Source organism: Staphylococcus sp. aM (assembly GCF_052975125.1).
In genome coordinates, this window is record NZ_CP121447.1 from 692,058 (window position 1) to 807,400 (window position 115,343).

General features: G+C 33.4%; 123 protein-coding genes, 6 tRNA genes and 3 rRNA genes (1 of these 132 only partly in view). 115 read left to right on the plus strand and 17 right to left on the minus strand.

Features of this window, described 5'->3' with window-relative positions:
* A protein-coding gene (locus P7F85_RS03210) for a DNA topoisomerase III (RefSeq protein WP_002466483.1) crosses the window boundary here: on the plus strand, positions 1-397 show its 3' portion. It extends 1,742 nt beyond the left edge of the window; 397 of the gene's 2,139 nt are visible here — the last part of the coding sequence; the start codon falls outside the window, past its left edge; its stop codon occupies positions 395-397.
* 111 nt (positions 398-508) lie between these two features.
* Positions 509-1,843, plus strand: a complete 1,335-nt coding sequence (locus tag P7F85_RS03215; RefSeq protein WP_002466521.1) for an NCS2 family permease — start codon at positions 509-511, stop codon at positions 1,841-1,843.
* Positions 1,844-1,907: 64 nt separating this feature from the next.
* On the opposite strand, the gene P7F85_RS03220 is transcribed toward P7F85_RS03215, so the two are convergent.
* Positions 1,908-2,300 (minus strand): hypothetical protein, encoded by a 393-nt coding sequence (locus P7F85_RS03220; RefSeq protein WP_002466522.1) that lies wholly within the window; start codon positions 2,298-2,300, stop codon positions 1,908-1,910.
* A gap of 355 nt (positions 2,301-2,655) precedes the next feature.
* Here P7F85_RS03220 and rpsJ point away from each other — a divergent pair, with 355 nt between their 5' ends.
* The 37 genes from rpsJ to P7F85_RS03405 all read left to right on the plus strand — a co-directional run bounded on the left by rpsJ (position 2,656) and on the right by P7F85_RS03405 (position 23,095).
* Complete coding sequence (gene rpsJ / locus P7F85_RS03225) at positions 2,656-2,964, plus strand: 30S ribosomal protein S10 (protein WP_038399529.1); 309 nt, start codon at positions 2,656-2,658, stop codon at positions 2,962-2,964.
* A gap of 27 nt (positions 2,965-2,991) precedes the next feature.
* Complete coding sequence (gene rplC, locus P7F85_RS03230) at positions 2,992-3,663, plus strand: 50S ribosomal protein L3 (protein ID WP_002450526.1); 672 nt, start codon at positions 2,992-2,994, stop codon at positions 3,661-3,663.
* 28 nt (positions 3,664-3,691) lie between these two features.
* On the plus strand, positions 3,692-4,315 hold the full coding sequence (gene rplD, locus P7F85_RS03235) for a 50S ribosomal protein L4 (protein ID WP_002450525.1): 624 nt from the start codon (positions 3,692-3,694) through the stop codon (positions 4,313-4,315).
* Complete coding sequence (rplW, locus tag P7F85_RS03240) at positions 4,315-4,590, plus strand: 50S ribosomal protein L23 (RefSeq protein WP_002450524.1); 276 nt, start codon at positions 4,315-4,317, stop codon at positions 4,588-4,590. Before rplD ends, rplW begins: the two co-directional genes overlap by 1 nt.
* 31 nt (positions 4,591-4,621) lie before the next feature.
* A complete protein-coding gene (gene rplB, locus P7F85_RS03245; protein WP_002450523.1) occupies positions 4,622-5,455 on the plus strand; it encodes a 50S ribosomal protein L2 in 834 nt (277 codons plus the stop codon).
* Positions 5,456-5,522: 67 nt separating this feature from the next.
* Entirely contained in the window at positions 5,523-5,801 is a 279-nt protein-coding gene (rpsS, locus tag P7F85_RS03250) for a 30S ribosomal protein S19 (RefSeq protein WP_002450522.1), read from the plus strand.
* A 28-nt stretch (positions 5,802-5,829) separates the two neighbouring features.
* Positions 5,830-6,183, plus strand: a complete 354-nt coding sequence (gene rplV, locus P7F85_RS03255; protein WP_001829734.1) for a 50S ribosomal protein L22 — start codon at positions 5,830-5,832, stop codon at positions 6,181-6,183.
* A 23-nt stretch (positions 6,184-6,206) separates the two neighbouring features.
* Positions 6,207-6,863, plus strand: coding sequence for a 30S ribosomal protein S3 (gene rpsC / locus P7F85_RS03260; protein ID WP_002450521.1), 657 nt, complete (start codon positions 6,207-6,209; stop codon positions 6,861-6,863).
* A gap of 2 nt (positions 6,864-6,865) precedes the next feature.
* Positions 6,866-7,300: a 50S ribosomal protein L16 gene (gene rplP, locus P7F85_RS03265; RefSeq protein WP_002450520.1), complete on the plus strand. Its 435-nt coding sequence runs from the start codon at positions 6,866-6,868 to the stop codon at positions 7,298-7,300.
* The gene (gene rpmC, locus P7F85_RS03270; protein WP_046464419.1) at positions 7,290-7,499 is read left to right on the plus strand and encodes a 50S ribosomal protein L29; all 210 of its coding nucleotides are present in this window, start codon (positions 7,290-7,292) and stop codon (positions 7,497-7,499) included. The genes rplP and rpmC overlap by 11 nt, the downstream gene beginning before the upstream one ends.
* Positions 7,500-7,524: 25 nt before the next feature.
* Positions 7,525-7,788: a 30S ribosomal protein S17 gene (gene rpsQ / locus P7F85_RS03275; RefSeq protein WP_002432741.1), complete on the plus strand. Its 264-nt coding sequence runs from the start codon at positions 7,525-7,527 to the stop codon at positions 7,786-7,788.
* Positions 7,789-7,819: 31 nt separating this feature from the next.
* Positions 7,820-8,188, plus strand: coding sequence for a 50S ribosomal protein L14 (rplN, locus tag P7F85_RS03280; RefSeq protein ID WP_002466492.1), 369 nt, complete (start codon positions 7,820-7,822; stop codon positions 8,186-8,188).
* A gap of 35 nt (positions 8,189-8,223) precedes the next feature.
* On the plus strand, positions 8,224-8,541 hold the full coding sequence (gene rplX, locus P7F85_RS03285; protein WP_002466469.1) for a 50S ribosomal protein L24: 318 nt from the start codon (positions 8,224-8,226) through the stop codon (positions 8,539-8,541).
* A gap of 25 nt (positions 8,542-8,566) precedes the next feature.
* On the plus strand, positions 8,567-9,106 hold the full coding sequence (gene rplE, locus P7F85_RS03290; protein WP_002466470.1) for a 50S ribosomal protein L5: 540 nt from the start codon (positions 8,567-8,569) through the stop codon (positions 9,104-9,106).
* A 22-nt stretch (positions 9,107-9,128) separates the two neighbouring features.
* Complete coding sequence (locus tag P7F85_RS03295; RefSeq protein WP_001829713.1) at positions 9,129-9,314, plus strand: type Z 30S ribosomal protein S14; 186 nt, start codon at positions 9,129-9,131, stop codon at positions 9,312-9,314.
* Positions 9,315-9,345: 31 nt separating this feature from the next.
* Positions 9,346-9,744, plus strand: a complete 399-nt coding sequence (gene rpsH, locus P7F85_RS03300) for a 30S ribosomal protein S8 (protein WP_002450517.1) — start codon at positions 9,346-9,348, stop codon at positions 9,742-9,744.
* Positions 9,745-9,768: 24 nt separating this feature from the next.
* Entirely contained in the window at positions 9,769-10,305 is a 537-nt protein-coding gene (gene rplF, locus P7F85_RS03305) for a 50S ribosomal protein L6 (RefSeq protein WP_002450516.1), read from the plus strand.
* Between the two features lie 31 nt (positions 10,306-10,336).
* Positions 10,337-10,699, plus strand: coding sequence for a 50S ribosomal protein L18 (gene rplR / locus P7F85_RS03310; protein WP_002450515.1), 363 nt, complete (start codon positions 10,337-10,339; stop codon positions 10,697-10,699).
* Positions 10,700-10,719: 20 nt separating this feature from the next.
* Entirely contained in the window at positions 10,720-11,220 is a 501-nt protein-coding gene (rpsE, locus tag P7F85_RS03315; protein WP_002450514.1) for a 30S ribosomal protein S5, read from the plus strand.
* A 16-nt stretch (positions 11,221-11,236) separates the two neighbouring features.
* Positions 11,237-11,416 carry a 50S ribosomal protein L30 gene (gene rpmD / locus P7F85_RS03320; protein WP_001096576.1) on the plus strand — a complete coding sequence of 60 codons (180 nt, stop codon included), beginning with the start codon at positions 11,237-11,239 and terminating at the stop codon, positions 11,414-11,416.
* Between the two features lie 16 nt (positions 11,417-11,432).
* Positions 11,433-11,873: a 50S ribosomal protein L15 gene (gene rplO / locus P7F85_RS03325; RefSeq protein WP_002450513.1), complete on the plus strand. Its 441-nt coding sequence runs from the start codon at positions 11,433-11,435 to the stop codon at positions 11,871-11,873.
* Positions 11,873-13,168 carry a preprotein translocase subunit SecY gene (secY, locus tag P7F85_RS03330; RefSeq protein WP_447158564.1) on the plus strand — a complete coding sequence of 432 codons (1,296 nt, stop codon included), beginning with the start codon at positions 11,873-11,875 and terminating at the stop codon, positions 13,166-13,168. Before rplO ends, secY begins: the two co-directional genes overlap by 1 nt.
* A 17-nt stretch (positions 13,169-13,185) precedes the next feature.
* Positions 13,186-13,836 (plus strand): adenylate kinase, encoded by a 651-nt coding sequence (locus P7F85_RS03335; RefSeq protein WP_002450511.1) that lies wholly within the window; start codon positions 13,186-13,188, stop codon positions 13,834-13,836.
* A 195-nt stretch (positions 13,837-14,031) separates the two neighbouring features.
* A complete protein-coding gene (infA, locus tag P7F85_RS03340; RefSeq protein ID WP_001829792.1) occupies positions 14,032-14,250 on the plus strand; it encodes a translation initiation factor IF-1 in 219 nt (72 codons plus the stop codon).
* 31 nt (positions 14,251-14,281) lie between these two features.
* A complete protein-coding gene (gene rpmJ / locus P7F85_RS03345) occupies positions 14,282-14,395 on the plus strand; it encodes a 50S ribosomal protein L36 (RefSeq protein ID WP_000868342.1) in 114 nt (37 codons plus the stop codon).
* Positions 14,396-14,417: 22 nt separating this feature from the next.
* Positions 14,418-14,783 carry a 30S ribosomal protein S13 gene (gene rpsM, locus P7F85_RS03350; protein WP_002450510.1) on the plus strand — a complete coding sequence of 122 codons (366 nt, stop codon included), beginning with the start codon at positions 14,418-14,420 and terminating at the stop codon, positions 14,781-14,783.
* Between the two features lie 23 nt (positions 14,784-14,806).
* On the plus strand, positions 14,807-15,196 hold the full coding sequence (gene rpsK / locus P7F85_RS03355; protein WP_002450509.1) for a 30S ribosomal protein S11: 390 nt from the start codon (positions 14,807-14,809) through the stop codon (positions 15,194-15,196).
* 76 nt (positions 15,197-15,272) lie between these two features.
* The gene (locus tag P7F85_RS03360; protein WP_002450508.1) at positions 15,273-16,217 is read left to right on the plus strand and encodes a DNA-directed RNA polymerase subunit alpha; all 945 of its coding nucleotides are present in this window, start codon (positions 15,273-15,275) and stop codon (positions 16,215-16,217) included.
* Positions 16,218-16,233: 16 nt separating this feature from the next.
* Positions 16,234-16,602 (plus strand): 50S ribosomal protein L17, encoded by a 369-nt coding sequence (gene rplQ, locus P7F85_RS03365; RefSeq protein WP_002466473.1) that lies wholly within the window; start codon positions 16,234-16,236, stop codon positions 16,600-16,602.
* Between the two features lie 305 nt (positions 16,603-16,907).
* The gene (locus P7F85_RS03370) at positions 16,908-17,717 is read left to right on the plus strand and encodes an energy-coupling factor transporter ATPase (RefSeq protein WP_002466476.1); all 810 of its coding nucleotides are present in this window, start codon (positions 16,908-16,910) and stop codon (positions 17,715-17,717) included.
* Complete coding sequence (locus tag P7F85_RS03375) at positions 17,714-18,574, plus strand: energy-coupling factor transporter ATPase (RefSeq protein WP_002466498.1); 861 nt, start codon at positions 17,714-17,716, stop codon at positions 18,572-18,574. Before P7F85_RS03370 ends, P7F85_RS03375 begins: the two co-directional genes overlap by 4 nt.
* The gene (locus P7F85_RS03380) at positions 18,564-19,370 is read left to right on the plus strand and encodes an energy-coupling factor transporter transmembrane component T family protein (RefSeq protein WP_002466501.1); all 807 of its coding nucleotides are present in this window, start codon (positions 18,564-18,566) and stop codon (positions 19,368-19,370) included. The genes P7F85_RS03375 and P7F85_RS03380 overlap by 11 nt, the downstream gene beginning before the upstream one ends.
* 4 nt (positions 19,371-19,374) lie before the next feature.
* Positions 19,375-20,178: a tRNA pseudouridine(38-40) synthase TruA gene (truA, locus tag P7F85_RS03385; protein WP_002466509.1), complete on the plus strand. Its 804-nt coding sequence runs from the start codon at positions 19,375-19,377 to the stop codon at positions 20,176-20,178.
* A gap of 269 nt (positions 20,179-20,447) precedes the next feature.
* On the plus strand, positions 20,448-20,885 hold the full coding sequence (rplM, locus tag P7F85_RS03390) for a 50S ribosomal protein L13 (RefSeq protein ID WP_002450502.1): 438 nt from the start codon (positions 20,448-20,450) through the stop codon (positions 20,883-20,885).
* A gap of 19 nt (positions 20,886-20,904) precedes the next feature.
* Entirely contained in the window at positions 20,905-21,297 is a 393-nt protein-coding gene (gene rpsI, locus P7F85_RS03395) for a 30S ribosomal protein S9 (protein WP_002450501.1), read from the plus strand.
* Between the two features lie 185 nt (positions 21,298-21,482).
* Positions 21,483-22,397 (plus strand): DUF2268 domain-containing protein, encoded by a 915-nt coding sequence (locus P7F85_RS03400; protein WP_002466507.1) that lies wholly within the window; start codon positions 21,483-21,485, stop codon positions 22,395-22,397.
* The gene (locus tag P7F85_RS03405) at positions 22,376-23,095 is read left to right on the plus strand and encodes a MerR family transcriptional regulator (protein ID WP_046464418.1); all 720 of its coding nucleotides are present in this window, start codon (positions 22,376-22,378) and stop codon (positions 23,093-23,095) included. The genes P7F85_RS03400 and P7F85_RS03405 overlap by 22 nt, the downstream gene beginning before the upstream one ends.
* Before the next feature lie 49 nt (positions 23,096-23,144).
* Here P7F85_RS03405 and P7F85_RS03410 read toward each other — a convergent pair whose 3' ends face one another.
* Positions 23,145-23,873 carry an NAD-dependent protein deacylase gene (locus tag P7F85_RS03410; protein ID WP_002466505.1) on the minus strand — a complete coding sequence of 243 codons (729 nt, stop codon included), beginning with the start codon at positions 23,871-23,873 and terminating at the stop codon, positions 23,145-23,147.
* Positions 23,874-24,132: 259 nt separating this feature from the next.
* Here P7F85_RS03410 and P7F85_RS03415 point away from each other — a divergent pair, with 259 nt between their 5' ends.
* From P7F85_RS03415 to P7F85_RS03455, 9 genes are all read left to right on the plus strand, one after another.
* Positions 24,133-24,888 carry a DeoR/GlpR family DNA-binding transcription regulator gene (locus P7F85_RS03415; RefSeq protein WP_015364794.1) on the plus strand — a complete coding sequence of 252 codons (756 nt, stop codon included), beginning with the start codon at positions 24,133-24,135 and terminating at the stop codon, positions 24,886-24,888.
* A 277-nt stretch (positions 24,889-25,165) separates the two neighbouring features.
* Entirely contained in the window at positions 25,166-25,594 is a 429-nt protein-coding gene (lacA, locus tag P7F85_RS03420) for a galactose-6-phosphate isomerase subunit LacA (RefSeq protein WP_002466484.1), read from the plus strand.
* A 17-nt stretch (positions 25,595-25,611) separates the two neighbouring features.
* Positions 25,612-26,127 carry a galactose-6-phosphate isomerase subunit LacB gene (gene lacB, locus P7F85_RS03425; RefSeq protein ID WP_002466506.1) on the plus strand — a complete coding sequence of 172 codons (516 nt, stop codon included), beginning with the start codon at positions 25,612-25,614 and terminating at the stop codon, positions 26,125-26,127.
* A gap of 12 nt (positions 26,128-26,139) precedes the next feature.
* Positions 26,140-27,072 (plus strand): tagatose-6-phosphate kinase, encoded by a 933-nt coding sequence (lacC, locus tag P7F85_RS03430; RefSeq protein WP_002466488.1) that lies wholly within the window; start codon positions 26,140-26,142, stop codon positions 27,070-27,072.
* 3 nt (positions 27,073-27,075) lie between these two features.
* The gene (gene lacD, locus P7F85_RS03435; protein ID WP_002466502.1) at positions 27,076-28,047 is read left to right on the plus strand and encodes a tagatose-bisphosphate aldolase; all 972 of its coding nucleotides are present in this window, start codon (positions 27,076-27,078) and stop codon (positions 28,045-28,047) included.
* Between the two features lie 31 nt (positions 28,048-28,078).
* Positions 28,079-28,390 (plus strand): PTS lactose/cellobiose transporter subunit IIA, encoded by a 312-nt coding sequence (locus P7F85_RS03440; RefSeq protein WP_002450492.1) that lies wholly within the window; start codon positions 28,079-28,081, stop codon positions 28,388-28,390.
* A 5-nt stretch (positions 28,391-28,395) separates the two neighbouring features.
* A complete protein-coding gene (locus P7F85_RS03445) occupies positions 28,396-30,117 on the plus strand; it encodes a lactose-specific PTS transporter subunit EIIC (protein ID WP_002466517.1) in 1,722 nt (573 codons plus the stop codon).
* 18 nt (positions 30,118-30,135) lie between these two features.
* Positions 30,136-31,548 (plus strand): 6-phospho-beta-galactosidase, encoded by a 1,413-nt coding sequence (lacG, locus tag P7F85_RS03450; protein WP_002466520.1) that lies wholly within the window; start codon positions 30,136-30,138, stop codon positions 31,546-31,548.
* Positions 31,549-31,654: 106 nt separating this feature from the next.
* The gene (locus P7F85_RS03455; protein ID WP_002466493.1) at positions 31,655-32,515 is read left to right on the plus strand and encodes an alpha/beta hydrolase; all 861 of its coding nucleotides are present in this window, start codon (positions 31,655-31,657) and stop codon (positions 32,513-32,515) included.
* A gap of 106 nt (positions 32,516-32,621) precedes the next feature.
* Here the strand turns inward: P7F85_RS03455 and P7F85_RS03460 are convergent, their stop codons facing one another.
* A complete protein-coding gene (locus P7F85_RS03460; RefSeq protein WP_019236020.1) occupies positions 32,622-33,620 on the minus strand; it encodes an LLM class flavin-dependent oxidoreductase in 999 nt (332 codons plus the stop codon).
* 124 nt (positions 33,621-33,744) lie between these two features.
* On the opposite strand from P7F85_RS03460, the gene P7F85_RS03465 reads away from it, so the two are divergent.
* The 6 genes from P7F85_RS03465 (at position 33,745) to P7F85_RS03490 (ending at position 39,261) form a co-directional block, all read left to right on the plus strand.
* Positions 33,745-34,752 carry an NADP-dependent oxidoreductase gene (locus P7F85_RS03465; protein WP_031464030.1) on the plus strand — a complete coding sequence of 336 codons (1,008 nt, stop codon included), beginning with the start codon at positions 33,745-33,747 and terminating at the stop codon, positions 34,750-34,752.
* 64 nt (positions 34,753-34,816) lie between these two features.
* Positions 34,817-35,824: a zinc-binding alcohol dehydrogenase family protein gene (locus P7F85_RS03470; protein ID WP_031464029.1), complete on the plus strand. Its 1,008-nt coding sequence runs from the start codon at positions 34,817-34,819 to the stop codon at positions 35,822-35,824.
* A 299-nt stretch (positions 35,825-36,123) separates the two neighbouring features.
* Positions 36,124-37,686, plus strand: a complete 1,563-nt coding sequence (locus tag P7F85_RS03475; RefSeq protein ID WP_046464417.1) for a BCCT family transporter — start codon at positions 36,124-36,126, stop codon at positions 37,684-37,686.
* Between the two features lie 181 nt (positions 37,687-37,867).
* Complete coding sequence (gene amaP / locus P7F85_RS03480; RefSeq protein ID WP_002450483.1) at positions 37,868-38,404, plus strand: alkaline shock response membrane anchor protein AmaP; 537 nt, start codon at positions 37,868-37,870, stop codon at positions 38,402-38,404.
* Between the two features lie 12 nt (positions 38,405-38,416).
* Positions 38,417-38,656, plus strand: coding sequence for a DUF2273 domain-containing protein (locus P7F85_RS03485; RefSeq protein ID WP_002450482.1), 240 nt, complete (start codon positions 38,417-38,419; stop codon positions 38,654-38,656).
* 83 nt (positions 38,657-38,739) lie between these two features.
* The gene (locus P7F85_RS03490) at positions 38,740-39,261 is read left to right on the plus strand and encodes an Asp23/Gls24 family envelope stress response protein (protein WP_002466478.1); all 522 of its coding nucleotides are present in this window, start codon (positions 38,740-38,742) and stop codon (positions 39,259-39,261) included.
* A gap of 88 nt (positions 39,262-39,349) precedes the next feature.
* Here the strand turns inward: P7F85_RS03490 and P7F85_RS03495 are convergent, their stop codons facing one another.
* Positions 39,350-41,305 carry an IucA/IucC family protein gene (locus tag P7F85_RS03495; protein ID WP_002466472.1) on the minus strand — a complete coding sequence of 652 codons (1,956 nt, stop codon included), beginning with the start codon at positions 41,303-41,305 and terminating at the stop codon, positions 39,350-39,352.
* A gap of 102 nt (positions 41,306-41,407) precedes the next feature.
* Here P7F85_RS03495 and P7F85_RS03500 point away from each other — a divergent pair, with 102 nt between their 5' ends.
* The 7 genes from P7F85_RS03500 to P7F85_RS03530 all read left to right on the plus strand — a co-directional run bounded on the left by P7F85_RS03500 (position 41,408) and on the right by P7F85_RS03530 (position 50,324).
* Positions 41,408-42,583: an MFS transporter gene (locus P7F85_RS03500; protein WP_002466514.1), complete on the plus strand. Its 1,176-nt coding sequence runs from the start codon at positions 41,408-41,410 to the stop codon at positions 42,581-42,583.
* A complete protein-coding gene (locus P7F85_RS03505) occupies positions 42,580-44,337 on the plus strand; it encodes an IucA/IucC family protein (RefSeq protein WP_270251634.1) in 1,758 nt (585 codons plus the stop codon). The genes P7F85_RS03500 and P7F85_RS03505 overlap by 4 nt, the downstream gene beginning before the upstream one ends.
* Before the next feature lie 4 nt (positions 44,338-44,341).
* Positions 44,342-45,421 carry an alanine racemase gene (locus P7F85_RS03510; RefSeq protein WP_002466487.1) on the plus strand — a complete coding sequence of 360 codons (1,080 nt, stop codon included), beginning with the start codon at positions 44,342-44,344 and terminating at the stop codon, positions 45,419-45,421.
* Between the two features lie 238 nt (positions 45,422-45,659).
* Positions 45,660-46,667, plus strand: coding sequence for an ABC transporter substrate-binding protein (locus P7F85_RS03515; protein WP_002466489.1), 1,008 nt, complete (start codon positions 45,660-45,662; stop codon positions 46,665-46,667).
* Between the two features lie 11 nt (positions 46,668-46,678).
* Positions 46,679-47,710 (plus strand): FecCD family ABC transporter permease, encoded by a 1,032-nt coding sequence (locus tag P7F85_RS03520; protein ID WP_002466523.1) that lies wholly within the window; start codon positions 46,679-46,681, stop codon positions 47,708-47,710.
* A complete protein-coding gene (locus tag P7F85_RS03525) occupies positions 47,707-48,672 on the plus strand; it encodes a FecCD family ABC transporter permease (protein WP_019236015.1) in 966 nt (321 codons plus the stop codon). Before P7F85_RS03520 ends, P7F85_RS03525 begins: the two co-directional genes overlap by 4 nt.
* A 281-nt stretch (positions 48,673-48,953) precedes the next feature.
* Positions 48,954-50,324, plus strand: a complete 1,371-nt coding sequence (locus P7F85_RS03530) for a YjiH family protein (protein WP_002466497.1) — start codon at positions 48,954-48,956, stop codon at positions 50,322-50,324.
* Between the two features lie 81 nt (positions 50,325-50,405).
* Here P7F85_RS03530 and P7F85_RS03535 read toward each other — a convergent pair whose 3' ends face one another.
* Both P7F85_RS03535 and P7F85_RS03540 read right to left on the minus strand, forming a co-directional pair.
* Entirely contained in the window at positions 50,406-50,729 is a 324-nt protein-coding gene (locus P7F85_RS03535) for a heme oxygenase (protein ID WP_002466508.1), read from the minus strand.
* A gap of 160 nt (positions 50,730-50,889) precedes the next feature.
* Positions 50,890-51,150: a SunI/YnzG family protein gene (locus P7F85_RS03540; protein ID WP_002450471.1), complete on the minus strand. Its 261-nt coding sequence runs from the start codon at positions 51,148-51,150 to the stop codon at positions 50,890-50,892.
* A gap of 197 nt (positions 51,151-51,347) precedes the next feature.
* Between P7F85_RS03540 and P7F85_RS03545 the strand changes: the two genes are divergently transcribed.
* The 20 genes from P7F85_RS03545 to glmM all read left to right on the plus strand — a co-directional run bounded on the left by P7F85_RS03545 (position 51,348) and on the right by glmM (position 68,949).
* Positions 51,348-51,869 (plus strand): metal-dependent hydrolase, encoded by a 522-nt coding sequence (locus tag P7F85_RS03545; protein WP_002466485.1) that lies wholly within the window; start codon positions 51,348-51,350, stop codon positions 51,867-51,869.
* 66 nt (positions 51,870-51,935) lie between these two features.
* The gene (locus P7F85_RS03550) at positions 51,936-53,123 is read left to right on the plus strand and encodes a UTP--glucose-1-phosphate uridylyltransferase (RefSeq protein WP_015364806.1); all 1,188 of its coding nucleotides are present in this window, start codon (positions 51,936-51,938) and stop codon (positions 53,121-53,123) included.
* A gap of 18 nt (positions 53,124-53,141) precedes the next feature.
* Entirely contained in the window at positions 53,142-53,825 is a 684-nt protein-coding gene (gene trhA / locus P7F85_RS03555) for a PAQR family membrane homeostasis protein TrhA (protein WP_002466495.1), read from the plus strand.
* A 226-nt stretch (positions 53,826-54,051) separates the two neighbouring features.
* A complete protein-coding gene (gene sdrM, locus P7F85_RS03560) occupies positions 54,052-55,389 on the plus strand; it encodes a multidrug efflux MFS transporter SdrM (RefSeq protein ID WP_002466491.1) in 1,338 nt (445 codons plus the stop codon).
* A gap of 119 nt (positions 55,390-55,508) precedes the next feature.
* Positions 55,509-55,976, plus strand: coding sequence for a SepA family multidrug efflux transporter (locus P7F85_RS03565; RefSeq protein ID WP_002466494.1), 468 nt, complete (start codon positions 55,509-55,511; stop codon positions 55,974-55,976).
* 75 nt (positions 55,977-56,051) lie between these two features.
* On the plus strand, positions 56,052-57,494 hold the full coding sequence (locus P7F85_RS03570; protein WP_002466479.1) for an MDR family MFS transporter: 1,443 nt from the start codon (positions 56,052-56,054) through the stop codon (positions 57,492-57,494).
* 146 nt (positions 57,495-57,640) lie between these two features.
* Entirely contained in the window at positions 57,641-58,705 is a 1,065-nt protein-coding gene (locus tag P7F85_RS03575; protein ID WP_002466519.1) for an Mrp/NBP35 family ATP-binding protein, read from the plus strand.
* 441 nt (positions 58,706-59,146) lie between these two features.
* Positions 59,147-60,699, plus strand: a 16S ribosomal RNA gene (locus tag P7F85_RS03580).
* A gap of 379 nt (positions 60,700-61,078) precedes the next feature.
* Positions 61,079-64,000: ribosomal RNA gene (locus tag P7F85_RS03585) — 23S ribosomal RNA — on the plus strand.
* Positions 64,001-64,070: 70 nt separating this feature from the next.
* A 5S ribosomal RNA gene (rrf, locus tag P7F85_RS03590) occupies positions 64,071-64,185 on the plus strand.
* The 16S, 23S and 5S rRNA genes sit together here with 6 tRNA genes alongside, the layout of an rRNA operon.
* Positions 64,186-64,199: 14 nt before the next feature.
* Positions 64,200-64,274: transfer RNA gene (locus tag P7F85_RS03595), tRNA-Asn, on the plus strand.
* 1 nt (position 64,275) lies between these two features.
* Positions 64,276-64,347: transfer RNA gene (locus tag P7F85_RS03600), tRNA-Glu, on the plus strand.
* 6 nt (positions 64,348-64,353) lie between these two features.
* A tRNA-Val gene (locus P7F85_RS03605) sits at positions 64,354-64,429 on the plus strand.
* A gap of 22 nt (positions 64,430-64,451) precedes the next feature.
* Positions 64,452-64,535, plus strand: a tRNA-Tyr gene (locus tag P7F85_RS03610).
* Positions 64,536-64,541: 6 nt separating this feature from the next.
* Positions 64,542-64,616 (plus strand) — tRNA-Gln (locus tag P7F85_RS03615).
* Positions 64,617-64,619: 3 nt separating this feature from the next.
* Positions 64,620-64,692: transfer RNA gene (locus P7F85_RS03620), tRNA-Lys, on the plus strand.
* Between the two features lie 100 nt (positions 64,693-64,792).
* The gene (gene rocF, locus P7F85_RS03625; protein WP_002467220.1) at positions 64,793-65,698 is read left to right on the plus strand and encodes an arginase; all 906 of its coding nucleotides are present in this window, start codon (positions 64,793-64,795) and stop codon (positions 65,696-65,698) included.
* A gap of 127 nt (positions 65,699-65,825) precedes the next feature.
* Positions 65,826-66,632, plus strand: a complete 807-nt coding sequence (cdaA, locus tag P7F85_RS03630) for a diadenylate cyclase CdaA (RefSeq protein WP_002451707.1) — start codon at positions 65,826-65,828, stop codon at positions 66,630-66,632.
* A gap of 1 nt (position 66,633) precedes the next feature.
* Positions 66,634-67,566 carry a CdaR family protein gene (locus tag P7F85_RS03635; protein WP_002467215.1) on the plus strand — a complete coding sequence of 311 codons (933 nt, stop codon included), beginning with the start codon at positions 66,634-66,636 and terminating at the stop codon, positions 67,564-67,566.
* A gap of 27 nt (positions 67,567-67,593) precedes the next feature.
* A complete protein-coding gene (glmM, locus tag P7F85_RS03640) occupies positions 67,594-68,949 on the plus strand; it encodes a phosphoglucosamine mutase (RefSeq protein WP_002467229.1) in 1,356 nt (451 codons plus the stop codon).
* Positions 68,950-69,041: 92 nt separating this feature from the next.
* On the opposite strand, the gene P7F85_RS03645 is transcribed toward glmM, so the two are convergent.
* The 4 genes from P7F85_RS03645 to P7F85_RS03660 are packed head-to-tail and all read right to left on the minus strand — an operon-like array spanning position 69,042 to position 74,210.
* Entirely contained in the window at positions 69,042-70,154 is a 1,113-nt protein-coding gene (locus P7F85_RS03645) for a mannitol-1-phosphate 5-dehydrogenase (RefSeq protein WP_015364810.1), read from the minus strand.
* Positions 70,154-70,588: a PTS sugar transporter subunit IIA gene (locus tag P7F85_RS03650; protein ID WP_002467235.1), complete on the minus strand. Its 435-nt coding sequence runs from the start codon at positions 70,586-70,588 to the stop codon at positions 70,154-70,156. Before P7F85_RS03650 ends, P7F85_RS03645 begins: the two co-directional genes overlap by 1 nt.
* A gap of 14 nt (positions 70,589-70,602) precedes the next feature.
* Positions 70,603-72,630, minus strand: coding sequence for a BglG family transcription antiterminator (locus P7F85_RS03655; protein WP_002467213.1), 2,028 nt, complete (start codon positions 72,628-72,630; stop codon positions 70,603-70,605).
* A 32-nt stretch (positions 72,631-72,662) separates the two neighbouring features.
* Positions 72,663-74,210: a PTS mannitol transporter subunit IICB gene (locus tag P7F85_RS03660; protein WP_002467209.1), complete on the minus strand. Its 1,548-nt coding sequence runs from the start codon at positions 74,208-74,210 to the stop codon at positions 72,663-72,665.
* 687 nt (positions 74,211-74,897) lie between these two features.
* On the opposite strand from P7F85_RS03660, the gene glmS reads away from it, so the two are divergent.
* Together glmS and P7F85_RS03670 are read left to right on the plus strand one after the other, a co-directional pair.
* Complete coding sequence (gene glmS, locus P7F85_RS03665; RefSeq protein WP_002467205.1) at positions 74,898-76,703, plus strand: glutamine--fructose-6-phosphate transaminase (isomerizing); 1,806 nt, start codon at positions 74,898-74,900, stop codon at positions 76,701-76,703.
* Between the two features lie 148 nt (positions 76,704-76,851).
* The gene (locus P7F85_RS03670) at positions 76,852-77,709 is read left to right on the plus strand and encodes an HAD family hydrolase (protein WP_002467226.1); all 858 of its coding nucleotides are present in this window, start codon (positions 76,852-76,854) and stop codon (positions 77,707-77,709) included.
* An 85-nt stretch (positions 77,710-77,794) separates the two neighbouring features.
* Here the strand turns inward: P7F85_RS03670 and P7F85_RS03675 are convergent, their stop codons facing one another.
* Complete coding sequence (locus tag P7F85_RS03675) at positions 77,795-78,994, minus strand: hypothetical protein (RefSeq protein ID WP_002467216.1); 1,200 nt, start codon at positions 78,992-78,994, stop codon at positions 77,795-77,797.
* A 132-nt stretch (positions 78,995-79,126) separates the two neighbouring features.
* Here P7F85_RS03675 and P7F85_RS03680 point away from each other — a divergent pair, with 132 nt between their 5' ends.
* Positions 79,127-79,858 (plus strand): metallophosphoesterase family protein, encoded by a 732-nt coding sequence (locus tag P7F85_RS03680; RefSeq protein WP_002467221.1) that lies wholly within the window; start codon positions 79,127-79,129, stop codon positions 79,856-79,858.
* Positions 79,859-79,903: 45 nt separating this feature from the next.
* Here the strand turns inward: P7F85_RS03680 and czrB are convergent, their stop codons facing one another.
* Together czrB and P7F85_RS03690 are read right to left on the minus strand one after the other, a co-directional pair.
* Positions 79,904-80,851 carry a CDF family zinc efflux transporter CzrB gene (gene czrB / locus P7F85_RS03685; protein WP_002467237.1) on the minus strand — a complete coding sequence of 316 codons (948 nt, stop codon included), beginning with the start codon at positions 80,849-80,851 and terminating at the stop codon, positions 79,904-79,906.
* A gap of 1 nt (position 80,852) precedes the next feature.
* Positions 80,853-81,176, minus strand: coding sequence for an ArsR/SmtB family transcription factor (locus P7F85_RS03690; protein ID WP_002467218.1), 324 nt, complete (start codon positions 81,174-81,176; stop codon positions 80,853-80,855).
* Between the two features lie 141 nt (positions 81,177-81,317).
* Here P7F85_RS03690 and P7F85_RS03695 point away from each other — a divergent pair, with 141 nt between their 5' ends.
* From P7F85_RS03695 to P7F85_RS03720, 6 genes are all read left to right on the plus strand, one after another.
* On the plus strand, positions 81,318-81,971 hold the full coding sequence (locus P7F85_RS03695) for an NAD(P)-binding oxidoreductase (RefSeq protein ID WP_002467233.1): 654 nt from the start codon (positions 81,318-81,320) through the stop codon (positions 81,969-81,971).
* A 384-nt stretch (positions 81,972-82,355) separates the two neighbouring features.
* On the plus strand, positions 82,356-83,294 hold the full coding sequence (locus P7F85_RS03700) for a type I phosphomannose isomerase catalytic subunit (protein ID WP_002467207.1): 939 nt from the start codon (positions 82,356-82,358) through the stop codon (positions 83,292-83,294).
* A gap of 34 nt (positions 83,295-83,328) precedes the next feature.
* Complete coding sequence (locus P7F85_RS03705; protein ID WP_002467225.1) at positions 83,329-83,559, plus strand: hypothetical protein; 231 nt, start codon at positions 83,329-83,331, stop codon at positions 83,557-83,559.
* A 216-nt stretch (positions 83,560-83,775) separates the two neighbouring features.
* Entirely contained in the window at positions 83,776-85,152 is a 1,377-nt protein-coding gene (locus tag P7F85_RS03710; protein ID WP_031464141.1) for an EVE domain-containing protein, read from the plus strand.
* Positions 85,153-85,320: 168 nt separating this feature from the next.
* Positions 85,321-85,743, plus strand: coding sequence for a thiol-disulfide oxidoreductase DCC family protein (locus P7F85_RS03715; protein WP_002467208.1), 423 nt, complete (start codon positions 85,321-85,323; stop codon positions 85,741-85,743).
* A 203-nt stretch (positions 85,744-85,946) separates the two neighbouring features.
* Complete coding sequence (locus tag P7F85_RS03720) at positions 85,947-86,393, plus strand: Dps family protein (protein ID WP_002467230.1); 447 nt, start codon at positions 85,947-85,949, stop codon at positions 86,391-86,393.
* A gap of 160 nt (positions 86,394-86,553) precedes the next feature.
* Here P7F85_RS03720 and deoD read toward each other — a convergent pair whose 3' ends face one another.
* Positions 86,554-87,264: a purine-nucleoside phosphorylase gene (deoD, locus tag P7F85_RS03725; protein WP_002467212.1), complete on the minus strand. Its 711-nt coding sequence runs from the start codon at positions 87,262-87,264 to the stop codon at positions 86,554-86,556.
* 165 nt (positions 87,265-87,429) lie between these two features.
* Between deoD and deoC the strand changes: the two genes are divergently transcribed.
* The 4 genes from deoC to P7F85_RS03745 all read left to right on the plus strand — a co-directional run bounded on the left by deoC (position 87,430) and on the right by P7F85_RS03745 (position 91,006).
* Positions 87,430-88,092, plus strand: a complete 663-nt coding sequence (gene deoC / locus P7F85_RS03730; protein ID WP_002467224.1) for a deoxyribose-phosphate aldolase — start codon at positions 87,430-87,432, stop codon at positions 88,090-88,092.
* Between the two features lie 63 nt (positions 88,093-88,155).
* The gene (locus P7F85_RS03735; protein WP_031464143.1) at positions 88,156-89,457 is read left to right on the plus strand and encodes a pyrimidine-nucleoside phosphorylase; all 1,302 of its coding nucleotides are present in this window, start codon (positions 88,156-88,158) and stop codon (positions 89,455-89,457) included.
* Between the two features lie 11 nt (positions 89,458-89,468).
* Positions 89,469-90,659, plus strand: coding sequence for a phosphopentomutase (deoB, locus tag P7F85_RS03740; protein WP_002467206.1), 1,191 nt, complete (start codon positions 89,469-89,471; stop codon positions 90,657-90,659).
* Positions 90,656-91,006, plus strand: coding sequence for a DoxX family protein (locus P7F85_RS03745; protein WP_002467236.1), 351 nt, complete (start codon positions 90,656-90,658; stop codon positions 91,004-91,006). Before deoB ends, P7F85_RS03745 begins: the two co-directional genes overlap by 4 nt.
* A gap of 343 nt (positions 91,007-91,349) precedes the next feature.
* On the opposite strand, the gene P7F85_RS03750 is transcribed toward P7F85_RS03745, so the two are convergent.
* Positions 91,350-91,820: an S-ribosylhomocysteine lyase gene (locus tag P7F85_RS03750; protein ID WP_002467219.1), complete on the minus strand. Its 471-nt coding sequence runs from the start codon at positions 91,818-91,820 to the stop codon at positions 91,350-91,352.
* 246 nt (positions 91,821-92,066) lie between these two features.
* On the opposite strand from P7F85_RS03750, the gene P7F85_RS03755 reads away from it, so the two are divergent.
* The 3 genes from P7F85_RS03755 to P7F85_RS03765 all read left to right on the plus strand — a co-directional run bounded on the left by P7F85_RS03755 (position 92,067) and on the right by P7F85_RS03765 (position 95,289).
* Positions 92,067-93,254: a M20 family metallopeptidase gene (locus P7F85_RS03755; RefSeq protein ID WP_122135066.1), complete on the plus strand. Its 1,188-nt coding sequence runs from the start codon at positions 92,067-92,069 to the stop codon at positions 93,252-93,254.
* On the plus strand, positions 93,251-94,444 hold the full coding sequence (gene ldmS / locus P7F85_RS03760; protein ID WP_002467222.1) for an L-aspartate--L-methionine ligase LdmS: 1,194 nt from the start codon (positions 93,251-93,253) through the stop codon (positions 94,442-94,444). The genes P7F85_RS03755 and ldmS overlap by 4 nt, the downstream gene beginning before the upstream one ends.
* 179 nt (positions 94,445-94,623) lie before the next feature.
* Positions 94,624-95,289, plus strand: coding sequence for a DUF2750 domain-containing protein (locus P7F85_RS03765; RefSeq protein ID WP_002467223.1), 666 nt, complete (start codon positions 94,624-94,626; stop codon positions 95,287-95,289).
* Between the two features lie 56 nt (positions 95,290-95,345).
* On the opposite strand, the gene coaW is transcribed toward P7F85_RS03765, so the two are convergent.
* Positions 95,346-96,155, minus strand: a complete 810-nt coding sequence (coaW, locus tag P7F85_RS03770) for a type II pantothenate kinase (protein ID WP_002467210.1) — start codon at positions 96,153-96,155, stop codon at positions 95,346-95,348.
* A gap of 243 nt (positions 96,156-96,398) precedes the next feature.
* Between coaW and P7F85_RS03775 the strand changes: the two genes are divergently transcribed.
* From P7F85_RS03775 to P7F85_RS03785, 3 genes are all read left to right on the plus strand, one after another.
* Positions 96,399-97,259, plus strand: a complete 861-nt coding sequence (locus P7F85_RS03775) for a GNAT family N-acetyltransferase (RefSeq protein ID WP_002467231.1) — start codon at positions 96,399-96,401, stop codon at positions 97,257-97,259.
* Between the two features lie 113 nt (positions 97,260-97,372).
* Positions 97,373-97,903: a DNA-directed RNA polymerase subunit delta gene (gene rpoE, locus P7F85_RS03780; protein ID WP_002467228.1), complete on the plus strand. Its 531-nt coding sequence runs from the start codon at positions 97,373-97,375 to the stop codon at positions 97,901-97,903.
* A 330-nt stretch (positions 97,904-98,233) separates the two neighbouring features.
* A complete protein-coding gene (locus tag P7F85_RS03785; protein ID WP_015364819.1) occupies positions 98,234-99,841 on the plus strand; it encodes a CTP synthase in 1,608 nt (535 codons plus the stop codon).
* A 53-nt stretch (positions 99,842-99,894) separates the two neighbouring features.
* On the opposite strand, the gene P7F85_RS03790 is transcribed toward P7F85_RS03785, so the two are convergent.
* Entirely contained in the window at positions 99,895-100,416 is a 522-nt protein-coding gene (locus P7F85_RS03790; protein WP_002466744.1) for a DUF2529 domain-containing protein, read from the minus strand.
* Positions 100,417-100,634: 218 nt separating this feature from the next.
* On the opposite strand from P7F85_RS03790, the gene fdaB reads away from it, so the two are divergent.
* From fdaB to wecB, 15 genes are all read left to right on the plus strand, one after another.
* On the plus strand, positions 100,635-101,495 hold the full coding sequence (gene fdaB, locus P7F85_RS03795; protein ID WP_002466755.1) for a class IIb fructose-bisphosphate aldolase FdaB: 861 nt from the start codon (positions 100,635-100,637) through the stop codon (positions 101,493-101,495).
* A 313-nt stretch (positions 101,496-101,808) separates the two neighbouring features.
* Complete coding sequence (locus P7F85_RS03800; protein ID WP_002466771.1) at positions 101,809-103,068, plus strand: UDP-N-acetylglucosamine 1-carboxyvinyltransferase; 1,260 nt, start codon at positions 101,809-101,811, stop codon at positions 103,066-103,068.
* 87 nt (positions 103,069-103,155) lie between these two features.
* Positions 103,156-103,494: a winged helix-turn-helix transcriptional regulator gene (locus P7F85_RS03805; RefSeq protein WP_002466765.1), complete on the plus strand. Its 339-nt coding sequence runs from the start codon at positions 103,156-103,158 to the stop codon at positions 103,492-103,494.
* A 276-nt stretch (positions 103,495-103,770) separates the two neighbouring features.
* Positions 103,771-105,198 carry an aldehyde dehydrogenase family protein gene (locus P7F85_RS03810; RefSeq protein ID WP_002466777.1) on the plus strand — a complete coding sequence of 476 codons (1,428 nt, stop codon included), beginning with the start codon at positions 103,771-103,773 and terminating at the stop codon, positions 105,196-105,198.
* A 262-nt stretch (positions 105,199-105,460) separates the two neighbouring features.
* Positions 105,461-106,777 carry a transcription termination factor Rho gene (rho, locus tag P7F85_RS03815; protein ID WP_002466784.1) on the plus strand — a complete coding sequence of 439 codons (1,317 nt, stop codon included), beginning with the start codon at positions 105,461-105,463 and terminating at the stop codon, positions 106,775-106,777.
* Positions 106,778-106,888: 111 nt separating this feature from the next.
* Positions 106,889-107,146, plus strand: coding sequence for a type B 50S ribosomal protein L31 (locus P7F85_RS03820; protein WP_002451669.1), 258 nt, complete (start codon positions 106,889-106,891; stop codon positions 107,144-107,146).
* A gap of 255 nt (positions 107,147-107,401) precedes the next feature.
* On the plus strand, positions 107,402-108,001 hold the full coding sequence (locus tag P7F85_RS03825) for a thymidine kinase (protein ID WP_002466778.1): 600 nt from the start codon (positions 107,402-107,404) through the stop codon (positions 107,999-108,001).
* Entirely contained in the window at positions 108,001-109,077 is a 1,077-nt protein-coding gene (gene prfA / locus P7F85_RS03830) for a peptide chain release factor 1 (RefSeq protein ID WP_002466766.1), read from the plus strand. Before P7F85_RS03825 ends, prfA begins: the two co-directional genes overlap by 1 nt.
* Entirely contained in the window at positions 109,064-109,900 is an 837-nt protein-coding gene (prmC, locus tag P7F85_RS03835) for a peptide chain release factor N(5)-glutamine methyltransferase (protein WP_015364823.1), read from the plus strand. The genes prfA and prmC overlap by 14 nt, the downstream gene beginning before the upstream one ends.
* 166 nt (positions 109,901-110,066) lie before the next feature.
* Positions 110,067-111,110: an L-threonylcarbamoyladenylate synthase gene (locus tag P7F85_RS03840; protein ID WP_002466748.1), complete on the plus strand. Its 1,044-nt coding sequence runs from the start codon at positions 110,067-110,069 to the stop codon at positions 111,108-111,110.
* Positions 111,107-111,547, plus strand: a complete 441-nt coding sequence (locus P7F85_RS03845) for a low molecular weight protein arginine phosphatase (protein WP_002466767.1) — start codon at positions 111,107-111,109, stop codon at positions 111,545-111,547. Before P7F85_RS03840 ends, P7F85_RS03845 begins: the two co-directional genes overlap by 4 nt.
* Before the next feature lie 92 nt (positions 111,548-111,639).
* Positions 111,640-112,164 (plus strand): TIGR01440 family protein, encoded by a 525-nt coding sequence (locus P7F85_RS03850; protein ID WP_002466769.1) that lies wholly within the window; start codon positions 111,640-111,642, stop codon positions 112,162-112,164.
* A gap of 22 nt (positions 112,165-112,186) precedes the next feature.
* Positions 112,187-113,425 carry a serine hydroxymethyltransferase gene (gene glyA / locus P7F85_RS03855; RefSeq protein WP_002466747.1) on the plus strand — a complete coding sequence of 413 codons (1,239 nt, stop codon included), beginning with the start codon at positions 112,187-112,189 and terminating at the stop codon, positions 113,423-113,425.
* 38 nt (positions 113,426-113,463) lie between these two features.
* Positions 113,464-114,093 (plus strand): uracil phosphoribosyltransferase, encoded by a 630-nt coding sequence (upp, locus tag P7F85_RS03860; RefSeq protein WP_002451661.1) that lies wholly within the window; start codon positions 113,464-113,466, stop codon positions 114,091-114,093.
* Positions 114,094-114,133: 40 nt separating this feature from the next.
* A complete protein-coding gene (gene wecB / locus P7F85_RS03865) occupies positions 114,134-115,255 on the plus strand; it encodes a non-hydrolyzing UDP-N-acetylglucosamine 2-epimerase (protein ID WP_031464145.1) in 1,122 nt (373 codons plus the stop codon).
* The last annotated feature ends 88 nt before the right edge of the window (positions 115,256-115,343 follow it).

The following is a 115,343-nucleotide window of genomic DNA, read 5'->3' on the forward strand; positions in this document are numbered from 1 at the left end:
AAACATTATTAAGAATAGTGAACAGAAATACAAACACGATAATTTAACCACTACCGAATGTCCTACATGTGGTAAATTTATGATTAAAGTCAAAACCAAAAATGGTCAAATGTTAGTTTGCCAAGATCCAACATGTAAAACAAAGAAAAATATTCAAAGAAAAACAAACGCGCGTTGTCCAAACTGTAAAAAGAAAATGACTTTATTTGGTAGAGGAAAAGATGCAACATATAGATGTGTATGTGGTCATTCAGAAACCCAAGCGCAGATGGATAAACGTATGAAAGAAAAATCGAGTGGTAAAGTATCCAAAAAAGAAATGAAAAAATATATGAATCAACAAGAAGAACTTGATAATAATCCGTTTAAAGATGCTTTAAAAAATCTAAAATTATAAATAAATTCGAACAAAAACGTGCCGAAAATTATGAAAGTTCGTATTTAGTATTGTCTTTTTAGAAAATTGGTATTAAAATATTAAAGTATTTCAAAAAAAGGAGCATTAGCCGTGAAAAAATACTTCAAGTTCGATGAATATGGTACAAACTTTAAAAGAGAAATCTTGGGTGGTATCACTACTTTCTTATCAATGGCGTATATTTTAGCAGTAAATCCACAAGTTTTAAGTTTAGCAGGAGTTAAGGGTGTATCTGCAGATATGAAGATGGATCAAGGAGCCATTTTTGTAGCAACTGCCTTAGCAGCATTTGTAGGTTCATTATTTATGGGCCTTATTGCTAAGTATCCAATTGCGTTAGCACCAGGAATGGGATTAAATGCATTCTTCGCATTTACAGTTGTTTTAACAATGGGCATTCCTTGGAAAGTCGGTTTAACAGGCGTTTTATTCTCGGGTATCTTCTTCGCGATTTTGACCGTCACTGGTCTTCGAGAGATTATCATTAACGCGATTCCGTATCAAATGAAAATGGCCGTCTCAGCTGGGATAGGATTGTTTATCACCTTTGTCGGTTTACAAAGTTCAGGTATCATTGTTAAAAATGATTCAACATTAGTCACACTTGGTCATTTAACAAAAGCGCCAGTGTTATTAGCAATATTTGGTATTGTAATTACAGTAGTATTATATGCAAAAAAAGTACCAGGTTCTATATTTATTGGTATGATTATCACTGCCATAGTTGGTATGATTACAGGTCAAATTCATACACCTACTGGCGTTGTTGGTCAAATTCCTAGTATCAAACCAACATTTGGTGCTGCATTTGAAGCATTTAAAGATCCAGGACAATTATTTACGATACAATTCTTAATTGTCATTTTAACTTTCTTATTTATAGATTTCTTTGATACAGCAGGTACTTTAGTTGCAGTAGCAACTCAAGCCGGTATCATGAAAGATAATAAATTACCGAGAGCAGGTAGAGCTTTATTCTCAGACTCACTAGCAACAATTGTAGGTGCTATTTTCGGTACTACAACAACTACATCTTACATTGAATCAACTTCAGGTGTAGCAGTAGGTGCTAGAACAGGTTTTGCCAGTATTGTAACTGGATTCTGTTTCTTATTAGCATTATTCTTTAGTCCATTAATCGCTGTAGTTACAAGTGCGGTTACAACGCCAGCACTTGTCGTAGTAGGTGTGTTAATGGCAGCGAATTTTGCTGAAATCAATTGGAAACGATTCGAAGTTGCAGTTCCAGCATTTATTACAATTATCATGATGCCTTTATCATATTCAATAGCTACTGGTATTGCATGTGGATTTATATTCTATCCAATTACTATGTTAATTAGTAAAAGACATAAAGAAGTACATCCGATTATGTATGTATTAATGGTATTATTCATTTTATACTTCGTATTCGTACATGGCTAAATAAAAAGGACGTTCACACCAACATGAGTGTGAACGTCTTTTTTAGATTGAAGTAATAAGATATCTATTTAGATTTATGACCATCTTTATATTGTGTATAGATGACTCTTGCGTTTTTATTCGGAATGTACGTTGGCGCAGCTAGTACAATAAAGACAAAGAAAATCATCAATACAAACAATGCCCAATGAATAATCATACCTACAAAAGGAATAAATGCGACAAACGATCCAATGATCCCAAGTATCGGAATAATCACCATAGGTTTAATAGTATTTTGAGTATCTACTAATAATATTATAGTAAGAATTAGATATAAAAATGCATTAAATAATAATGGCTGCCATCCAAAGCTTACAATAACGCTGCCACCTAAAAATGGAATGCCGTAAAAGAATTCGCAAATGATTAAAAATAATCCAATAATTGCTAGGGTTAGTTTAATACCGTTTTTCATTTAATTCACCCCCGTTCTCTTCTATTATAATAAAAAGAAACTAAAGTTAGTATTAAAAAGTTTATAACAGACAAAATGAAAATAGAAATAAAGTAAAAAAATTCCCTAAAACGGTTGAATAAGCAATACATTTAAAGTACAATAACAAAGTATGTGTTAGACAAAACAGAAAAAAGTTAGTGAAAACCATTGATTTATCAGTGTTTTTCATGTAACATATCTAATGTTGGACTTTAAGAAACGCGATGAAGCGAAAGGTTACTGACACACCCGGCCGCTTTGCCATGGCGCTGTGTGAGATAGTTTTCGTGGAGAAGTCTATCACTTAAATGTAGACGAATAAGGAGGGAAAATTATGGCAAAACAAAAAATCAGAATCAGATTAAAAGCTTATGATCACCGCGTGATTGATCAATCAGCAGAGAAAATTGTTGAAACTGCTAAACGTTCTGGTGCAGATGTTTCTGGACCAATTCCGTTACCAACTGAAAAGTCAGTTTATACAATCATCCGTGCCGTGCATAAGTACAAAGATTCACGTGAACAATTCGAACAACTTACTCATAAACGTTTAATCGATATTGTTAACCCAACACCAAAAACAGTTGATGCTCTTATGGGCTTAAACTTACCATCTGGTGTAGACATCGAAATCAAATTATAATAGAAAAATTTAGGAGGTGGACTTTCGATGACCAAAGGAATCTTAGGAAGAAAAATCGGGATGACACAAGTGTTTGGAGAAAACGGTGAATTAATCCCAGTTACAGTAGTAGAAGCAGGACAAAACGTTGTATTACAAAAGAAAACTGAAGAAGTTGATGGTTACAACGCAATCCAAGTAGGATTTGAAGATAAAAAAGCATACAAAAAAGGTTCTAAAACTAATAAATATGCTAATAAACCAGCTGAAGGTCATGCTAAAAAAGCTGACACAGCACCTAAGCGCTTCATTCGTGAATTCAGAAACGTTAACGTTGATGAATACGAAGTAGGTCAAGAAGTCTCAGTTGATACATTCGAAACTGGTGACATCATTGATGTTACAGGCGTTTCAAAAGGTAAAGGTTTCCAAGGTGCTATTAAACGTCACGGACAAGCTCGTGGACCAATGGCACACGGTTCTCATTTCCACAGAGCACCAGGTTCTGTAGGTATGGCTTCAGATGCTTCAAGAGTATTTAAAGGTCAAAAAATGCCAGGCCGTATGGGTGGAAACACAGTTACTGTACAAAACCTAGAAGTAGTACAAGTTGACACTGAAAACAGTGTAATCTTAGTAAAAGGTAATGTACCTGGACCTAAAAAAGGTTTAGTAGAAATTTCAACTTCAATTAAATCAATTAAAAAAGGTAATAAATAATTAACAAGCGAAAGGAGGAAAATGCATAATGGCTAATTATGATGTTTTAAAAGTAGACGGATCAAAAAGTGGTTCAGTTGAATTAAGCGATGCAGTATTTGCAATCGAACCTAATAATAGCGTTCTATTTGAAGCTATTAATTTACAACGTGCTTCATTACGTCAAGGTACACATTCTGTTAAAAACCGTTCAGCAGTACGTGGCGGTGGACGTAAACCATGGAGACAAAAAGGAACAGGTCGTGCTCGTCAAGGTACAATCCGTGCACCACAATGGCGTGGCGGTGGCGTTGTATTCGGACCAACTCCAAGAAGTTATGGTTACAAAATGCCTAAGAAAATGCGTCGTTTAGCATTACGTTCTGCATTATCATTCAAAGTTAAAGAAAATGGATTCACAGTTGTAGATGCATTCGGTTTCGATGCACCAAAAACAAAAGAATTCAAAAATGTTTTAACTACATTAGAACAACCTAAAAAAGTCTTAGTAGTTGTTGAAAACGAAGATGTAAATGTTGAATTATCAGCACGTAACATCCCAGGTGTTCAAGTAACAACTGCTCAAGGTTTAAATGTATTAGATATCACAAGCGCTGACAGTGTTGTAATCACTGAAGCTGCTGCTAAAAAAGTTGAGGAGGTGCTCGGATAATGGAAGCTAGAGATATTCTTAAGCGCCCCGTAATCACTGAGAAATCTTCAGAAGCAATGGCAGAAGATAAATATACATTCGATGTTGATACTCGTGCTAACAAAACACAAGTTAAAATTGCTGTTGAAGAAATCTTCGACGTAAAAGTTGATAATGTAAACATCATCAACTACAAACCTAAGAAAAAGCGTATGGGCCGTTACCAAGGCTACACAAATAAAAGAAGAAAAGCGATTGTAAAACTTAAAGAAGGTTCAATCGACTTATTCAACTAAAAAAACATTACCAATAAGGAGGTAAACGACAATGGCTCTTAAAAAGTATAAGCCAATAACTAATGGTCGTCGTAATATGACTTCATTAGATTTCGCTGAAATTACGAAAACTACACCAGAAAAGTCATTATTACAACCGCTACCGAAAAGAGCGGGACGTAACAACCAAGGTAAATTGACTGTTCGCCATCATGGTGGAGGACATAAACGTCAATACCGTGTTATCGATTTCAAACGTAACAAAGACGGCATCAACGCTAAAGTTGATTCTATCCAATATGATCCAAACCGTTCAGCTAACATTGCATTATTAGTATATGCTGATGGTGAAAAACGTTATATTATCGCACCTAAAGGATTACAAGTAGGTCAAACAGTTGAAAGTGGTGCTGAAGCAGATATCAAAGTAGGTAATGCTTTACCATTACAAAATATTCCTGTTGGTACAGTAATCCACAATATCGAGTTAAAACCTGGTAAAGGTGGACAAATCGCTCGTTCAGCTGGTGCTAGCTCACAGGTATTAGGTAAAGAAGGTAAATATGTATTAATCAGATTACGCTCTGGTGAAGTTCGTATGATTCTTTCAACTTGCCGTGCTACTATTGGTCAAGTTGGTAATATCCAACACGAACTAGTAAATGTTGGTAAAGCTGGACGTTCAAGATGGAAAGGTATCCGCCCTACAGTTCGTGGTTCTGTAATGAACCCTAACGATCACCCACACGGTGGTGGTGAAGGTCGTGCACCAATCGGTAGACCATCTCCAATGTCACCTTGGGGTAAACCTACGCTTGGTAAGAAAACACGTCGTGGTAAAAAATCATCAGACAAACTTATCGTTCGTGGACGTAAGAAAAAATAATAAAATTAACTTATTTGGGTGTGCGGCGTAACAGCTGCACGCACAGAATAAGAAGGGAGGCGCCCAAATGGCTCGTAGTATTAAAAAAGGACCTTTCGTCGATGATCACTTAATGAAAAAAGTTGAAGCACAAGACGGAAGTGAAAAAAAACAAGTAATTAAAACATGGTCTCGTCGTTCTACAGTTTTCCCAAATTTCATTGGTCATACTTTCGCAGTATACGATGGACGTAAACATGTACCTGTATATGTTACAGAAGATATGGTAGGTCACAAATTAGGTGAATTCGCACCAACTCGTACATTTAAAGGTCATGCTGTTGACGATAAAAAAACAAGAAGATAATTTTTAATAAGTAGAGGAGGAAATCCTAATGGAAGCAAAAGCGGTTGCTAGAACAATAAGAATCGCACCTCGTAAAGTAAGATTAGTTCTTGACTTAATTAGAGGTAAAAATGCTGGAGAAGCTATTGCAATTTTAAAATTAACAAACAAAGCTTCATCTCCAGTTATCGAAAAAGTATTAATGTCCGCTTTAGCTAATGCTGAACATAACTACGACATGAACACAGATGAATTAGTAGTTAAAGAAGCTTACGCTAACGAAGGACCAACTTTAAAACGTTTCCGCCCACGTGCGCAAGGACGTGCAAGTGCGATCAACAAACGTACAAGCCACATTACAATCGTCGTAAGTGACGGTAAAGAAGAAGCTAAAGAAGCTTAATAACTTTCTAAGGAGGGAATACTGTGGGTCAAAAAATTAATCCAATCGGACTTCGTGTTGGAATTATCCGTGATTGGGAAGCAAAATGGTATGCTGAAAAAGATTTCGCTTCACTATTACACGAAGATTTAAAAATCCGTAAATTTATTGATAATGAATTAAAAGAAGCATCAGTTTCTCACGTAGATATCGAACGTGCTGCAAACCGTATTAATATCGCAATTCATACTGGTAAACCTGGTATGGTAATTGGTAAAGGCGGTTCTGAAATTGATAAACTTCGTAACAAATTAAACGCTTTAACTGATAAAAAAGTACACATCAACGTAATTGAAATTAAGAAAATTGATATCGATGCAAGATTAGTTGCTGAAAATATCGCACGTCAATTAGAAAACCGTGCTTCATTCCGTCGTGTACAAAAACAAGCTATTACAAGAGCTATGAAACTTGGTGCTAAAGGTATTAAAACTCAAGTATCAGGTCGTTTAGGCGGAGCTGATATTGCTCGTGCTGAACAATATTCTGAAGGAACTGTTCCACTTCATACATTACGTGCTGACATCGATTATGCACACGCTGAAGCAGATACTACTTATGGTAAATTAGGCGTTAAAGTATGGATCTATCGTGGAGAAGTTCTTCCTACTACTAAGAACACTAGTGAAGGAGGAAAATAATCATGTTACTACCAAAACGTGTTAAATATCGTCGTCAACATCGTCCTAAAACAACTGGTCGTTCAAAAGGCGGTAACTATGTAACATTTGGTGAGTATGGTTTACAAGCAACTACAACGTCTTGGATCACTTCTCGTCAAATCGAATCAGCTCGTATTGCAATGACTCGTTATATGAAACGTGGTGGGAAAGTTTGGATCAAAATCTTCCCTCATACACCATATACTAAAAAACCTTTAGAAGTACGTATGGGTGCCGGTAAAGGTGCGGTTGAAGGCTGGATCGCAGTCGTTAAACCTGGTAGAATTTTATTCGAAGTCGCTGGTGTACAAGAAGAAGTTGCACGCGAAGCACTACGTTTAGCAAGTCACAAACTTCCAGTAAAAACTAAGTTTGTAAAACGTGAAGAATTGGGTGGTGAAACAAATGAAAGCTGAGGAAATTAGAGACTTAACCACTTCAGAAATCGAAGAACAAATCAAATCTTCAAAAGAAGAGCTTTTTAACCTACGCTTTCAGTTAGCTACAGGTCAATTAGAAGAAACTGCACGTATTCGCACAGTAAGAAAAACGATTGCACGTCTAAAAACTGTTGCTCGTGAAAGAGAAATTGAACAAAGTAAGGCTAATCAATAATTAATTGAAAGAGGAGGTTACAAAAGTGAGCGAAAGAAATGATCGTAAAGTTTATGTAGGTAGAGTTGTTTCTGACAAAATGGACAAGACAATTACAGTACTTGTTGAAACTTACAAAACACACAAATTATACGGCAAACGAGTAAAATACTCAAAAAAATACAAAACTCATGATGAAAACAATTCAGCTAAATTAGGAGACATTGTTAAAATTCAAGAAACTCGTCCTTTATCAGCAACAAAACGTTTTCGTTTAGTAGAAATTGTTGAAGAGTCAGTAATTATTTAATTCAAGATTAGAGATAAGGGAGGTTTAACTAATGATCCAACAAGAGACACGTTTAAAAGTAGCAGACAACTCTGGTGCTCGTGAAGTTCTTACAATCAAAGTATTAGGTGGATCTGGTCGCAAAACAGCGAACATCGGCGATGTTATCGTATGTACTGTTAAAAATGCAACACCAGGTGGCGTTGTTAAAAAAGGCGATGTTGTCAAAGCTGTTGTAGTACGTACTAAATCAGGTGTACGCCGTAACGATGGTTCATATATCAAATTTGACGAAAATGCATGTGTTATCATTCGTGATGACAAAGGCCCACGTGGTACTCGTATCTTTGGTCCTGTTGCTCGTGAATTACGTGAAGGTAACTTCATGAAAATCGTATCATTAGCACCAGAAGTACTATAAAATCAATTAACCAAAATATATAAGGAGGTGCCCACATGCATATCAAAAAAGGTGACAACGTAAAAGTTATCGCAGGTAAAGACAAAGGTAAAGAAGGTAAAGTAGTAGCTACTGAACCTAAACGTGACCGTGTCGTTGTGGAAGGTGTTAACGTTATTAAAAAACACCAAAAACCAACTCAATTAAACCCTGAAGGTGGAATTTTAGAAACAGAGGCAGCTATCCATGTTTCTAACGTACAATTATTAGACCCTAAAACAAACGAACCAACACGTGTAGGTTACAAATTTGTTGATGGTAAAAAAGTTCGTATTGCAAAAAAATCTGGCGAAGAAATTAAATCTAATAATTAATTACTAGTTGAAAGGAGGATCCACTTTGAACCGTTTAAAAGAAAAATTCAATTCTGAAGTTACTGAGAACTTAGTAAAGAAATTTAACTATAGTTCAGTAATGGAAGTACCTAAAATTGACAAAATCGTAGTGAACATGGGTGTAGGTGACGCTGTTCAAAACTCTAAAGTGTTAGATAACGCTGTTGAAGAGTTAGAATTAATCACTGGTCAAAAACCATTAGTAACTAAAGCTAAAAAATCAGTTGCAACATTCCGTTTACGTGAAGGTATGCCAATCGGTGCGAAAGTTACACTTCGCGGAGAAAGAATGTATGAATTCTTAGACAAACTAATTTCAGTATCACTACCACGTGTACGTGACTTCCAAGGTGTTTCTAAAAAAGCATTCGATGGTCGCGGTAACTACACATTAGGTGTTAAAGAACAATTAATTTTCCCTGAAATCGATTATGATAAAGTAAGCAAAGTAAGAGGAATGGATATTGTTATCGTAACTACTGCTAACACTGACGAGGAAGCTCGTGAATTGTTATCAAACTTCGGTATGCCATTTCGTAAATAATCTCTAAAAGGAGGCTAATTAAGTGGCTAAAACTTCAATGGTTGCTAAGCAACAAAAAAAACAAAAATTCGCAGTTCGTGAATACACTCGTTGTGAACGCTGTGGTCGTCCACATTCTGTATATCGTAAATTTAAATTATGCCGTATTTGTTTCCGTGAATTAGCTTACAAAGGCCAAATTCCTGGCGTACGCAAAGCTAGCTGGTAATAAACAAGAGTCTGAAAGGAGGCAACAATCAATGACAATGACAGATCCAATCGCAGATATGCTAACTCGTGTAAGAAACGCAAACATGGTTCGTCACGATAAATTAGAATTACCTGCGTCTAATATCAAAAAAGAAATTGCTGAAATCTTAAAAAACGAAGGTTTCATTAAAAACGTTGAATACGTAGAAGACGATAAGCAAGGTGTTATTCGTTTATTCTTAAAATATGGTCAAAACAATGAACGTGTTATCACAGGATTAAAACGTATTTCAAAACCAGGTTTACGTGTTTATGCTAAAGCTAACGAAGTACCAAAAGTACTTAATGGTTTAGGTATTGCATTAGTATCAACTTCTGAAGGTGTTATCACTGATAAAGAAGCAAGAAAACGTAATGTTGGTGGAGAAATTATCGCATACGTTTGGTAATAAATAATAAGGAGGTGCCATAACATGAGTCGTGTTGGTAAGAAAATTATTGACATCCCTAGTGACGTAACAGTAACTTTTGACAAAAACAATGTAACTGTTAAAGGTCCAAAAGGTGAATTATCAAAAACATTAAACGAAAGAATGACATTCAAACAAGAAGAAAACACAATTGAAGTTGTAAGACCATCTGATTCTAAAGATGACAGAACAGATCATGGTACAACTCGTGCTTTATTAAATAATATGGTACAAGGTGTTTCTCAAGGTTTCGAAAAAACGCTTGAACTTGTTGGTGTAGGTTACCGTGCTCAAATGCAAGGTAATGATTTAGTACTTAACGTTGGTTACTCTCACCCAGTTGAAATTAAAGCCGAAGATGGAATTACTTTCGCTGTAGAGAAAAACACAACTGTTAAAGTTTCTGGTGTATCTAAAGAGCAAGTTGGGGCAATCGCTTCTAACATCCGTTCAGTAAGACCTCCAGAACCTTATAAAGGTAAAGGTATTCGTTACCAAGGTGAATACGTACGCCGTAAAGAAGGTAAAACTGGTAAATAATAGATAACACTCTACAGAAAGGAGTATTGAAATGATCAGTAAAATTGATAAAAATAAAGTGCGTTTGAAAAGACATTCACGTGTTCGTACTAAATTATCAGGTACAGCTGAAAAGCCACGTTTAAATGTATATCGTTCAAACAAACACATTTACGCACAAATCATTGATGATGTTAAAGGCGAAACATTAGCTCAAGCTTCATCTAAAGATAAAGATATTGCTAACGAATCAGCTACAAAAGTTGATTTATCAACAAAAGTTGGCGAAACAATTGCTAAAAAAGCAAGTGATAAAGGAATTAAAGAAATCGTATTCGATCGTGGAGGTTACTTATACCACGGACGCGTTAAAGCATTAGCAGAAGCTGCTAGAGAAAACGGTTTAGAATTTTAATTTAAAGGAGGGACAAATACATGGCTCGTAGAGAAGAAGAAACGAAAGAATTTGAAGAACGCGTTGTTACAATCAATCGTGTTGCTAAAGTTGTTAAAGGTGGACGTCGTTTCCGTTTCACTGCATTAGTAGTAGTGGGAGACAAAAATGGTCGTGTAGGTTTCGGTACTGGTAAAGCACAAGAGGTACCAGAAGCAATCAAAAAAGCTGTAGAAGCAGCTAAAAAAGATTTAGTTGTAGTTCCACGTGTTGAAGGTACTACACCTCACACAATCACTGGCCGTTATGGTTCAGGTAGTGTATTCATGAAACCTGCAGCTCCTGGTACTGGTGTTATCGCTGGTGGACCAGTTCGTGCGGTATTAGAATTAGCAGGTATCACTGATATCTTAAGTAAATCATTAGGTTCAAACACACCAATTAACATGGTTCGTGCAACTTTAAATGGTTTACAAAACCTTAAAAACGCTGAAGATGTTGCGAAATTACGCGGCAAAACAGTTGAAGAATTATATAATTAAGGAGGGAAAATAAGTTATGGCTAAATTACAAATTACCCTCACTCGTAGTGTTATTGGTCGTCCTGAAACACAACGTAAAACTGTTGAAGCTTTAGGTCTTAAAAAGACTAATAGTTCAGTAGTTGTTGAAGATAACCCTGCTATTCGTGGGCAAATCAACAAAGTTAAACATTTATTAACAGTAGAAGAAAAATAATTAAGGAGGTGCCGACATGAAATTACATGAGTTAAAACCAGCAGAAGGTTCACGTAAAGAACGAAACCGTGTAGGTCGTGGTGCAGCAACTGGTAATGGTAAAACAAGTGGCCGTGGACATAAAGGTCAAAAAGCACGTTCAGGTGGTAAAGTAAGACCTGGATTTGAAGGTGGACAATTACCATTATTCCGTCGTTTACCAAAACGTGGTTTCACTAACATAAATCGTAAAGAATATGCTATTGTTAACTTAGACCAACTTAATCAATTCGAAGATGGTACTGAAGTAACTCCAGCTTTATTAGTAGAATCTGGTGTTGTTAAGAACGAAAAATCTGGTATCAAAGTACTAGGTAACGGCTCACTAGATAAAAAATTAACAGTGAAAGCTCATAAGTTCTCAACTTCAGCAGCAGAAGCTATTGATGCTAAAGGTGGAGCACACGAGGTGATCTAATGTTTCAAACGCTTGTGAGCTTCTTTAAAACTAAAGAAGTTCGAAACAAGATTTTCTTCACTCTAGCAATGTTAGTGATCTTTAAGATTGGGACTTATATTCCAGCTCCTGGAGTAAATCCTAATGCTTTTGATCAAGCAGCAAAAGGTTCTCAAGGTGTCACTGATTTACTTAACACTTTCGGTGGTGGAGCCTTGAAGAACTTTTCAATATTTGCGATGGGAATCATGCCATACATTACCGCATCTATTGTAATGCAATTATTACAGATGGATATTGTTCCTAAGTTCTCTGAATGGGCTAAACAAGGTGATGTAGGTAGAAGAAAAATCAACAATGTAACACGTTATTTCGCTATTATTTTAGCATTCATTCAGTCAATAGGTATGTCGTTCCAATTCAATAACTTATATGGTGGCCGCTTAATTGTAAGTCATTCTGTATATAGTTATTTATTGATTGCACTAACTTTAACAGCAGGAACTGCATTCTTGATATGGCTTGGTGACCAAATCACTCAGTTTGGTGTTGGTAATGGTATTTCACTTATCATCTTTGCAGGTATTTTATCAACGTTACCATCAAGTATCATTCAAGCAGGCCAACAAGCATTTGTAGGTCAAGAAGATACGTCTTTAGCTTGGTTGAAAATAGTAGCACTCATTGTTGCATTAGTACTGTTAACAGTAGGTGCAATATTTGTACTTGAAGCGAAACGTAAAATTCCTATTCAATATGCAAAGAAACAAACAGCTCAACGATTAGGTTCACAAGCAACTTATCTACCTTTAAAAGTTAACTCAGCTGGTGTTATTCCTGTTATCTTTGCGATGGCATTTTTCTTATTACCAAGAACGTTGACGCTATTTTTCCCTAAAGCTGAATGGGCACAACAAATAGCTGATACAGCAAATCCATCAAGCAACATAGGAATGGTTATCTATATTGTATTAATCATTGCATTTGCATATTTTTATGCATTTGTTCAAGTTAATCCAGAAAAAATGGCTGACAACCTTAAGAAACAAGGTAGTTATGTCCCAGGAATTCGTCCTGGTGAACAAACAAAAAAATATATTACTAAAGTGCTTTATCGATTAACATTTGTTGGCTCTATTTTCTTAGCTGTCATTGCAATTTTACCGATATTAGCGACTAAGTTTATGGGCTTACCAAGATCAATTCAAATTGGTGGTACAAGCTTACTTATCGTTATCGGTGTTGCTATAGAGATTATGAAATCATTAGAAGCGCAAGTAAATCAAAAAGAGTATAAAGGCTTTGGTGGTAGATAATTTGTAGGAGGGCACTTATGAATATCATTTTAATGGGCTTACCTGGTGCAGGTAAAGGAACTCAAGCGAGTGAAATTGTTAAGAAATTCCCAATACCACACATATCTACTGGTGACATGTTCAGAAAAGCGATTAAAGATGAAACTGATTTAGGTAAAGAAGCTAAATCGTACATGGATCGTGGAGAATTAGTCCCTGATGAAGTTACTGTGGGTATCGTTAAAGAAAGAATTTCTGAAGACGATGCAAAAAAAGGATTTTTATTAGATGGATTCCCTAGAACAATCGATCAAGCAGAAGCTTTAAATTCAATTATGGCTGAACTTGATAGAAATATTGATGCTGTCATCAATATTGAAGTTCCAGAGGAAGAACTAATGAATCGTCTTACAGGTCGTCGTATCTGTGAGAATTGTGGTACAACTTATCATCTTGTATTTAATCCTCCAAAAGTTGAAGGTATCTGTGATCTTGATGGCGGTAAATTATATCAACGTGAAGATGATAATCCGGAAACTGTTTCAAATCGTTTGAAAGTCAATGTTAAACAATCAAAACCTATATTAGAATACTATGATAATAAAGGTGTATTAAAAAATATTGATGGTTCAAAAGATATTGAAGAGGTTACTACTGATGTCATTGATATCTTAGACCAATTACAATAGATCAACTTTTACGATCTATGTTGATGTGAATGTTTACTAACACTGTAATATACAATTTAATATGAGTGACAAATAACGATAATTAATTCCCGTAATTTTTGTTAAACTTATTAAAGCTAGTCACTAATAGATTCGTATCGTTGAAGTTGTCTATTGACGATAACCTTACTATTGCAAAAAGGGGGAAGTTAATCAATGGCTAAACAAGATGTTATTGAATTAGAAGGTACTGTATTAGATACTTTACCAAACGCAATGTTTAAAGTAGAATTAGAAAATGGTCATGAAATTTTAGCACATGTAAGTGGAAAAATTAGAATGAACTACATTCGAATTCTACCTGGCGACAAAGTAACTGTTGAGATGTCTCCGTATGATTTATCACGCGGTAGAATTACTTATCGTTATAAATAATCGTCACTCCATAATATAGGGAGGTATTAAAATGAAAGTAAGACCATCAGTAAAACCAATTTGCGAAAAATGTAAAGTCATTAAACGTAAAGGTAAAGTAATGGTAATTTGTGAAAATCCAAAACACAAACAAAGACAAGGTTAATAAAAGAGAGGTGTAAATGTATATGGCACGTATTGCAGGAGTGGATATTCCACGTGAAAAACGCGTTGTTATTTCTTTAACTTATGTATATGGTATCGGTACTTCTACTGCGAAAAAAATCGTTGAAGAAGCTAACGTATCAGCAGACACTCGCGTAAAAGATTTAACTGACGATGAATTAGGTCGCATCCGTGAAGTAGTTGATAGCTACAAAGTAGAAGGTGACTTACGTCGTGAGCAAAACTTAAACATTAAACGTTTAATGGAAATTTCATCATACCGTGGTATTCGTCACCGTCGTGGCTTACCAGTTCGCGGTCAAAAAACTAAAAACAACGCTCGTACGCGTAAAGGCCCAGTTAAAACTGTAGCGAACAAGAAAAAATAATCGGTAAAGGAGGCAAATAATAAATGGCACGTAAACAAGTATCTCGTAAACGTAAAGTGAAAAAGAATATTGAAAGTGGTGTTGCACACATCCGTTCAACATTCAATAATACAATTGTAACGATTACTGACGAATTCGGTAATGCATTATCTTGGTCATCAGCTGGTGCATTAGGATTCAAAGGATCTAAAAAATCAACACCATTCGCAGCGCAAATGGCGTCTGAAACAGCTTCTAAAACAGCTATGGAACATGGTTTAAAAACTGTAGAAGTAACAGTTAAAGGACCTGGACCAGGCCGTGAATCAGCTATCCGTGCATTACAATCAGCAGGACTTGAAGTAACAGCAATCAGAGACGTTACTCCAGTACCACATAATGGTTGTCGTCCACCAAAACGTCGTCGCGTCTAATTTATGGTTGTGTTGTTACAGGTCACTGAGCAAACAGTATAAATCAAGTCGACGTATTTAAGGAGGATATTTGTAAATGATAGAAATCGAAAAACCTAGAATTGAGACAATTGAAATTAGTGAAGATGCTAAATTCGGTAAGTTCGTTGTTGAACCACTTGAACGTGGCTACGGTACTACACTAGGAAACTCCTTACGTCGTATCCTACTATCTTCATTACCAGGATCAGCAGTTAAGTACATCGAAATTGAAGGCGTGTTACACGAATTCTCAGCAGTAGATAATGTTGTTGAAGATGTATCTACTATTATTATGAACATCAAAAAGCTAGCATTAAAAATCTATTCTGAAGAAGATAAAACTTTAGAAATCGATGTTAAGGATGAAGGTGAAGTTACTGCAAGTGATATTACTCACGACAGTGATGTAGAGATTTTAAATCCTGAACTTAAAATTGCTACTGTTTCTAAAGGTGGACATTTAAAAGTTCGTCTTGTTGCTAATAAGGGTAGAGGTTACGCATTAGCTGAAACAAATAATACTAGTGATTTACCAATTGGTGTAATTCCAGTAGATTCACTATATTCACCTGTAGAACGTGTTAACTATACAGTTGAAAACACACGTGTAGGTCAAAGTAGTGATTTTGATAAATTAACTTTAGATGTTTGGACTAATGGTTCAATCACTCCTCAAGAATCAGTATCATTAGCAGCAAAAATAATGACTGAACACTTGAATATCTTTGTAGGTCTAACTGATGAAGCACAAAATGCTGAAATCATGATCGAAAAAGAGGAAGATCAAAAAGAAAAAGTATTAGAAATGTCTATTGAAGAACTAGACTTATCTGTACGTTCTTATAACTGCTTGAAACGCGCAGGAATCAATTCTGTACAAGAGTTAGCTGATAAATCTGAAGCTGACATGATGAAAGTGCGTAATTTAGGTCGTAAATCTCTTGAAGAAGTAAAATATAAATTAGAAGATTTAGGATTAGGATTAAGAAAAGAAGATTGATAAAGGAGGTTAACTCATGGGTTACAGAAAATTAGGTCGTACTTCTGATCAACGTAAAGCTATGTTACGTAACTTAGCTACTTCACTTATCGTAAGTGAGCGTATTGAAACTACAGAAGCTCGTGCAAAAGAAGTTCGCAGTGTTGTTGAGAAATTAATCACTTTAGGTAAAAAAGGAGATTTAGCTTCTCGTCGTAATGCAGCTAAAACATTACAAAATGTTGAAATCTTAAACGAAGATGAAACTACTCAAACTGCTCTTCAAAAATTATTCGGTGAAATCGCTGAACGTTATACAGACCGCCAAGGTGGTTATACTCGTATTCTTAAAGAAGGCCCTCGACGTGGTGACGGTGCTGAATCAGTAATTATCGAATTAGTATAATTTAATTATAAATACACTAACTACTTATATATAAAGCAAATGAGTGCAACGATAATATCTGCCACATACAGACATTGTCTAGCTCAGAGTACCCCATCAAACTAAATATTAAATTAAAGCGTGAACTCAACAAAACTGATGGGGTGCGCGCTTTTTTATTTTAAGCTGAGATATTTATATCCTCAGCTTTTTTTAATACTTCATTGATAGAAATACAAAATGCTTTTAATCATAATGAACACGTATACATATGATATTAAATAATGTAAAATGTTAAAGGTAACTAAAAATAAGGGGGAATAAAAGTGAAGGAAGAACAAAATATTATAGAATTCAAAAATGTATCTTTTAAATACCAAAGTGATTCTGCCTTCACTTTAAATGACGTGTCATTTCATATTCCTCGAGGCCAATGGACGAGTATTGTTGGTCACAACGGTTCAGGTAAGTCTACTGTTACTAAACTAATGGTAGGCATTGAAGAATCAGATGAAGGACAAATTTTATTTAATCAACATAAAATTGATAAAGATAATATAGCCCAAATAAGAAAACAAATTGGTATTGTTTTTCAGAATCCAGACAACCAATTTGTGGGTGCAATTGTAAAGTATGATGTTGCCTTTGGTTTGGAAAATCATTCAGTACCTTATCACGAAATGCAGGAAAAAGTGACAAGAGCATTGAAACAAGTAGACATGTTAGATTTAGCAGAATACGAACCACATTCTTTATCGGGTGGTCAAAAACAAAGAGTAGCTATTGCTAGTGTTTTAGCATTAAATCCATCCGTCATTATCTTAGATGAAGCTACATCAATGTTAGATCCTGTAGCTAAAACATCATTATTACAATTAGTAAAAGAACTTCAAAAGGAACAACAAATTACAATTATTTCTATTACACATGATTTAGCAGAAACGATGAGTGCAGATAATATTATTGTTATGAATCATGGGAGAATTTATAAACAAGGTAAACCCAATGAAATCTATAATGATGTTGATCAATTAATGAAAATAGGTCTAGAATTACCTTTTGCTATGAAAATGAATCAACTATTGTTTGAAAGTTCATCATTTGTCACATATGAAGGGTTGGTTGATCAATTATGAGTCTAAATATGAATAATGTGAGCTATATTTATCAACCTAAAACACCATATGAGTTTAAAGCCATAAATAACATTTCACTTACTTTTGAACAAGGACATTATTACGCGATTGTCGGACAAACTGGTAGTGGTAAATCAACATTGATTCAACATATCAATGCACTTCTAAAGCCAACAAATGGGTCAATAGAATTTAATGAAAAGCGTATAGACAGAAAAACGAAAGATAAATTTTTAAGACCTATACGTAAACATGTAGGTATGGTTTTCCAATTTCCAGAATCACAACTTTTTGAAGATACTGTAGAAAAGGAAATTGAATTTGGACCGAAAAATTTCAATATGAATGTACAAAAAGTGAAAGACACAGCTTTTGATATGTTATTAGAACTTGGTTTTTCACGAAATGTCATGTCTTTATCACCGTTTCAAATGTCGGGTGGTCAAATGAGAAAATTAGCATTAGTTTCTATTTTAGCTATGGATCCTGATATAATCGTTGTCGATGAACCAACTGCAGGTCTAGACCCTAAAAGTAGACTTCAAGTTATGACTTTACTTAAAAAATTGCAAACTGAACAGCATAAGACAATTATACTAGTGACTCATGACATGAATGATGTTGCTAAATATGCTGAAGAAATCATCGTTATGCAAAAAGGTGAGGTAAAGGCTATTGAAAATCCTAGAACGCTTTTCAGTCGCCCTGAAACACTTAATCAATGGCATATCACTATGCCTGATGTTGTTTGTTTACAACATGACTTTGAAACGAAATATAATACAAAATTACCAACCACTGCTTTAACAGAAGAAGAGTTTGTAGAGTTGTACAAGGAGTGGCAAAATGAAAAATAAATTAATAATTGGACGCTACCTTCCTAGCAATTCATTTATTCATCATTTAGATCCAAGATCAAAACTGATATTTGTATTTATTTTTATTATTTTTATATTTTTATGCCATTCCTTTGGTACATATGCATGGTTGTTTATATTGATTTTATTAATTGTGAGAATGGCTAAAATTAATTTTATGTTTTTAATTAAAGGACTAACACCAATATTTGTCTTTTTAATATTTACATTTTTAATGCACTTATTCTTTACAAAAGGTGGTACAGTTCTTTTACATTGGCACTTTATCACTATTGAAAGTAATGGTATTTTAGAAGGCGTTTATATTTCCTTACGCTTAATTTTCATTGTTATGATAGCGACTGTAATGACACTTTCAACAAGTCCTATTGATTTGACAGATGCGTTTGAAAAATTATTAACACCATTAAAATGGTTGAAACTACCAGTACATCAATTAAGTATGATGATGTCTATCGCATTAAGATTCATACCAACGCTTATGGATGAACTTGATAAAATTATTTTAGCGCAAAAATCTAGAGGCTCTGAAATAAGTTCTGGAGGCGTTGTTACAAGAATTAAAGCATTCATTCCATTGATGATTCCATTGTTCATTTCTGCCTTTCAAAGAGCAGAGGAATTAGCGATTGCTATGGAAGTAAGGGGATATGATGCATACGCAGAAAGAACGAGCTACAGACTACTTCAGTGGCGTCTGAGAGATACATTGATATTGTTACTATTAATTCCTATATTAGGTGTATTATTGTTAATTAAATTTATGGGAGTGTAAATGATTGCGTATTTTAGTAGAAATAGAATATCAAGGTAACCAATTTTTAGGATTTCAAATTCAACAACAAGGTAGAACTGTGCAACAGCAATTTGAAAAAATACTAAAAAGAATGCACAAACGCCATATACGTATACACCCTTCTAGTCGTACTGATAGAGGTGTACATGCGTACCAACAATATTTTCATTTTGATACAGAATTACAAATTGAAAATAGTAAATGGCAATATGCAATGAATAGTGCATTACCAGATGATATATATGTGAAATCTGTTCAACACGTCGATGAAGATTTTCATTGCAGATATGATTGTGTAGGCAAACGGTATCGATATAAAGTTTATCAAGCTAAGCATCGGGATCCATTTCAAAGTGGGTTGAAAACCTATATAGCAGATTCATTAGACTTAAATCAGATGAATGAAGCTGCAAAACGATTTATAGGTACTCACGACTTTACTGGATTCTGTTCACAAAAAACAGAAGTAGAGAGTAAGGTGAGAACCTTATACCAAAGTGAAATCGTAAAAACAGATGAAGGCTTCGATTACATCGTTACTGGATCAGGCTTCTTATATAATATGGTTCGTGTACTAGTCGCCTTTTTAATAGAAGTAGGAAAAGGTAAAAGATCTCCAGAAGAAATCCCACAATTACTAGAGGAGAAAAATAGAAATAAAATACCTTTTACTGCGCCATCTGAAGGGCTATATTTAGAAAAAGTTTATTTATCAGATAAAGCATTAATTAAAGATTTTGGAGACGAAATTAAAATACATTATAAAAAATCATTACAAAATGATTGAATTGCATTGACAAAAGGCCTATGAAATTATAAGATTATTAACGGTATTGTTTTATATCCACCCCACGATAAGCCCCGGAATCTTATTGTGTTACAAGATATATAAGCAAAATAGAACAACAGTTAACAAAATAAATGAAATCTACGCTTTAAATCGTAACAATTTTTAAATCAAACCAAATAGAATATAGACATTACGGAAGTAACTATTGTTAATCAAGTTTGTCTAGAGTCTAAAACGAAGCATTTATTTTTAGGAGGACAATTATTATGCGTCAAACATTTATGGCAAATGAATCAAACATTGAGCGCAAATGGTATGTTATCGATGCTGAAGGCCAAACATTAGGTCGTTTATCATCAGAAGTAGCATCTATCTTACGCGGTAAAAATAAAGTAACTTATACACCACACGTTGATACAGGTGATTATGTAATCATTATCAACGCTTCAAAAATTCAATTCACTGGTAATAAAGAACAAGACAAAATGTATTACCGTCACTCAAATCACCCAGGTGGTTTAAAATCTATTTCTGCTGGTGAATTAAGAAGAACTAACCCAGAACGTTTACTTGAAACTTCAATTAAAGGTATGCTACCAAGTAGTCGTTTAGGCGAAAAACAAGGTAAAAAATTATTTGTATATGGTGGCGCTGAACATCCACACGCTGCACAACAACCAGAAAACTACGAGTTACGTGGTTAATTAGAAGGAGGAAATTACATTGGCACAAGTTGAATATAAAGGCACAGGCCGTCGTAAAAACTCAGTAGCACGTGTACGTTTAGTACCAGGTGAAGGTAACATCAAAGTTAACAACCGTGACGTACGTGACTACTTACCATTTGAATCATTAATCTTAGACTTAAACCAACCATTCGATGTTACTGAAACTAAAGGTAACTATGACGTTTTAGTTAACGTTCACGGTGGTGGATTCACAGGACAAGCACAAGCTATCCGTCACGGAATCGCTCGTGCATTATTAGAAGCAGATCCTGAATACAGAGGTTCTTTAAAACGCGCTGGATTATTAACACGTGACCCACGTATGAAAGAACGTAAAAAACCAGGTCTTAAAAAAGCTCGTCGTTCACCTCAATTCTCAAAACGTTAATATTGCCAAGCTTGTTGCGAACTTGTTCGCAAACAAATTGGTTTACCATTAATAGAGCGAAAAGCACTTCTCGAAAGTTCGAGAAGTGCTTTTTTGTGTTGTTTAAAGATAATATTAATTATAAATATTTCTTGAAAGTAACGTTACGTTATCCCTTATGTTAGTTGTAAGGAGGTAAAAATCATATGTACAATATAAAATTAATTAGATCTGATGAAGTATATAGACAACTTGTTAGTATGGAAAAAGATAAAAGAAACAAATATTTTAAAAAGAAAGTACTTAGAGAGTTTGAAATGAAGTTTCAAATACAGCAGATACCTTTTGATAAAGAGTGCAGTAATAATTTTGATATATTTTCATATTTAGGCCAATCGCATATTATTCCTAGTGAGATTAAATTAAATGACATAGACAAGATAAAAGAAATGGATAACCAATTTTGGAATGATTGTGAACATTCAATAAAGCGTGCAATACATCGATTTGAAATGTCTGATGTTCAACCTAAAATAAAAGAATATATATTTACAGCTTTATTAGGTGATGAAAATAAACCCACTATGTTCTTGAATCAAAATTATGTTGGTGATGGGGGCATACCAGGGTACATTATTCTATCATTAGTACCTAATAGTTATACATTAAGTAGAGTTAAAAGTGCAATTGCTCATGAAATTAATCATAATATTAGATATCAATATGTTGATTGGGATGGTGGTTCATTAGCAGAATTAATTGTAGCTGAAGGTTTAGCAGAAAATTTTGTAGAATCATTATATGGTACAGATTATATAGGTCCATGGGTAACATCAACAGACTGGAATAAGAACCAAAAATTAATCAAAAATCTTATAAAGAATAATTTGTCTATTAATAATATTTTTGAATCAACTCCTTATTTATACGGTGACGAAATTTCAAAATCATATGGAGGCGAACCAATGGGGATACCATACGCTGCTGGTTATACATGTGGGTATTACTTAATAAAATATTATTTAGAAAAAACAAAATGTAGTATTGAAAAAGCAACAATCAAATCAGCTGATGAAATTTTAAGTGAGGTGGAAGCGTTTTGGAATACCAATATAGTTTAAAAGAAATCATGAAAATAACAGGGGTAACCAAAAGAACACTACATTATTATGATGAAATTGCATTATTGAAAGTTAAAAAGAATGGAAGTAATCATAGAATATATTCTCAAAAAGATTTAGTGAAGTTACAAAAAATAATATTATTAAAAAGCATGGATATGAGTATTAAAGATATAAGTAAAGTTATCAATAAAAGTGATAGCGAATTGAAAATGGTATTAAAAAAGCAGAAAGAAATTTTAAATAGAAAAATAGAAAGTTTAGAAAATACAAAGAGTGCAGTTGAACAGTATATTAAAGATGTTCCAATTACAGAAATTAATGAATTGAATAATATAGCTTTTAAGGAATATCAGGAAGAAGCAAAAATAAAATATGGACATACAGATATTTATAAAGAATTCGTCATATCAAACGGTGAAAATCTATTTAAAGAAGAAAAAATGAAAGAGTTTGAAGAGATTTTCCAAAAATTTAATAAGCTATCTTTAAATAAAATAGATGTTGAGGATGCTTATGAAGTTGTGTATGAGTGGAAAGAGTTTATGAATCAAATTGGACTTATGGATAATCAATTGCTTTGTTTAATAGCAGATACATATCAAAGCGATGAAAGATTTAATAATTATTTTAAAAAATACGAAAATCCATATATAACTGAGTATATTTCTCAATCAATCAACTATCATTTATCATAATTGTCATAGTGAACAAGCACTTCTCGAAAGTTCGAGAAGTGCTTGTTTGTTATTTATTTAATTCTGAAACGACATTTATCATATCATCATTAATGACCAAAGAAGCATGAGCATCATAAGGTGTATAATCTTTATTGATAATAATTAAATTGTCACCTTTGAAATTGGATATGAGCCCTGCTGCAGGTTGTACGACTAAAGAAGAGCCTAGTACAACTAATGTGTCTGCATTTTCAATTTTCTGTAATGCACGCATTATAACATTTTGATCCAACATTTCTCCGTATAATACGATGTCAGGACGAATTGTAGCGCCACAAATATCACATTGCTTTAATTGTCTTTCAATAACATCCTTTTTAGAATATTGATGGTGACATTGATTACAATAAAAGGTGTTTAGTGACCCATGTAACTCATCTACATATTTACTACCTGCGTCCGAATGGAATCCATCGATATTTTGTGTGATGACACCTAAAGATTTTTCGTCATGTTCTAATTGTGCGATCCAATGATGAACTATATTTGGTGACTTATCTATATACATTAGTCTTTTATGACAAAAATTAATAAAACCTTTTGGATCATCTTGTAAATAATCACGACTTAGTAAGTATTCTGGAGAGTAACCTTCTTTAGATATTTCATCGAATAATCCGCCCATAGAGCGAAAGTCAGGTACACCACTTGCTACCGAAACGCCAGCACCTGTAAAAAATACAATGTTGCTAGAATGATTTAGTATATTTTTTAAAGATTCAATTTTATTATTCAAAAAGACACCTCATTTTTATAAAAATTTATCTATACTTTAACTTTATCTCAATCACAAAAACACTTTACAATGATATTATAATAATAAACCTATCGATATTGAAGACACCTGTAATTTAATAAAGTTCAATATAAGATGGAATTTACATAAAACTAGCATGGTAAACATTAGTAGAGTCACAGTGAGTAATATATGTTTAACTATCATTATATTACAATCAATGATACATTATAGAGCCTAATTAAGGAGGCAAAATAAGGTGAATAAGCACGACAGATTAGATGCGATTGCAAAATTAGTAAATAAAAAAGGAACTGTAAGAACCAATGAAATAGTAGACGGATTAAATGTTTCAGATATGACTGTAAGAAGAGATCTAGTAGAACTTGAAAATCAAGGCATTTTGACGAAAATACATGGTGGTGCACGTAGTAATTCTACTTTTCAATATAAAGAGATGTCACATAAAGAAAAGCACACACATCAGATGGAAGAAAAAAGATATATTGCTAAAAAAGCTATTTCATTAATAGAAGATGGAGATACTTTATTTTTAGGTCCTGGAACTACTGTAGAAATTTTAGCTGAAGAAATGAATCATCATTCTCTAACCATCATTACGAATTGCTTGCCTGTATACAAAATATTATTAGAGAAGCAAACAACTAATTTTCGTGTCTACTTATTAGGCGGAGAAATGCGACATTTGACCGAAGCATTTGTAGGTGAAATGACTAATACCATACTTGAAAAGCTACGTTTTAGTAAAATGTTCTTTAGTAGCAATGGTGTTAATAATGGTGCTGTCATGACATCTTCAATGGATGAAGCATATACGCAACAACTAGCCTTAGAACATTCGATTGAGAAGTATTTGTTAATCGACCATTCGAAAGTTGGAAAAGAAGACTTTACATCTTTTTGTCATTTAGATGATTTGACAGCAGTAGTGATGGACGTAACTGATTCTGAAAAGTTAGACCAAATTAAATCATATATTGAAGTTGTTGAATAATATTAAAATGAACCAAAACCTTGAATCAATCGATTCAAGGTTTTTTATTTTTGTTCATAAATTCAACATTTTCAAGTAGTTTTTCACACATTAATGTGTGATATTCACACAATTTAATTATAAATGTTTGAATAAACTATGAATTCAAACAAAATAGCAACATATTATGTTGAATTAATGTTTGATTACGTTTATAATTTAAACATGAAGATTTGAAAGCCTTTTCTCTAATTTTTGAAAGTCGCTTTTAATTAATAAATCAAAAAGGAGATTTTTTATGACAATCATTATTGGATCAGATGTTGATGGTAAACGTTTAAAAGATTTAATTAAAACATACCTAGTTGAAAAGAATTTCGATATTTTAGACGTAACAGAAGGTAAAGAATTAGATTTTGTTGATTCTACACTTGCCATAGCGAAAGAAGTACAAAAGAACGATGACAATTTAGGAATTGCTATCGATGCTTTTGGTGTAGGTAGCTTTATGACTGCTACAAAAATTAAAGGCATGATTGCTGCAGAAGTATCAGATGAAAGATCTGCTTATATGACAAGAGGTCATAATAATTCAAAAATGATCACTATGGGTTCAGAAATTGTTGGGGATACTTTAGCCAAAAATGTAGTTAAGGGATTCGTAAATGGTCATTATGATGGCGGACGTCATCAAATACGTGTAGATATGCTTAATAAAATGTGCTAATTAAAGGAGGATAAAAAATGAAGATAGCTTTAGGTTGCGATCATATAGTAACTGATACAAAAATGGAAGTTTCACAATTCTTAAAATCAAAAGGTCATGAAGTCATTGACGTTGGTACTTATGATTTTACACGAACACATTATCCAATCTTCGGTAAAAAAGTAGGAGAACAAGTCACTAGTGGGAATGCAGATTTAGGTATTTGTATTTGCGGAACAGGTGTAGGAATAAATAATGCAGTAAACAAAGTTCCAGGAGTAAGAGCAGCACTTGTACGTGATATGACATCAGCACTATACGCTAAAGAAGAACTCAATGCAAATGTTATTGGTTTCGGTGGGAAAATCATTGGTGAACTATTAATGTGCGATATTATTGAAGCATTTATCGATGCTAAATATAAACCAACTGAAAAAAGTGAAAAGTTAATTGCAAAAATTAAACATTTAGAAACGCATAATGCAGATCAAGCAGATCCTCATTTCTTCGATGAATTTTTAGAAAAATGGGACAAAGGCGAGTATCACGATTAAAGGACGACGCATATGATATTAACACTAACATTAAATCCATCTGTAGATATTTCATATGCAATTGAAGCGTTTCATCTAGATACAGTTAATCGAGTTTCAAATATCGATAAGACAGCAGGCGGTAAAGGTCTTAATGTGACACGTGTATTAAATCAATTAAGTGAACCTGTTACTGCTAGTGGTTTAATAGGTGGTCCATTAGGAGATTTTATTGAAAATCAATTAGATGATTCACAAATTAAACATTCGTTTTTCAAAATTAATGATGCAACGAGAAATTGTATTGCTGTACTACATCAAGGAAAGCAAACAGAGATTTTAGAACAAGGTCCAACAATAAGTGAAGAAGAAAGTTCTGATTTTTTAAATCACGTTGATACATTAATTAAAAAAATGGACGTCGTAGCGATATCAGGTAGCTTACCAAAGGGATTAAATCTGGATTATTATTCAAAGATTATTGAGAAATGTCATGAACATCAATTACCAGTCATACTTGATAGCTCTGGAGACACATTGATGACATCTATACACTCTCCATTTAAACCAACAGTTATTAAACCTAATATAGATGAACTATATCAACTTTTAAACCAACCAGTTGATGAGAGTATTGAAGGACTTAAGAAAGCACTAAATAACCCAATTTTCAATGATATCGAATGGGTTATTGTGTCATTAGGTGCCAAAGGTATGTTTGCTAAGCATCATAATCAATATTACAAAGTTAATATTCCATCTATAGAAGTATTAAATCCAGTTGGTTCGGGTGACTCTACAGTGGCTGGAATCGCTGCTGCATTGTTAAATCATGAGAGTGATGAACAACTACTTAAAAAGGCGAATACTTTAGGTATGCTAAATGCTCAAGAATCACGTACTGGATACGTCAATTTAAATAATTATGATGATTTGTATCATCAAATTGAATTATTAGAGGTGTAAATAATGGTAAAAACTCAAAATAAAACGGCAGCAATTTCACAATTAAGTAATGAGCAAGGTGTTATTTCAGCACTTGCATTTGACCAACGTGGTGCTTTAAAACGTATGATGGCTAAATATCAAACTGGTGAGCCAACAGTTGAACAAATTGAACAATTAAAAGTTTTAGTAGCAGAAGAATTAACTCAATACGCTTCATCTATCTTACTTGACCCAGAGTATGGTTTACCAGCAACAGAAGCAAGAAATAAAAATTGTGGTTTATTATTAGCTTACGAAAAAACTGGTTACGACGTAAATGCTAAAGGCCGTTTACCAGATTGTTTAGTTGAATGGTCAGCAAAACGCTTAAAAGAACAAGGTGCAGATGCAGTTAAATTCTTATTATATTATGACGTTGATGATGAAGAACAGATCAATATTCAAAAACAAGCTTATATTGAAAGAATCGGTTCAGAATGTGTAGCAGAAGACATTCCATTCTTCTTAGAAGTTTTATCATATGATGACAATATTGCAGATAATGGCAGTGTTGAATTTGCAAAAGTAAAACCTAGAAAAGTGAACGAAGCTATGAAATTATTCTCAGAACCTCGATTCAACGTTGATGTATTAAAAGTAGAAGTACCTGTAAATATGAAATATGTTGAAGGATTTGCAGACGGAGAGGTTGTTTATACAAAAGAAGAAGCGGCACAACATTTCAGAGATCAAGAGGCTGCAACAAATTTACCATACATTTATTTAAGTGCTGGTGTATCTGCAGAATTATTCCAAGAAACATTAAAATTTGCACATGAAGCAGGTGCTAAATTTAATGGTGTACTTTGTGGACGTGCTACTTGGGCAGGTGCTGTTCAAGTATATATTGAGCAAGGTGAAGCGGCAGCACGTGAGTGGTTAAGAACAACTGGATTTAAAAATATCGACGATCTTAACAAAGTACTTACAAAAACAGCAACATCTTGGAAATAAATGATATTGATTTGAGGGGAGTATAACGCTCATGAATAGAGAAGAAGTACAATTAATTGGATTTGAAATTGTGGCATTTGCAGGAGATGCACGATCTAAGTTTTTAGAAGCATTAACAGCTGCACAAAATAAAGATTTTGACAAAGCAGAAGCTTTAATTGAAGAAGGTAAAAGCCTTATAGCAGATGCACACAAAGCTCAAACTAGTCTTTTAGCTAAAGAAGCTCAAGGAGAAGATATCGCATATAGTGTGACAATGATGCACGGTCAAGACCATTTAATGACAACGATTTTATTAAAAGATGTCATGTCACATTTAATAGAATTATATAAAAGAGGGTGAAGACCTTGATGAAAAAGTTAATTGCTCAAATTGAGAAGGGTAAACCATTTTTTGAAAAATTATCAAGAAACATTTATTTAAGAGCTATCCGTGATGGATTTATTTCAGCAATGCCTGTCATCTTATTCTCAAGTTTATTTTTACTAATCGCTTTTGTACCTAACGTATTTGGTTTCAAATGGGATAAAGAGATGGAAGGCATCTTGATGAAACCATATAACTATACAATGGGACTTGTAGCATTACTCGTAGCTGGAACGACAGCTAAATCACTTACAGATTCATACAATCGTAAGCTTGAAAGTACTAACCAAATCAACTTTATTTCAACAATGCTTGCGTCAATCTGTGGTTTCTTATTCTTAGCAGCCGATCCTGCTAAAGAAGGCGGATTTTTAAATGCATTTTTAGGAACTAAAGGATTATTAACTGCCTTTATATCAGCATTTATCACAGTTATTGTTTATAACTTCTTTATTAAACGTGATATTACTATCAAAATGCCTAAAGAAGTACCACCGAATATTTCACAAGTATTCAAAGATATTTTTCCATTTTCAGCAGTTATTTTAATTTTATATGGTATTGATTTAACAATTAGAGCGACTATTAAAACGAATGTTGCAGAAGCGGTACTTAAAGTATTTGAACCGTTATTTACAGCAGCTAATGGTTGGATTGGAATAACAATCATCTTTGGTGCCTTTGCATTATTCTGGTTTGTAGGTATCCATGGTCCTTCCATCGTAGAACCTGCAATTGCTGCCATTACATATGCAAATATTGAAGCTAACTTTAAGTTAATTCAAGCTGGTGAACATGCAAATAATGTTATTACATCAGGTACACAAATGTTTATCGTAACAATGGGTGGTACTGGTGCCACATTAGTTGTTCCATTTATGTTTATGTGGGTAGCTAAATCTAAACGTAACAGAGCTATTGGTAGAGCATCTGTTGTACCAACATTCTTTGGTGTAAATGAGCCGATCTTGTTTGGTGCTCCATTAGTTTTAAACCCAGTATTCTTTATACCTTTTGTATTAACACCAATTGTAAACGTATGGATCTTTAAATTCTTCGTTGATGTTTTAGGAATGAATAGTTTCTCAGTTAACTTACCATGGACTACTCCAGCGCCTTTAGGTATCGTCATGGGTACACAATTTGCACTGTTATCATTTGTTCTTGCAGTAGTATTAATCGTTGTTGATATCATTATCTATTATCCATTCTTAAAAGTGTATGATAATGAAATTTTAGAAGAAGAAGCCGGCATTAAGGAAAGTAATAGTGAGTTACAAGATAAAGTAGCAGCTAATTTCGATACTAAAAAGGCAGACGCTATTTTAGCATCACATTCAAATAAAGGTACTGAAACTAAAGCAGACTTAACAAACAATATTAAAGAACAAACAAATGTATTAGTCCTATGTGCAGGTGGAGGAACAAGTGGATTATTAGCTAATGCTTTAAATAAAGCAGCTGAAGAATTTAATGTTCCTGTCAAAGCTGCAGCTGGTGGCTACGGTGCACATATGGATATTATGAAAGATTATCAGTTAATTATTTTAGCCCCTCAAGTGGCTTCCAACTATGAAGATATCAAACAAGACACTGACAAATTAGGTATCAAGTTAGTTAAAACTCAAGGTGTTGAGTATATTAATTTAACGCGTGATGGACAAGCAGCACTAGCATTTGTACAAAAACAATTTGAAGATTAGATAGGAGCGTTTTTCATAATGACTAAAAAATTACCTGAAGATTTTATTTTTGGTGGAGCGACTGCCGCATATCAAGCTGAAGGAGCAACTCAAACGGATGGTAAAGGGCGTGTCGCATGGGATACTTATCTAGAAGAAAATTACTGGTATACTGCAGAACCTGCAAGTGATTTTTATCATCGCTATCCAGTGGATTTAGAATTAAGTGAAAAATTTGGTGTGAATGGTATTCGTATATCTATCGCATGGTCTAGAATTTTCCCAAATGGTTATGGAGAAGTAAATCCAAAAGGTGTTGAATATTACCATAAACTATTTGCCGAATGCCATAAGCGTCATGTAGAACCATTTGTTACATTACATCATTTCGATACACCTGAAGTACTTCACAAAGATGGTGACTTTTTAAATCGTAAAACGATTGACTATTTTGTAGATTATGCAGAATTCTGCTTTAAAGAGTTCCCTGAAGTAAAATACTGGACAACATTTAATGAAATTGGTCCTATTGGAGATGGTCAATACTTAGTTGGGAAGTTCCCTCCAGGTATAACATATGACTTTGGAAAAGTATTTCAATCTCATCACAACATGATGGTGGCACATGCCAAAGCAGTGAAGCTATTTAAAGATGGAGGATATAACGGCGAAATTGGTGTTGTACATGCATTACCAACTAAATATCCTTTAGATCCTAACAATCCAGAAGATGTTAAAGCAGCAGAATTAGAAGATATCATTCATAATAAATTCATTTTAGATGCAACATATTTAGGTAAATATTCAAGAGAAACTATGGAAGGCGTTCAACATATACTTTCTGTGAACGGTGGCAAATTAGATATCACAGATGAAGATTACCGAATTTTAGATGCAGCTAAAGATTTAAATGACTTCCTAGGTATTAACTATTATATGAGTGATTGGATGAAAGCTTACGATGGAGAATGTCTAATTACACATAACTCAACTGGAGATAAAGGTGGATCAAAATACCAATTAAAAGGTGTCGGACAAAGAGAGTTTGATGTCGATGTACCAAGAACAGATTGGGATTGGATGATTTACCCACAAGGTTTATATGACCAAATTATGCGTGTTGTCAAAGACTATCCAAATTATCATAAAATCTATATCACTGAAAATGGTTTAGGTTATAAAGATGAATTTATAGAATCTGAAAAAACAGTTCATGATGATGCACGTATTGATTATATTAAACAACATTTAAATGTTATCTCAGATGCAATAGCTGATGGTGCTAATGTTAAAGGTTATTTCTTATGGTCATTAATGGATGTGTTCTCATGGTCAAATGGTTATGAAAAACGATATGGATTATTCTATGTAGATTTTGATACACAAGAACGTTATCCAAAGAAAAGTGCTTATTGGTACAAACAATTAGCTGAAACAAGAGAAATTAAATAGAGTATTTTTTACAAGGTGTATCATTGCGATGCACCTTGGTTTTTTATGTGCGAAATTTGAAAAAATACTATATACTGAATGAAATATATGAAAAAGAGGTAACTTTATGAAGTCAAAATGGCTACTAATGATTAGTGTTTTAATCATTGCATTGATTATAGTTGCATCAGTGATATTCGTTCGTCAACATCACGCAACAAAAGTAGATACAGAACATTTTAAACAATCACATATTGGTACAATATTCGTGCATGGTTATGGTGGTAGTGAAAACTCAGAAAAATATATGGTAAACCAAGCTGTCAAACAAGGTGTAACTAATAATGTCATCACAGCAAGGGTATCAAAGGATGGCAATGTCAATTTTAAGGGGAATCTTAAAGACAATGCTTCAAATCCTATAATCAAAGTAGAGATGGAAGATAATAAAAATGGTGACACTGAACAAAACGCTAAAAATATCAAAAATGTGTTAGCAAATCTTAAATCCAAATATAAGATTGATAAATATAATTTTGTAGGACACTCAATGGGGAATTTATCATTTGCATACTTTATGAAAATGTATGGTACAGATAAAGACTTACCTCAATTAAATAAAGAGGTTAATATTGCTGGGACATTCAATGGCGTTTTAAATTTAAACGAAAAGGTAAATGAAATTACGGTTGATCAAAATGGTAAGCCAAGTAAAATGACTGATAATTACAAAGCATTATTATCTCTTAAAGATAGTTATAAAAATAAAGATATTAAAGTATTAAATATATTTGGAGACTTAAAAGATGGAACACATTCTGATGGGCGTGTTTCAAATGCTTCATCTCAATCTTTAAAATATTTAATAGGAGATTCGGTGAGTAGTTATAAAGAATCTAAATATACTGGAAAGTCAGCACAACATAGCCAATTACATGAAAATAAACAAGTAGCCAATGAAATAATAGATTTTCTTTGGTCTAAATAAGAAAAAGGTACAATTTCCATACGTACAAATCGAACCTTTCTATTTATAGGTAGAAAGGTTCGATAATGTATTCAATTGGATATTGTACCTTTATTTTTATAATTTCTCATGTTTTACTATATTCCATTACTAGTTCTAATAATCTTTTACGATTGGCTTCTCCATATACATGCGGCAAGATCATTATTTCGTCAACATGATAATCCTTCTTCAGTTGCTTTAGCTGGGTAGCTACTTGATATGGTGAACCGCTAATCACACGGTTTGCGTTGGATGACTTCTTCTTAAGTTCTCTATCAGTCCATTGTCGATTTATAACTGTATCAATTGAAGGGTAAGATTTAGGCTGATTAGCATAAAAAATCCTAATTAACCACAAATGAAAGGCATTTAGTAATTGATTGGTTTTGTCTAGGTTTTCTCCGGTAACAACAAACGTTGCTAATATGACATATGGTTTGACTCGGTCTCCATAGTGCTGATATATAGTAGATTTATATGTTTTAATAGCCGCTTGAAGGTGATGTGATGCTTGACCCATCTGTGCTATGACAAAAGGCAAGCCTTTTCTACCTGCTAGTTTCGCACTTCGTTCACTCATTCCAAGGATAAACATTTCAGGATAACTATTGATTTGTGGCGTTGCAATTAAAGTTTGAAAGCGATGTGGTTGAGTAACATCTTCAGTAAAATATTTTTGTAAATCGTTTAATTGGGTTTCGAATTGTAGTGGTTGAGTTTTATTTTCGTTCAATGCTGCAAAAACATTTGGGTAGCTTTTAGAACGGCCTAAAGCTAAATCAACACGTTGAGGATGTCGTGCTTCCATAATTTTAAACTGTTCTGCTACTTTATACGGACTATAGTGTGGAATCATGATACCACCACTTCCAATACGTATATGTGTCGTTTGTTCTAACAGAGCCATCATAATCATCTCTGGCGCACTAGATGCTACTGATAAAACTTGGTGATGTTCTGCTACCCAATACCTTTCATATCCTAGCTTTTCTGCAAGTTGTGCTAATTCGATACTATGATTCAGTGCATCAGTAGCATTTCTATTTTCAAAAATAGGCACATAATCTAAAATACTTAGTTTCATGATTGAATACATCTCCAACTTTTTCTCATTTATTGATTCATATTATACAGTTCGAACAAAATGATTGCGACATCTTGAACTGAGGTATTATGGTAATAACTATAAATTGAAAAAGGATGATTCGATGAATAATGAACAAATTAATTTCAATAAATATCCTGATGGCATGCCACAGGATGATACATTTAAATACGAGGAAATAGACATTAAAAATCCAAAAAATGGTGAAATACAATTAAAAACTTTATATATTTCAGTTGATCCTTATATGAGAGGCAGAATGTCACAAGGAGACTCCTATGTTCAACCATTTGAAGTTGGCCAACCAATTGTAAGTCATATCGTTGCTCAAGTAACTGCTTCAGAAGCGGATGGGTTCCAAGAAGGCGATATTGTTACTGGTATGTTGCCTTGGAGAAAATATAATACAGTAACTAGTGACAAAGTTAATATAGTGCCGTCTACAGAAGTACCACTAGAATTATATTTAAGCGTACTAGGTATGCCAGGTCAAACAGCTTATCATGGTTTATTAGATATTGGACGCCCACAAGAAGGTGAAACGGTTGTGGTTTCAGCAGCATCAGGCGCAGTAGGTTCTGTGGTAGGTCAAATCGCTAAGATCAAAGGTTGTCGTGTGGTAGGCATCGCTGGTGGTCCTGATAAAGTAAATTATTTAACGGATACATTGGGTTTTGATGCTGGTATTGATTACAAAGATAAACAATTCGCTGAGAATTTAGCACAAGCATTACCAGATGGTGTGGATGTATATTATGAAAATGTTGGTGGAACTATTGCAGATGAAGTATTTAAACATCTTAATCGCTTTGCACGTGTGCCAGTGTGTGGTGCTATTTCTTCATATAATCACCCGGAAGATGACATTGGTCCAAGAATACAAGGCACATTAGTTAAAAAACAAGCCATGATGAGAGGTTTCTTAGTTGCCGAATTTGCAAATGATTTTAAAAATGCGAGCGAAACATTAGCACAATGGGTTCATGAAGATAAAATAAAAACGCAAACAACTGTGGCGAATGGGTTTGATAAAGTACCTGAAGCATTTAGAAATCTTTTTACAGGTGACAATTTCGGTAAGCAAGTGATTAAAGTAGCAGATCCTGAATAAAAAAGTAGATGTTAAATTACGAGGCAGACAGTTTTATTTAAAATCAATTTGAGGTGATTGCAGCATGAAAGCAATAGGGTTTGATCAACCATTTAACTTAGACGAAGGAAATCAATTTAAAACATATGACATAGACCTGCCGCAGCCAAATAGCACAGAAATTTTAGTAAAAGTAAAAAGTATTAGTGTAAATCCTGTAGATACTAAACAAAGACAATTGACAGTATCACATCCACCAAGAATTTTAGGATTTGATGCAGTTGGTACAGTTGAAGCAATTGGAAATAATGTGTCTATGTTTGAAGTAGGAGATAGAGTGTTTTATTCAGGTTCTCCTAGTCAACATGGTTCCAATGCTGAATATCAAGTAATTGATGAACAGTTAGTCGCACATGCACCTGAAAATATTACAAATGAACAAGCTGCAAGTTTACCGTTAACAGGTCTTACAGCATCAGAAACGTTGTTTGATTGTTTCAATATTTCAGATAACCCAAAGGATAATAAAGGTAAGACTATATTAATTATTAATGGTGCTGGTGGTGTAGGCAGTATTGCAACACAAATTGCAAGTCACTATGGTTTACAAGTGATTACGACTGCGTCCAGAGATGAAACAGAGAAATGGTGTTACGACATGGGGGCAGACATCGTTATCAATCATAAAAAAGATTTAAAACAACAATTAAATCAACAAAGTATTGAAGAAGTAGATTATATATTCTGTACATTTAATTCTGATATGTATTACGAAACGATGATTGATTTAATTAAACCAAGAGGACATATCGCGACAATTGTAGCATTTAATGAAAAACAAGATTTAAATCTACTTAAGTCTAAAAGTATTTCATTTTCTCATGAGTTTATGTTTGCAAGACCTGTTCATCAAACTAATGATATGATTAAGCATCATGATTACTTAAAAGATATTACAACGAAAATAGAGCAAGGTATCTACCAACCAACTACTACAAAAGTGATTGAAGGATTAACAGTAGACAATCTATACAAAGCACATCAAACATTAGAAAGTCATACAATGATAGGAAAGTTGGTAATTAACATTTAATTATTAGTGAGAAAATAACTTCGAAAAATAGTGTTTTAGAACAAGTAATCATTTATTTAATTAAGCAAATGATACTGGATAGTAAACACTATATTATCTGGAATCATTAATATACAAAATCAAAATATATTGTCAAAACCTGGGATATCACGTCTCAGGTTTTTTATTTTTTTTATAGATCAATCTTATTTCAATAAATTATTAAAATATTAATTGATATAAATTGAAAAATAATTAAACATGATTGGAAGTAAGTAGCTAGGGTATATGAAAGTTAGAAAAAGGGGAGTGTTATACATATGAAAAATAAATCTATTAGCATTGTATTTTGGGTTGCATTATCCATTTGTACTCTTTTTGTTATCTATGGTGCAATCTTGCCAAAACAATTAGAAACCGTTACTAAAAATATCACTTCATTTATAGCGGTTCATTTTTCATGGTATTACCTATTATTAGTATTACTTATATTAATTGTATGTGTTTATTTACTATTTTTTAGATATGCAACAATTACTTTAGGTAAAGAAGGTGAAGATCCAGAGTTTTCATTACCATCGTGGTTTGCGATGTTATTTAGTGCTGGTATGGGGATTGGTTTAGTATTTTGGACAACGGCTGAACCCATTAGTCATGCCTTTAAACTAACACCAATACATAAAGCAGGTACACAAACTGCAATTAATGATGCCATGCAATTTTCATTTTTCCATTGGGGTATTCATGCATGGGCTGTGTACGGTATTGTTGCACTTGTCTTTGCTTATTTTAGCTTTCATAAAGGCTATCCTGGTTTAGTGAGTGCAACATTAGTACCTATTTTTGGAGAAAAAGCAATGAAAGGACCGATTGGAGGCGCCATTGATGTATTAGCAGTGATAGCTACTGTGACAGGGGTAGCGGCGACATTAGGATTCGGTGCTTTACAAATTAATGAAGGACTTCATTTTCTATTCCATTTACCGAATAATTTTGGTACGCAAGTGATATTAATTGCGATTGCAACAGTGTTATTTACTTGGTCTGCCTGGTCAGGTATTGATAAAGGCATTAAAACACTAAGTAATATCAATATGGCATTAGCGTTTATTGTATTAGTTGGTTTATTTATTGTGGGTCCAACGCTTTATATTTTAAATACGTTTACGAATGGTTTAGGGAATTATATAGCTAATTTCTTTAGTATGAGTTTAAGAATTCCATCCAGCCAGCAAAAATTCCAATGGTTACAAAATTGGACAATCTTTTATTGGGCTTGGTGGGTATCCTGGGCGCCGTTTGTAGGCATCTTTATTGCACGTGTTTCAAGAGGACGTACCATTAAAGAATTTATTTTAGGTGTATTATTCGTTCCTGCATTAGTTTGTTTTATATTCTTTGCTGTTTTCGGTGCTTCTGCAATGTATTTACAAGACAATAAAATTGCTAACATCGCGAAAGAAGCAACTGAAACCGCTACATTTGCAACATTAGAACATTATCCACTTGGATTTATTTTAAGCATTTTAACGTTAATTGTGATAATGATTTTCTTTGTTACCTCTGCAGATTCAGCAACTTATGTATTAGGAATGCTCAGTTCACAGGGTGATATTAATCCATCTTCAATTGTAAAGGTCAGTTGGGGAATCATTATGGCTTTATTTGCTATCATTATGATTTATACAGGTGGAACACAAGCCATACAAAATTTACTGATTATCGCAGCATTACCGTTTTCAATTGTCATTATTTTAATGATATGGTCATTATTTAAATCACTGGGTGAAGAAAAACCTAGACCAAGTAACAAGATATTAGTGAAAGATAGAGATTCAGACGTTTTAGAATATAAAAGTTCGAAAGATAAAAAAAGTTTTTAGATTTTTTGAAAAAATGTTTCCGATTACAATTAAATGGGAATAAACCATATAAGTAGTACTTAATTAAATATAAAAACTGATAATTAAATTTTAAATTATTGGTTTTGATTTATTTATAATAGGGTACTCATTTTGTGTGATACTAAAAAATATAATACTAATTGAGGAGGTGTCATACGAGGTGAAAAGACTTAAAAACTTTATCCTTGGCCTACTTATCGTAGTCATCGTTGGTTTCCTATTGTTTATGTATATTAAAGATAGTCGTATTTCTCAATATCAAGATTACTTCTTACAATTCAATTGGTTCCAACCACTATTGATTGGTCTAGCAGGATTGCTAATATTAATTGGTTTAATATTAGTACTAAGCATATTTAAACCTACGTATAGAAAACCTGGATTGTACAAAGAATTTGACGACGGTCATGTCTATGTATCAAGAAAAGCTGTTGAGAAAACAGTTTATGATACGATTGCTAAATATGATCAAGTTAGACAACCTAACGTTGTTACAAAAATGTACAACAAGAAGAAAAAATCATTTATTGATATTAAGGCAGATTACTTTGTTCCAAACAATGTTCAAGCAACATCATTAACAGAAAGTATTCGTGCTGATATTAAACAAAATGTTGAGCACTTTACTGAAATGCCAGTAAGAAAATTAGAAGTAAACGTCAAAGATCAGAAAACTTCTGGTCCAAGAGTGTTGTAAGGGAGGGATATCATGGCTAATAATAATAACCAAAATGGACAAGACTCTACGCAACAGCTTATTAACATATTGAAAACTTTCAAATGGAGAATCATCGGATTTTTAGCATTTTTACTTATAGCTATATTATTCCTAACTTTAGGTTTCTGGAAAACAATTTTAATTATTGTTTTATGTTTAATAGGAATAGGAATTGGGTATATTAAAGACCGTACACAAGACTTTTTGAATTTTCTAAATAGATGGAGTTAATTTAACTTTAATTTCTAAGATGTTCATTTAAAGTTTTAAAAAGATTAAAGAATAATAATTTTATTTAAAAAGGAGAATGCAAAATGGCAGTAGATAACAATAAAGCAAAACAAGCGTATGATAACCAAACAGGTGTTAACGAAAAAGAAAGACAAGAACAACAAAAACAACAGCAACAACAAGAAAACCAACAACCTCAATTTGAAAACAAATTAACTTTCTCTGATGAAGTAGTTGAAAAAATTGCTGGTATCGCAGCTCGCGAAGTTAAAGGTATCTTAGATATGAAAGGCGGCTTCACTGATAGCTTTACTAACGCTTTCTCAAGTGGTAACAATGTAACAACAGGTGTTTCTGTTGAAGTTGGTGAAAAACAAGCTGCTATCGACTTAAAAGTTATTTTAGAATATGGTGAATCTGCACCAAAAATCTTCCGTAAAGTAACTGACTTAGTTAAAGAACAAGTGAAATATATCACTGGTTTAGAAGTTGTAGAAGTTAACATGCAAGTTGACGATGTTATGACTAAAAAAGAATGGCAACAAAAACATGAAAAAGATAACAACCAAAACAACAACAATAACGAAAGACAAGGTTTACAATAATCTGTCCATTTAGTTATTTAGTTTTATAATAAAGAATCCGTGAGATACTTAAATATGTATCTCACGGATTTTTTCATACGTTTTAGTATTAAGAATGTAAGGGATTATTTACTTTAATATATGTGTATTCGTGTGCTTCATCTTCTAAGCGCATGGTAGTTACGCATTTATAATCAATTGTTTTAGCAAACATTACATTTTGAATTTCAGAGATTCTTTCATTAGGAACATCGGTCATTGTATCTAATATTTGGTGAATGATGTTTGCTATATCGTTCCAAATTATATCTTCTAAATTCTTATGATCAGCTGATTGTACAATGGTTAAGATTAATTCGCCTAAATGATTTTGAACGGTTGAATAAAAAGCTTTATTGAAAACAGAAACTTTAGATTCTGTTAAAATGCGTGATTTCTCGTGAAATTGGTCTGTAGCATAACCCATATCATTTAATCTTGCTTGATCGATTCTTAATCCTTCAAAGTCTCTCACATATAAATGATTTAATGAACCATCTTCGTTAAAATGTACAATTGCGTTCTGCAAATGTGCTTCAAGTGCAATTCCGTACTTCGTTAATAACGGTACAACTAAGCCTAATAGGGCATGACTATAATCTTTCATCCACGTTAGAGCAGCTTCATCGTATGAAGTGAATTTATGGTGACTTTGGTATAACTTAATTAATGACACTATTGGTGGCTCAGGGTGATATGGATATTGAGCGACTAGACTAGATGGAATCATTGAAGTTAAACCATTTTGCTTGAGATGAGTGTTAATATTGGTTCTAAATAAAGTACCTAATTGTTCACTACGCTCAGTTTGTATTGGGTCTAGGTCGTTTTCATTATAAAAATGGATACCAGCAACTTCATCAATGACCGATGATGCATATGGTTTGAATGTCGTATCATTAACTAATATTTGATTTAAAATGTGGGTCACTAACGGGCCATTATGTGTGGTTTGCTCCGATAATGTTCTAATCTCTCCAGTAATATGCACATTAGTTGATAACTTAATATGAGGATCTTCATTTGGCGCTTTTGGCATCAATGTTCTAAAAGATAATCCAGCATAATACGGTAATGTACATTGAGTCTTAATGATCATATGTTGATCTAGTTCTTTACTATAATCTCGATCGAGCACTTCATCATACTGCCAAGGATGTACTATCATGACATGATAATCATATATATTGATATCATCATATTGTTTTATTTCATCCAAAAGTTGTTGATACATACTAGGGAAAAGTTGGTTGATCGTATCATTATAAGATTTATCTAATGATTGCACTTTACTAAATTGATGATGTATCAAAATAATTTTCAAATCAATGGGTTGAGCAAATTCAGGAGAATATTTAAATGTCTCACTTGAATCCATACCTTTTCTTAATTTTGCACCTGGATGTAGAGGGTGACCTTCGATAACAGCTTGTTCTGAACGTAAATAGCTATCATTATGATTTTTAATAATATCAAACAAAGGTTGTGACTCACCTTTCATGCTATAGGCTTGATAACTAATAGCAAATATCATATTTGCTGCGCTATTTGTTAAATCATCTTTAAATTGATCGCTAGCCTCGTTATCTAACTCCGGTGCTTCAATTAAAACCCATTCTAATATATCATTCGGATGTTCTACTCGATAAAAAGATGAATCATTTATAGATTGATAATAAAAAGGACCTTCAACATCTACACGATTAAATGCGTGTTGACCACTTATAGGTGCATATAACTTTTTATGTGATGCTTTAAATTCTATTTCTAAAACTTCAGGTCGATGGATGGACAAAGCTTCGATATCTTTACTTTTTAATATTCTACTATGATCTTTGCCGTGTACCAGATTTTCTCTATGTATTGATGTGACTAATCTTTGTGTCACTTTATCGCGACCAATATTTATATTTTCAATAAAGTATTGCGACCATTCTGGATGAGATTGACTTAAAAATTGATAAGCATTTTGCTCATCTTTGGTCAGTTTTAAATTATGTTCTTTTGTGTTTTTAATTAAATTCATAATTCACCTCTAAAAAAATATTTTACAAAAATTAATAAGATTTGTATAATCCATATTAATGATAATGATTATTATTATCAATTAAAAAGACAGGTGAAATTTATGGCTAAATTTTTCTTTTCCAGTTCATTTCTACTGTTTTTAGGGAATTGGATTGGGCAAATCGGGTTAAACTGGTTTGTACTTACTACATATCATAACGCAGTTTATTTAGGTTTAGTTAATTTTTGCCGGCTCGTACCCATTTTGTTACTAAGTGTATGGGCAGGTTCTATAGCTGATAAATATGATAAAGGAAATTTACTGCGTATTACAATCTCTTCATCATTTTTAGTTACAGCAATACTGTGTGTGATGACGTACTCATTTAATCAAATTCCTGTATATATTGTATTAATCTATGCGACATTACGAGGAATGCTAAGTGCTGTTGAAACACCAGTAAGACAAGCAGTCTTACCAGATTTATCTGATAAAATCACAACAACACAAGCAGTATCATTTCACTCATTTATTATTAATATATGTCGTTCTATTGGTCCAGCCATTGCAGGTGTTATTTTAGCAGTTTATCATGCACCAACGACATTTTTAGCTCAGGCTATTTGTTATCTCATAGCGGTAGCTTTATGTTTACCAATACATATTCAAGCAACTGATTTGGGGGAACACCAAAAAGAGATGTCATTAAAAGTAGTGTTGGATTATTTCAAACGCAATTTAGAAGGTAGTAAGATTTTCTTTACTTCACTTCTAATTATGGCAACCGGTTTTTCATATACAACAATATTACCGGTCTTAACTAATCATGTTTTTCCCGGACAATCTGAAATATTTGGTATTGCAATGACTTGTTGTGCTATTGGTGGCATTATCGCTACTGTGATATTACCTAAAATTCTAGATCATATCGATGCTGTTAAAATGTATTATCTTAGTTCATTACTTTTTGGTATCGCCTTATTAGGTATCATTGTTCATAATTTAGTAATGATGTTTATCTGTATTACTTTAATTGGATTATTTAGCCAATGGGCGAGAACAACAAATCGCGTTTATTTCCAAAATAGTGTTAAAGATTATGAAAGGGGTAAGGTATTAAGTATTGTAATGATGGACCGAGGCATGATACCGTTAGGAAGTTTAATTATGAGTTTCTTTGCTGACAAATTTGGCGTATTAAATACATTTTTAATTATGGGAATAAGTACAGTAGCCATTTCGATCATATTTTACTTAATGCAACGAGTTCATAAAATTGGAGGAATTTCACAATGACACGCAATGAGTGGTTACTTGCAGATAAAAATATTCAACATAGAATGTTAAATGCAATTGTAAAAGAACGAATATGTCCTGAGGACGCAAAAATAAATCAATCAACAGATAAAATAGAAATACAATATCATGGACGAGTTCTAACTGCCTATGTTTTAAGAAAAAGTATGTTAGAAAGATATGTATTTGATGGACCATTCACATATCAATGTGGTGATGAACGCATTCAAATTACAAGTTTAGAAAGTTTACTTAACATATTGAATGATGCTTTTGATATTGAAATATCTGAGCGTTTATATCATGAGCTTATCCATAGTAGGGATAGCTTTGTAGAATCATATAAACAATTTAATAATAGAACATCATTAATTCATCAAAGTATGACATTTTCAATGCTACCAGACACGATTAATTTTTTTACATGGTTGCAACATATCAAAGATAATGGTACTACAAACGATTTAAGTTACTCTGAAAGTTTAGTTTTAGAAGGTCATCCTACACATCCTTTAACTAAGACCAAGTTGCCATTAACATCAGAGGAAATACGTCGCTATGCACCAGAATTTGAAAAAATTATTCCATTACATATTATGTTAGTTTCATCTTCACATATAAGGACAACATCAATGGAAAATGATGAACAGTATATCGTTAATCAAGTTATTCCAGAACTTAAGGATAAATTACAATCATTTCTAAAACCGCTCGATTTAGAAATGAATAATTATCGGGCGATCTTTGTACATCCATGGCAATATGATCATGTGATTGGTGAACGTTTTAAAACATGGATTAGTGAGAAAATATTAATTCCAACACCGTTTACAGTCGAATCTAAAGCCACATTGTCTTTTAGAACAATGGAGTTATTGCATCATCCATTTCATATAAAATTACCTGTAAATGTACAAGCGACAAGTGCTGTACGAACAGTATCTACTGTGACAACGGTTGATGGTCCTAAATTAAGTTATGCACTGCAAGATATGTTGAATATTTATCCTGAATTAAAAGTGTCTGCTGAGCCATTTGGCGAGTATGTCGATGTGGACGCGGATTTAGCACGTCAATTAGCGTGTATTGTTAGAGAAAAGCCAGTGTTAGCTCAAGAAGGATCAACTATAGTTAGCGCAAGTCTAGTGAATCGCAATCCGGTTGATGATGACGTCATAGTTGATAGTTATATTAAATGGATAAATAACGAGCTCACTACAGAATCGATAGAACAATTTATTCGACAATATACAAGCACATTAGTAAGACCATTAATAGCGTATATTCAAGATTACGGTATTGCTTTAGAATCACATATGCAAAATACCATCGTAAATCTTGGTCCTAATTATCAAATGAACTTTTTAGTCCGAGATTTAGGTGGTTCCCGTATTGATTTACAAACATTAAAACATAAGCTACCAGATGTTAAAATTACGAATGAAAGTTTAATTGCAGATTCAATTGAAGCAGTAATAGGTAAGTTTCAACATGCCGTTGTCCAAAATCAATTGGCAGAGTTAATTCATCATTTTAATCAATATGACATGGTGAATGAAGAGAGATTATTTAAAATAGTACAACAAGAAATTGAAGCGGCGATTGATGCCAATAAAAATCATGCTCAAGCTTTACATCGTGTCTTATTTGGACCAACAATTTCAGTTAAAGCATTATTAAGTATGCGAATGGAAAATAAAGTGAAGAAATATTTAAATACAGAATTGGAAAATCCAATAAAAAAAGAGGTGTAAGTACATGGCAAATATAAAAATAAATTTATCCAAAATACAATACAATGCCAAAGTACTTCAAACCATTTTAGATGCTAAACACATACAATTTACACCTGTCATTAAATCTATCGCAGGGGACCTACAAATTGTTCAAAAATTAATTGAATTAGGTATCACACATTTTGCAGATTCTCGATTAGAGAATATAAGACAATTAACTAATTTTGATTGTTCATTCACGATATTACGATCAACACAATTATCACAGTTAGATAATATGATTAAAGATACACAAATCAGTATTCAAACCGAATTAAATACTATTATTGAGCTGAATCGTATAGCGCAACATTTAAATATAAAACATCAAGTGATATTAATGGTTGATTGGAAAGACGGTAGAGAGGGTGTTCTAACTTACGATGTTGTTAAATATATCGAAACCATATTGAATTTATCCCATATTCAACTTGTTGGTGTGTCATTTAATTTTATGTGTTTTAAATCAAGTTCACCAATCGAAGATGATGTCTTTATGATTAACAAATTTGTTAGTGCCATTGAGAGAGAAATAGGTTATCGCATGAAAATTGTATCGGGTGGAAACTCAAGTATGCTACCGCTAACGATGTATAATGACTTAGGCAAAATAAATGAATTACGAATTGGTGAAACATTATTTAGAGGCGTCGATACAACTACAGACAAGCCCGTTTCACATTTGTATCAAGATGCGATAGTATTGGAAGCAGAAATATTAGAAATTAAACCACGTATGAATAGTCATACGAAACAGTCATATTTGCAAGCGATAGTTGATATAGGATACATTGATACGGATACAACTCATATAAGCCCGATAGCCAATGATATCCAAATTATTGGTGCATCAAGTGATCATTTAATGATCGATTTAAATAATCAAGATCATTATCAAATTGGTAATAAAATACAATTTCAATTGAGTTATGAAGCATTATCTCGCTCGATGTATAATAAAAACCTAGAAAAAGTATATGTAACTGATACGAAAGTTGAAACGATGATTCATTCATTTAATGAGCCATTTTGTTCAACGTATCATATAAATTCAAATATCTAATCAACGGAGCACCGACATCAGTGATCTCAATTAATTTTGAGAGTAATGTAAGGTGCTCCTTTTTAATATCTTGGAAATTTAAAATTCAAATATATGATAAAACCATTCCGCATTATATATGATAAAAGTATTCGAAGGGTTCATATTAATTATAAAATTTATAAAAATCATATTGACAATGAGAATCGTTATCAATAAACTATATATGTAAGCATATACATAGTTAAGGAGTGGAAAAATGAAAGGTATCAAGTTTTTGAGCATACTCGGCTTAATGTTAGCTTTAGTATTAGTCACTGCATGCGGTAGCGTAAGTAATAATGGGTCAGACGACTCTAAAAATAAATCAGCGTCTAAAGATGGGGTTGAAATTAAACATGCTGAAGGAACAACTAAAGTTCCTAAACATCCTAAACGTGTGGTCGTTCTTGAATATTCATTTGTAGATGCATTAGCAGCGTTAGATGTTAAACCTGTAGGGGTTGCAGATGATAATAAAAAAGAACGTATTATTAAACCCTTAAGAGATAAAATCGGAAATTATACTTCAGTAGGTGCTCGTAAGCAACCCAATTTAGAAGAGATTAGTAAGTTAAAACCAGATTTAATTATTGCTGATAGCAACAGACATAAAGGTATTTATAAAGATTTAAACAAAATTGCACCAACGATCGAACTAAAAAGTTTCGATGGGAACTATGATGATAATATCGATGCATTCAAAACAATTTCTAAGGCATTAGGTAAAGAAGACGAAGGTAAAAAACGTTTAAAAGAACATGATAAGAAAATTGCTGAATACAAAAAAGACATCAAATTTGATAAAGATGAAAAAGTATTACCAGCTGTAGCGGCAAAATCAAGTTTCTTAGGACATCCTAGTGAATCATATGTTGGTCAATTCCTAACACAATTAGGATTTAAAGAAGCATTATCACCAGATGTTACAAAAGGTTTAAGTAAATACTTAAAAGGTCCTTATTTAGAAATGAATTCAGAAACATTGTCTGACGTTAATCCAGGTCGTATGTTTATTATGACTGATAAAGCGAGTCCAGATGAACCAACATTCAAGAAAATGCAAAAAGATCCAGTCTGGAAAAAACTTGACGCTGTTAAAAATGATCGTGTAGACGTTGTAGATCGTGATTTATGGGCTAGAGCTCGTGGATTAATTTCTTCTGAAGAAATGGCGAAAGAATTAGTTGAGATTTCTAAAAAGGATCACAATAAAGACGATAAGTAAGGTGGAAAACTATGACTATGAAGGAACAAAGTAGTCAATCCGCTATACTACAAGAAAAAAGAAAACGCACTACACTCACATATATTGTGAGTGTGTGCTTTCTTTTTATTTGTATTTATTTAAATTTAGCGATTGGTTCTTCTCATATTGAATTTAAAGATATCATTCATTATATAACAGGTCATACTGATACGAAACAGACATTCTTGATACATAATTCTAGAATGCCACGCATGTTAGCAGGTTTATTAATCGGTGGTGCATTGGCACTTGCAGGTTTATTAATGCAATCTATTACGAGGAACCCATTAGCCTCACCACAAATATTTGGTGTGAATGCTGGAGCTTCTTTCGTTATTGTATTAATAACGGTTCTGATACCTTCACTTGAAAGCTATTCCATGATTTTAGCAATGATTGGTGCATTCTTAGGTGGATTAACGGTCTATACACTTTCAGGTTCAACTAAGGCAATGACACCAGTTAAATTAGCATTGGCAGGTATGGCTATTCATCTATTCTTCAGTAGTATGACTCAAGGAGTAATATTGTTAAATGAAGATTCCAACTCATCAGTGATGTTTTGGTTAGTAGGTTCATTGTCAGGTGTTAAGTGGCCAGAAGTGATTGCTATTACACCATGGTTAGTTGTGGCTATGATAGTTACAATGCTTATGGGACGTCAATTAACAATAATGGAACTAGGCGACGATATTGCTAAAGGATTAGGTCAAAAAATTCAAGTTGTTCGAATGCTCTTAGGATTATTAGTCATTATTTTAGCGGGTTTATCAGTTTCAATCGCAGGTCCAATAGGATTTGTAGGCTTAATCGTACCTCATATTGTAAAACGTTATATCAAAAATAATTATATCTTAATGATTCCACTCACTATTATAATTGGTGCCGATTTATTATTATTTTCTGATGTTTTATCACGACTTGTCACACATCCTTTTGAATCTCCAGTTGGTATCGTGACTTCTTTCGTAGGTGCATTTTACTTCTTATTTATCACAGTTAAAGGGGTGAAACGCGTATGACAAGGAAGAAGCATATGATTAGATATAGTATTGTTACAATATTATTAGTTATTAGTGCCATTTTTAGCCTATGTATTGGCTCAGTAATCGTGAATCCTATCGAGGCGATTAAAGGCATCTTCACACATGATAATTTTATTTTAAATGAATATAGAATCCCTAGAACATTATTAGGACTGATTATCGGTAGCAGTTTAGCGATATCTGGGGCAATTATCCAAGGTGTTGTTCGAAATCCACTTGCCTCTCCAGATGTGATAGGTATCTCTAAAGGTGCCAGTTTAGCTGCTGTTATTATCATCATGCTATTTCCATCAGCACCATTAGCGATATTACCTATTGGTTCGTTTATTGGGGCGTTAATGATTAGTTTAATATTGTCTTTTTTAATTTCTAAATTTGATGTTAAAGGATCTAATTTAGCTTTAATTGGTTTAGCAATAGGGGCAATATGTACGGCGATTGTGCAGTTTTTATTAATTCGCAATCCAATGGATGCTAATAATGCGCTTGTTTGGTTAACTGGTAGTTTATACGGTCATAATATTTCAAACTTCTTATCTATATTACCTTGGTTCATTATCACTATTCCGATAATTTTAATGTTGAGCCATCAATTGGATATCCTAGGATTGGGAGATAACGTCGCTGTCGCATTAGGTGCTAAAGTTAAAAGATTAAAAATGGTGTTACTCATCTTATCAGTAATGTTAGCAGGCGCTTCAATTTCAGTTGTTGGTGGTATTAGTTTCTTAGGATTGATTTCACCACATATCGCAAGACAAATAGTTGGCCATAAAACAATGCATGTCGCAATAATGTCAGGTTTAATCGGAGCGATATTATTAACATTTGGTGATGGTTTAGCGAGAGGTATTCATCCGCCATTAGATATTCCAGTAGGTGTCATTATTGCTATTATCGGTGCACCTTACTTCTTATTCTTATTAAGAAAAATGTAATAATTAGTGATACGACTCATAGACATTGTATGCATCAAGATACATGATATTGTGTTTCTTGGTGCATTTTCCATGTCACAAAATATTTAAATGAGTAACTATATATTTATAAAATTATTTAACTTTTAGCCATTGCACTTTGAATGTAAATCGCGTATAGTATTAAATACTTAATTATTCATAAAAATGTATATATATGAAAGAGTGTTTTGAAACAAATATAAATGTAATTTGAGTATATATAATTGTATTTTTAAATAGAAAGAAATGGATGACGAAAGATGAATAGATATTCTAAGCAAGAAATCATTAAAGGTCGAATTAAATTTATAACGATGTCACTTATCGGCATTATTTTATTTTTAATTCCTATACCAGTAGAACAAGATGGTAAAAAGCAAACGACGCTACCTGTTGCATTTTTAGCTAATTGGCTGAAAGATATTGTTGGTGGAGCAATGCCTTTTATCATTGTGACGATTATAACTTTATCAGCTATTTTAACACTCATTTGTTCTACGATTTTAAAAGATAAATTGGATCCAAAAGGATTATTATATAATGCGTTTAATGTGAATGTAAGTTGGATAATATTAAAGGTTTTAGCAGTAATCTTTGCATGGATGACGTTACTTAAAGTTGGACCTAAAATGATATATTCAGAAGATACTGGTGGTCTTGTGTTTTCTAGTTTATTACCAACTTTAGTAGCAGTATTTTTATTTGCGGCTTTATTTTTACCATTACTTATGGAATACGGCCTGTTAGAGTTGTTAGGGCCTTTATTTAGACCTGTCATGCGACCGTTGTTTACATTACCTGGCCGTTCAACAGTTGATAATTTAGCATCTTTTATTGGAGATGGTACTGTTGGTGTATTAATAACTAGTCGTCAATATGAAGAAGGTTTTTATTCAAGAAGGGAAGCAACAGTGATTTCAACTACTTTTAGTGTGGTTTCTATTACCTTTGCTATTATTATTGCAGATACTGTTAAAATGCAAGATCAATTTTTCTTATTCTATTTAAGTGTTATTATTTCATGTTTAATTGCGGCGGTTATCATGCCAAGAATATGGCCCTTGAATAAGATACCAGATGAATATGCGAAAGAAGTATCGAGTGATGCAAGAACAGAGCAACTTCCTGAAGGTAAAACAGCAATTGGTCATGGATTTGATATGGCTACAGAAGTAGGGATTAAAGCACCAGGTGTGAAAGGCTTCTTTAAAGCCGGATTAAAAACAGTCGTAGATATGTGGTTTGTTATATTACCTGTAGTGATGAGCATTGGTACGATTGCTACTATAATTGCGAACTATACGCCAATCTTTGAATTAATTGGGAAACCATTCGTTCCATTTTTACAACTCTTACAAATACCTGAAGCTACACACGCATCTCAAACCATTTTAATTGGTTTTGCAGATATGTTTTTACCATCTATATTAATTGAAAGTGCACATAGTGATTTAACTCGATTTGTTATTGGTGCATTGAGTATTACACAATTAATATATTTATCAGAAGTAGGCGGCGTCATTTTAGGTTCAAAAATACCAGTTAATATCGGTAAACTATTTGTTATCTTCTTAATCAGAACAATTATTACATTACCTATTATTACTTTAATCGCACATCTATTTTTATAATATATAAGCCAAGATGCCTTATTTGTTGTATTAACAACTGCACATCTTGGCTTTTTTTCTATTCTAACTATATTGATATTGTTATGGATTTAAAACAGATAGTACATTTGCTTTTACGATTTGGTTTTTAATAACTGGAGATGGTTCGTCGCTTTTTGAATCTTTTGGTCGTTGATGCGCCTCTTTAAATGCATCGCTTTTTACCCAGTTATTGAAATCATCTTCAGTTTCCCACCATGTATTAACGTACATATCCTCAGTTTCATCATCTTCGTTATTGACTTGCCAAACTTCGATTTTATTAAATCCTTTTAGCGATTCAATTTTTCCACCTTGTGTGAATCTTGGTGCCATTTTTTCTGCGAAACCTTGTTTAACAGTAATGCGATTTGTAACAACAAACATTAAAATCACTCCTTATATATATTTAAATTATTCGTCAAATGTTATCTAATTAAATTATAGTCCTTCATTAGGACTATTAAAAATAAAAAGAGACAATGAGCATTGCGATTATTAGCAATATCATTGTCTCAAAGTTTATGAAAACTCTATTAAAATAAGATTATTTTGTTAATTCGTTGTATACTTTTTGATCATTTTGAGTATAAATAATGTATTCATGGTCATCTGTATCGATAATAACGCGATTTGTTTTACCGAATGTAGAACCGATTCTAGAAACTTCTCTACCTTCAACGTTAGGTACTGCGTGAATATCTTGGTCTTGAGAGATATTTTTAATTTCGTTTGTTGGAATTTTAATATCTGCTACTCTCCATTGAATTCTAACCTCATTATTATCTTTTTTTACTGTCATTGCCATGATCCAATACACATCCTTTAATTAATTTTGTAAGTATATCATAAATCATTTTGTAACCGTTTTCAAGATATAATGTGATACTTTTTAAAATTAAGTCATACTAATTAATAATGATTTAAAAAATAGAAGAGACCGAAAATACGTTCGTATAAATAAGGAGAATATGATAAAATATTGCTATTAAAGGAGAGGTAATTATGACTGGAAAGACACATGCATCTTGTGGTTTATTAGTAGGTGCTCTAACAACTCAATATTTTCATACAGATTTATTTTCATCAGTGACAGTTATTGTATTGTCGGTTATTTCTAGTTTATTACCTGATATTTGTCATACCCAAAGTAAAATAGGTAGGAAATTTAAAATACTTAGTTTTTTAATTCGACTGTTATTTGGTCATCGGACATTTACCCATTCATTGCTATTTATAGGAATCATTGGATTTTTACTTCATATCATAGAGGCACCTATATATTATGAAGTAGCAATTATCATAGGATTGATTTCACATGTTATACTAGATATGGTAACACCTAAAGGGGTTAAATTATTGTATCCATTGCCAATAACAATTAAAACACCGTTGAATTTTAAAACAGGTGGACTTGTAGATTTATCACTTGCAACTGCTTTAACAGTTGGAGCTATTTATGTGTTTTTTCAAAGTGAAGTAAATGATATCATACATCATTGGGGATACATATTTACGCAATATTAAAAACAAGATACATAAATTCGAATATACAATCGAGTGAAATTATAATTTACATAAGGAGACAAATTAATGTTAGAGAAAAATAAATTAGAGAAATTTAATCAACAACATTTATACGAATATGAAAAATTGATGAGTAGTAATGAAAAGCACGCGCTTGAAGATAAACTTGAATCATTAGATTTAGAAGAAATTCAAGAAATGTATAAAAACTTATATGTTAATAGACAAACCATTGATGATACATCAGATGTATCGGAAGTTAAATATACTGTAAAGTCTGAACTTGATGAACAAGTGAAAGATGAATATAGAAATCAAGGTATTGAAGCAATAAGAAATGGCCAGTTTGCAGTCGTATTAATGGCTGGTGGTCAAGGGACTAGATTAGGGTATTCAGGTCCAAAAGGATCATTTGAAATAGAAGGCGTAAGTTTGTTTGAATTACAAGCGCGTCAATTGATGGCATTGAAGAAAGAAACAGGACATACAATGGATTGGTATATCATGACTAGTGATACCAATCATGAAGCTACTTTAGCTTATTTTGAACAACATCAATATTTTAATTATGATATAGATAAAATACATTTCTTTAAACAAGATAATATCGTTGCATTAAGTGAAGAAGGCCAACTTGTATTAAATGAAGCGGGTCATATTATGGAGACACCAAACGGTAATGGCGGTATCTTTAAATCACTTAAAAAAGCTGGCTACCTTGATAAAATGAAACAAGATAATGTTAAATATATATTTTTAAATAATATTGATAATGTTTTAGTTAAAGTTTTAGATCCTATGTTTGCAGGATTTACAGTTTCCAACAATAAAGATATTACGTCTAAGACAATACAACCTAAGCAAGGTGAAAGTGTCGGTAGACTTGTAAATAAAGATAGCAAAGATACAGTTCTTGAGTATTCTGAACTAGATCCTAATGTTGCAAATCAATTTGATAATGCAAACATCGGTATTCATGCATTTAAATTAGGATTTATTATGAGTGCAGTTGATAGGGAATTACCATATCACTTAGCAATTAAAAATTTAAAACAACTAGATGAAGACTTTGGAGTAGTTGAACGACCAACACTTAAATTCGAGTTATTCTATTTTGATATCTTCCGTTATGGTACTAGTTTTATTACGTTACAAGTACCTAGAGAAGAAGAGTTTTCACCATTGAAAAATAAAGAAGGAAAAGACAGTGTAGAAACGGCAACAGCTGATTTGAAACGAATGGGAATGATTTAAACTAAGGTGGTCCAGAGTATGTCAAACACAGAACAACATATTGAATCAAATCATAGTTCTTTTAAAGATATCATGCCTTTGTCATTTGGTGAGGAAGTTGGAAATACTGTCACGCATGGCTTTGCATCATTTTGTACAATGGTTATATTACCATACGCTGCAGTGCATAGTTTTAATAAGCATGGGGCATTGTTATCGACAAGTATTTCAATATTTGTCATTAGTTTATTTTTGATGTTCATATCATCAACGGTCTATCATGCAATGGCGAATCATACAGTACAAAAATATGTATTGCGAATTATAGACCATAGTATGATATATGTTGCGATATCAGGTACATATACACCAATATTGTTAAATGTAGTTGGTGGTTGGTTAGGTTGGACTGTGTTTATTCTATTATGGGGGACAACTGTGTGGGGGATTTTATATAAGTCAATCGCCACTCATGTCAATCATAAGCTAAGTCTAATAGTATATTTAGTTATGGGTTGGGTAGGTGTTATATTTGCACCTATTATCATTTTAAGAACATCATGGTTATTTATACTATTTATTGTATTAGGTGGTTTATCATATACTATTGGTGCTTGGTTTTATGCACAAAAGAACCGACCATATTTTCATATGATATGGCATATATTTATTTTAATTGCTTCATTTTTCCATTTAATAGGCATATTATTTTTTATGTCTTAGATGAAAAACTAAAGGTAGCTAGAGATTTTACAATCATGTCTCTAGTTACCTTTTTTATAAATTAATTAGGAATCAATTAAATAAAGCGTTTATTTACAATTACAGTTGGAAAGATGAAATAAAATATAACAAAACGAAAAGTCATACTAATTAATGATTGTTTTATTAAATGAAAGTCTATAATATAGATTGAGTTGTAAGAAAAATTAAGTTGGAGGACAACTAAATGAGATTAAAATCGATGATAACGGTATTAGCATTAATTTTGATAATGTTTATGGCTGCGATTGAAGCATCAATTATTTCACTAGCAATGCCGACCATTCGTCAAGATTTAAATGCTGGAAGCTTTATTTCTTTAGTATTTACAGCATATTTTATTGCTTTAGTTATAGCAAACCCGATTGTTGGTGAACTAATGTCGCGATTTAAAATTATATATATCGCTATCACAGGGTTAGTTTTATTTGCAATAGGTAGTTTTATGTCAGGTACAAGTGAAACTTTTATGATGCTCATTATATCTAGAGTCATTCAAGGATTTGGTGCTGGTGTGATGATGTCGTTATCACAAATTGTTCCTAAACTTGCATTTGAAATCCCATTAAGATATAAAATCATGGGCATAGTAGGAAGTGTTTGGGGTGTATCAAGTATTATAGGTCCACTTTTAGGTGGAGGTATACTTGAAATAGCAACTTGGCATTGGCTTTTCTTCATTAATATTCCGATTGCCATTATTGCGATTATATTAGTCATTTTTACATTCCATTTTCCAGAGGAAGAAATCATATCTAAGACAAACTTTGATGTAAAAGGTTTAAGTTTATTTTATGTATTTATTGGTTTATTAATGTTTAGCTTGCTTAATCAAAATCAAGTTTTATTGAATGTTTTATCACTATTACTTGCATTATTGATAGGGTATATTTTATATAAAGTTGAAAAAACAACTGATCACCCATTTTTACCAGTGGTAGAATTTAATAAATCCATTGCCTTAGTATTTATTACAGATTTACTCATTGCCATTTGTTTAATGGGCTTCAATTTATATATTCCAGTATATCTACAAGAACAAATCGGTTTATCACCGCTTCAAAGTGGATTTGTTATTTTTCCATTATCTGTAGCATGGATAATCTTAAACTTTAACCTAGCTAAATTAGAAGCGAAGTTTTCAAGAAAAGCATTATATATTGGCGCATTTACCTTCCTAATCATTGGAAGTATCATTATTATTTTCGGTATAAAAACCCCTTTACTTATAGCATTTAGCTTTATTCTTGCTGGCTTGAGTTTTGGGTTTGTATATACAAAAGATAGTGTCATTGTGCAAGAGGAAACATCTCCACATCAAATGAAAAAAATGATGTCATTTTACGCATTGACTAAAAACTTAGGGTCTTCAATTGGATCAACGGTTATGGGTTATATGTATGCTATGAAAGCAGGTTGGTTCGGTAGCAATTTGCATAATGTACTAGGTTTAGCAATTATTATTGCAATTGTATTAGTTGCATTATGGAGTTTCATTTATAAGAACAAACCGGTGACTAACTAATCAAACTTAACAATTCGTTTGAACGCCTACATTTATTGTGGGCGTTTTTATAATTTTATAAGGTCATCGATTAATGGTAAAATACTTAATGTATTCAAAATAGGAGGAGGATAAGTGTAATGAAGTTTTTTAGAAATAAGATGTACAATTTAATATCTACACTTATTGTTCTTACTATTTTTATTATATCAGGAACGATTTTTTTGATGTTTTTAGGATTTGGATTATATGGCTTAAGTAGGATTTTAATATATTTTAAATTAGGATATTTTGGCTATAATAAAAGCTTTTACGACAATATTTTCTATTATGGTAGTTATATTGTTTTAGGATACTTCACTTTATTCGCAGTTGAACATCTTATGGATTACTTTAGAAAACGTTTGCCACAAAATCCATATTTCCAAGGAATTACTTATCATTTAATTGGTTATTCAGTTACTACAATATTGTTTTATTTTATAATACATGTCCATTACACATATATTGATATTAAGTTTTGGGTGATTATGGTAATTATTGGATTCTTATATATTTGTAAAGAAATTTTCTATCCAGATAGCACAAATTTAAATAACAAAAAGTAATGAGCACTAAATTTGAATCGTTTTTCTTAATTTGTTTGAATGAAGTACTATTACCAAATAAAGGAGATTATGTTCATGAGCAATATAGAAATTAGTAAAAGACGAAGGAATTTAATTGTTTCTGTAATGCTAATTAGTGCTTTTGTAGCTATTTTAAACCAAACATTATTGAATACAGCCTTACCTCATATTATGAGAGAGTTAAAAATAGATGAAAGTACATCTCAGTGGTTGATAACGGGATTTATGTTAGTTAATGGTGTTATGATTCCGTTAACTGCTTATTTAATGGACCGAGTTAAAACGAGACCATTATACTTATCTGCAATGGGTACCTTTTTAATTGGATCGATTGTAGCAGCCATAGCACCTAATTTTGGTGTGTTGATGACTGCGAGAGTTATTCAAGCTATGGGGGCAGGTGTACTAATGCCACTAATGCAATTTACATTGTTTACTCTGTTTTCTAGGGAAAGACGTGGGTTTGCAATGGGATTAGCAGGTTTAGTGATTCAATTTGCACCAGCGATTGGTCCTACATTCACAGGCTTAATTATTGACCATGTTAGTTGGAGGGTGCCATTCATCATCATTGTTGGTATCGCATTAATCGCACTCATCTTCGGTTTTATATTTATTTCAAGCTATAATGAAACTAAGCAAACTAAGCTTGACAAACGTTCTATATTATATTCTACAATTGGATTCGGTATGATGTTATATGCATTCAGTAGTGCGGGTAGTTTAGGCTTCGGTAATCCAATTATCATTGGTACATTAATCATAAGTCTGATAATTATATTAATATTTATTAGACGACAATTAACAATATCTAATCCATTACTTAATTTAAAAGTATTTAAGACGAGAACTTTTTGTTTTAGTACCATAACTTCAATGATAGTGATGATGTCCATGGTTGGACCTGCATTATTAATTCCATTGTATGTACAAAATGCTTTAGCACTATCTGCATTATTATCAGGTTTAGTTATTATGCCAGGTGCAATAATTAATGGATTAATGTCTGTGTTTACAGGTAGTTTTTATGATAAATACGGCCCAAGACCACTTATCATTTCTGGCTTTACTATCTTAACGATATGTACATTTTTATTATGTTTCTTAAAAGCAGACACATCTTATATGTATTTAATTATAATATATGCGATAAGAATGTTTGCAGTTTCTTTATTAATGATGCCTATTAATACAGCTGGTATTAACGCGTTAGAAAATAAGAACATTTCCCATGGCACAGCCATTATGAACTTCGGACGTGTCATGGCTGGATCTTTAGGAACAGCTTTAATGGTCACATTTATGAGTATGGGATCAAAATGGTTAGGATCTACAATAGCTACATCTGGAAGTAAAGAAATGATACAACGACAAACCGTTGCTGCAGGTGTAGATGTGTCATTTGCGTTAGTTACTTTATTTGTAGTTGTTGCATTTAGTTTCGCATTATTTATCAAAGAACCTAGAAATAAGAATAAAAATATTAGAGAAGTTTAAATACAATTAATTCTTAGAAGTTAGCTATTAATTTAAAGCTAACTTCTTTTTTTATTACATAAAAAGTCTTATACTAAAAAAGATAGACTAGGTAATAGCACACTTTAGTTATTTAGTTGAGATAATATAAATAAGGGGGATTTACTTTGTTAACGGTAAATCAAGTCAAAGAATTAGTTGGAGAAATAAAAGATCCAATTATTGATGTTCCTTTAAAAGAGACTGAAGGAATAGTGGATGTTTCTATTAAAGAAGAAATTGAACATGTGAGTGTAAAAATTGCTATGGCACAATTAGGTGGGCAACCTCAACTAGACCTACAAATGGCTGTAGTTAAAACGCTAAAAGAAAATGGTGCAAAAACAGTAGGTATCAGATTTGAAGAATTACCTGAAGGTACAGTTGAACAATATAGAGGTAAAGGCACTGAAAAGCCTAAAACAATAGAAGGATTATTATCAAAAAATAATCCTGTTGAATTTATTGCAATCGCATCAGGTAAAGGTGGCGTGGGTAAATCAACTGTTGCAGTTAATCTAGCAGTTGCTTTAGCTAGAGAAGGAAAAAAAGTAGGGCTAGTAGATGCTGATATTTATGGATTTAGTGTACCAGATATGATGGGCATTGATGAAAAACCTGGTATCGAAGGAAAAGAAGTTATCCCGGTTGAAAGATATGGTGTTAAAGTAATTTCTATGGCATTTTTTGTTGAAGAAAATGCACCAGTCATTTGGAGAGGACCAATGTTAGGTAAAATGCTAACTAACTTTTTCACTGAAGTAAAATGGGGTGATCTAGATTACTTATTATTAGACTTACCTCCAGGTACAGGTGATGTTGCGCTAGATGTTCATTCAATGCTACCTTCTAGTAAAGAAATTATTGTCACTACACCTCATCCAACCGCAGCATTCGTCGCTGCAAGAGCAGGGGCTATGGCAAAACATACAGAACATTCAATTTTAGGTGTTATTGAAAACATGAGTTATTTCGAAAGTAAAGAGACTGGCAATAAAGAGTATGTATTTGGTAAAGGTGGCGGAACGAAATTAGCAGATGAGTTAGAAACTCAATTATTCGGCGAATTGCCATTAGAACAACCAACATGGAACCCTACAGACTTTTCTCCGTCCATCTATCAACCTGAAGATAGATTAGGTAAAATCTATCAGACAATTGCTCAAAAAGTAATCGCAACTACACAAAAGTAACAAAAAGTGATTTGGCGTATAAAATTAACTTTAATTTTATACGCTTTTTCTATTGCATTTTAGAAAAATCCTGTTAGAATAATTTCTTGTGAGTTATTCAACTCGAAAATATCAATTTAAAAAAAGTTTGATTTCATTGTTGACTTCAAAAGATAAAATTGATATTATATAAAAGTCGTCAAAAACGACAAGTTAAGTTTAATAAAACTTTGTTAAGAAAGTGTAAAACTTACTATTGCAAAGCGAAAATAAATCTATTAAACTTATTAAAGTAATCTTAATTAAATATTGACTTCGAGTTAAAGAAGTTATATAATGATGAAGATTGTATCAAATGAACATTGAAAACTGAATGACAATATGTCAACGTTAATTCCAATAATGTAACGAAAGTTACAACAATTAATTTAGTTTTATGAGCTAATCAAACATCATAATTTTTTTATGGAGAGTTTGATCCTGGCTCAGGATGAACGCTGGCGGCGTGCCTAATACATGCAAGTCGAGCGAACAGATAAGGAGCTTGCTCCTTTGACGTTAGCGGCGGACGGGTGAGTAACACGTGGATAACCTACCTATAAGACTGGGATAACTTCGGGAAACCGGAGCTAATACCGGATAACATATTGAACCGCATGGTTCAATAGTGAAAGGCGGCTTTGCTGTCACTTATAGATGGATCCGCGCCGTATTAGCTAGTTGGTAAGGTAACGGCTTACCAAGGCAACGATACGTAGCCGACCTGAGAGGGTGATCGGCCACACTGGAACTGAGACACGGTCCAGACTCCTACGGGAGGCAGCAGTAGGGAATCTTCCGCAATGGGCGAAAGCCTGACGGAGCAACGCCGCGTGAGTGATGAAGGTCTTCGGATCGTAAAACTCTGTTATCAGGGAAGAACAAATGTGTAAGTAACTGTGCACATCTTGACGGTACCTGATCAGAAAGCCACGGCTAACTACGTGCCAGCAGCCGCGGTAATACGTAGGTGGCAAGCGTTATCCGGAATTATTGGGCGTAAAGCGCGCGTAGGCGGTTTTTTAAGTCTGATGTGAAAGCCCACGGCTCAACCGTGGAGGGTCATTGGAAACTGGAAAACTTGAGTGCAGAAGAGGAAAGTGGAATTCCATGTGTAGCGGTGAAATGCGCAGAGATATGGAGGAACACCAGTGGCGAAGGCGACTTTCTGGTCTGTAACTGACGCTGATGTGCGAAAGCGTGGGGATCAAACAGGATTAGATACCCTGGTAGTCCACGCCGTAAACGATGAGTGCTAAGTGTTAGGGGGTTTCCGCCCCTTAGTGCTGCAGCTAACGCATTAAGCACTCCGCCTGGGGAGTACGACCGCAAGGTTGAAACTCAAAGGAATTGACGGGGACCCGCACAAGCGGTGGAGCATGTGGTTTAATTCGAAGCAACGCGAAGAACCTTACCAAATCTTGACATCCTTTGACCGCTCTAGAGATAGAGTCTTCCCCTTCGGGGGACAAAGTGACAGGTGGTGCATGGTTGTCGTCAGCTCGTGTCGTGAGATGTTGGGTTAAGTCCCGCAACGAGCGCAACCCTTAAGCTTAGTTGCCATCATTAAGTTGGGCACTCTAAGTTGACTGCCGGTGACAAACCGGAGGAAGGTGGGGATGACGTCAAATCATCATGCCCCTTATGATTTGGGCTACACACGTGCTACAATGGACAATACAAAGGGCAGCTAAACCGCGAGGTCAAGCAAATCCCATAAAGTTGTTCTCAGTTCGGATTGTAGTCTGCAACTCGACTACATGAAGCTGGAATCGCTAGTAATCGTAGATCAGCATGCTACGGTGAATACGTTCCCGGGTCTTGTACACACCGCCCGTCACACCACGAGAGTTTGTAACACCCGAAGCCGGTGGAGTAACCATTTATGGAGCTAGCCGTCGAAGGTGGGACAAATGATTGGGGTGAAGTCGTAACAAGGTAGCCGTATCGGAAGGTGCGGCTGGATCACCTCCTTTCTAAGGATATATTCGGAACATCTTCGTAGAAGATGAAGGAATAACATTGACATATTGTATTCAGTTTTGAATGTTTATATAACATTCACATATCTTCTTTTTCAAAGAAAGCGATTCGCAGACAATGCGTTGAGTTACTTTAAAGCGGAGTTTACTAGAATAAATAAGTATTTAAAGTAATGATAACAAAACAGTATGCAAACGCTTGACTGGAAATAGAACTTGTACATTGAAAACTAGATAAGTAAGTAAAATAGATTTTACCAAGCAAAACCGAGTGAATTAGAGTTTTAAAGCTTGAATTCATAAGAAATAATCGCTAGTGTTCGAAAGAACACTCACAAGATTAATAACGCGTTTCCTGTAGGATGGAAACATAGATTAAGTTATTAAGGGCGCACGGTGGATGCCTTGGCACTAGAAGCCGATGAAGGACGTTACTAACGACGATATGCTTTGGGGAGCTGTAAGTAAGCGTTGATCCAGAGATTTCCGAATGGGGAAACCCAGCATGAGTTATGTCATGTTATCGATATGTGAATACATAGCATATCAGAAGGCAGACCCGGAGAACTGAAACATCTTAGTACCCGGAGGAAGAGAAAGAAAAATCGATTCCCTGAGTAGCGGCGAGCGAAACGGGAAGAGCCCAAACCAACAAGCTTGCTTGTTGGGGTTGTAGGACACTCTATACGGAGTTACAAAAGTATATATTAGACGAATCATCTGGAAAGTTGAATCAAAGAAGGTAATAATCCTGTAGTCGAAAATATATACTCTCTTGAGTGGATCCTGAGTACGACGGAGCACGTGAAATTCCGTCGGAATCTGGGAGGACCATCTCCTAAGGCTAAATACTCTCTAGTGACCGATAGTGAACCAGTACCGTGAGGGAAAGGTGAAAAGTACCCCGGAAGGGGAGTGAAAGAGAACTTGAAACCGTGTGCTTACAAGTAGTCAGAGCCCGTTAATGGGTGATGGCGTGCCTTTTGTAGAATGAACCGGCGAGTTACGATTTGATGCAAGGTTAAGCAGCTAATGTGGAGCCGTAGCGAAAGCGAGTCTGAATAGGGCGTTTAGTATTTGGTCGTAGACCCGAAACCAGGTGATCTACCCTTGGTCAGGTTGAAGTTCAGGTAACACTGAATGGAGGACCGAACCGACTTACGTTGAAAAGTGAGCGGATGAACTGAGGGTAGCGGAGAAATTCCAATCGAACTTGGAGATAGCTGGTTCTCTCCGAAATAGCTTTAGGGCTAGCCTCAAGTGATGATTATTGGAGGTAGAGCACTGTTTGGACGAGGGGCCCTTCTCGGGTTACCGAATTCAGACAAACTCCGAATGCCAATTAATTTAACTTGGGAGTCAGAACATGGGTGATAAGGTCCGTGTTCGAAAGGGAAACAGCCCAGACCACCAGCTAAGGTCCCAAAATATATGTTAAGTGGAAAAGGATGTGGCGTTGCCCAGACAACTAGGATGTTGGCTTAGAAGCAGCCATCATTTAAAGAGTGCGTAATAGCTCACTAGTCGAGTGACACTGCGCCGAAAATGTACCGGGGCTAAACATATTACCGAAGCTGTGGATTGTCCGTAGGACAATGGTAGGAGAGCGTTCTAAGGGCGTCGAAGCATGATCGCAAGGACATGTGGAGCGCTTAGAAGTGAGAATGCCGGTGTGAGTAGCGAAAGACGGGTGAGAATCCCGTCCACCGATTGACTAAGGTTTCCAGAGGAAGGCTCGTCCGCTCTGGGTTAGTCGGGTCCTAAGCTGAGGCCGACAGGCGTAGGCGATGGATAACAGGTTGATATTCCTGTACCACCTAGTATCGTTTTAATCGATGGGGGGACGCAGTAGGATAGGCGAAGCGTGCTATTGGATTGCACGTCCAAGCAGTAAGACTGAGTGTTAGGCAAATCCGGCACTCATAAGGTCAAGCTGTGATGGGGAGAGGAAATTGTTTCCTCGAGTCGTTGATTTCACACTGCCAAGAAAAGCCTCTAGATAGATAACAGGTGCCCGTACCGCAAACCGACACAGGTAGTCAAGATGAGAATTCTAAGGTGAGCGAGCGAACTCTCGTTAAGGAACTCGGCAAAATGACCCCGTAACTTCGGGAGAAGGGGTGCTCTTTAGGGTTAACGCCCAGAAGAGCCGCAGTGAATAGGCCCAAGCGACTGTTTATCAAAAACACAGGTCTCTGCTAAACCGTAAGGTGATGTATAGGGGCTGACGCCTGCCCGGTGCTGGAAGGTTAAGAGGAGTAGTTAGCTTCTGCGAAGCTACGAATCGAAGCCCCAGTAAACGGCGGCCGTAACTATAACGGTCCTAAGGTAGCGAAATTCCTTGTCGGGTAAGTTCCGACCCGCACGAAAGGCGTAACGATTTGGGCACTGTCTCAACGAGAGACTCGGTGAAATCATAGTACCTGTGAAGATGCAGGTTACCCGCGACAGGACGGAAAGACCCCGTGGAGCTTTACTGTAGCCTGATATTGAAATTCGGCACAGCTTGTACAGGATAGGTAGGAGCCTTTGAAACGTGAGCGCTAGCTTACGTGGAGGCATTGGTGGGATACTACCCTAGCTGTGTTGGCTTTCTAACCCGCACCACTTATCGTGGTGGGAGACAGTGTCAGGTGGGCAGTTTGACTGGGGCGGTCGCCTCCTAAAAGGTAACGGAGGCGCTCAAAGGTTCCCTCAGAATGGTTGGAAATCATTCATAGAGTGTAAAGGCATAAGGGAGCTTGACTGCGAGACTTACAAGTCGAGCAGGGTCGAAAGACGGACTTAGTGATCCGGTGGTTCCGCATGGAAGGGCCATCGCTCAACGGATAAAAGCTACCCCGGGGATAACAGGCTTATCTCCCCCAAGAGTTCACATCGACGGGGAGGTTTGGCACCTCGATGTCGGCTCATCGCATCCTGGGGCTGTAGTCGGTCCCAAGGGTTGGGCTGTTCGCCCATTAAAGCGGTACGCGAGCTGGGTTCAGAACGTCGTGAGACAGTTCGGTCCCTATCCGTCGTGGGCGTAGGAAATTTGAGAGGAGCTGTCCTTAGTACGAGAGGACCGGGATGGACATACCTCTGGTGTACCAGTTGTCGTGCCAACGGCATAGCTGGGTAGCTATGTATGGACGGGATAAGTGCTGAAAGCATCTAAGCATGAAGCCCCCCTCAAGATGAGATTTCCCAACTTCGGTTATAAGATCCCTCAAAGATGATGAGGTTAATAGGTTCGAGGTGGAAGCGTGGTGACACGTGGAGCTGACGAATACTAATCGATCGAAGACTTAATCAAAATTTATGTTTTGCGAAGCAAAATCATTTTACTTACTATCTAGTTTTGAATGTATAATACATTCCATTTGTCTGGTGACAATGGCAAGGAGGTCACACCTGTTCCCATGCCGAACACAGAAGTTAAGCTCCTTAGCGCCGATGGTAGTCGGACTAACGTTCCGCTAGAGTAGGACGTTGCCAGGCAAATATATAATTATTCCACAGTAGCTCAGTGGTAGAGCTATCGGCTGTTAACCGATCGGTCGTAGGTTCGAGTCCTACCTGTGGAGCCATGGCTCCTTGGTCAAGCGGTTAAGACACCGCCCTTTCACGGCGGTAACACGGGTTCGAGTCCCGTAGGAGTCATTTAATGGAGAATTAGCTCAGCTGGGAGAGCATCTGCCTTACAAGCAGAGGGTCGGCGGTTCGAACCCGTCATTCTCCACCATTGATTTTTAATTAAATATGCTGGAGGGGTAGCGAAGTGGCTAAACGCGGCGGACTGTAAATCCGCTCCTTCGGGTTCGGCAGTTCGAATCTGCCCCCCTCCACCATCTTAATGGGCTATAGCCAAGCGGTAAGGCAACGGACTTTGACTCCGTCACGCGCTGGTTCGAATCCAGCTAGCCCAGCCATAAGAGCCATTAGCTCAGTTGGTAGAGCATCTGACTTTTAATCAGAGGGTCAGAGGTTCGAATCCTCTATGGCTCACTCTTAACATCTTTCTTCGGAAAGGTGTTTTTTTTTATTGTTTTATGTAAACGGATACATTATTCTATAAATAACACGAAAAAAAGAGGTGGATATATAAATGAAAAACATAGATATTATAGGGGTGCCTTCAACATTTGGTCAAAGAAAATTAGGGGTGAATTTAGGTCCAGATGCTATAAGATATGCAGGATTACAAGATAGACTAGAAAATATAGGTATTAACGTTCATGATAAAGGCAATATAGACGTTCCTGCTATAGATTTGAAAAAGTTTAATTCTGAGCAACAAGGCTTGAGAAATTATGATGAAATTATTAATGTTTCAAAGACGCTTAGCCAAAAAGTAGACCAAACGATAATAAATGATAGATTTCCATTAGTTTTAGGCGGAGATCATTCTATAGCAGTGGGTTCAATATCTGGTATTTGTAAACACTATGAAAATCTAGGTGTGATTTGGTATGATGCTCATGGTGATTTGAACATACCTGAAGAGTCACCTTCAGGTAATATTCATGGTATGCCATTAAGAATATTATTAGGTGAAGGTCCAAGTGATCTTGTTAATTTAAATGACATTCAACCAAAACTTAAACCTGAAAATATTGTTTTAATTGGTATGAGAGATTTAGATAAAGGTGAACGTGAGTATATCAAAGCACAAAATATTAAAACTTATACTATGGCCGATATAGATAAACTTGGTATAGAAACAGTTAGTAATGATACATTAAGTTATTTGAAATCAAGACATGTTGATGGATTACATTTATCCTTAGATGTAGATGCTTTAGATCCAACTGAAACACCAGGAACAGGTACAAGAGTATTAGGTGGATTGAGCTATAGGGAAAGCCATTTTGCTTTAGAATTACTTCATGAAAGTAATATGATAACATCTATGGATTTAGTTGAAGTTAATCCATTAATTGATTTACATAATAGTACAGCTGAACAAGCAGTTTCATTACTTGGAACATTCTTCGGAGAAACATTATTATAAAATATTTATTGCAACTTGCATGTATTTTGACATGCAAGTTTTTTTCATTTTTCTCTCCGTTCATATGACACTTGTTCTAATGATTGATATAATGGATGATATGGAAAATGTTATCGGAGGAGATGTTATGGATTTTTCCAATTTTTTTCAAAATTTTAGTACTTTGAAAGTCATAACTAGTGTCCTCGATTTATTGATTGTATGGTATGTCCTTTACTTACTTATTACAGTTTTTAAAGGAACTAAAGCAATACAATTATTAAAAGGTATTGTTGTTATAGTAATCGGTCAACAAATCAGTAAAATGCTAAATTTGACTGCGACTTCTAAATTGTTCGATATCGTAATTCAGTGGGGTGTACTTGCTTTAATAGTTATTTTCCAACCTGAGATTCGAAGAGCGTTAGAACAATTAGGTAGAGGAAGTTTCTTGAAACGTTATACAAATGCCTATACTAAAGATGAAGAGAAGTTAATCCAATCTGTATCTAAAGCGGTTCAGTATATGGCTAAACGTCGTATAGGTGCATTAATAGTGTTTGAGAAAGAAACAGGTTTACAAGATTATATTGAAACTGGGATTCCTATGGATTCTAAAATTTCTCAAGAGTTATTAACAAATGTATTTATACCTAATACACCTTTACATGACGGAGCTATGATTATTCAAGGGACTAAAATAGCAGCAGCCGCTAGTTATTTACCTTTATCAGATAGTGTTAAAATTTCTAAAAGTCTAGGTACTAGACATAGAGCAGCAGTAGGTATTTCTGAAGTATCAGATGCCTTTACAGTCATTGTTTCTGAAGAGACAGGTGATGTTTCAGTTACATTTGATGGTAAATTGAGAAGAGATATTTCAAATGAAGTGTTTGAAGAATTATTAGCTGAGCATTGGTTTGGCACACACTTTCAAAAGAAAGGTGTGAATTAATATGTTAGAAAGCAAGTGGGGATTAAGATTTGTTGCATTAATTTTAGCGATATTCTTCTTCTTATCTGTGAATAATGTTTTTGGTAACATATTTAATTCAGATGATATTTCACAGAAATCAACGAAGACAATCCAAGATGTTCCAGTGGAAGTGGTTTATAATCATAAAGATTTACATGCAACACATGTTCCAGATACAGTAGATGTAAATATATCAGGGCCACAATCTAAATTATTAAAAATTGAAAGTCCAGATGACTTAAAAGTAGTTGTTGATTTGTCTGGAGAAAAGGCTGGTAAATATCATGAAAAATTCCAAGTTAAAGGAATAAGTAATGGTATTAATTACAATATAAAACCTAAAGCAGCCAATATTACATTAGAAAAGAAAACTACAAAGACGATGCATGTACAACCGGATGTAAGTCAAAGTGATATTTCAAATGAATATAAAATAGATAAACAACAAATTTCACCAGAAACAGTTAAAGTAACAGGTGGAGATGAGCAATTGAATCAAATTGCTTACTTAAAAGCAACATATAAAAATGCTAGTAAGATTAGCAAAGATACAAAAGATGTTGCAGAAGTTAACGCTTACGATAAAGATTTAAATAAATTAAACGTCTCAATTAATCCAGGACAAGTAGATTTGAAAGTATCTGTTAAGCCTTTTAGTAAAAAGGTAAAAGTGAATACTAAGACTACTGGAAATTTAGATGATAATAAAAAAGTTGATAGTATAAAATTAGATGATGATGAAGTAGAGATTTATGGTAGTAGAGAAGACTTACAGGGTATAGATAGTATTACAGCTGAAGTTGATTTAGATCATATTTCAGAATCAACTGAAAAGACAGTGAAATTTGATTTGCCTAAAAATGTAAGTAAGGTTAAACCTGAAGAAACAAAGGCTTATATTACGGTTAAATAATTGAAAGAAATAAAAGGAGAGTAAATCATGGGAAAATATTTTGGTACAGACGGTGTCAGAGGTGTCGCAAACGAAGAGTTAACGCCAGAACTAGCATTTAAATTAGGTAGATATGGTGGTTACGTATTAGCGCATAATAAAGGTGAAAAAAATCCTAGAGTACTTGTAGGAAGAGATACAAGAGTCTCCGGGGAAATGTTAGAAGCTGCATTAATTGCAGGGTTAATTTCTATTGGTGCAGAAGTTATGCGCTTAGGTATTATTTCTACCCCAGGTGTTGCATATTTAACAAGAGAAATGGATGCAGGATTAGGTGTGATGATTTCAGCATCACATAACCCAGTTGCTGATAACGGTATTAAATTCTTTGGTTCAGATGGATTTAAACTATCTGACGATCAAGAAGAAGAAATAGAAGCATTATTAGATCAAGATGATCCAAGTCTTCCAAGACCCGTTGGTACTGATATCGTTCATTACTCAGATTATTTTGAAGGTGCACAAAAATATTTAAGTTATTTAAAATCAACAGTAGACGTGAATTTAGAAGGTATGAAAATAGTATTAGATGGTGCAAATGGTTCTACATCATCTTTAGCACCATTCCTATTCGGTGATTTAGAAGCGGATACTGAAACAGTAGGTTGTAGTCCTGATGGCTATAATATAAATGAAAAATGCGGTTCTACACATCCTCAAGCACTTGCAGAAAAAGTTCTTGAAACTGGCGCAGATTTCGGATTAGCATTTGATGGTGATGGCGATAGAATCATTGCAGTAGATGAAAAAGGACAAATTGTTGATGGTGACCAAATTATGTTTATCATTGGACAAGAAATGCATAAAAACCAAGAGTTAAATAATAATATGATTGTTTCAACAGTAATGAGTAATTTAGGTTTTTATAAAGCATTAGAGAATGAGGGCATCCAATCTAATAAAACAAAAGTCGGTGACCGTTACGTGGTTGAAGAAATGAGACGTGGCAATTATAATCTTGGTGGTGAACAATCAGGTCACATTGTTTTAATGGATTATAATACTACGGGTGATGGATTATTAACAGGTGTACAACTAGCAGCTATTGTTAAAATGTCAGGTAAATCATTAAGTGAATTAGCATCACAAATGAAGACTTATCCTCAATCTTTAATCAATGTGAGAGTGACTGATAAATATCGTGTTGAAGAAAATATTGATGTTAAAGAAGTAATGACTAAAGTTGAAGTTGAAATGAATGGTGAAGGTAGAATTTTAGTTCGTCCTTCAGGTACAGAACCATTAGTACGTGTGATGGTAGAAGCATCAACTGACGAAGATGCACAAAGATTTGCACAACAAATTGCAGATGTAGTCGAAGACAAAATGGGTTTAGATAAATAAATGATAAAAACAAATGTCACATTTAAAAGTGGCATTTGTTTTTATATTACAAAAAGAACCAGAAACTTTAGTTTCTGGTTCTTTATAATACCTTATTTTGCAACTAGTTCATTATATTCTTTTTCAATCTCTTCTGCTAATGGTCCTTCAACTTTAGCATATGTTTGTAAGAAGGCTTTAACACCATGTTCTTGAATATAATTATTTTTCTCTACTGTTTCTTGATCTGCTTTGTCATCATATTTTAGAAGTAGGGCAGCTGCTTTAACTAAGCCATCTCTTTCTAAATTATGTTCATATAAATAATTTAATGGTTTAATAATACGATCTTTAGGTCCAATTTTACGTAGTGTTCCACGACCTACACGAGTAACTTCATCAGAAAGATGAGGATTATTGAAACGTTCGATAATTTTTTCTACGTATTGTGATTGTTCAGTTTTAGTGAAATAAAATTCGCGTGTAATATATTCGCTTGTTTCAGCTAATACACGTCTTAAACCTGCTTCAATCGTACTATCTTGAACGGCATCTAATACTGTTGCTTTATTATCATTGTAACCAGCATATGCTAAAAATGCATGGCCAGTATTTACTGTTAATAATTTTCTTTCAATATAAGGTGTTAAATCATCAACGTATTTAATATGATCTAATTCCTGTCCATACCAAGCATCTTTTTCTACTACCCACTCGAAGAAAGGTTCTACCATAACATCTAAAATATTTTCATTTTTTTGTAATGGAACGATTCTATCAACTGCAGAGTTTGCAAAGTGAATATGATCACCAAGAGGACCAGTTATATCTAAAATAGCTTTTTTAAGTGTGTCTGTTGCCATAATTGCATTCTCACAAGCAACGATATTAACGTGATTCTCTTTTTCTTTTAAGTATGGTGCGAATGATTTAGCAATAATTGGTAAAATATTAACACCAACAGCAGTTGTAATTAAATCAGCTTCTAAAATGGCTTGTTTTAATTCATCAGACGGTTTGGCTGAGTTAATAGCATCAACGTTGTTAACACGAGTCGTTGTTTTAGACTCATCTGCTAAAATAACATCGTATTCATGCTCTTTTTGTAAAGCATTAATAATTTCCTCATTTACATCTGCAAATGTAACTTTAATATTATTATCTGCTAAGATATAACCAATAAATCCACGACCGATATTACCGGCACCAAAATGTACTGCTTTCATTATGCATCAGCCTCCTCAAAGACTTGTTTGATTTCGTCAGCAGATTTAGCATTGATAATACGTTCTACATTTTCTTCTTCACTGAAAGTAATTGCGATTTTAGATAATAGGTCTAAATGTTCTCCGTCTTTACCAGCGATACCAACAACGACTTTAACTTCTTCGCCGTTCCAATCTACACCTTCAGGAATTTGTAATAAGGTTAAACCTGATTGGATAACGTTACCTTTAGCTTCTTCAGTACCATGTGGAATAGCTAAGCCATTACCCATAAATGTAGATACAACATCTTCACGATCTTTCATTGCTTGGATGTAGTTTTCTGTAACAGCACCACTATCTACTAATGCTTGTCCTGCTTTTTCGATTGCTTCGTTTTGACTACCTACTGATACATTGATAAAAATATTTTCGTTACTGAATAATTCACTCATTGATTAATACACTCCTAAATTAATTGTTGTTTTATTTGTTTTAAAAATTGCTTTTCCAGTATTGTTTTAAATTCCTGTGGATTTTGCATAAAATCATCTAAGTTTTCCAAATGATCACTAAGAGTTTCTGATATTGTACTAACTAACTTTGTCATGATTGCATTTTCTGGAATAAACATACTTAACATATATTTAATTGAATGATTGTCATTTTGAACATTACTCAACGCTATTGGTTCTTCCAAGATAGTGATGAGAATACAAGGTTGCTTAAACATATCATTTTTCATATGTGGAATCGCAATAGGGTAAGGACGTAATATCCAACTTGGATTATCCTCTAACCGGTGTTGTAATTGTTCAGCGAATGACTGCCCATCTTCAATGATATCTTGACTGACCAAGTAATCAGCTAAATGTTGTTTCCAATTTTCAACTGATTTATATTCTATTTTCACTGAATCAACTAATTTTAAACCTGCACGCATGGTTTCTAAAATATCATCTTTAGATGTTGATAAAGTCTCTACTTCTTTATGTGTTACCAAATGATGTGTTTCTTTGGTATTTAAAAATGATGATACATAACCAATATCTGAATCAGGAAGTAGAGGATTCACTGTTAAAAATGGTCTGTCAATATCTAAATTAACTGTAGATATAATGCCATCATAACTAGATAAATCTAATACATTTAAGTCACTAACAGATGCTTGGGTAATACGTTCAATTTCACTAAACACTTGTTCGAGACGTGTTGCTAATAAACGACTTGTTCCAATACCGCTACTACAGACAACTAGAATGTTTAAAAATTGATGTCCTTGATTTTTGATAGATCCTCCAAAATGAAGCACGATAAAGGCGACTTCACTTTCTGGGAATATCAAATCTGGCCAAACGACACGTAACGCCTTACTCACATTATCAAATAGTCTTGGATATTTGTACTTAATCATATCGGTTAACGGATTATAAGTTTCAATATTTGATTCTAAGCGATTGATAGCTGGATTAATATGCAATGATAAACCATTAATTAATGTATCTTTATCATCAAAGTATTGACCTGAAATCTCTTCTACTGTCTGTACAAAAGATTTAATTTTTTGTTCGCTTTTCTTATCTTCAAATAAAGTGTCTTTAGTATCTTTACGTTTTGAACCGCGCAAATGAATGGTAATAAATGTGATTTCAGCTTGATTAAATTGAACATCATAGAGATGCTCTAGATGTTTTGCGATTTCACTAGCAATTTCATGTTCGAATGTATCCTTTACAGATTGATAAATATCATCATTAAGTGATACATATTCATTGTTTTGCATTCTTGTAATACTTAAAACGATATGAACAGTTAATGTTAAATAGCTAGATTCTGTCAATGAATAGGGAAGCTGTCCTAAATAATCCATTAAAATTCTCTCAACTTTAAATATTCGATCTAAATCCACAAGTGATTGCTGAGATTGATGTAATGATTGGTAAACAAAGTGGTTTTCTATAACTGAATACACACTTGTACTATTTAAGTTATTTACCATTAATTGACTTAAGAATTCTCTTTTTTTAGATTCAGTGCCGTTTAAAATAACACCTTCGCCACGTTTACGTGTCAATGATAATTGATATAATGCCAAATCTTGTTCTAAGTCGTCTAACAGTTTTGTTAATGACTGAATGGATACGCCAATTTCTTGTGCAAGGCTATATTGTTTAACAGCATGCTTAGATTGTATAAGTGCATATAGAATAATAACTTTTTGCTCTTCAACGGATAAATCGAGCGTTTGCTGTTGAGTCATTTCAAGTTTTAATGCTTGAATATCTTGATTAAGTCCTTTTAAACGTATACCCTTTTTGTTTACACGTTCTAATTCTATAGAAAAAGTATCAATATAAGATTCCACATGCTTTAATTCTCTATGAATAGTACGAGAGGACACTGCCAGTTGTTGAGCAATGTCATAAATAGTGACATATTGACCGTGATACTTGATTAATAGTTCTATAATCTCTTTTTCACGTGTACTCAATAGCATGGCGGTATCCTCCATTTAATATTTATTTAAAATTATTGTTCTTCTTTTTTAAGGTTATTTAATAACTCTTCATATCTAGGTGAATTTAAGAAATTATCAACTGAAATATGAATTGCATTTGGTACTTGTTTGATGGCACGATCAGTTAATGTTTTTTGAGTGATAACTAATTGAGCATCGTTAGGTAATTGGTTAATAGCTGTATTTGTTACATTCACATCAGAAATACCAGCTTTTTTAAATTTATTACGTAACATACTAGCACCCATTGCACTAGAACCCATACCCGCATCACAAGCAAAGATAACATGGTTCACATTACTGTAATCATGCGCATCTACATCTTCAGTATTATAGTTATCTAATAATTGATCTGCGTCGTCTTCGCTATTATTAGATTCTTCTGTTGATGTAGCACCTGCAGTAGCACCAGTTGTACTAGCTTGTTGATTATTTTCTTTACTGCTTAATTTTGAAGATACACTTGATTTTTTACCTTTAGTAGCTTCCATTTGAGCAGTAGCTGCTTCTAAATCTTGTTTTGGTTCTTTTGTAAACTTAAGAATAATTGCTGAAACTGCGAATGATACTAATGTTGCTAATACAACACCTAATAACATGTGAAGGAATTCTCCTCTAGGTGCGTTAATACAATATACTATGAATGATCCTGGAGATGCAGGACTTTTGAATCCGAATCCAGTTGCTTGGTATGTTGCAACGCCTGTCATTCCACCTAAAATAACTGAGATGAATAACATAGGTCTCATTAATACATATGGGAAGTAAATTTCATGAATACCACCTAAGAAGTGGATGATTCCTGCACCATAAGATGTTGCTTTTGCAGTACCTTTACCAAAAATCATGTATGCAAGTAACACACCGAAACCTGGTCCAGGGTTTGATTCGATTGCGTATAAAATAGATTGACCTGCTGTAGCAGCTTGGTCTGCACCAAGTGGTGTAAATACACCATGGTTAATAGCGTTATTTAAGAATACGATTTTAGCTGGCTCAACAATAATACTTACGATTGGTAATAAGTGAGCGTGTACTAAAGCTTCAACTGCAACAGATAAAATGTGCATGATGAATTTCATAATTGGAGCTAAAATTTCAAAACTTAGAATTGTCATGATGAAACCTAAGATACCTGCTGAGAAGTTATTGAATAACATCTCGAAACCTTGTGGTGTTCTTGGTTGAACGATTTCATCTGTTTTCTTCATTAACCAACCAACTAATGGTCCCATAATCATTGCGCCTAATAGCATTGGTGTATCTGGTAATGCAACGATAACCCCCATAGTTGAAGTTGCAGCAATAATACCACCACGTAATCCATGGATTAAACGACCACCACTAAATGCAATTAATAATGGAATTAAGAATTTAATCATTGGATCAGCTAATTGAGCTAAATCTTTATTTGGTAACCAACCATTGTCGATAAAAATTGCAGCGATAAATCCCCAAGCGATGAATGCACCAATATTTGGCATAATCATACTACTAAGGAACGAACCGAATGCTTGAACTTTACGGCCGAAACCTTTTTTCTCTTGTGTTTGTGCCATTTCTACACCTCTTTTAAATTAGTATTTTGACTATATATATTGTATATCTAAGAAGCTCATTACTACAATAAGAACAAAATTCGAATTTGTCATATAAATCGTGACAACAATAATTCTATTATATATAGGTAAAGAGAATGTAAATATACAGTTTGTTAACAATTAATTTCATATGCAATTTACGCTAGGAGTTTTTTACAAAAAGCTTGTGAAAATATTTGCAATTGAGTAATTTGTCATTGTACAATAGGTCTTAATGGGAAGGAGGATAGAAGATAAATATTACAAAGCGCCTGTGCAAGTTGTTGTTATAATGCAGTAATTAAGAATTTAATTCAAATGTTGAAATTCTTATAGCTTATAAGCACATCTTGTAGACGAGGAGGATAGTGATCGAAAAGATCGGCGGATGCTATCCCGGATGTGGCTCATTCGTTAGCTTATTAAGTAAAACAGTAGGGCAACCTATTGGACAAAGTTAATAAGATCGCCAATAAATATTATATAAAATGAAAGACGTTAGAATGTTAAGTGTGATAAAATATCACGCTTATTTTCAAGTGGGTTTAAATAAGTTTTTGTTCACTTGTAGTACCGAAATAATAATGATAGAAGATTACTAAACTAAATTATGGGTAATAAATCATTGTTACTAACGTTATTTCAATAATTGGAGGAAATATAAATATGTGCGGAATAGTAGGATATATTGGCTACGATAATGCCAAAGAATTATTATTAAAAGGATTAGAAAAATTAGAATATAGAGGCTATGATTCAGCAGGTGTTGCTGTTGCAAATGAAGCAGGTACTAAAGTATTTAAAGAAAAAGGACGTATCGCAGAATTACGAAAAGTAGCTGATAGTAGCGATATTGATGGTACAGTTGGAATCGGTCACACTCGTTGGGCAACTCACGGTGTTCCAAATTACGAAAATTCACATCCACATCAATCTACAACTGGTCGTTTTACACTAGTACATAATGGTGTAATTGAAAACTATGAAGAATTAAGAAGTGAATACTTAAGCGATGTTACGTTTGTTTCTGAGACAGATACAGAAGTTATTGTTCAATTAGTTGAATATTTCTCTAAACAAGGTTTCGAAACAGAAGACGCATTTACAAAAGTAGTATCATTATTACATGGTTCTTATGCGTTAGGTTTATTAGATGAAAAAGATAAAGATACAATGTTTGTTGCTAAAAACAAATCACCACTATTAATTGGTGTTGGCGATGGCTTTAATGTTATTGCTTCTGATGCTTTAGCAATGTTACAAGCAACAAATGAATATAAAGAAATTCACGACCATGAAATCGTTATTGTGAAACGTGACGAAGTAATTATTAAAGATGCTAATGGTCAAGTTCAAGAACGTGAAACATACACTGCTGAAATTGATGCTTCAGATGCAGAAAAAGGTGTGTATGATCACTACATGCTAAAAGAAATTCATGAACAACCAGCAGTAATGCGTCGTATTATTCAAGAATACCAAGATGATGAAGGTAACTTGAAAATTGATGAAGATATTATCAATGACGTATCACAAGCAGATCGTATCTATATTATTGCTGCAGGTACTAGCTATCATGCAGGATTAGTAGGTAAAGAATTCTTAGAAAAATGGTCTGGTGTGCCAACAGAAGTACATGTGGCATCTGAGTTTGTATACAACATGCCATTATTATCTGAAAAACCATTATTCATTTATATTTCACAATCTGGTGAAACTGCAGATAGCCGTGCAGTATTAGTTGAAACTAAGAAATTAGGTCATAAAGCATTAACAATTACGAATGTACCTGGTTCTACATTATCTCGTGAAGCAGACCATACTTTATTATTACATGCTGGTCCAGAAATTGCTGTAGCCTCTACAAAAGCTTATACAGCTCAAATTGCTGTATTATCTATCTTAGCTCAAATCGTTGCTAGAACGCATGGTCGTGAAGCGGATATCGATTTGTTGAGAGAATTAGCTAAAGTGACTACTGCAATCGAAACAATCGTAGATGATGCACCAGTAATGGAAAAAATTGCTACTGATTTCCTTGAAACTACTAGAAATGCATTCTTTATTGGTCGTACTATTGATTATAATGTCAGCCAAGAAGGTGCATTAAAACTTAAAGAAATTTCATATATCCAAGCTGAAGGATTTGCTGGTGGAGAATTAAAACACGGTACAATTGCCTTAATTGAAGATCGTACACCAGTAATAGCTTTAGCAACTCAAGATAATGTAAACTTATCAATCCGTGGTAATGTTAAAGAAGTTGCAGCACGTGGTGCTAGCACTTGTATTATTTCTATGGAAGGTTTAGATAAAGAAGATGATACTTACGTGATTCCTCACGTTCATGAATTATTAACACCATTAGTTTCTGTAGTGGCATTACAATTGATTTCTTATTATGCTGCGTTACACAGAGACCTTGATGTGGATAAACCACGTAATTTAGCTAAATCAGTAACAGTAGAATAATCTTTAGAAAATAATTTGAAATATTTATAAAAGTTCTTGATAGCCTCTTTTTAGTTAATATTAACTGAGAAGAGGTTATTTTTATTGCACTTTTATTCATTTAATGACAAAATTTTAAGTAATATATGATAATGTTATGGAGGAAAATATGGACAACATTAAAGCAATATTTTTAGATATGGATGGTACGATTTTACATGAAGATAACAAAGCATCAGAATATACGAGAGATGTCATTAATGCTTTAAGAGAAAATGGATATAAAGTATTTTTAGCAACTGGACGTTCATATTCTGAAATTCATCAACTTGTTCCTGAAGGTTTTTCAGTAGATGGTATTATTAGCTCAAATGGAACTACAGGGGAAGTTAATGATGAAAATATATTCAAGCATAGTATGTCTCTAGAATCAGTTAAACGTATAGTGTCATTGGCGCAACAACAAAATATTTACTATGAAGTATTTCCATTTGGTGAACAACGACTTGTATTAAAAGAAGATGAGCAATGGATGAGAAATATGATTAGCGGTGGAGATACACCACCTAATAATGTAGGTCAAAGTGAATGGGCTTCAAGACAAGATGCGCTCAAGGATAAAATTCAATGGGTAGAGAGTTTACCAGATAAAGACTATTCGAAAATATACTTATTTGACACAAACTTAGATAAAATCACTCATTTCAGAGATGAATTAAAGCAAAATAAAGTGACTCTAAATATTAGTGTTTCTAATTCATCACGTTATAATGCTGAAACAATGGCTTATAATACTGATAAAGGTACTGGTATTAAGGAAATGATTGAACATTTTAATATTAAACAAGAAGAGACTCTTGTTATGGGTGATAGTGATAACGATAGAGCTATGTTTGAATTTGGGAATTTTACAGTGGCAATGAAAAATGCACGAACTGAGATTAAAGCATTGACGAATGATGTGACAGAATTTACTAATGAAGAAGATGGTGCGGCTAAATATTTGAAAAAACATTTATTAGACTAAATTGGTATAGTAATTTGATAAATAAAATAAGACGGCGTTCAAAGGTTTAAAACCAATGAACGCCGTCTTTTATTATTATCAATTATTATTTATTATTAGGATTGTTTTTATCAATTGTATCTTTTGCTGTTTTTTCTAAATCATCTTTTTTTGATGTTGCTGTATTTGATAAATCTTCTTTATGTTGAGTAGCTTTATCGTTTAAGTCTTTATTAGAATCTTGAGCATTAGATTGTGTTGAATCTTTTAAATTACTTGTATGATCATTAACATTGTCTTTAGTTTTATCTTGTAATTGACTAGATTGTGTTGATTTTGATTTAGCATCTTTATTATTTATAGCTTTATCTTTTTTGTCTTTTTTACCTTTTTTAGAATCAGTAGTTACTTTTTCGCCTCGTAGTACGAAATATTGAACGATTCCCATTAATAAAGCATAGTAAATAAATAGTGTTACTAAAATAACAATAACTTGTAAAATAACTAATAATACTTGCGCAACTGTTTGTGACATACTACCAGTTGCCATTTGTACAAGAGTCACTAATACACGTGTGATGATAGTAATTAATAAATTAATTAATAAAATACCAATGAAGAATTTTAACCATGTTTTATGGCCATTTTTAATTGCTTTAAATCCTTCTTTGAAAAGTTTAATTGGTCCTTGTGTTGGGTTTTCTGTGTATGCTGCTGTGTAATTAATGATTAACACAAAGAAAAACCAATAAAAGATTGAAGTAATGAATCCAACAATTAAAGTTACACCAATTTGGAATGCTAGGTAAGCAGGCATTGGATTATCCATGCCACTAATAGGTCCTTGAATAGCATTTACTAATGGTGATATTACAAGGCCAAGCAATTTATTTACTAAAAATAAAATGACTCCCATTATGATAAATAATGCTACAGTGATTAATGCTAGTAATACACTTTTACCATAATGACCTTTTTTGAATGAGATAAATAAATCTGAGAATTTAACTTTTTCTTTTCTGATTGCTTTTGAAATAACATTAATCGCACCTGCAATTAATTGATAACCTAAAAAGATAAATAATAAAATTACGACTAATGCAAGTCCAATAATCGGTGTAAGTAATGGTCCGACTGGTTGACCGAATTGCATCATCATTTGCAATTGCATGATTTGTTGACCAATCATAGCCATTGCCACTCTACCGATTAAAAAAATGACGATAAAGCTTACTAATGTAAATAGTATTGCTTTAAGATTCTGAGGTTTAGCATTCTTAAATGCTAAGTTGTAATATTTAAACAAATTTTAAGCACTCCTTTTCGTTAATATAAATACAATATCAAAAATTTGGACTTTTTCAAATTAATATCTAACATAATAGGGTATTAAGTGTTAAAATGTTCTAATGAATTGAAAATGAAAGGAGATATCATCATGAAATTTGCAATTATTACTGACGTGCATGGTAACTTTGATGCATTAGAAACTGTATTGGATGATATTGATAATAGAGACGATATTGATAAAATTTATAATCTTGGTGACAACATTGGAATTGGTCACGAGACAAATAAAGTATTAGATCATATATTTGATCGTGACGATATGGAAATGATTGCAGGGAATCATGATGAAGCTATTATGTCTGTTGTTAATGGCACTCCTTATCCGGATGATTTAAAAGATAAGTTTTATGAACACCACCGATGGATTGCAGGCCATTTAGATGAAGACTATTATGAAGAACTCAATCAATTACCACGTTATATTGAAAAAACAATTTGTGGGAAAAAAGTATTATTTATCCATTATGAAATAGAGAATGATAAATTGTCTTCGTCAATTGATGAACAACCATTTAGTCCAATCGTTAAAGATGATGAAAATGAAATGACTCAATTATTTGCGGATAAAGATGCTGATTTAATCATATTTGGCCATAACCATCGTTTGCATATGTTTGATGACAAAAACAAAATGTATTTCAATCCAGGTGCTGTTGGATTAAATAATGGATCACATGCTGTATATGGTATAGTAACGGTTACTGACACAGACATTTCATTAGAAAGAGTTAAATTAGCATACGATAATGAAGAATTTTTAGAAGGATTTGAAGCGAAACAGGTACCTGCAAAAGAACTTATATTTGAAAAATTTATGTAATTAAAAGTTGCCCCATCATTAGATTGATGGAGCAACTTTTTTATATTAATGATGATGAACGCCAGTACAAAGTGTTGTTTCGTCATGATCATGATTTGCTGTTTCTAATTGAATTGTCATATGTTGAATATTTAAATGTAATAAATCATGTTCGATACGTTTAAGTAATTGCTCGCAGTCTTTGACAGTTAAAGTATCTGGCACAACGGCATGGCAACTTAATGCGTTCATATCATTAGATATCGTCCATACATGATAATCATGGACGCTTTGAATTTCAATGTTTTTCGTTAAAGTTTGAATAACGATATCTAAATCAACGTCGGTTGGTGTGCCTTCCATTAATATATTTAAAGATGATTTAGCAATACCATAAGCACTTTTTAAGATAATAACAGAAACTAAAATACTTGCTATCGGGTCAGCAATCGTCCAACCCAATGTCCAAATTAATATTGCAGCGACAATTGCACCAATAGATCCAAATAAGTCACCAAGTACATGTAAGAATGCACCGCGCATATTTAAATTGTGTGAAGTATCTCCACCTTTAAACATTAAAAGTGCAATGACAACATTGACAATTAAACCTAAGATACTGATGACAAACATTTCTTTTGATTGAACTTCTGGTGGCGTGAAAAAGCGTTTAATAGCTTCTATAACGATTAAAATACTAATGACAAATAGTGTAACACCATTAAAAAGTGCCGCTAAGACTTCAAATCGTTTATAACCATAGGTCTTAGATACTGTTGCATGTTTTTCAGCATAGATAAATGCAATGAGTGCTACTAATAGTGATAGGGCATCACTGAACATATGGAAGCCGTCAGAAAGTAAGGCCAGACTATTGGCTAAAAAACCGCCAATAATTTCTACTAACATAAATAGGGCTATAATAATAAATGAGATTAATAAGATTTTTTTGTTGTTTGTATGTACATGCCCGTGTGCGTGTGAATGTGCATGATCATGATGATGTGTTGACATATTATTTTTCACCTTCTATAGGGTGACTCGCATGATGAATTGCTTGTTTCAATAAAGTAGAAACATGTTGGTCATCTAAAGAATAAATCATACTTTGACCCTGACGTTTTGATTTTACCAGATTTACCGATTTTAAAAGTTTAAGTTGATGGGAGACATTAGATTGAGTTAACGACAATGAATGTGAAATGTGGCCAACACTTGCTTCACCTGACGCTAATAATTCCATGATTCTAATGCGGTTAATATCACTTAAAGCTTTGAAAATATCTGTCACTCGTTCTAAAGTTTGTTGATTAGACATGTCTATATTCTTTTCAGTCATACGAACACCTCTTAATATATGAATATGTATTCATATATTAATATAAACTAGTACGTATTTTTAGTCAACAGAGATTTAGCGTTTAAATAATGAGGAAAAAGGTAAGAATAATGATATAAGTTTTTAAGGAGGACGTTTAATATGAGTATTTTGATTATAGGCGCTAATGGTGGCGTGGGCTCTAAGTTAGTTGATCAATTAAAAGATGATAATGTTGATTTTACTGCAGGTGTGAGAAAAGATGAACAAGTTAAAGCATTAGAAGATAAAGGTATTAAAGCTTTAAATATTGATGTTGAAAAAGAAAGTATTGAAGAATTAAAGAATAAGTTTCAATCTTTTGATAAAGTCCTTTTCTCAGTGGGTTCTGGTGGTAGTACTGGAGCTGATAAAACAATATATGTAGATTTAGATGGTGCAGTAAAAACGATTAAAGCAAGTGAAGAAGCGGATATTAAGCATTATGTAATGGTTTCAACGTACGATTCAAGAAGAGAAGCGTTTGATCAAAGTGGCGACTTAAAACCTTATACTATCGCTAAGCACTATGCGGATGATTATTTAAGACATTCTAATTTAAATTATACCATTGTGCATCCAGGTGGTCTTAAAGATGACAAAGGTACTGGTCAAATAAAAGCAGATTTATATTTTGATAGTTATGGTTCAATACCACGAGAAGATGTAGCTAGTGTGTTAAATTACGTAGTAACTTCTGATAAATTCAACAAGCAAGAATTTCAAATTTTATCTGGTAATGAATCTATTAAAGATGCATTAAAATCTTACGAATAATGAAGTAGTAAATATAGAGATATACAAATATATAGGGCGAGCAAGTCATTGCTTGGCCTATATATTTTTTATACTTTTTAACCCCAAACAATGAAATATACTGTTACTATTCATTTGGATTATAAATTGATATAATATCGGAGATCACCTTAAATGTACTAAGAAAGTATAATTAAAAGTAATGAATGACATAAATATCGATTGAAAATAGTCAATAATCATCTTAACCATAAAAATATGAATTGTGATACAATCACATATAGTGAGTTAAATTTATTAATTGTTGATATAAACATTAATAATGAAATACATAGTATACGAATCGTTGATTGAGTATTGGTCAATGATAATTACATAAACATCAAGAGTAATGGAGGTGTAGACATGCCACTGTTTTTAAAACCTATTTTCCATGAGAAAATGTGGGGTGGTAATAAATTAGAAACCTTTGGATACCAACTACCCAATCAACAAATTGGAGAATGTTGGGGAATCTCAGCTCACCCTAATGGTAAAAATATAATTAAGAATGGTCCCTATGCAGGTCAAACTTTAGATCAAGTATGGGCAGAACATCGAGAATTATTCGGTGAGTTTCCAAGTAAGGATTTTCCATTGCTCGCTAAAATTGTTGATGCAGAATCACCGTTATCTATTCATGTTCATCCTGATGATTCTTATGCTTATGAAAATGAGAATGGTCAATATGGAAAATCAGAATGTTGGTACGTGATTGATGCAGAGGAAGGGTCTGAAATTATATTAGGTACAACTGCAGATTCAAAAGAAACATTTAAACAGCATCTAGATGCTGGTACTGTCGAAGATACATTAAGAAAAGTAAATGTAAAGTCGGGTGAATTTTACTTTGTACCAGCTGGAACAATTCATAGTATCGGTGCTGGTATTGTTGCATATGAAGTTATGCAGTCTTCGGACATTTCATATCGAGTTTATGACTATCAACGCGATAATCATAACGGTGAGTCAAGAGAACTTAATATTAATAAAGCATTAGATGTTATGGCATTTAATAATGAATTGCCTAATATTGTTCCAGAAAAAGAAATTATAGAAAGTCATCAATGCACACATATTGTTTCTAATGATTTCTTCACTATAGTTAAATGGGAAATTTCAGGAACATTAAATTATATGAAACCACGCGAGTTTTGTTTAGTGTCTGTAATAGATGGTGAAGGGAAATTAATTACAGACGGTGATATTTTTGATATTCAAAAAGGAAGCCATTTTGTCCTGACTTCAGAGGATTTAGATAATGTATTTGAAGGCGACTTTTCTTTAATAATTAGTTATATCTAAAGTATTTAATGATTAAATAAAGGATGTTCAAATTATGAAACAGTTTTTATATATTTCATTACTATGTGGCGTTATTGCAGGTGCAGGTGTATTTCTAAATATGCCACATTATCCTTCATTAATGATTCCTAGATTAGTTGCTATGATAGGGGTTTTTAGTGCAGCTATCACGTTTCGAGATAAAGAAAGCAGTGCCATGTTATCTTTAGGTGGAGTGATGATTAATTTATTGCCACTTCTCGGTTCATTCGTACCTTCTCATTAAATTTGAAAAAATGTCTTTGTTAAATTAATAACTAAAAATAATTTATATATAGACTAATGCGGATTTTAGCATTAGTCTATTTTTAATTATTTAAGTCCTGAATGATTGCTTTTTAATAAAATATTAGAAAAATAGTTGTAGTAGTATTGGTGTGTTAGATATAATAAGGTAATTAAAATAACTTATTTTACATATAATAAGGTGAGGAGATTCGTGATGACAGAAGAAATCAATTACTTTTGGTTAAATTGTGGTTATAATAGATGGAATCATAATGAACCATTAGTAGGTCAAACGACATTATTTGAATCAGGTGCACAATTTAATCCTACTCAAGGATTTAGAGCATTTAAAAAAGCAAAAGCCGGCGATCAAGTCATCTTTTATCAAGTACAAACAGATACAGGATTGCTAGGTTTTGGAGAAATACTAAGTGTTCAAGCAGGTGCACAAAACAAAATTAGAGTTGAATTTAAATTTAATGAAACGTTAAATCCTTTAACAACGGATTATTTAAAACGTAGTGAAGCATTAGATTTTAGAATGAGTAATATGAAAGAAACACTATTTAATCAAATTAGAAAAGAAGAATTTGATCTTATCGTTCAACTTGGTAAAGGTGAAACAAAAATTCCGCGTTATTTCTTTCTGTCAGAAACAGAAGATTTTGAACCGGGAAAAAGCTATACAATATACACGCATACCTACAATGGTATTAAACGTAATGGCTATCACTTTTATACACAGTTAGAAGTTGGAGATAATGTAATTATATACAATAAATATCAAAATCAATCTGTAATTGGTGTGGGTGAAGTAACTAGACATATCCATGAAAAGCCACCTATTCCCGGCAGAACCAATAGTACAGCTATTGAAATTATGTTTGGTAAACATATTACACCAATATCACTTGGTCATTTGAACAAGCATCCGAAGCTTAAAAACTTATATTTCTTACAAGAAAATGCTAAACAAGCAATAGCAAGTATGTCACAAGTTCAATATGATGCTATTTTAGAAATGAGCGATAATAACGGTATTAAGAATCCATTTGAAACAGTGGAGAAATCACATTTACTAGAAGAGCAACAACAAGAAACAACAATTAAGCCTTTTATTTTACTAGTTGTTGATAAAAAAGAAGAAGGTTTAAAAGCTGCAAATGATTTATTACAAAAGACAAATGCTAATCCAATTATTACATCTGGACATCCAGATTTTAGCGAAGATATGTTATATGGTAAGTACCTACCTAACGAAAGTGGTGCGTTATACTATCGTGAAGGTTTTATCACTCAGAATATGCCTAAAAAAGATAAAAGCTATCTTGTAATAGACAACTTTAATAGAATAAATCCTGACATATTCCAAACTTATATCAATGTGCTTGAAGGTTATGAAGTGACATTACCAAGATATAACAAAGAAGGTAATATGATTAAGTGGTCAAAAGAAAAAGACTCATTTTATCATTTTAATCCTAACTGGCACATTATTGGTGTCACTTATGACTCATTAGAAGAAATTCAGCAAAAATATTCTCAACAATTTTTAAAATATACTAGAATAGTAAAAGTTAACCAAGACTAACCCCTAAGTTGATTTTATGAATTAATCATATAGTACCCTATGATTGAATAGGTGATGTATGAACGCATTCATAAAATCAACTTATTTTTTTATCAAAAAGTCGATGTTTTGTTTATAAAAAGAGAAATAGGAAAAATAATAAATGAGATAAAAAGGAGTGAGGTTATTATGGCAATTATTTATTATGATGGCAATTGTGTTTATTGCTATAACTATGCGATATGGTTAATTCAAAAAGGTTTATCACACAAATATGAATTTGCAACATTAAAAGGTGAGTACGGTCAACAGTTGTTTAATCAACATCCCGAGGCGAAGGATAGAAATAGTGTAATTGTAGTAGATGGAGACCATATTGAATATGAATCTACAGCGATTGCTTCACTTATAACGTCACTGCCTAATCAGTATAAATTTTTAGGTTTATTATTATATGTCGTACCTAAGCCAATTAGAAATTTTGGTTATCAATTATTTGCTAATAACAGAGATAAAATGTGGCACACACATTGGCATCAACCTAATGCTTATGAGAAATCATTCTTTTTAGATGATAATGAGCATGTCAAATTGACTTATTCTCAATTATAGTATTTAATTGAGAAAAGAAATTACTAATTAAAAAAGTATAATCATAGATAAAGTTTTATATCTTGAATAAAGTGATTCATTTGTGAACATAATTCGAACTTGTTTATAATAATTCTAAACAAGAGTATCATTTTACTTTACATATTATAATGATTCTAATATAATAAAGGTATAGTCAATGAATTAAAGGAGCGTATATTAATATGACAAATCATAATGAAGTAGTAAAAGAATTAAACCAACAAGTTGCTAACTGGACAGTTGCTTATACTAAATTGCATAACTTCCATTGGTATGTAAAAGGACCTAATTTCTTCTCATTACATGTGAAATTTGAAGAGTTATACAATGAGGCTGCACAATATGTAGATGATTTAGCAGAACGTATTCTAGCAGTTGGTGGTAATCCTGTTGGAACATTGAAAGAAAGTCTAGATATGTCAATCGTTGAAGAAGCTGGCAAAGGTTACGCTGCTGAACAAATGGTTGAAGAATTATCTAAAGATTTCACAAACATTTCAAAACAATTAGAAAATGCTATTAAGGTAGCAGGTGACGCTGGCGATGATGTATCTGAAGATATGTTTATCGGTATGCAAACGTCAGTAGATAAACATAATTGGATGTTACAATCTTATTTAGGTAAATAAGACGACTATAAAATTAAGCTAAGAGGGACTTTGATTAAGAAAGTTCCTCTTAGCTTTTCAAAAAAGATTTTACTAAATAACAACGCCATTGTTTCTTGTTATTTAGTAAAATCTTAATAAAAGGACCAAGCACATCTATTAAAAGTGCTTGGTCTTATTTTTATTCAGCTATTTCTAATGCAATTTCCATCATTTGTGTAAATGATGTTTGACGTTCTTCTGCAGTTGTTGCTTCATCTCGTAAGATATGATCGCTTACTGTGAAAACGCCTAATGCTTTTTTACCAGCATGAATGGCATTTAAATATAACCCAGCTGATTCCATCTCAATGCCTAAAATCCCCATTTTCTTCCATGCATCATTAAACGTTTCATCTGCATTGTAAAAAGTATCTGATGATAAAACGTTACCAACATGAGATACTGCGCCGATATTATCAGCAGCAAGTTTTGCTTTTGTCACTAAATCAAAGTCAGCGATAGGTGCAAAATGACCAGGAATTTGATATTGATCAACATAATTTGAGTTAGTAGATGCAGCTTGTGCGATGATGACATCATATAAATTTACATGTTCTTGTAATGCACCACATGAACCCACGCGGATGATTGTGTCTACATCAAAGAAATTATAAAGCTCATACGAATAAATACCTATACTAGGTATACCCATACCAGAACCCATAACTGAAATCTCTTTACCTTTATATGTTCCTGTATATCCAAACATATTACGAACTTCATTGAATTGTTCAACATTTTCTAAGAAGTTATCAGCAATGTATTTTGCACGTAGTGGATCACCTGGCATTAATACTGTTTTAGCGATTTTAACTCCATTAGGTTGAATATGAGGTGTGCCTTTTGTCATTTGTTATCTTCTCCTTAATTACATGATTATGTTTAAGATAACATTTGTTTAAATTTATTGCTAATTTTTGTACTATATAGTTGAAGGGTATGTTTAACGAATGCATTCGTTCACCGCATGAGTTGGACGAAAATAGCATTTTAAATAAGTGAGGAGGACCTTTTAATGAATTATGCAAAATATATAGACCACACACAGTTAAAACCTGAATCAACACGTGAACAAATCGATAAAATAATCAGTGAAGCTAAGGAATACGGTTTTAAATCGATTTGTGTTAATCCAACACACGTGGAGTATTCAGCAGAACAATTAAAAGGAACAGACGTATTAGTATGTACTGTCATCGGTTTTCCACTCGGTGCATCGACTAAAGAAGTAAAAGCATTTGAAACGAAAAATGCCATTGAAAATGGTGCTAAAGAAATTGATATGGTGATTAATATTGGTGCATTAAAAGATAAGCGCTTTAACGATGTCAAAGAAGATATAGAGAGCGTAGTGACTGCAGCGAATGGTAAGACGGTTAAAGTCATCATAGAAACTGTCTTATTAACAGATGAAGAAAAGGTAAAAGCATGCGAGCTTGCAAAAGAAGCGGGTGCACATTTTGTTAAAACTTCTACAGGATTTGCTGGTGGAGGTGCTACAGCTGAAGACGTTAAATTAATGAAAGATACAGTCGGTGATGCATTAGAAGTCAAAGCTTCAGGCGGTGTACGTAATTTAGAAGATTTTAATCGCATGTTAGAAGCAGGTGCGACACGTATTGGCGCGAGTGCAGGTGTACAAATTATTCAAGGGTTAGAATCAGATTCAAGTTATTAATTCATCTCATTAAAGTAAAGAAGCGCAAATCAAGAAACAATCATCTAAAAAGGGGCTGTTTTTATGAGAATGATAGATATTATTGAAAAGAAACGTGACGGGAAATCATTAAACAAGGAAGAAATCGACTTCTTCATCAAAGGCTATACCAATGGAGATATACCAGATTATCAAGCGTCAAGTTTAGCTATGGCAATCTTCTTTCAAGATATGAATGAAGAAGAGCGTGCTCACTTAACAATGGCAATGGTTAATTCTGGAGATGTCATCGATTTATCTGATATTGAAGGGATTAAAGTAGATAAACATTCTACAGGTGGTGTTGGTGATACAACAACATTAGTACTAGCACCATTAGTGGCTTCAGTAGGTGTTCCAGTAGCTAAAATGAGTGGTCGTGGATTAGGCCATACAGGTGGCACAATTGATAAATTAGAGTCTGCGAAAGGTTTTCATGTTGAATTAACTGAAGATGAATTTATTAAGTTAGTCAATGAGAACCAGGTCGCAGTTATGGGACAATCTGGTAACCTAACACCGGCAGATAAAAAGTTATATGCATTAAGAGATGTTACTGGAACTGTCAATTCTATTCCTTTAATCGCATCTTCAATCATGAGTAAAAAAATTGCAGCTGGAGCTGACGCAATTGTTCTAGATGTAAAAACAGGTAGTGGTGCATTCATGAAGACACTGGAAGATGCCGAAGCTTTAGCGCATGCGATGGTAAGTATTGGTAATAACGTTGGAAGAAATACAATGGCGATTATTTCTGATATGAGTCAACCTTTAGGTAACACGATTGGTAATGGCTTAGAGCTAAAAGAAGCAATTGAAACACTACAAGGACATGGTCCAGATGATTTAACAGAATTGGTACTTACATTAGGTTCACAAATGGTTGTACTTGCTAAAAAAGCAGATAATTTAAAAGATGCACGTGAATTATTAGAAGCAGCAATTCAATCTGGTAAAGCTTTAGATAAATTTAAAACTTTTATTAGTAATCAAGGCGGCGATGTAAGCATAATAGAACGTCCTGACAGTCTTGAAGATGCGAAATACAAAATTGAATATACTGCTCAAAAGGATGGTTTTATATCAGAAATGGTGGCTAATGAAATTGGGGTTGCATCAATGATGTTAGGTGCAGGTAGACAAACTAAAGAAGATATCATCGATTTAAGTGTGGGTATCGTTTTAAATAAAAAAGTCGGCGATAAAGTAAATGCTGGTGAGTCTATCCTAACCATCCATAGTAATAAAGAAAATGTAAATGATATATTTGATAAATTAAACGAAAGTATTAAAATTGATAGTGAAGGTTACACACCAACATTAATACACAAAATAATTACCGAGTAGGAGATGTAAATATGACTACACCATTTAAACGTGTGCATCTAATTGTGATGGACTCAGTTGGTATTGGCGAAGGACCTGATGCGGCAGCATTTAATGATGAAGGTTCACATACTTTAAAGCATACACTTGAAGGTTTTGATCAGTCATTACCTCATTTAGAAAGATTAGGATTAGGAAATATCGATCAATTACCAGTTATCTCAAGTGTTGAGGAACCTCAAGCTTTTTATACAAAATTAAGTGAAGCTTCAGTAGGTAAAGATACAATGACAGGGCACTGGGAAATAATGGGATTAAATATTATGCAACCATTTAAAGTATACCCTGATGGTTTTCCTGATGAATTAGTTCATGAAATTGAAAATATGACAGGTAGAAAGGTCGTTGCTAATCGTCCTGCGTCTGGTACTCAGATTATTGACGAGTGGGGCGAACATCAAATGAAAACTGGTGATTTGATTGTATATACAAGTGCTGACCCAGTACTTCAAATTGCGGCACATGAAGATGTGATCCCTTTAGAAGAACTATATGATATATGTGAGAAAGTGAGAGAGTTAACTAAAGATCCTAAGTATTTAATTGGCAGGATTATTGCTCGACCATATGTTGGTGAACCTGGTAACTTTACACGCACATCTAATCGTCACGACTATGCATTAAAGCCGTTTGGTAAAACAGTTATGAATGCATTAAAAGATAACGGTTATGATGTTATTGCAATCGGAAAAATTAATGACATCTATGATGGTGAAGGTGTAACTGAAGCTATCCGAACTAAAAGCAATATGGATGGCATGGATCAATTAATTAATGTTGTAAAAAAAGATTTCAATGGATTAAGTTTTCTTAATTTAGTTGATTTTGATGCACTATACGGTCATCGTCGTGATAAGCCAGGATATGCACAAGCAATCAAGGACTTTGATAATCGATTGCCCGAGCTTATCGACAACTTAAATGAAGATGATTTAGTAATTATTACAGCAGATCATGGTAATGATCCAACAGCTGAAGGTACAGACCATACTAGAGAGTATATACCTGTACTAATGTTTAGTCCGAAAATCAAAAAGTATCATGAATTACCTGGAGATACAACATTTAGTTCATTAGGTGCAACAATTGCAGATAATTTCAACGTAGAAATGCTCGAATTTGGAAAAAGTTATTTAAAAGAAATGGGAGTGGAACACGAATGAAATTTCTAAGATGGTTATTAGGTATTAGTTTTGGAACAGCAGGTGTATTACATTTTACGAGAGAAAGACAGTTCAGAAATATAGTGCCTGATTATTTACCTTTACAAAAAACAGCAGTACTTGTAACTGGTGTTTTTGAAATATTCTTTGGTATCGCATTACTTATTAAACGCCCAGCAAGCTGGTTGAAAAAAGGAATAAATCTATTCTTATTAGCAGTTTTACCTGCCAATGTTTATATGGCTAGAAAAAAACTACCACTTGGTGATAAAGAAGTGCCAGCATGGGCATTATGGTTACGTTTACCATTACAATTTGTACTTATTAGTCTTGTAAAAAAATTATAAAATTAAATAAGCCAGGATGTTAGCTTCATTACTAACATTCTGGCATTTTTAAAAGTATTTTAAAGTAAAATGACATGTTAATAAGGAGTATTGTTGACGAGACGCCTGAGGGAGCAGTGCCAGTCGAAGACCGAGGCTAAGACGGCACCCTAGGTAGGGACCCAATACAAAGAAACTGATTAAATCAGTTTCTACAAGTAATGCAAGTTGGTCAAAGCGATGTCAGTCAATATGTAGTATTAAATATAAATAAAGCACAATGATGATTTGAAATTTCAAATCATCGTTGTGCTTTTATATTGATATTTATGTCATAAGTTCTTATTTTTATACAAATATTGTTTTATTGAGCATTGCCAAAAACATCGTGCCATTGATTACGCTTATCTAAGAACGCTTGTGCGATTTCTTTAGCGCCTTCAAGTGAATGACTAGCAGCCCAACCACATTGTACTTCATTACATGCAGGGACTTCTGTTGCATTTAAAACATCATATAGAGTTTTTTCAACAATATCTAATACATCTTCATAATCATCATGGTTAATAAAAGATACATAAAATCCTGTTTGACAACCCATTGGGCTTAAGTCTACTACTTTATCTGTATGGTTTCTGATGTTTTCTGCCATTAAATGCTCTAGTGAATGTAAACCAGGCATTTCCATATGTTCTTTGTTAGGTTGTTTAAAACGAATATCATATTTGTTAATTTTGTCACCATTTAATCCTTCCATTGTACCTGCTAATCGAATAAATGGTGCAACTACTTTTGTATGATCTAAATTAAAACTTTCTACGTTCATTTTAGGCATTATATTTTCCTCCTCAAATATACGAAACAACTATATTATTAATAACTAAATTGTAACAATACTGTTTTGTTTTTACAATTTCGAGGTAACAGTATCTTATGTTAAATTTACAAGTTTGAATAGTGAGAAAATTGTGTAAATATTTATAAATGTAATGACATTTAAATCTAAATCCGATAGAATAAGTAATAATTAATTGATAGATGTGGTCATTATAGTGCAGTCGTAGAATGGGAGTTAGGTAATATGAGTAAGAAACAAGATATATTAGATTATATTGAAAACAATAAATATGATTATGTAGAAATGAGTCATCGAATACATGAAAGACCAGAACTTGGTAATGAAGAAATTTTCGCTTCAAGAACATTAATTGATTGTTTGAAGACGAATGGATTTGAAATTGAAACAGATATTGCTGGGCATGCCACAGGATTTATTGCAAGATATGAATCAAAGAATGAAGGTCCAACCATTGGCTTTTTAGCAGAATATGATGCATTACCGGGATTAGGTCATGCATGCGGACATAATATTATCGGTACGGCAAGCGCATTAGGTGGTATTGCTTTAAAGCAGGTCATTGACGATATTGGCGGTTCAGTTGTGGTACTTGGATGTCCAGCAGAAGAAGGCGGAGAAAATGGAAGTGCTAAAGCATCATATGTTAAAGCAGGTATCATTGATGAGATTGATATTGCATTAATGGTACATCCAGGAAATGAAACTTACAAAACAATAAATACATTAGCTGTAGATGTATTAGATGTTAAATTTTATGGAAAAAGCGCACATGCTTCTGAAAATGCGGATGAAGCTCGAAACGCATTGGATGCTATGATTTCATATTTTAATGGTGTAGCACAATTAAGACAACATATTAAAAAGAGTCAACGTGTACATGGGGTTATTTTAGATGGTGGTAAAGCAGCGAATATTATACCTGATTATACACATGCTCGCTTTTACACAAGAGCCACAACAAGAAAAGAATTAGACGTTTTAACAGAAAAAGTAAAACAGATAGCAAGAGGTGCGGCAATTCAAACAGGTTGTGATTATGAATTTGGTCCAATTCAGAATGGTGTGAACGAGTTAATCAAATCACCAAAATTAGACGATTTATTTGAAAAATATGCTATTGAAATGGGGGAAGCAGTCATTGATGATGACTTTGGATATGGTTCAACTGATACAGGTAATGTAAGCCATGTTGTACCAACTATACACCCACACATTAAAATTGGATCAAGAAATTTAGTAGGACATACCCACCGATTTAGAGAAGCAGCAGCTAGTTTACAAGGTGATCAAGCACTCATCAAAGGCGCAAAAATTATGGCCTTAATGGGATTGGAAATAATTGAAAACCAAACATTATTCGATGAAATAGTTGAAGAACATCATCATATGAAAGGATATGTGAAATCATGAGTGAAAACGTATATAGTCCCAAATTAACATTAAGCGATTTATATAATGATGATGTTGTTTATACATCTAGGCCTTCCTATATATCTAATCCATGGCTAAAGCCTGATGAACATCAATCTAATTTTTTAACTGGTCGAGAGCTGTTAATTGCGAATCAGTTTCCAGTTATTGTACATGAAGCAAGTGTAACTTCTAAATTAGAGACATTATTTAAAGAGGTGGGTAAACAAATTCCGCCTCATATTTATCAGTTTAGAGATCAACAAACTTATGAATCTTTAATAAAAAAATTGGCATATGAAAATAATAAAAAATTATATTTCCAATATATTCATGATGACGATGTACTAGAGAAGTCATACTATGCATTAAATAAAGATGTGTTTGTAGCGCTTAACAACAAGGCGAGAATTCCGGAATGGACAGATGGTAAATACCTTCCAAAGAGAGAGATTGTTCCTATAGAGTCTTTCAAAGATGCAATAAAGAATTGGCAATATCCTTTTGTTATTAAACCAGGGGATGATTTACCAACCGCAGGAGGATATGGTGTGATGATTTGTTATAATGATCATGATCTTGCCGAAGCTCAAAAGCGCATCGAGGAAGCAACGGAAGCAACTGATCAATTAATTATTGAACAAAAAATTGAAGCTGTACAAAACTATTGTGTTCAATTTGCTTATTCTGAAGACATCGGTATTCAATATCTAGGTACTGCTCGACAATTAACAAATGATTATGGTTTCTATAATGGTAATGAAAATGTAGATGATGTGCCACAACATGTCATAGATGCAGGTCGAGAAATTATGTCAATCGGTGTAAGCTTAGGTTTCTTTGGTGTTGCGGGATTCGATTTGTTGTTAGATGAAAACAATGACGTATACGCTATAGATTTAAACTTTAGACAAAATGGTTCAACTAGTATGTTACTCTTATCGGACGAATTAACAGACGGATATCATAAATTCTATAGTTACTTTTCAGATGGAGATAATAATCATTTCTTCAATACCATCTTAAAATATGTGAAAAAAGGTGTTCTATATCCTTTATCTTATTATGATGGTGATTGGTATGGTAAAAATAAGGTGAGCTCTAGATTCGGATGTATTTGGCATGGTAAAGACAAAGCATCGATTCAAAAATTGGAGAAAGCATTTTTAGAAGAATTAAAAGCTAAATAATATTGTGAAAACTCTTGAAATTTAAGTGATAGGCTTAAGTTTTAAGAGTTTTTTTAAAAAAGGAAAAATGAAAAAAGTGAGCGTCAAGTATACCATTCTTACCTTATTGACTAACATTAATGAGTATTTTAATATTTTAAGTAAGGAATAAAAGAATATCTATGAATCGAGGGTGTAAAATGTCTTACAAAGAGGAATCGTTTTTCAAAGAAATGTTAATAAATGAGTATATTTATTTTGCTTCAAAAAATAAAAAAATAGTACGTTTAATGAAAAATGAACAGTCCTATGTAGCTGTATGGACAGATACAGACACTGCGAAGCAATATTTAGATGAAAACGACATCAATTACGATAAAGTAATACAATTAGATTTAGATCGCTTTGTCGCATATGATTTAGAAGAATTATTTGATGAAACTGATAAGGTAATGATCAATACGACAAACAATAATGAAGGTGAACTTGTCAATATCTATGATGTCACTAGAGAATTGATGTCAGAATTGGATAAAATCAGAGTGAAAGAATTTGTTAGAGATGTAGCGAAATATGATCATGTATATGGGTTAACTAATAAGAATGAAAAAAATTTTATTTTAATAGATGATGGAAGAGAAGACAAACCACAAATTATGCCGGTGTGGAGCTTAAAAAAAAGAGCTCAAAAAGTAAAAGACGAAGACTTTGAAGAATGTGATTTAATTGAAATTGAAGCCAGTGTTTTTGGCGAATGGTTAGATAAATTACGTGATGATGATAAAGGCGTTGGAATAGACTTAAAACCAGGTGTTATCGGAACAATAGTATCAGCCCAAAAATTATCTAACGAAACAACTTTTTAATAAAATAGAAAAAGAGGTTGAGACATTAAGTATTTGTCTCGACCTCCTTTTTTTGTTTAATTATGATCATTCAGATGTATTGCACCAATTGCCCCAGAAAAGGCTCCATGTTCAATGTAAAATGGATTGAATCCTCTTAATACAGTATAATCTTCAATTACTTTACGTAATAACGGATTATTGTTGAATGAAGAACCTATGTAAACAACATTATCCGTTTGATGTTCACGAGCAACTGTGATAGACATTGTTGTAATGACTTCTCCCACAACGCCCACTACAGAGGCTAGTTTATTCTCTATTGAAAAGTCTTCTTTCATATGATGTAATACATTCCCAAAGTTTGCTGCTGTTAAATCACCCGGAATAGGAGGTTCGCAATCTTTATAAATATGTTTGACTTTTAAATCAATCGTATCTCTGTCGCCTTTTTGAGCCAAATCTGTTAATTGTTTATAATCTGAAATTTGACTTAATAAGTATCCAAGACCCTGAATCATACCGCCACCAGTACCGATACCTCCAACACGTTGTTGCTGATGACCATCAAAATAATGTAGTGAAGTACCTGTACCTACATTAGCAAAAATATATTGATTAATATCATGACCTTGTTCTTTAAGTAAAATACCTAGTCCTTTTGAAGCAGCATCAAACTCAACAAAATTTTGAGTGGGTTTTGTTAGTTGTTCAGCTATTATACTTGCTTGTCCACCAGTCAAACTTAAACTTTCGAATTCAATGTGGTTTAACCACTGTATCACTTTATCAATATTAATGGTAAGTTCGGTGTGATATTCACGTTTATCTTCGAATTCTTGAACGATTTTAATTAAAGTTCCACCAGCATCGATTCCAATTTTCATTTCCGCATTCACCTCAAATCAAAAATCCATCACCCATAATAGTATAATAAATTAAGGGAAATACAAGAGTTTATTTTATTTTAAAAAAATAAAACCATCAAACAATGCAATTCAATTACAATTCTAAAAGAGTACTTTGTATACATTTAATTTGGTAGATATTTTAAATTTTATGAGAATTCATATTACAATAGGGTAAAGTAATATATAATAAGTGAGTAATTAAAGATAGGGGATTAACTTATGAATATAAAAAAGCAATTTGAAGATATAACGATTCAAGTGTTTGAAGAACAATATCGTGAAGATATATTAAATTTTGAATTAAGTGAGAGACAACAAATATATTCTTCATTACCTAAAACGGTTTTAGAAGAAGCGCTGAATGACGAAAATCGTGTTGCTAATATTGCAAAGAATAAGGATGGAGAAGTAGTGGGGTTCTTCGTATTACATCAATATTATCAACATGAAGGTTATGATACACCTGAAAATGTCGTTTATGTACGATCATTGTCAGTTAATGAACGTTATCAAGGACATGGCTACGGTACTAAAATGATGATGTATTTACCTCAATATGTACAAGCGTTGTTCCCAGACTTTAACCATTTGTTTTTAGTTGTTGATGCTGAGAATCAAGCAGCTTGGAATGTGTATGAACGTGCAGGTTTTATGCATACAGCTACAAAAGAAGAAGGACCAATTGGTAAAGAAAGGTTGTATTATCTAGATTTAGATTCTAAACATGTGTCTTCATTGAAACTCGTTGAAAACGAATCTTCAGAAGAAGCTAATATTCATTTAATTAACTTACTTAAAGATGGAGAAAAAGTAGGTTTTATAGGTATTGAACAGATTGAAGATAGAATGCGCATTTCTGGAATTGAAGTTAATAAAACGCATCGAAATGAAGGTATAGCAGAAAGTGCATTAAGACAATTACCGACCTATATACGTAAAAACTTTGATAATATTAAAGTATTATCCATTACATTGTATGGAGAAAATAACGAATTAAGTCCACTGTGTATTAATAGTAACTTTGTAGAAGTAGAACAAGCAGAGGATTACATTCTATTTGAAAAATATATAAATTATTAACAGAGATTGCGTAAACGCCCATTGTCATTTATAATTTATTTTTGTTACTATTAATTAACGAAATTTGACCTACTAGTTTAAGATAAAAATCCTTTGAAAGGAAGTATTTTATAATGAAAATTAAAGATTACACAAAAGAAATGGTAGATGAAAAATCATTTATCGATATGGCTTACACACTTCTAAATGAAAAAGGCGAAACAATGAATTTATATGATATTATTGATGAATTCAAAGCCTTAGGTAATTACGAATACGATGAAATTGAAAATCGTGTTGTTCAATTCTATACAGATTTAAATACTGATGGTCGTTTCTTAAATATCGGCGAAAACCAATGGGGGATTCGTGATTGGTATTCAGTAGATGATATTGAAGAAAAAATTGCACCAACTATTCAAAAATTTGATATTCTTGATGACGATGATGAAGAAGATAAAAACCTTAAATTATTAGGTGAAGATGAAGCGGATGACGATGATGATATTCCAGCAGTTACAGACGATCAAGAAACATTAAATGATCCTGAAGATGAACAAGTCGAAGATGAAATTAATGAAACTGATATCGTTATTGACGAAGAAGATGAAGATGACGATGATGACTTTGATGATGAAGAAGAGGAAGAAGAATATCAAAGCTAAATTTCTAATTGACTTTTAGTATAAAAATGATAGAATTTTATTTGGGCTCCTTTAAATAGGACACGTGTATAAATATTATACGCTCCCCTTACAAATATGTGAGAGGGAGCGTTTTTTTATTTTAATAAAATAAGATTCCAATGTAATGTTTAATGTTGTAGAATGAATATTATTTAAAAGTAATGACTAAATACATTGTGACATAAAGCATATGTGAATGTATTAAACACATTGTTCCTTTCTAATTAAATACATACTTAATTTATAGTAAATGCTTTTGATTTTAAGTAAATAATATGCAAACTCTAATAAAATTCAGGAGGTCAAATCATGACAAAGTTTATATTTGTAACAGGTGGCGTAGTTTCATCATTAGGTAAAGGGATTACTGCTGCATCTTTAGGAAGATTATTAAAAGATAGAGGTCTTGAAGTTACGATTCAGAAATTTGATCCATATTTAAATGTCGATCCAGGAACAATGAGTCCTTATCAACATGGTGAAGTTTTTGTAACTGATGATGGGGCTGAAACGGATTTAGATTTAGGACACTATGAACGTTTTATCGATATCAATTTAAATAAGTATTCAAACGTAACTGCAGGTAAAGTATACTCACACGTCTTGAAAAAAGAGCGTCGTGGTGATTATTTAGGTGGAACAGTACAAGTAATTCCACACATCACTAATGAAATTAAAGAGCGCTTGTTATTAGCTGGAGAAAGTACTAATGCTGATGTTGTTATTACTGAAATTGGTGGTACAACAGGGGATATTGAGTCTTTACCATTCTTAGAAGCAATTCGACAAATTAGAAGTGATTTAGGTAGAGAAAATGTAATGTATGTTCACTGTACACTATTACCATATATCAAAGCAGCAGGCGAAATGAAAACTAAACCAACGCAACATAGCGTTAAAGAATTACGTGGATTAGGTATCCAACCAGACCTAATTGTTGTTCGTACTGAATATGAAATGACACAAGACTTAAAAGATAAAATTGCTTTATTCTGCGATATTAATAAAGAAAGTGTTATCGAATGTCGTGACGCTGATTCATTATATGAGATTCCACTACAATTGAGTAAACAAGAAATGGACGACATTGTTATTAAACGTCTACAATTAAACGCTAAATATGAAACGCAATTAGATGAATGGCAGCATTTACTAGATACTGTAAATAGTTTAGATGGTAAGATTACCATTGGTTTAGTTGGTAAATATGTAAGCCTACAAGACGCATATTTATCTGTGGTAGAATCACTTAAACATGCAGGTTATCCATTCAAAAAAGATGTTGTTGTTAAATGGATAGATTCAAGTTTAGTAACAGATGAAAATGTCGAAAGTTACCTATCTGATGTAGATGGTATTCTAGTACCAGGTGGATTTGGTTTCCGTGCTAGCGAAGGTAAAATTTCATCAATTAAATATGCACGTGAAAATAATGTTCCGTACTTTGGTATTTGTTTAGGAATGCAATTAGCTACAGTGGAATTTGCACGTAATGTTTTAGGTTTAGAAGGTGCACATTCAGCTGAATTAGATCCTAGCACACCACATCCAATTATTGACTTATTACCTGAACAAAAAGATATTGAAGATTTAGGTGGTACTTTAAGATTAGGATTATATCCTTGTACAATTAAAGATGGTACTTTAGCACATTCTATTTATAATGAAAATAATATTGAAGAAAGACATCGTCATAGATATGAATTTAACAATGATTATAGAGAGCAATTAGAAGCTAATGGAATGGTATTCTCTGGAACAAGTCCAGATGGAAGATTAATTGAGATGGTAGAGATTCCAGAAAAAGATTTCTTTATTGCATGTCAATTCCATCCAGAGTTTTTATCTAGACCAAATAGACCGCAACCTATTTTTAAAGCATTTGTTGAAGCAGCTTTAAAACATCAACAAAAATAATATTAATAAAGCCTATGGATATGAATTAGTTCATACCCATAGGCTTTATCATTTTATAATTCTAAATCACGTGTCATTTCAACCATTTGTGTATAAATATCATAATAAATATAGTTAAAAGCAATAGGGTGAGGTTGTACTATCTTATCGTAATCTTCAGTGTATACGATCGGTCTAGGTGTAGACAAGTTGATAAAATGCATTAAATGTTCAGGGAAATCATCTCGTTTAGGATGATTGCATACAAGTACAAAGTCGACATCTGTTTCAATTAATTGTTTCACGTCACATTCGACGTCTTCATTATATGTAGGTGAAAATAAAAATACGCGATCTGTTGTATCTAGTTCTTCAAAGTTATTTAAATCTGATAGTGGTAAGCTCGATTTTAATTTTTCATGACTATTTAAAATAAAGTCTTCATAAAATTTTAAATCGTCATATCCTTTAACATAAACATGGCCTTCTCCACCAATAGCTTGAATTAAACATTGTGCACCCATTTGTACATCTAATGCTTGTTTTTCTATTCTATCGAAGATACCAATTAATTGCGTATTAAGTATTTTTGACATAATTTTCCTCCATTCTATTCATTAAAATATTGTAAATAAACCCATGATTGAATGCAATGATTAAAACTAATTATAATTGGATACGTTTCCAAATCTAGTAGTGGTAAGGATTGTGAAAATTGTAAATTTTAAATCATCTATTCGAATGCATTTAAGTAGTAATTTTGTTATAATGAGTTTGAAAAAATACGTGCTCAAGCACTCAAGGAGGAACTATAATGCCTTTAGTTTCAATGAAAGAAATGTTAATCGATGCAAAAGAAAATGGTTATGCGGTTGGTCAATACAACTTAAATAACTTAGAATTTACTCAAGCTATTTTAGAAGCTTCTCAAGAAGAGAATGCACCAGTTATTTTAGGTGTTTCTGAAGGAGCTGCTCGTTACATGAGCGGATTCTATACAGTAGTTAAAATGGTTGAAGGATTAATGCATGACTTAAACATCACAGTACCAGTAGCAATCCATTTAGACCATGGTTCAAGCTTTGAAAAATGTAAAGAAGCAATTGATGCTGGATTCACTTCAGTAATGATTGACGCTTCTCATAGTCCATTTGAAGAAAATGTGGAAATTACTTCTAAAGTAGTTGAATATGCTCATGAAAGAGGCGTTTCAGTAGAAGCTGAATTAGGTACAGTTGGTGGTCAAGAAGACGATGTAGTAGCTGACGGTGTCATCTATGCAGATCCTAAAGAGTGTCAAGAACTAGTTGAAAAAACTGGTATCGATACTTTAGCACCTGCATTAGGTTCAGTACATGGACCTTATAAAGGTGAACCTAAATTAGGTTTCAAAGAAATGGAAGAAATTGGTGCTTCAACTGGTTTACCATTAGTATTACATGGTGGTACTGGTATCCCAACTAAAGACATTCAAAAAGCGATTCCTTACGGTACTGCTAAAATTAATGTTAACACTGAAAACCAAATTGCTTCAGCTAAAGCTGTTCGCGATGTATTAAACAATGATTCTGAAGTTTACGATCCACGTAAATATTTAGGACCTGCTCGTGAAGCAATTAAAGCAACAGTTAAAGGTAAAATTAAAGAATTCGGTACTTCAAACCGTGCTAAATAATTAAATATCTTTTAATAAGCCATTAAACCTAGGTTTAATGGCTTATTTTTATGCTATAATGATTACGAAATTTATAAAATTGCATAAGTTTTAAGCTTACTAAATAGAAATGTGGAATTGTTAGCATATACAAATCAACACAATTTAAAGTAGAGAATACAGACTTTAAATTCGTAATTTCAAACTGATATGATATAAAATAATGTTGAAATAGCTATGTATTCATGAACTATTTTACAAACAAAGTAAAATTATTTTATAATGCTAATAATGTAAATTTTTAACAAATGAAGGAAACAAAGGAGAAAAAGATATGGCTCAAGAGGTAATCAAAATTAGAGGTGGAAAGACACTTAAAGGAGAAGTGAATATTAGTGGTGCTAAAAATAGTGCTGTAGCAATTATTCCTGCTACATTATTAGCCCAGGGACATGTAAATTTGGATGGGTTGCCACAAATCTCTGATGTAGAAACACTTGTTAGCTTATTAGAAGATTTAAATATTAAAACAAAATTAGATGGTACTAAATTAGATGTTGATACAACTCAAATTGAAAATGCACCACTACCAAATAATAAAGTTGAATCTTTAAGAGCCTCATATTATATGATGGGAGCAATGCTAGGGAGATTTAAAAAGTGTGTTATTGGACTTCCTGGTGGTTGTCCGTTAGGGCCACGTCCAATAGATCAACATATTAAAGGATTTAAAGCACTAGGGGCAGAAATCGATGAATCTAGTGACACGTCAATGAAAATTGAAGCTAAACAATTAAAAGGAGCTAATATCTTTTTAGATATGGTGAGTGTTGGTGCTACAATTAATATTATGTTGGCTGCAGTACATGCTGAAGGTCAAACAGTTATTGAAAATGCAGCAAAAGAACCTGAAGTCGTAGATGTGGCTAATTTCCTTATTAGTATGGGTGCACAAATTAAAGGTGCAGGTACAACGACAATTAAAATTACTGGCGTAGATACATTACATGGTACAGAATATCAAGTGATACCAGACCGTATTGAAGCGGGATCATACATGTGTATGGCGGCTGCTGCTGGAGAAGAAGTCGTAATTAATAATATAGTACCAAGACATGTTGAAGCATTAACAGCTAAATTAAAAGAATTAGGTGTCGATATTGAATTAAGCGATGAAAAAGCGATTATTAGAAAGAGCGAACCGTATCATAGTATTGATATCAAAACGCTTGTATATCCCGGATTTGCAACAGATCTTCAACAACCGATTACACCACTATTATTTATGGCAAATGGTCCATCGTTTGTTACAGATACAATTTATCCTGAAAGATTTAAGCACGTAGAAGAACTGCAACAAATGGGAGCTAATATTAATAAAGATAATGGCACAGCAACGATTAAACCATCAACACTTAATGGTGCAGAAGTTTATGCAAGTGATTTAAGAGCTGGTGCATGCTTGATTGTAGCTGGTTTAATCGCGGAAGGTGTTACAACGATATACAATGTTAAACACATTTATCGTGGGTATACTCAAATTGTTGAACATTTAAAAGCACTTGGTGCAGAAATTTGGACTGAAACAGTTTAAAAAATGTGGTATAATAAATATACTTAAAATTATAAGCACAGATTTTAGTGCATTAGTATTAAGATATTTGAGTGAGAGGTGAGTATTATGGAAGTATGTCCTTATTTAGAAGAAACTTTTAAAATATTAGGACGCAGTTGGAACGGTTTAATCATCAACTATTTATCTAGATGCGAAGACCAATCTGCACATTTTTCCGATTTGAAAAGAGACTTGAAAACAATCACGCCTCGTGCACTAAGTATTAAACTGACTGAATTAGGAGACTGGGGATTGGTTGAAAAAAGAATCGTATCCACTAGTCCAGTAACCATTATTTATGAATTGACAGAAAAAGGAAGTTCATTGGCTGAATCTTTAAAACCAATTGAAGAATGGGCACAAAATAACATTAATCTAGAATCAGAAGCAGAAACTGTAAAATAATTCAGGCAGTTATACTTAGAATTGTTTTTATTTCTAGATCATGACAAGATCCCTATTATTAATTTAAAAAAGAGGGATATATTATAAGAGTGAGGCAATATAATGATTGCTTCACTCTTTTTCTAACTTACTTTACAGATTAATTTAATTTGATTTAGGTGTAATAAATTCTATATTAAAAACGATTAAGCGCAATTGAATCGATGAGCAAATATGTTTAACTTTGTAACAATATGGTTAGAATAGTTGTATAACAAATCTAAGGAGTGAAGTTTAATGAGACATTTCACTAAACAATATATTAATGGTGAATGGGTTGATAGTGCTAGTGGTGAAACAATAGAAGTAATTAACCCTGCAACTGAAGAAGTCATTGGTTCAGTGGCTAAAGGTAACGAAGAAGATGTGAATAAAGCAGTTGAAGCTGCAGATAATGTTTATTTAGATTTCCGTCATAGTTCTGTTGAATATAGAAGAGATTTATTAGATAAAATCGTTAAGGAATATGAAAATAGAAAAGAAGATATCGTACAAGCAATCACTGATGAACTTGGTGCGCCATTATCAATTTCTGAAAAAGTCCATTATCAAATGGGACTTAATCATTTCACTGCAGCTAGAGATGCTTTAGACAGTTTTGAATTTGAAGAACAACGTGGTGACGATTTAGTTGTTAAAGAAGCTATCGGTGTAGCAGGATTAGTTACACCATGGAATTTCCCAACTAACCAAACATCACTTAAATTAGCTGCAGCATTTGCGGCAGGGAGTACTGTTGTATTAAAACCATCAGAAGAAACACCATTTGCTGCTGTTATATTAGCTGAAATCTTTGATAAAGTAGGCGTGCCTAAAGGTGTATTTAACCTTGTAAATGGTGACGGTGAAGGTGTAGGTAATCCGTTAAGTGAACATCCTAAAGTTAGAATGATGTCATTTACAGGTTCAGGCCCTACAGGTTCAAAAATTATGGAAAAAGCAGCTAAAGACTTCAAAAAAGTGTCACTAGAACTTGGTGGTAAATCACCTTATATCGTTTTAGATGATGTTGATATTGAAGAGGCAGCTAAAGCAACAACAGGTAAAGTTGTCAATAATACTGGACAAGTATGTACTGCAGGTACACGTGTATTAGTACCAAATAGTATTAAAGAAGACTTCTTAAAAGCTGTGAAAGCACAATTTAGTTCTGTTAAAGTCGGTGATCCTAGAGAAGAAGGTACACAAGTTGGACCGATTATTAGTAAGAAACAATTTGACCAAGTTCAATCATATATTGATAAAGGTATTGAAGAAGGTGCAGAATTATTTTACGGAGGTCCTGGTAAACCTGAAGGTCTAGAAAAAGGATATTTTGCTCGTCCTACTATTTTCATTAACGTTGATAATCATATGACTATTGCTCAAGAAGAAATTTTTGGTCCTGTTATGTCAGTGATCACTTATAATGATGTAGACGAAGCAATTAAAATAGCAAATGATACGAAATATGGTCTAGCTGGTTATGTCATTGGTAATGATAAAGACACATTACACAAAGTGGCACGTTCAATTGAAGCTGGAACAGTTGAAATTAATGAAGCTGGACGTAAACCAGATTTACCATTTGGTGGTTATAAACAATCTGGATTAGGTCGTGAATGGGGCGACTACGGAATTGAAGAATTCTTAGAAGTAAAATCAATTGCAGGTTATTTTAAATAATTAAATCAATATTGTTGTTAAATTTTTATTAATGCACGTTACGTCATGGCGTAACGTGCATTGTTTTTAATACGTTAAATACAAAATTCGTTTTGTATTTAAATTAAAAATTTGCTATAGTTATTCTAGTATTTAGAAGGTAATGAAGAATAAAGACGAGAGAAATACTTTAATTTGCATTTTTAGCAATTGCTATTAAATATCCGTCATTGTTCTTTCAAAATCTTTTTAACATAAAAAATAAGGAAATGGGTGCAAGTCTATGCCTGAACGAGAACGAACTTCTCCTCAATATGAATCTTTCCACGAACTATACAAAAATAACACTACTAAAGAACTCACTCAGAAAGCTAAATCTTTAAAATTAACTAATTATAGTAAATTGAATAAGAAAGAACTTGTATTAGCTATCATGGAAGCTCAAATGGAGAAAGATGGCAATTATTACATGGAGGGTATTTTAGATGATATCCAACCCGATGGTTATGGTTTCTTAAGAACTGTCAATTATTCTAAGGGTGAAAAAGACATCTATATTTCAGCAAGTCAAATTCGCCGTTTTGAAATAAAAAGAGGCGATAAAGTAACAGGTAAAGTTCGTAAACCGAAAGATAATGAGAAATATTATGGATTACTACAAGTGGACTTTGTTAACGATCAAAATGCTGAAGAAGTAAAAAAACGTCCTCACTTCCAAGCGTTGACACCTTTGTATCCAGAAGAACGAATTTTACTAGAAACTGAACCAAGAAATTATTCAACACGTATCATGGATTTAGTAACACCTATTGGTTTAGGACAACGTGGGCTCATTGTAGCGCCACCTAAGGCAGGTAAAACCTCATTACTTAAAGAAATTGCTAATGCAATTATTACCAATAAACCAGAAGCTAAATTATTTGTCTTGTTAGTTGGTGAGAGACCTGAAGAGGTAACTGATATTGAACGTTCAGTAGAATCAGCTGAAGTTGTGCATTCAACTTTTGATGAACCACCACAACATCACGTAAAAGTTGCAGAACTATTATTAGAGAGAGCTAAACGTCTTGTGGAAATAGGCGAAGATGTCATTATATTAATGGACTCAATCACTCGATTAGCTCGAGCATATAACTTAGTCATTCCACCTAGCGGCCGTACACTTTCTGGTGGTCTTGATCCAGCATCTCTTCATAAACCAAAAGCCTTTTTCGGTGCAGCTCGAAATATCGAAGCGGGTGGCAGTTTAACTATTTTAGCTACAGCCTTAGTAGATACAGGGTCAAGAATGGACGATATGATTTATGAAGAATTCAAAGGTACTGGTAATATGGAGCTTCATTTAGATCGTAAATTATCTGAACGACGTATCTTCCCAGCTATAGACATAGGCCGAAGTTCTACACGTAAAGAAGAATTGCTAATTAGTAAGGCTGAATTAGATACATTATGGCAACTTCGTAATCTCTTCACGGATTCTACTGATTTTACCGAGAGATTTATTCGTAAGTTAAAACGTTCAAAAAATAATAAAGATTTCTTTGAACAACTACAAAAATCGGCAGAAGAAAGCACAAAAACAGGTAAACCTATTATTTAATTTTTCAAAGGGTTGCGTTTTACATTAATTACTATTATAATTACCAAGTATTGGGTAAAAACTCACAAATAACTCTGTTCCAGATGGTTCAGGGCAAAGGAGCTGAAAACAATGAAACAAGGAATTCATCCTGAGTATCATAAAGTTATCTTTTTAGATACTACTACAAACTTTAAATTCTTAAGTGGTTCTACTAAAACATCATCAGAAACTATGGAGTGGGAAGATGGTAATGAATACCCAGTTATTCGTTTAGATATTTCTTCTGATTCACATCCTTTCTATACAGGACGTCAAAAATTCGCTGCTGCGGATGGTCGTGTGGAACGCTTCAACAAAAAGTTTGGTCTCAAATCAAACAACAACTAATTTTAAGTTTAGACTGTCTACACCATGTCAATGGTTATGTAGGCAGTTTTTTTTATTATAGTCTATTTAGAGATAAACTTGATAATTAATATAGATGGAAGTAATTTAGAAATGAGATTAGCTAAGGGAAAATACTGTAACTAACTTTTTCGAGTTATTATTGTATAATAGAATAGATTGCAAAAATAGCATTTATGATATTTTAAAATATGATATAATTAAGCGATTATGTTTTGAAAAAGGGTGGAACGCTTAATGTATGAAACTTATCATTCCGGATGGATAGAATGTATTACCGGAAGTATGTTTAGTGGTAAATCAGAGGAACTTATACGTCGACTTAGACGAGGGATTTATGCTAAACAGAAAGTTATTGTTTTTAAACCAGCAATTGATGATCGCTATCATAAAGAAAAGGTAGTTTCACATAATGGCAATGCAATTGAAGCTATAAATATTTCAACAGCTAGAGAAATTTTAAATCATGACTTATCTCATGCAGATGTTATCGGCATTGATGAAGTTCAATTTTTTGATGAAAATATTGTAAGTATCATACAACAACTTGCTGATCAAGGTCATCGTGTCATTGTGGCTGGATTAGATATGGACTTTAAAGGCGAACCGTTTGAGCCAATGCCTAAATTATTGGCTTTAAGTGAGCATGTTACAAAATTGCAAGCTGTATGTGCGGTATGTGGAGGGCCTTCAAGTCGAACACAAAGACTTATCGATGGTCAACCGGCTAAAGCAGATGATCCTATTATTTTAGTAGGTGCTAATGAAAGTTATGAACCAAGATGTAGAGCGCATCATATTGTAGCGCCAAGTGAAAATGAGAAGGAGGAAATGTAGTGTTTGACCAATTAGAAATTGTAGAGGAAAGATATGAACAATTAAATGAAATGTTAAGCGATCCAGATGTCGTAAACGATTCAGATAAATTACGTAAATATTCAAAAGAACAGGCAGAATTGCAAAAAACTGTAGATGTTTATAGAAGCTATAAAAGTAAAAAAGAAGAATTAGCAGATATTGAAGAAATGCTAAATGAAACTTCTGATAAAGAAGAAATTGAAATGTTAAAAGAAGAAAGTTCAAGTTTAAAAAATGAACTTCCTGAAATGGAAGAACAATTAAAATTATTGCTTATTCCTAAAGATCCTAATGATGAAAAAGATGTTATCGTTGAGATTCGTGCGGCAGCTGGTGGCGATGAAGCGGCAATTTTTGCAGGAGATTTAATGAGAATGTACTCTAAGTATGCTGAAGCTCATCATTTTAAAACAGAAATTGTTGAAGTATCTGAAAGTGACCACGGAGGCTATAAAGAAATCAGTTTCTCAGTATCAGGTAATGGTGCTTACAGCAAACTTAAATTTGAAAATGGTGCACATCGTGTTCAACGTGTTCCTGAAACTGAATCTGGTGGTCGTATTCATACCTCTACAGCTACAGTAGCAGTTTTACCAGAAGTCGAAGATGTAGAAATTGAAATTAGAAATGAAGACTTAAAAATTGATACGTATCGTTCAAGTGGTGCAGGTGGTCAGCACGTTAATACAACCGACTCAGCTGTACGTATTACCCACTTACCAACAGGTGTCATTGCTACTTCATCAGAAAAGTCTCAAATACAAAACCGCGAAAAAGCGATGAAAGTATTAAAAGCAAGACTTTATGATATGAAATTGCAAGAAGAACAACAAAAATATGCATCACAACGTAAATCAGCAGTAGGTACAGGTGATCGTTCAGAGAGAATTAGAACGTATAACTATCCTCAAAGTCGTGTAACTGATCATAGAATTGGTTTAACATTACAAAAACTTAGTCAGATTATGGAAGGCAATTTAGATGAAATTATCGATGCTCTAACATTATCTGAACAAACAGACAAATTGAAAGAATTAAACAATGGTGAGTTATAAGGATTACTTAGCAAATGCGATTTCATTAGCAAAAGAGAAAGGCTATGAACAAACACGAGCTGAGTGGTTATTACTTGATACATTTAATTGGTCACGTACGGACTACCTTATTCATATGAATGATGAAATGTCAGTCGCTGACAAAGCCAAACTCGGTTTAAATTTACAAAGAATGCTATCTGGGGAGCCTATCCAATATATTGTGGGATTTCAATCTTTTTATGGATACCGATTTACAGTATCTGATCGATGCCTCATTCCTAGACCTGAAACTGAAGAAGTGATGCTACATTTTTTAAATCTATGTAACGATGGCGATGCTATAGCAGATATAGGGACAGGCAGTGGTGTGTTAGGCATTACATTAAAAAAGTTAAAGCCTACTTTAAGCGTAATAGCTACCGATTTGTATGAAGATGCATTAGATGTGGCACGATTAAACGCAGAACAACACGGAGAAAACATTGATTTCATTCAAGGTAATGCATTAAAACCTTTGATTGAACGAAATATTAAATTAAATGGTTTAATATCTAATCCGCCATATATTGATGTCAAAGAAGTCAAAGATATGGCCAAAACAGTCGTAGACTATGAACCACATCAAGCATTATTTGCTAAAAGTGAAGGTTATGCTATTTATCAATCGATTCTAAATGATTTACCAAAGGTGCTCTTACCAGGTGCACATGTGGTGTTTGAAATTGGATATAATCAAGGTCAGACTTTAAAAGACATGGTCAATAACATGTATCCAGATAAGGGAGTCTCAATTTATCAAGATATTAACCAACTAGATAGAATTTTAGAAATTAAATGGTAAAGTCACGCTCATTTAAATAAATGGATTACTTTTAATTATTAAATTCTTAAATGTATTTAACATAGTTGTGGGGTGGGAATGGGCTTACTTTCAATTGTATATTGAAAGATGAAAAGCTATCCCGCCTTTTTTATGTTAAGTCAAGGAAGAGAGGTGGAAATAAAAAGTGGAGACAAAAATTTGGGATTTAAGATCGTACAGAAATGATATTCAACAAAGTACAGACGTATTGGAAATTAAAGACACAGTATTAAACGGTGGTTTAGTTGCATTACCAACCGAAACAGTATACGGGTTAGGTGCAGACGCTACTAATCAAGAAGCTGTTAGTCAAATTTACGAAGCAAAAGGCAGACCATCTGATAATCCATTAATTGTTCATATTCACGATATGTCACAGATGAATGATTTTATCGATAAAGTAGAGCCCAGAGTACAACAATTAATGGAAACATTTTGGCCAGGACCAATTTCATTTATATTACCTCTAAAGTCGGGGTATCTATGTCCGAAAGTAACTGGTGGTTTGAATTCGATTGCAGTGCGAATGCCAAGTCATCCCATTGGTAGAGGTGTTTTACAACAGATTGATAAACCAATTGCGGCACCAAGTGCAAATATTAGTGGTAGACCATCTCCGACAACGTTTGAACATGTATACCAAGATTTGAATGGTAGAATTGACGGAATTATTAATGGTGATCAGAGCGAAGAAGGTTTGGAAAGTACAGTATTGGATTGTACACAATACCCTTTTAGAATTGCACGTCCAGGTTCAATAACTAAGATGATGCTTGAAAACGTAATTCCTAACTGCATAGAGTCATCAAATTATAATGAAGCTTCTCAACCTATCGCACCTGGAATGAAATATAAGCATTATTCGCCAGATACTCCAGTAACCATTTTAAAAGAATTAAATAAAAAAATTCTAGATAACAAAAAATGGGAACAGGTAGCGTTCGTTGTGCCTGATAGTTTGTCGCATTTTCTACCTAAAGAAGCCACATATATCAAATTATGTGATAATGAAGCTGATATCAAACAAGCGAATCATTTACTATATAGCATTTTGCATGAAATCGATCAACGTGTAGATATTATTCAAGCATATATTTATGGATTTGATGAAAGTGATCAATCTGAGGCAATTATGAATCGTATGTTGAAAGCTGCTGGAAATAAAATTGTGAAAGAGGCGTCTTTATGAAAGTGATGTTTGTTTGTACAGGCAATACCTGCCGAAGTCCAATGGCTGAAAGTATAGCTAAAGCTTTATTTAATAAAGAAAATATTACAGTAGAATCAAGAGGTATATTTGCTTTAGATCATCAACCAGTCTCAAAATTGTCACAAGAAATCATACAAGAACATGGATTACCACATCCATCATTAACACAGTCGTTTTCTGAAAAAGATATCGAAGCAAATCTGATTTTAACCATGTCACAATCACATAAAGACATTTTAAAATCGCAATATGGTACAACTTTAAATATATTTACTTTAAGTGAATTTGTAGGTGACACATCAGAAGTTAATGATCCATATGGTGGGGATAAACAAATTTATTTGAAAACTTATAAACAAATTTATGACTTAATTAGTAAAATTAATCCAAAAGATCTGCAAGAGAATTATATATAATTAGTATATGTTACGCTTTAAATACGTTATAATAAGGGAGTATAGCAAGTTTGCTATGTTCCTTTTTTATATTTTAAGGGGGTGGGTTTTAAATGCAAGATTTTTCAATGTTGTTAGAAGAATTAAAAGCGATGTCATTTTTTAATGAAGGTGAAATATGTTTGATTGGTTGTTCAACTTCTGAAGTGCTAGGTGAACACATCGGTTCAGTAGGATCAATGGAAGTAGCTGAATCGATATTTAATGATTTAAATGAAATTAAATTACAAACAGGTGTTTCGTTTGCATTTCAAGGATGTGAACATATCAATAGAGCAATCACCATTGAAAGATCCGATTTTAATCCACTGACAATGGAAGAAGTTACTGTTGTTCCAGATGTTCATGCAGGTGGCAGTTTAGCAACTTATGCATATCAACATATGGAAGACCCAATCGTTGTTGAACATATCACCGTGCCTAAAGGTATAGATATAGGTCAAACATTAATAGGTATGCATATTCAACATGTTTGCGTACCGGTTAGAACAAGTGTAAAGCAAGTTGGGGAAGCAATCGTTACCATTGCGACATCTAGACCTAAGAAAATTGGTGGCGAACGTGCAAAATATAATTAATTAGTTGAAAGAAGGGGTTTATATGTCTTACATCGAAAAGCAAGATAAAGTAATTTTTGAAGCCATTGAGCAAGAGTTTAATCGACAAAATAATAATATTGAGTTAATTGCATCAGAAAACTTTGTTTCTGAAGCTGTTATGGAAGCACAAGGTTCAGTACTAACTAATAAATATGCAGAGGGCTATCCAGGTCGTCGTTATTATGGTGGTTGTGAGTTTGTTGATGTAACTGAATCAGTTGCCATTGATCGTGCCAAAGCATTATTCGGTGCTGAGCATGTAAATGTGCAGCCACATTCAGGATCTCAGGCAAACATGGCTGTATATTTAGTAGCGTTAGACTATGGAGATACAGTTTTAGGTATGAATTTAAGCCATGGTGGTCATTTAACTCATGGATCTCCAGTGAATTTTAGTGGTAAATCATATCATTTTGTTGAATATGGCGTAGATAAAGATACAGAACTTATTAATTATGATGAAGTACGTAAGTTAGCCATTGAACATAAACCTAAATTAATCGTTGCAGGGGCATCTGCTTATTCACGACAAATTGATTTTAAAAAATTCAAAGAAATCGCTGATGAAGTAGGCGCTAAATTAATGGTTGATATGGCACACATTGCAGGGTTAGTAGCAGCAGGTTTACATCAAAATCCTGTCGAATATGCTGACTTTGTTACGACAACAACACATAAAACTTTACGTGGACCACGTGGTGGGATGATTCTTTGTAAAGAAGAATACAAAAAGGCAATTGATAAAACAATGTTCCCAGGAATCCAAGGCGGACCACTTGAGCATGTGATTGCTGCAAAAGCAGTTGCTTTCGGTGAAGCGTTACACAATGATTTCAAAGTATATCAAAATCAAGTAATTAAAAATGCAAAAGCATTGGCAGAAGCATTATCTAAAGAAGGTTTTAGAATTGTATCAGGTGGAACTGATAATCATCTTATAGCTGTTGATGTTAAAGGTTCTGTGAATATCACAGGTAAAGTAGCAGAAGAAACACTTGATAAAGTTGGTATCACTTGTAATAAAAATACTATTCCATTTGATCAAGAGAAACCTTTTGTGACAAGTGGTATTAGATTAGGAACACCAGCAGCCACTACACGTGGTTTTGATGAAACAGCATTTGAAGAGGTTGCAAAAATCATTAGCTTAGCATTAAAAAATCATGAGGATGAAACTAAGTTAAATGAAGCAAAATCACGTGTTTTAGCGTTAACTGAAAAATATCCTTTATATCAATAATATTAAGGAATTTTTAGAAATATTGGAGGAAATGAAAAATGAGTAAAGTACATGTATTTGATCACCCATTAATTCAACACAAATTAAGTTATATTCGCGAGGCTCATACTGGCACAAAGGAATTTAGAGAACTTGTTGATGAAGTTGGTATGCTTATGGCTTACGAAGTAACAAGAGATCTAGAGTTACAAGATGTCGAAATTGAAACACCTGTAACTAAAATGACAGCTAAACGTTTAGCGGGTAAAAAATTAGCAATTGTACCTATATTAAGAGCTGGATTAGGTATGACAGAAGGTATTTTAAGTTTAGTTCCGGCAGCTAGAGTAGGACATATTGGACTTTATAGAGATCCAGAAACACTTGAAGCGGTAGAATACTTCTCTAAAATGCCTCAAGATATTGATGAGCGTGAAATTATTGTTGTTGATCCTATGTTAGCAACAGGAGCTTCGGCGATTGAGGCTATCACGTCATTAAAAAATAAAGGTGCCAAAAATATTCGTTTTATGTGCTTAATTGCAGCGCCTGAAGGTGTAGAAAAAATGAAAGAAGCACATGATGATGTTGATATTTATATTGCTGCTTTAGATGAGAAACTTAATGATAAAGCTTATATCACACCAGGTTTAGGTGACGCGGGAGATAGATTATTCGGCACTAAATAGAAAATGAAAACGGAGATAGATACGTTTGAAGAAAAAAATTATGACAATCTTTGGGACTAGGCCGGAAGCTATCAAGATGGCGCCGCTAGTCAAAGCAATAGAAAATGATAACCAATTAGAAGTATGTGTAGTCGTTACAGCACAACATAGAGAAATGTTAGATTCTGTATTAAACACATTTGATATACAACCTGATTATGACTTAAATATCATGAAAGAGGGTCAAACACTTTCAGAAATTACATCTAAAGCTATGATGGAGTTAGAGTCAATAATCAAACGTATTAACCCTGATATGGTATTAGTTCATGGAGATACAGCAACTACATTTTCAGGAAGTTTAGCGGCATTTTATAATCAAGTACCGATTGGTCATGTAGAAGCAGGTTTGAGAAGTTTTGACAAATATTCACCTTATCCTGAGGAAATGAATAGACAAATGGTAGGTGTACTATCTGATATTCATTTTGCACCTACCTCAAATGCTCAAAAGCATCTGTTGGATGAAGGTAAGAAAAAGTCTTCGGTTGTAGTGACAGGTAATACTGCAATTGACGCTTTGAATTATACAGTTAATGAGGATTATCAATCTGAGATACTTGAAAAGCACAAAAACAAGAAAATTTTGTTATTAACTGCTCATCGTAGAGAGAACCTTGGAGAGCCAATGGAAAATATCTTTAAAGCTGTCCGAAAACTTGCTGACGAAGATGAATCATTAGTTGTTGTATATCCAGTGCATATGAATCCTACAGTTAGAGGTATCGCTCAGAAAATTTTAGGGAATCATGAAAGAATAGAACTCATTGAACCATTAGATGTGTTAGATTTTCATAATTTTGCTAAACAAGCATATTTAATTCTTACAGATTCTGGTGGTATCCAAGAAGAGGCACCTTCATTACACAAACCAGTATTAGTATTAAGAGACAATACTGAGAGACCTGAAGGCGTTGATGCGGGCACTTTAAAAGTAGTTGGTACTTCATTAGATAATGTTTATAATGAAACTAAACACTTATTAGAAGATCAACAAGCCTACCAACGTATGTGCAATGCTAAAAATCCATACGGAGATGGTAAATCTTCAGAAAGAATAGTGAATCATATTAAGTATTATTTTAATTTAACAAATGAAAAACCAAAAGATTTTAATCAATAAAAAATGTATTCCGTTTAAATGTGGCTAATTTGTGACAATTTTGCCTTAAAATTTAACAACAATTTGAATAGAATTGACACCGTTGTGG

Bases quoted from the DNA above. Each gene is read 5' to 3' on its own strand.
- P7F85_RS03220 (WP_002466522.1), bottom strand. From the start codon at position 2,300: ATGAAAAACGGTATTAAACTAACCCTAGCAATTATTGGATTATTTTTA.
- rpsJ (WP_038399529.1), top strand. From the start codon at position 2,656: ATGGCAAAACAAAAAATCAGAATCAGATTAAAAGCTTATGATCACCGC.
- rplC (WP_002450526.1), top strand. From the start codon at position 2,992: ATGACCAAAGGAATCTTAGGAAGAAAAATCGGGATGACACAAGTGTTT.
- rplD (WP_002450525.1), top strand. From the start codon at position 3,692: ATGGCTAATTATGATGTTTTAAAAGTAGACGGATCAAAAAGTGGTTCA.
- rplW (WP_002450524.1), top strand. From the start codon at position 4,315: ATGGAAGCTAGAGATATTCTTAAGCGCCCCGTAATCACTGAGAAATCT.
- rplB (WP_002450523.1), top strand. From the start codon at position 4,622: ATGGCTCTTAAAAAGTATAAGCCAATAACTAATGGTCGTCGTAATATG.
- rpsS (WP_002450522.1), top strand. From the start codon at position 5,523: ATGGCTCGTAGTATTAAAAAAGGACCTTTCGTCGATGATCACTTAATG.
- rplV (WP_001829734.1), top strand. From the start codon at position 5,830: ATGGAAGCAAAAGCGGTTGCTAGAACAATAAGAATCGCACCTCGTAAA.
- rplP (WP_002450520.1), top strand. From the start codon at position 6,866: ATGTTACTACCAAAACGTGTTAAATATCGTCGTCAACATCGTCCTAAA.
- rpmC (WP_046464419.1), top strand. From the start codon at position 7,290: ATGAAAGCTGAGGAAATTAGAGACTTAACCACTTCAGAAATCGAAGAA.
- rplN (WP_002466492.1), top strand. From the start codon at position 7,820: ATGATCCAACAAGAGACACGTTTAAAAGTAGCAGACAACTCTGGTGCT.
- rplX (WP_002466469.1), top strand. From the start codon at position 8,224: ATGCATATCAAAAAAGGTGACAACGTAAAAGTTATCGCAGGTAAAGAC.
- rpsH (WP_002450517.1), top strand. From the start codon at position 9,346: ATGACAATGACAGATCCAATCGCAGATATGCTAACTCGTGTAAGAAAC.
- rplF (WP_002450516.1), top strand. From the start codon at position 9,769: ATGAGTCGTGTTGGTAAGAAAATTATTGACATCCCTAGTGACGTAACA.
- rplR (WP_002450515.1), top strand. From the start codon at position 10,337: ATGATCAGTAAAATTGATAAAAATAAAGTGCGTTTGAAAAGACATTCA.
- rpsE (WP_002450514.1), top strand. From the start codon at position 10,720: ATGGCTCGTAGAGAAGAAGAAACGAAAGAATTTGAAGAACGCGTTGTT.
- rpmD (WP_001096576.1), top strand. From the start codon at position 11,237: ATGGCTAAATTACAAATTACCCTCACTCGTAGTGTTATTGGTCGTCCT.
- rplO (WP_002450513.1), top strand. From the start codon at position 11,433: ATGAAATTACATGAGTTAAAACCAGCAGAAGGTTCACGTAAAGAACGA.
- secY (WP_447158564.1), top strand. From the start codon at position 11,873: ATGTTTCAAACGCTTGTGAGCTTCTTTAAAACTAAAGAAGTTCGAAAC.
- P7F85_RS03335 (WP_002450511.1), top strand. From the start codon at position 13,186: ATGAATATCATTTTAATGGGCTTACCTGGTGCAGGTAAAGGAACTCAA.
- infA (WP_001829792.1), top strand. From the start codon at position 14,032: ATGGCTAAACAAGATGTTATTGAATTAGAAGGTACTGTATTAGATACT.
- rpmJ (WP_000868342.1), top strand. From the start codon at position 14,282: ATGAAAGTAAGACCATCAGTAAAACCAATTTGCGAAAAATGTAAAGTC.
- rpsM (WP_002450510.1), top strand. From the start codon at position 14,418: ATGGCACGTATTGCAGGAGTGGATATTCCACGTGAAAAACGCGTTGTT.
- rpsK (WP_002450509.1), top strand. From the start codon at position 14,807: ATGGCACGTAAACAAGTATCTCGTAAACGTAAAGTGAAAAAGAATATT.
- P7F85_RS03360 (WP_002450508.1), top strand. From the start codon at position 15,273: ATGATAGAAATCGAAAAACCTAGAATTGAGACAATTGAAATTAGTGAA.
- rplQ (WP_002466473.1), top strand. From the start codon at position 16,234: ATGGGTTACAGAAAATTAGGTCGTACTTCTGATCAACGTAAAGCTATG.
- P7F85_RS03375 (WP_002466498.1), top strand. From the start codon at position 17,714: ATGAGTCTAAATATGAATAATGTGAGCTATATTTATCAACCTAAAACA.
- P7F85_RS03380 (WP_002466501.1), top strand. From the start codon at position 18,564: ATGAAAAATAAATTAATAATTGGACGCTACCTTCCTAGCAATTCATTT.
- rplM (WP_002450502.1), top strand. From the start codon at position 20,448: ATGCGTCAAACATTTATGGCAAATGAATCAAACATTGAGCGCAAATGG.
- P7F85_RS03400 (WP_002466507.1), top strand. From the start codon at position 21,483: ATGTACAATATAAAATTAATTAGATCTGATGAAGTATATAGACAACTT.
- lacA (WP_002466484.1), top strand. From the start codon at position 25,166: ATGACAATCATTATTGGATCAGATGTTGATGGTAAACGTTTAAAAGAT.
- lacB (WP_002466506.1), top strand. From the start codon at position 25,612: ATGAAGATAGCTTTAGGTTGCGATCATATAGTAACTGATACAAAAATG.
- lacC (WP_002466488.1), top strand. From the start codon at position 26,140: ATGATATTAACACTAACATTAAATCCATCTGTAGATATTTCATATGCA.
- lacD (WP_002466502.1), top strand. From the start codon at position 27,076: ATGGTAAAAACTCAAAATAAAACGGCAGCAATTTCACAATTAAGTAAT.
- P7F85_RS03440 (WP_002450492.1), top strand. From the start codon at position 28,079: ATGAATAGAGAAGAAGTACAATTAATTGGATTTGAAATTGTGGCATTT.
- lacG (WP_002466520.1), top strand. From the start codon at position 30,136: ATGACTAAAAAATTACCTGAAGATTTTATTTTTGGTGGAGCGACTGCC.
- P7F85_RS03455 (WP_002466493.1), top strand. From the start codon at position 31,655: ATGAAGTCAAAATGGCTACTAATGATTAGTGTTTTAATCATTGCATTG.
- P7F85_RS03460 (WP_019236020.1), bottom strand. From the start codon at position 33,620: ATGAAACTAAGTATTTTAGATTATGTGCCTATTTTTGAAAATAGAAAT.
- P7F85_RS03465 (WP_031464030.1), top strand. From the start codon at position 33,745: ATGAATAATGAACAAATTAATTTCAATAAATATCCTGATGGCATGCCA.
- P7F85_RS03470 (WP_031464029.1), top strand. From the start codon at position 34,817: ATGAAAGCAATAGGGTTTGATCAACCATTTAACTTAGACGAAGGAAAT.
- P7F85_RS03475 (WP_046464417.1), top strand. From the start codon at position 36,124: ATGAAAAATAAATCTATTAGCATTGTATTTTGGGTTGCATTATCCATT.
- P7F85_RS03485 (WP_002450482.1), top strand. From the start codon at position 38,417: ATGGCTAATAATAATAACCAAAATGGACAAGACTCTACGCAACAGCTT.
- P7F85_RS03490 (WP_002466478.1), top strand. From the start codon at position 38,740: ATGGCAGTAGATAACAATAAAGCAAAACAAGCGTATGATAACCAAACA.
- P7F85_RS03495 (WP_002466472.1), bottom strand. From the start codon at position 41,305: ATGAATTTAATTAAAAACACAAAAGAACATAATTTAAAACTGACCAAA.
- P7F85_RS03500 (WP_002466514.1), top strand. From the start codon at position 41,408: ATGGCTAAATTTTTCTTTTCCAGTTCATTTCTACTGTTTTTAGGGAAT.
- P7F85_RS03505 (WP_270251634.1), top strand. From the start codon at position 42,580: ATGACACGCAATGAGTGGTTACTTGCAGATAAAAATATTCAACATAGA.
- P7F85_RS03510 (WP_002466487.1), top strand. From the start codon at position 44,342: ATGGCAAATATAAAAATAAATTTATCCAAAATACAATACAATGCCAAA.
- P7F85_RS03515 (WP_002466489.1), top strand. From the start codon at position 45,660: ATGAAAGGTATCAAGTTTTTGAGCATACTCGGCTTAATGTTAGCTTTA.
- P7F85_RS03520 (WP_002466523.1), top strand. From the start codon at position 46,679: ATGACTATGAAGGAACAAAGTAGTCAATCCGCTATACTACAAGAAAAA.
- P7F85_RS03525 (WP_019236015.1), top strand. From the start codon at position 47,707: ATGACAAGGAAGAAGCATATGATTAGATATAGTATTGTTACAATATTA.
- P7F85_RS03530 (WP_002466497.1), top strand. From the start codon at position 48,954: ATGAATAGATATTCTAAGCAAGAAATCATTAAAGGTCGAATTAAATTT.
- P7F85_RS03535 (WP_002466508.1), bottom strand. From the start codon at position 50,729: ATGTTTGTTGTTACAAATCGCATTACTGTTAAACAAGGTTTCGCAGAA.
- P7F85_RS03540 (WP_002450471.1), bottom strand. From the start codon at position 51,150: ATGGCAATGACAGTAAAAAAAGATAATAATGAGGTTAGAATTCAATGG.
- P7F85_RS03545 (WP_002466485.1), top strand. From the start codon at position 51,348: ATGACTGGAAAGACACATGCATCTTGTGGTTTATTAGTAGGTGCTCTA.
- P7F85_RS03550 (WP_015364806.1), top strand. From the start codon at position 51,936: ATGTTAGAGAAAAATAAATTAGAGAAATTTAATCAACAACATTTATAC.
- trhA (WP_002466495.1), top strand. From the start codon at position 53,142: ATGTCAAACACAGAACAACATATTGAATCAAATCATAGTTCTTTTAAA.
- sdrM (WP_002466491.1), top strand. From the start codon at position 54,052: ATGAGATTAAAATCGATGATAACGGTATTAGCATTAATTTTGATAATG.
- P7F85_RS03565 (WP_002466494.1), top strand. From the start codon at position 55,509: ATGAAGTTTTTTAGAAATAAGATGTACAATTTAATATCTACACTTATT.
- P7F85_RS03570 (WP_002466479.1), top strand. From the start codon at position 56,052: ATGAGCAATATAGAAATTAGTAAAAGACGAAGGAATTTAATTGTTTCT.
- rocF (WP_002467220.1), top strand. From the start codon at position 64,793: ATGAAAAACATAGATATTATAGGGGTGCCTTCAACATTTGGTCAAAGA.
- cdaA (WP_002451707.1), top strand. From the start codon at position 65,826: ATGGATTTTTCCAATTTTTTTCAAAATTTTAGTACTTTGAAAGTCATA.
- P7F85_RS03635 (WP_002467215.1), top strand. From the start codon at position 66,634: ATGTTAGAAAGCAAGTGGGGATTAAGATTTGTTGCATTAATTTTAGCG.
- glmM (WP_002467229.1), top strand. From the start codon at position 67,594: ATGGGAAAATATTTTGGTACAGACGGTGTCAGAGGTGTCGCAAACGAA.
- P7F85_RS03645 (WP_015364810.1), bottom strand. From the start codon at position 70,154: ATGAAAGCAGTACATTTTGGTGCCGGTAATATCGGTCGTGGATTTATT.
- P7F85_RS03650 (WP_002467235.1), bottom strand. From the start codon at position 70,588: ATGAGTGAATTATTCAGTAACGAAAATATTTTTATCAATGTATCAGTA.
- P7F85_RS03655 (WP_002467213.1), bottom strand. From the start codon at position 72,630: ATGCTATTGAGTACACGTGAAAAAGAGATTATAGAACTATTAATCAAG.
- P7F85_RS03660 (WP_002467209.1), bottom strand. From the start codon at position 74,210: ATGGCACAAACACAAGAGAAAAAAGGTTTCGGCCGTAAAGTTCAAGCA.
- glmS (WP_002467205.1), top strand. From the start codon at position 74,898: ATGTGCGGAATAGTAGGATATATTGGCTACGATAATGCCAAAGAATTA.
- P7F85_RS03670 (WP_002467226.1), top strand. From the start codon at position 76,852: ATGGACAACATTAAAGCAATATTTTTAGATATGGATGGTACGATTTTA.
- P7F85_RS03680 (WP_002467221.1), top strand. From the start codon at position 79,127: ATGAAATTTGCAATTATTACTGACGTGCATGGTAACTTTGATGCATTA.
- czrB (WP_002467237.1), bottom strand. From the start codon at position 80,851: ATGTCAACACATCATCATGATCATGCACATTCACACGCACACGGGCAT.
- P7F85_RS03690 (WP_002467218.1), bottom strand. From the start codon at position 81,176: ATGACTGAAAAGAATATAGACATGTCTAATCAACAAACTTTAGAACGA.
- P7F85_RS03695 (WP_002467233.1), top strand. From the start codon at position 81,318: ATGAGTATTTTGATTATAGGCGCTAATGGTGGCGTGGGCTCTAAGTTA.
- P7F85_RS03700 (WP_002467207.1), top strand. From the start codon at position 82,356: ATGCCACTGTTTTTAAAACCTATTTTCCATGAGAAAATGTGGGGTGGT.
- P7F85_RS03705 (WP_002467225.1), top strand. From the start codon at position 83,329: ATGAAACAGTTTTTATATATTTCATTACTATGTGGCGTTATTGCAGGT.
- P7F85_RS03710 (WP_031464141.1), top strand. From the start codon at position 83,776: ATGACAGAAGAAATCAATTACTTTTGGTTAAATTGTGGTTATAATAGA.
- P7F85_RS03715 (WP_002467208.1), top strand. From the start codon at position 85,321: ATGGCAATTATTTATTATGATGGCAATTGTGTTTATTGCTATAACTAT.
- P7F85_RS03720 (WP_002467230.1), top strand. From the start codon at position 85,947: ATGACAAATCATAATGAAGTAGTAAAAGAATTAAACCAACAAGTTGCT.
- deoD (WP_002467212.1), bottom strand. From the start codon at position 87,264: ATGACAAAAGGCACACCTCATATTCAACCTAATGGAGTTAAAATCGCT.
- deoC (WP_002467224.1), top strand. From the start codon at position 87,430: ATGAATTATGCAAAATATATAGACCACACACAGTTAAAACCTGAATCA.
- P7F85_RS03735 (WP_031464143.1), top strand. From the start codon at position 88,156: ATGAGAATGATAGATATTATTGAAAAGAAACGTGACGGGAAATCATTA.
- deoB (WP_002467206.1), top strand. From the start codon at position 89,469: ATGACTACACCATTTAAACGTGTGCATCTAATTGTGATGGACTCAGTT.
- P7F85_RS03745 (WP_002467236.1), top strand. From the start codon at position 90,656: ATGAAATTTCTAAGATGGTTATTAGGTATTAGTTTTGGAACAGCAGGT.
- P7F85_RS03750 (WP_002467219.1), bottom strand. From the start codon at position 91,820: ATGCCTAAAATGAACGTAGAAAGTTTTAATTTAGATCATACAAAAGTA.
- P7F85_RS03755 (WP_122135066.1), top strand. From the start codon at position 92,067: ATGAGTAAGAAACAAGATATATTAGATTATATTGAAAACAATAAATAT.
- ldmS (WP_002467222.1), top strand. From the start codon at position 93,251: ATGAGTGAAAACGTATATAGTCCCAAATTAACATTAAGCGATTTATAT.
- P7F85_RS03765 (WP_002467223.1), top strand. From the start codon at position 94,624: ATGTCTTACAAAGAGGAATCGTTTTTCAAAGAAATGTTAATAAATGAG.
- coaW (WP_002467210.1), bottom strand. From the start codon at position 96,155: ATGAAAATTGGAATCGATGCTGGTGGAACTTTAATTAAAATCGTTCAA.
- P7F85_RS03775 (WP_002467231.1), top strand. From the start codon at position 96,399: ATGAATATAAAAAAGCAATTTGAAGATATAACGATTCAAGTGTTTGAA.
- rpoE (WP_002467228.1), top strand. From the start codon at position 97,373: ATGAAAATTAAAGATTACACAAAAGAAATGGTAGATGAAAAATCATTT.
- P7F85_RS03785 (WP_015364819.1), top strand. From the start codon at position 98,234: ATGACAAAGTTTATATTTGTAACAGGTGGCGTAGTTTCATCATTAGGT.
- P7F85_RS03790 (WP_002466744.1), bottom strand. From the start codon at position 100,416: ATGTCAAAAATACTTAATACGCAATTAATTGGTATCTTCGATAGAATA.
- fdaB (WP_002466755.1), top strand. From the start codon at position 100,635: ATGCCTTTAGTTTCAATGAAAGAAATGTTAATCGATGCAAAAGAAAAT.
- P7F85_RS03800 (WP_002466771.1), top strand. From the start codon at position 101,809: ATGGCTCAAGAGGTAATCAAAATTAGAGGTGGAAAGACACTTAAAGGA.
- P7F85_RS03805 (WP_002466765.1), top strand. From the start codon at position 103,156: ATGGAAGTATGTCCTTATTTAGAAGAAACTTTTAAAATATTAGGACGC.
- P7F85_RS03810 (WP_002466777.1), top strand. From the start codon at position 103,771: ATGAGACATTTCACTAAACAATATATTAATGGTGAATGGGTTGATAGT.
- rho (WP_002466784.1), top strand. From the start codon at position 105,461: ATGCCTGAACGAGAACGAACTTCTCCTCAATATGAATCTTTCCACGAA.
- P7F85_RS03820 (WP_002451669.1), top strand. From the start codon at position 106,889: ATGAAACAAGGAATTCATCCTGAGTATCATAAAGTTATCTTTTTAGAT.
- P7F85_RS03825 (WP_002466778.1), top strand. From the start codon at position 107,402: ATGTATGAAACTTATCATTCCGGATGGATAGAATGTATTACCGGAAGT.
- prmC (WP_015364823.1), top strand. From the start codon at position 109,064: ATGGTGAGTTATAAGGATTACTTAGCAAATGCGATTTCATTAGCAAAA.
- P7F85_RS03845 (WP_002466767.1), top strand. From the start codon at position 111,107: ATGAAAGTGATGTTTGTTTGTACAGGCAATACCTGCCGAAGTCCAATG.
- P7F85_RS03850 (WP_002466769.1), top strand. From the start codon at position 111,640: ATGCAAGATTTTTCAATGTTGTTAGAAGAATTAAAAGCGATGTCATTT.
- glyA (WP_002466747.1), top strand. From the start codon at position 112,187: ATGTCTTACATCGAAAAGCAAGATAAAGTAATTTTTGAAGCCATTGAG.
- upp (WP_002451661.1), top strand. From the start codon at position 113,464: ATGAGTAAAGTACATGTATTTGATCACCCATTAATTCAACACAAATTA.
- wecB (WP_031464145.1), top strand. From the start codon at position 114,134: ATGACAATCTTTGGGACTAGGCCGGAAGCTATCAAGATGGCGCCGCTA.